The 113,581-nt window shown below is 64.5% G+C and carries 110 protein-coding genes and 1 pseudogene (1 of these 111 cut by a window edge); 42 read left to right on the top strand and 69 right to left on the bottom strand.

Translation table 11 applies throughout. The annotated features are described in order from the left end of the window. The 5 genes and pseudogenes from IVA96_RS16835 to IVA96_RS16855 all read right to left on the bottom strand — a co-directional run. Positions 1–326 (bottom strand): transposase (locus IVA96_RS16835; RefSeq protein WP_247418320.1); only part of this gene is annotated, 326 nt, incomplete at its 3' end. A gap of 563 nt (positions 327–889) precedes the next feature. Beyond that, a pseudogene (locus IVA96_RS16840) lies at positions 890–1,687 on the bottom strand (AAA family ATPase). A gap of 102 nt (positions 1,688–1,789) precedes the next feature. Continuing rightward, a complete protein-coding gene (locus tag IVA96_RS16845) occupies positions 1,790–2,650 on the bottom strand; it encodes a DUF296 domain-containing protein (protein ID WP_247418322.1) in 861 nt (286 codons plus the stop codon). A gap of 9 nt (positions 2,651–2,659) precedes the next feature. After that, on the bottom strand, positions 2,660–4,267 hold the full coding sequence (locus tag IVA96_RS16850) for an acyl-CoA synthetase (protein ID WP_247418324.1): 1,608 nt from the start codon (positions 4,265–4,267) through the stop codon (positions 2,660–2,662). 105 nt (positions 4,268–4,372) lie between these two features. After that, positions 4,373–4,777 (bottom strand): hypothetical protein, encoded by a 405-nt coding sequence (locus tag IVA96_RS16855; RefSeq protein WP_247418325.1) that lies wholly within the window; start codon positions 4,775–4,777, stop codon positions 4,373–4,375. A gap of 187 nt (positions 4,778–4,964) precedes the next feature. Here IVA96_RS16855 and IVA96_RS16860 point away from each other — a divergent pair, with 187 nt between their 5' ends. After that, positions 4,965–5,324, top strand: a complete 360-nt coding sequence (locus IVA96_RS16860) for a hypothetical protein (RefSeq protein ID WP_247418327.1) — start codon at positions 4,965–4,967, stop codon at positions 5,322–5,324. 110 nt (positions 5,325–5,434) lie between these two features. On the opposite strand, the gene IVA96_RS16865 is transcribed toward IVA96_RS16860, so the two are convergent. Next, positions 5,435–5,830 carry an SPW repeat protein gene (locus IVA96_RS16865; protein WP_247276036.1) on the bottom strand — a complete coding sequence of 132 codons (396 nt, stop codon included), beginning with the start codon at positions 5,828–5,830 and terminating at the stop codon, positions 5,435–5,437. A gap of 319 nt (positions 5,831–6,149) precedes the next feature. Here IVA96_RS16865 and IVA96_RS16870 point away from each other — a divergent pair, with 319 nt between their 5' ends. Next, entirely contained in the window at positions 6,150–6,425 is a 276-nt protein-coding gene (locus IVA96_RS16870) for a GNAT family N-acetyltransferase (RefSeq protein ID WP_247276035.1), read from the top strand. Positions 6,426–6,479: 54 nt separating this feature from the next. Here the strand turns inward: IVA96_RS16870 and IVA96_RS16875 are convergent, their stop codons facing one another. After that, the gene (locus IVA96_RS16875; RefSeq protein WP_247276034.1) at positions 6,480–6,866 is read right to left on the bottom strand and encodes a DUF3597 domain-containing protein; all 387 of its coding nucleotides are present in this window, start codon (positions 6,864–6,866) and stop codon (positions 6,480–6,482) included. A 332-nt stretch (positions 6,867–7,198) separates the two neighbouring features. Here IVA96_RS16875 and IVA96_RS16880 point away from each other — a divergent pair, with 332 nt between their 5' ends. The 6 genes from IVA96_RS16880 to IVA96_RS16905 all read left to right on the top strand — a co-directional run bounded on the left by IVA96_RS16880 (position 7,199) and on the right by IVA96_RS16905 (position 13,019). After that, the gene (locus IVA96_RS16880; RefSeq protein WP_247418329.1) at positions 7,199–8,107 is read left to right on the top strand and encodes a DUF2189 domain-containing protein; all 909 of its coding nucleotides are present in this window, start codon (positions 7,199–7,201) and stop codon (positions 8,105–8,107) included. Between the two features lie 129 nt (positions 8,108–8,236). Beyond that, on the top strand, positions 8,237–9,061 hold the full coding sequence (locus IVA96_RS16885) for a lytic murein transglycosylase (RefSeq protein WP_247418331.1): 825 nt from the start codon (positions 8,237–8,239) through the stop codon (positions 9,059–9,061). A gap of 504 nt (positions 9,062–9,565) precedes the next feature. Next, entirely contained in the window at positions 9,566–9,718 is a 153-nt protein-coding gene (locus tag IVA96_RS16890; RefSeq protein ID WP_007590701.1) for a DUF1127 domain-containing protein, read from the top strand. A 126-nt stretch (positions 9,719–9,844) separates the two neighbouring features. After that, complete coding sequence (gene trmFO / locus IVA96_RS16895) at positions 9,845–11,272, top strand: methylenetetrahydrofolate--tRNA-(uracil(54)-C(5))-methyltransferase (FADH(2)-oxidizing) TrmFO (RefSeq protein WP_247418333.1); 1,428 nt, start codon at positions 9,845–9,847, stop codon at positions 11,270–11,272. 7 nt (positions 11,273–11,279) lie between these two features. After that, on the top strand, positions 11,280–12,374 hold the full coding sequence (locus tag IVA96_RS16900; protein ID WP_247418335.1) for a serine/threonine protein kinase: 1,095 nt from the start codon (positions 11,280–11,282) through the stop codon (positions 12,372–12,374). Between the two features lie 93 nt (positions 12,375–12,467). After that, positions 12,468–13,019, top strand: a complete 552-nt coding sequence (locus IVA96_RS16905; protein ID WP_247418337.1) for a CAP domain-containing protein — start codon at positions 12,468–12,470, stop codon at positions 13,017–13,019. 13 nt (positions 13,020–13,032) lie between these two features. Here the strand turns inward: IVA96_RS16905 and IVA96_RS16910 are convergent, their stop codons facing one another. Further along, complete coding sequence (locus tag IVA96_RS16910; RefSeq protein WP_247418339.1) at positions 13,033–13,506, bottom strand: VOC family protein; 474 nt, start codon at positions 13,504–13,506, stop codon at positions 13,033–13,035. 156 nt (positions 13,507–13,662) lie between these two features. Between IVA96_RS16910 and IVA96_RS16915 the strand changes: the two genes are divergently transcribed. After that, positions 13,663–14,841: an aminotransferase class V-fold PLP-dependent enzyme gene (locus IVA96_RS16915; RefSeq protein ID WP_247276028.1), complete on the top strand. Its 1,179-nt coding sequence runs from the start codon at positions 13,663–13,665 to the stop codon at positions 14,839–14,841. 13 nt (positions 14,842–14,854) lie between these two features. Here the strand turns inward: IVA96_RS16915 and IVA96_RS16920 are convergent, their stop codons facing one another. Genes IVA96_RS16920 through yajC form a run of 6 tightly spaced genes read right to left on the bottom strand, consistent with a single transcriptional unit; the run spans position 14,855 to position 20,512 of the window. After that, on the bottom strand, positions 14,855–16,099 hold the full coding sequence (locus IVA96_RS16920) for a threonine ammonia-lyase (protein ID WP_247418344.1): 1,245 nt from the start codon (positions 16,097–16,099) through the stop codon (positions 14,855–14,857). Between the two features lie 45 nt (positions 16,100–16,144). Then, positions 16,145–17,008: a phytoene/squalene synthase family protein gene (locus IVA96_RS16925; protein WP_247418347.1), complete on the bottom strand. Its 864-nt coding sequence runs from the start codon at positions 17,006–17,008 to the stop codon at positions 16,145–16,147. Beyond that, positions 17,005–17,388 carry an MTH938/NDUFAF3 family protein gene (locus tag IVA96_RS16930; RefSeq protein ID WP_148777937.1) on the bottom strand — a complete coding sequence of 128 codons (384 nt, stop codon included), beginning with the start codon at positions 17,386–17,388 and terminating at the stop codon, positions 17,005–17,007. The genes IVA96_RS16925 and IVA96_RS16930 overlap by 4 nt, the downstream gene beginning before the upstream one ends. Before the next feature lie 60 nt (positions 17,389–17,448). After that, entirely contained in the window at positions 17,449–18,468 is a 1,020-nt protein-coding gene (secF, locus tag IVA96_RS16935; protein WP_247418348.1) for a protein translocase subunit SecF, read from the bottom strand. A 10-nt stretch (positions 18,469–18,478) separates the two neighbouring features. Next, positions 18,479–20,083, bottom strand: coding sequence for a protein translocase subunit SecD (gene secD, locus IVA96_RS16940; protein ID WP_247295260.1), 1,605 nt, complete (start codon positions 20,081–20,083; stop codon positions 18,479–18,481). 60 nt (positions 20,084–20,143) lie between these two features. Beyond that, positions 20,144–20,512, bottom strand: coding sequence for a preprotein translocase subunit YajC (gene yajC, locus IVA96_RS16945; RefSeq protein ID WP_247418350.1), 369 nt, complete (start codon positions 20,510–20,512; stop codon positions 20,144–20,146). 180 nt (positions 20,513–20,692) lie between these two features. Between yajC and IVA96_RS16950 the strand changes: the two genes are divergently transcribed. Next, positions 20,693–21,697 carry an ATP-binding protein gene (locus tag IVA96_RS16950; protein WP_247418351.1) on the top strand — a complete coding sequence of 335 codons (1,005 nt, stop codon included), beginning with the start codon at positions 20,693–20,695 and terminating at the stop codon, positions 21,695–21,697. Between the two features lie 156 nt (positions 21,698–21,853). On the opposite strand, the gene IVA96_RS16955 is transcribed toward IVA96_RS16950, so the two are convergent. Then, positions 21,854–23,236, bottom strand: a complete 1,383-nt coding sequence (locus IVA96_RS16955; RefSeq protein WP_247418352.1) for a LysM peptidoglycan-binding domain-containing M23 family metallopeptidase — start codon at positions 23,234–23,236, stop codon at positions 21,854–21,856. Positions 23,237–23,345: 109 nt separating this feature from the next. Next, positions 23,346–23,996 carry a protein-L-isoaspartate(D-aspartate) O-methyltransferase gene (locus IVA96_RS16960; RefSeq protein ID WP_247418353.1) on the bottom strand — a complete coding sequence of 217 codons (651 nt, stop codon included), beginning with the start codon at positions 23,994–23,996 and terminating at the stop codon, positions 23,346–23,348. 223 nt (positions 23,997–24,219) lie between these two features. On the opposite strand from IVA96_RS16960, the gene IVA96_RS16965 reads away from it, so the two are divergent. Continuing rightward, on the top strand, positions 24,220–24,591 hold the full coding sequence (locus IVA96_RS16965; protein ID WP_247418354.1) for a response regulator: 372 nt from the start codon (positions 24,220–24,222) through the stop codon (positions 24,589–24,591). 3 nt (positions 24,592–24,594) lie between these two features. Here the strand turns inward: IVA96_RS16965 and surE are convergent, their stop codons facing one another. The 12 genes from surE to IVA96_RS17025 all read right to left on the bottom strand — a co-directional run bounded on the left by surE (position 24,595) and on the right by IVA96_RS17025 (position 36,663). Continuing rightward, positions 24,595–25,362: a 5'/3'-nucleotidase SurE gene (gene surE, locus IVA96_RS16970; RefSeq protein WP_247276019.1), complete on the bottom strand. Its 768-nt coding sequence runs from the start codon at positions 25,360–25,362 to the stop codon at positions 24,595–24,597. Between the two features lie 106 nt (positions 25,363–25,468). Continuing rightward, on the bottom strand, positions 25,469–25,831 hold the full coding sequence (locus tag IVA96_RS16975) for a hypothetical protein (RefSeq protein WP_247418355.1): 363 nt from the start codon (positions 25,829–25,831) through the stop codon (positions 25,469–25,471). Positions 25,832–25,889: 58 nt separating this feature from the next. Beyond that, positions 25,890–27,221, bottom strand: a complete 1,332-nt coding sequence (serS, locus tag IVA96_RS16980) for a serine--tRNA ligase (RefSeq protein WP_247418356.1) — start codon at positions 27,219–27,221, stop codon at positions 25,890–25,892. Between the two features lie 199 nt (positions 27,222–27,420). Further along, a complete protein-coding gene (gene tatC, locus IVA96_RS16985; RefSeq protein ID WP_247418357.1) occupies positions 27,421–28,233 on the bottom strand; it encodes a twin-arginine translocase subunit TatC in 813 nt (270 codons plus the stop codon). After that, complete coding sequence (tatB, locus tag IVA96_RS16990) at positions 28,230–28,766, bottom strand: Sec-independent protein translocase protein TatB (protein ID WP_247418361.1); 537 nt, start codon at positions 28,764–28,766, stop codon at positions 28,230–28,232. Before tatB ends, tatC begins: the two co-directional genes overlap by 4 nt. Positions 28,767–28,855: 89 nt before the next feature. Continuing rightward, positions 28,856–29,092, bottom strand: a complete 237-nt coding sequence (locus IVA96_RS16995) for a twin-arginine translocase TatA/TatE family subunit (RefSeq protein ID WP_247276014.1) — start codon at positions 29,090–29,092, stop codon at positions 28,856–28,858. Positions 29,093–29,255: 163 nt separating this feature from the next. Continuing rightward, positions 29,256–30,008 (bottom strand): SMC-Scp complex subunit ScpB, encoded by a 753-nt coding sequence (scpB, locus tag IVA96_RS17000; RefSeq protein WP_247418362.1) that lies wholly within the window; start codon positions 30,006–30,008, stop codon positions 29,256–29,258. Positions 30,009–30,029: 21 nt separating this feature from the next. Further along, positions 30,030–30,869, bottom strand: a complete 840-nt coding sequence (locus IVA96_RS17005) for a ScpA family protein (RefSeq protein WP_247276012.1) — start codon at positions 30,867–30,869, stop codon at positions 30,030–30,032. Beyond that, positions 30,866–31,894 carry a beta-N-acetylhexosaminidase gene (gene nagZ / locus IVA96_RS17010; protein ID WP_247418363.1) on the bottom strand — a complete coding sequence of 343 codons (1,029 nt, stop codon included), beginning with the start codon at positions 31,892–31,894 and terminating at the stop codon, positions 30,866–30,868. The genes IVA96_RS17005 and nagZ overlap by 4 nt, the downstream gene beginning before the upstream one ends. A gap of 45 nt (positions 31,895–31,939) precedes the next feature. Further along, positions 31,940–33,514, bottom strand: a complete 1,575-nt coding sequence (locus tag IVA96_RS17015) for an SPOR domain-containing protein (RefSeq protein ID WP_247418442.1) — start codon at positions 33,512–33,514, stop codon at positions 31,940–31,942. A gap of 140 nt (positions 33,515–33,654) precedes the next feature. Next, positions 33,655–35,445 carry an arginine--tRNA ligase gene (gene argS, locus IVA96_RS17020; RefSeq protein ID WP_247418364.1) on the bottom strand — a complete coding sequence of 597 codons (1,791 nt, stop codon included), beginning with the start codon at positions 35,443–35,445 and terminating at the stop codon, positions 33,655–33,657. Between the two features lie 9 nt (positions 35,446–35,454). Continuing rightward, positions 35,455–36,663: a deoxyguanosinetriphosphate triphosphohydrolase gene (locus IVA96_RS17025; protein ID WP_247418365.1), complete on the bottom strand. Its 1,209-nt coding sequence runs from the start codon at positions 36,661–36,663 to the stop codon at positions 35,455–35,457. Between the two features lie 122 nt (positions 36,664–36,785). On the opposite strand from IVA96_RS17025, the gene erpA reads away from it, so the two are divergent. Then, a complete protein-coding gene (gene erpA / locus IVA96_RS17030) occupies positions 36,786–37,115 on the top strand; it encodes an iron-sulfur cluster insertion protein ErpA (protein WP_025036472.1) in 330 nt (109 codons plus the stop codon). A gap of 4 nt (positions 37,116–37,119) precedes the next feature. Here the strand turns inward: erpA and IVA96_RS17035 are convergent, their stop codons facing one another. Next, positions 37,120–39,450: a PAS domain-containing sensor histidine kinase gene (locus IVA96_RS17035; RefSeq protein WP_247418367.1), complete on the bottom strand. Its 2,331-nt coding sequence runs from the start codon at positions 39,448–39,450 to the stop codon at positions 37,120–37,122. 133 nt (positions 39,451–39,583) lie between these two features. Between IVA96_RS17035 and xth the strand changes: the two genes are divergently transcribed. Further along, the gene (gene xth, locus IVA96_RS17040; RefSeq protein ID WP_247276006.1) at positions 39,584–40,381 is read left to right on the top strand and encodes an exodeoxyribonuclease III; all 798 of its coding nucleotides are present in this window, start codon (positions 39,584–39,586) and stop codon (positions 40,379–40,381) included. 16 nt (positions 40,382–40,397) lie between these two features. On the opposite strand, the gene IVA96_RS17045 is transcribed toward xth, so the two are convergent. The 8 genes from IVA96_RS17045 to IVA96_RS17080 all read right to left on the bottom strand — a co-directional run bounded on the left by IVA96_RS17045 (position 40,398) and on the right by IVA96_RS17080 (position 47,875). Next, positions 40,398–41,222 (bottom strand): tetratricopeptide repeat protein, encoded by an 825-nt coding sequence (locus IVA96_RS17045; protein ID WP_247276005.1) that lies wholly within the window; start codon positions 41,220–41,222, stop codon positions 40,398–40,400. Further along, positions 41,209–42,930, bottom strand: coding sequence for a dihydroxy-acid dehydratase (gene ilvD, locus IVA96_RS17050; RefSeq protein WP_247276004.1), 1,722 nt, complete (start codon positions 42,928–42,930; stop codon positions 41,209–41,211). Before ilvD ends, IVA96_RS17045 begins: the two co-directional genes overlap by 14 nt. 1,216 nt (positions 42,931–44,146) lie before the next feature. After that, entirely contained in the window at positions 44,147–44,722 is a 576-nt protein-coding gene (locus IVA96_RS17055; RefSeq protein WP_247276003.1) for a hypothetical protein, read from the bottom strand. A 66-nt stretch (positions 44,723–44,788) separates the two neighbouring features. Next, a complete protein-coding gene (locus IVA96_RS17060) occupies positions 44,789–45,082 on the bottom strand; it encodes a hypothetical protein (RefSeq protein WP_247276002.1) in 294 nt (97 codons plus the stop codon). Between the two features lie 34 nt (positions 45,083–45,116). Then, a complete protein-coding gene (locus IVA96_RS17065) occupies positions 45,117–45,374 on the bottom strand; it encodes a hypothetical protein (protein ID WP_247276001.1) in 258 nt (85 codons plus the stop codon). A gap of 101 nt (positions 45,375–45,475) precedes the next feature. Beyond that, entirely contained in the window at positions 45,476–45,688 is a 213-nt protein-coding gene (locus IVA96_RS17070; protein ID WP_247276000.1) for a hypothetical protein, read from the bottom strand. A 151-nt stretch (positions 45,689–45,839) separates the two neighbouring features. Then, entirely contained in the window at positions 45,840–46,016 is a 177-nt protein-coding gene (locus IVA96_RS17075; RefSeq protein ID WP_247275999.1) for a hypothetical protein, read from the bottom strand. 122 nt (positions 46,017–46,138) lie between these two features. Beyond that, positions 46,139–47,875, bottom strand: coding sequence for an adenylate/guanylate cyclase domain-containing protein (locus IVA96_RS17080; protein ID WP_247275998.1), 1,737 nt, complete (start codon positions 47,873–47,875; stop codon positions 46,139–46,141). A 319-nt stretch (positions 47,876–48,194) separates the two neighbouring features. Here IVA96_RS17080 and IVA96_RS17085 point away from each other — a divergent pair, with 319 nt between their 5' ends. Further along, on the top strand, positions 48,195–50,384 hold the full coding sequence (locus IVA96_RS17085; RefSeq protein WP_247418370.1) for a lytic transglycosylase domain-containing protein: 2,190 nt from the start codon (positions 48,195–48,197) through the stop codon (positions 50,382–50,384). Between the two features lie 76 nt (positions 50,385–50,460). On the opposite strand, the gene IVA96_RS17090 is transcribed toward IVA96_RS17085, so the two are convergent. Continuing rightward, positions 50,461–50,817 carry a hypothetical protein gene (locus IVA96_RS17090; RefSeq protein ID WP_247275996.1) on the bottom strand — a complete coding sequence of 119 codons (357 nt, stop codon included), beginning with the start codon at positions 50,815–50,817 and terminating at the stop codon, positions 50,461–50,463. Positions 50,818–52,151: 1,334 nt separating this feature from the next. Between IVA96_RS17090 and IVA96_RS17095 the strand changes: the two genes are divergently transcribed. From IVA96_RS17095 to IVA96_RS17105, 3 genes are all read left to right on the top strand, one after another. Further along, positions 52,152–54,137, top strand: coding sequence for a PAS domain S-box protein (locus tag IVA96_RS17095; protein WP_247275995.1), 1,986 nt, complete (start codon positions 52,152–52,154; stop codon positions 54,135–54,137). After that, complete coding sequence (locus IVA96_RS17100; RefSeq protein ID WP_247275994.1) at positions 54,134–54,802, top strand: response regulator transcription factor; 669 nt, start codon at positions 54,134–54,136, stop codon at positions 54,800–54,802. The genes IVA96_RS17095 and IVA96_RS17100 overlap by 4 nt, the downstream gene beginning before the upstream one ends. Before the next feature lie 95 nt (positions 54,803–54,897). Next, positions 54,898–55,278 (top strand): response regulator, encoded by a 381-nt coding sequence (locus IVA96_RS17105; RefSeq protein ID WP_247275993.1) that lies wholly within the window; start codon positions 54,898–54,900, stop codon positions 55,276–55,278. A 52-nt stretch (positions 55,279–55,330) separates the two neighbouring features. On the opposite strand, the gene IVA96_RS17110 is transcribed toward IVA96_RS17105, so the two are convergent. The 14 genes from IVA96_RS17110 to eno form a co-directional block, all read right to left on the bottom strand. Continuing rightward, entirely contained in the window at positions 55,331–56,299 is a 969-nt protein-coding gene (locus IVA96_RS17110) for a tripartite tricarboxylate transporter substrate binding protein BugD (RefSeq protein ID WP_247275992.1), read from the bottom strand. A gap of 83 nt (positions 56,300–56,382) precedes the next feature. After that, positions 56,383–57,624 (bottom strand): threonine synthase, encoded by a 1,242-nt coding sequence (locus IVA96_RS17115; RefSeq protein ID WP_247418374.1) that lies wholly within the window; start codon positions 57,622–57,624, stop codon positions 56,383–56,385. 55 nt (positions 57,625–57,679) lie between these two features. After that, entirely contained in the window at positions 57,680–59,101 is a 1,422-nt protein-coding gene (gene lpdA, locus IVA96_RS17120) for a dihydrolipoyl dehydrogenase (RefSeq protein ID WP_247275990.1), read from the bottom strand. Positions 59,102–59,117: 16 nt separating this feature from the next. After that, a complete protein-coding gene (locus IVA96_RS17125) occupies positions 59,118–59,351 on the bottom strand; it encodes a hypothetical protein (RefSeq protein WP_247275989.1) in 234 nt (77 codons plus the stop codon). A 22-nt stretch (positions 59,352–59,373) separates the two neighbouring features. Next, the gene (locus IVA96_RS17130) at positions 59,374–60,726 is read right to left on the bottom strand and encodes a pyruvate dehydrogenase complex dihydrolipoamide acetyltransferase (protein ID WP_247275988.1); all 1,353 of its coding nucleotides are present in this window, start codon (positions 60,724–60,726) and stop codon (positions 59,374–59,376) included. 62 nt (positions 60,727–60,788) lie between these two features. Then, positions 60,789–61,241, bottom strand: a complete 453-nt coding sequence (locus IVA96_RS17135; protein WP_247275987.1) for a nucleoside deaminase — start codon at positions 61,239–61,241, stop codon at positions 60,789–60,791. Between the two features lies 1 nt (position 61,242). After that, entirely contained in the window at positions 61,243–61,545 is a 303-nt protein-coding gene (locus tag IVA96_RS17140; protein ID WP_247275986.1) for a DUF5076 domain-containing protein, read from the bottom strand. Positions 61,546–61,548: 3 nt separating this feature from the next. After that, entirely contained in the window at positions 61,549–62,940 is a 1,392-nt protein-coding gene (locus IVA96_RS17145) for a pyruvate dehydrogenase complex E1 component subunit beta (RefSeq protein ID WP_247275985.1), read from the bottom strand. 29 nt (positions 62,941–62,969) lie between these two features. Further along, the gene (gene pdhA, locus IVA96_RS17150; RefSeq protein ID WP_247275984.1) at positions 62,970–63,992 is read right to left on the bottom strand and encodes a pyruvate dehydrogenase (acetyl-transferring) E1 component subunit alpha; all 1,023 of its coding nucleotides are present in this window, start codon (positions 63,990–63,992) and stop codon (positions 62,970–62,972) included. 393 nt (positions 63,993–64,385) lie between these two features. Then, positions 64,386–64,703 (bottom strand): septum formation initiator family protein, encoded by a 318-nt coding sequence (locus IVA96_RS17155; RefSeq protein ID WP_008567889.1) that lies wholly within the window; start codon positions 64,701–64,703, stop codon positions 64,386–64,388. Positions 64,704–64,901: 198 nt separating this feature from the next. Continuing rightward, positions 64,902–65,453 (bottom strand): NAD(P)H-dependent oxidoreductase, encoded by a 552-nt coding sequence (locus tag IVA96_RS17160; RefSeq protein ID WP_247275982.1) that lies wholly within the window; start codon positions 65,451–65,453, stop codon positions 64,902–64,904. Between the two features lie 226 nt (positions 65,454–65,679). Then, positions 65,680–66,678 carry an MBL fold metallo-hydrolase gene (locus tag IVA96_RS17165; protein WP_247275981.1) on the bottom strand — a complete coding sequence of 333 codons (999 nt, stop codon included), beginning with the start codon at positions 66,676–66,678 and terminating at the stop codon, positions 65,680–65,682. A gap of 111 nt (positions 66,679–66,789) precedes the next feature. Continuing rightward, positions 66,790–67,929, bottom strand: coding sequence for a zinc-binding dehydrogenase (locus IVA96_RS17170; protein ID WP_247275980.1), 1,140 nt, complete (start codon positions 67,927–67,929; stop codon positions 66,790–66,792). A 44-nt stretch (positions 67,930–67,973) separates the two neighbouring features. Continuing rightward, the gene (eno, locus tag IVA96_RS17175) at positions 67,974–69,257 is read right to left on the bottom strand and encodes a phosphopyruvate hydratase (RefSeq protein WP_247275979.1); all 1,284 of its coding nucleotides are present in this window, start codon (positions 69,255–69,257) and stop codon (positions 67,974–67,976) included. 174 nt (positions 69,258–69,431) lie between these two features. Here eno and IVA96_RS17180 point away from each other — a divergent pair, with 174 nt between their 5' ends. Continuing rightward, entirely contained in the window at positions 69,432–70,409 is a 978-nt protein-coding gene (locus tag IVA96_RS17180) for a lyase (RefSeq protein WP_247275978.1), read from the top strand. Positions 70,410–70,460: 51 nt separating this feature from the next. Further along, entirely contained in the window at positions 70,461–70,913 is a 453-nt protein-coding gene (gene queF / locus IVA96_RS17185) for a preQ(1) synthase (RefSeq protein ID WP_247275977.1), read from the top strand. Between the two features lie 40 nt (positions 70,914–70,953). On the opposite strand, the gene IVA96_RS17190 is transcribed toward queF, so the two are convergent. The 3 genes from IVA96_RS17190 to IVA96_RS17200 form a co-directional block, all read right to left on the bottom strand. Beyond that, positions 70,954–72,162: an MFS transporter gene (locus IVA96_RS17190; RefSeq protein ID WP_247418376.1), complete on the bottom strand. Its 1,209-nt coding sequence runs from the start codon at positions 72,160–72,162 to the stop codon at positions 70,954–70,956. After that, positions 72,162–73,010, bottom strand: coding sequence for a 3-deoxy-8-phosphooctulonate synthase (gene kdsA / locus IVA96_RS17195; RefSeq protein ID WP_247275975.1), 849 nt, complete (start codon positions 73,008–73,010; stop codon positions 72,162–72,164). The genes IVA96_RS17190 and kdsA overlap by 1 nt, the downstream gene beginning before the upstream one ends. A gap of 116 nt (positions 73,011–73,126) precedes the next feature. Beyond that, entirely contained in the window at positions 73,127–73,453 is a 327-nt protein-coding gene (locus IVA96_RS17200; protein WP_247275974.1) for an NIPSNAP family protein, read from the bottom strand. Between the two features lie 196 nt (positions 73,454–73,649). Between IVA96_RS17200 and IVA96_RS17205 the strand changes: the two genes are divergently transcribed. The 3 genes from IVA96_RS17205 to IVA96_RS17215 all read left to right on the top strand — a co-directional run bounded on the left by IVA96_RS17205 (position 73,650) and on the right by IVA96_RS17215 (position 76,533). Beyond that, positions 73,650–74,324: a response regulator transcription factor gene (locus IVA96_RS17205; protein WP_247418378.1), complete on the top strand. Its 675-nt coding sequence runs from the start codon at positions 73,650–73,652 to the stop codon at positions 74,322–74,324. Then, a complete protein-coding gene (locus IVA96_RS17210) occupies positions 74,321–75,697 on the top strand; it encodes a HAMP domain-containing sensor histidine kinase (RefSeq protein ID WP_247275972.1) in 1,377 nt (458 codons plus the stop codon). The genes IVA96_RS17205 and IVA96_RS17210 overlap by 4 nt, the downstream gene beginning before the upstream one ends. 101 nt (positions 75,698–75,798) lie before the next feature. Beyond that, entirely contained in the window at positions 75,799–76,533 is a 735-nt protein-coding gene (locus tag IVA96_RS17215) for an rRNA adenine N-6-methyltransferase family protein (RefSeq protein WP_247275971.1), read from the top strand. Here the strand turns inward: IVA96_RS17215 and IVA96_RS17220 are convergent. From IVA96_RS17220 to tpiA, 3 genes are all read right to left on the bottom strand, one after another. After that, complete coding sequence (locus IVA96_RS17220; protein ID WP_247275970.1) at positions 76,496–78,127, bottom strand: CTP synthase; 1,632 nt, start codon at positions 78,125–78,127, stop codon at positions 76,496–76,498. The genes IVA96_RS17215 and IVA96_RS17220 overlap by 38 nt on opposite strands. Positions 78,128–78,293: 166 nt before the next feature. Beyond that, positions 78,294–78,674, bottom strand: coding sequence for a preprotein translocase subunit SecG (gene secG, locus IVA96_RS17225; RefSeq protein ID WP_247275969.1), 381 nt, complete (start codon positions 78,672–78,674; stop codon positions 78,294–78,296). Between the two features lie 139 nt (positions 78,675–78,813). Continuing rightward, on the bottom strand, positions 78,814–79,569 hold the full coding sequence (gene tpiA, locus IVA96_RS17230; protein WP_247276044.1) for a triose-phosphate isomerase: 756 nt from the start codon (positions 79,567–79,569) through the stop codon (positions 78,814–78,816). A 221-nt stretch (positions 79,570–79,790) separates the two neighbouring features. Here tpiA and IVA96_RS17235 point away from each other — a divergent pair, with 221 nt between their 5' ends. From IVA96_RS17235 to IVA96_RS17255, 5 genes are all read left to right on the top strand, one after another. Next, on the top strand, positions 79,791–81,689 hold the full coding sequence (locus IVA96_RS17235) for a SurA N-terminal domain-containing protein (RefSeq protein ID WP_247275968.1): 1,899 nt from the start codon (positions 79,791–79,793) through the stop codon (positions 81,687–81,689). A gap of 14 nt (positions 81,690–81,703) precedes the next feature. Then, positions 81,704–82,717: an anthranilate phosphoribosyltransferase gene (gene trpD / locus IVA96_RS17240; RefSeq protein ID WP_247275967.1), complete on the top strand. Its 1,014-nt coding sequence runs from the start codon at positions 81,704–81,706 to the stop codon at positions 82,715–82,717. Positions 82,718–82,724: 7 nt separating this feature from the next. Then, entirely contained in the window at positions 82,725–83,546 is an 822-nt protein-coding gene (gene trpC, locus IVA96_RS17245) for an indole-3-glycerol phosphate synthase TrpC (protein ID WP_247418382.1), read from the top strand. 1 nt (position 83,547) lies between these two features. Then, the gene (moaC, locus tag IVA96_RS17250; protein WP_247418383.1) at positions 83,548–84,066 is read left to right on the top strand and encodes a cyclic pyranopterin monophosphate synthase MoaC; all 519 of its coding nucleotides are present in this window, start codon (positions 83,548–83,550) and stop codon (positions 84,064–84,066) included. 175 nt (positions 84,067–84,241) lie between these two features. Continuing rightward, positions 84,242–86,962: an EAL domain-containing protein gene (locus IVA96_RS17255; protein WP_247418384.1), complete on the top strand. Its 2,721-nt coding sequence runs from the start codon at positions 84,242–84,244 to the stop codon at positions 86,960–86,962. Positions 86,963–87,043: 81 nt separating this feature from the next. Here the strand turns inward: IVA96_RS17255 and IVA96_RS17260 are convergent, their stop codons facing one another. Next, on the bottom strand, positions 87,044–88,381 hold the full coding sequence (locus IVA96_RS17260; RefSeq protein WP_247418387.1) for a S41 family peptidase: 1,338 nt from the start codon (positions 88,379–88,381) through the stop codon (positions 87,044–87,046). Between the two features lie 319 nt (positions 88,382–88,700). On the opposite strand from IVA96_RS17260, the gene IVA96_RS17265 reads away from it, so the two are divergent. From IVA96_RS17265 to IVA96_RS17290, 6 genes are all read left to right on the top strand, one after another. Then, complete coding sequence (locus tag IVA96_RS17265; RefSeq protein ID WP_247275962.1) at positions 88,701–89,834, top strand: alpha-hydroxy acid oxidase; 1,134 nt, start codon at positions 88,701–88,703, stop codon at positions 89,832–89,834. Positions 89,835–89,850: 16 nt separating this feature from the next. After that, positions 89,851–90,474 (top strand): HAD-IA family hydrolase, encoded by a 624-nt coding sequence (locus IVA96_RS17270; RefSeq protein WP_247275961.1) that lies wholly within the window; start codon positions 89,851–89,853, stop codon positions 90,472–90,474. A gap of 161 nt (positions 90,475–90,635) precedes the next feature. Next, a complete protein-coding gene (locus tag IVA96_RS17275) occupies positions 90,636–90,842 on the top strand; it encodes a hypothetical protein (protein WP_247275960.1) in 207 nt (68 codons plus the stop codon). A 221-nt stretch (positions 90,843–91,063) separates the two neighbouring features. Next, positions 91,064–92,275, top strand: coding sequence for a gephyrin-like molybdotransferase Glp (glp, locus tag IVA96_RS17280; protein WP_247418393.1), 1,212 nt, complete (start codon positions 91,064–91,066; stop codon positions 92,273–92,275). A 177-nt stretch (positions 92,276–92,452) separates the two neighbouring features. Beyond that, positions 92,453–93,154 (top strand): transcriptional repressor LexA, encoded by a 702-nt coding sequence (gene lexA, locus IVA96_RS17285; RefSeq protein ID WP_247275958.1) that lies wholly within the window; start codon positions 92,453–92,455, stop codon positions 93,152–93,154. Between the two features lie 554 nt (positions 93,155–93,708). Continuing rightward, a complete protein-coding gene (locus IVA96_RS17290; protein ID WP_247275957.1) occupies positions 93,709–94,143 on the top strand; it encodes a hypothetical protein in 435 nt (144 codons plus the stop codon). Between the two features lie 138 nt (positions 94,144–94,281). On the opposite strand, the gene IVA96_RS17295 is transcribed toward IVA96_RS17290, so the two are convergent. The 4 genes from IVA96_RS17295 to IVA96_RS17310 all read right to left on the bottom strand — a co-directional run bounded on the left by IVA96_RS17295 (position 94,282) and on the right by IVA96_RS17310 (position 99,050). Beyond that, positions 94,282–96,561, bottom strand: coding sequence for a ComEC/Rec2 family competence protein (locus IVA96_RS17295; protein ID WP_247275956.1), 2,280 nt, complete (start codon positions 96,559–96,561; stop codon positions 94,282–94,284). A gap of 95 nt (positions 96,562–96,656) precedes the next feature. Next, entirely contained in the window at positions 96,657–96,890 is a 234-nt protein-coding gene (locus tag IVA96_RS17300; RefSeq protein WP_247275955.1) for a DUF2171 domain-containing protein, read from the bottom strand. Positions 96,891–96,979: 89 nt separating this feature from the next. Further along, positions 96,980–97,366, bottom strand: a complete 387-nt coding sequence (locus IVA96_RS17305) for an SgcJ/EcaC family oxidoreductase (protein ID WP_247275954.1) — start codon at positions 97,364–97,366, stop codon at positions 96,980–96,982. Positions 97,367–97,373: 7 nt separating this feature from the next. Further along, positions 97,374–99,050 (bottom strand): glutamine--tRNA ligase/YqeY domain fusion protein, encoded by a 1,677-nt coding sequence (locus tag IVA96_RS17310; RefSeq protein ID WP_247275953.1) that lies wholly within the window; start codon positions 99,048–99,050, stop codon positions 97,374–97,376. 143 nt (positions 99,051–99,193) lie between these two features. Here IVA96_RS17310 and gltX point away from each other — a divergent pair, with 143 nt between their 5' ends. The 8 genes from gltX (at position 99,194) to IVA96_RS17350 (ending at position 108,486) form a co-directional block, all read left to right on the top strand. After that, on the top strand, positions 99,194–100,621 hold the full coding sequence (gltX, locus tag IVA96_RS17315) for a glutamate--tRNA ligase (protein WP_247275952.1): 1,428 nt from the start codon (positions 99,194–99,196) through the stop codon (positions 100,619–100,621). Positions 100,622–100,767: 146 nt separating this feature from the next. Beyond that, positions 100,768–102,072, top strand: coding sequence for a citrate synthase (gltA, locus tag IVA96_RS17320; RefSeq protein WP_247275951.1), 1,305 nt, complete (start codon positions 100,768–100,770; stop codon positions 102,070–102,072). Between the two features lie 231 nt (positions 102,073–102,303). Beyond that, positions 102,304–103,482, top strand: a complete 1,179-nt coding sequence (locus IVA96_RS17325) for an ROK family transcriptional regulator (RefSeq protein WP_247275950.1) — start codon at positions 102,304–102,306, stop codon at positions 103,480–103,482. 57 nt (positions 103,483–103,539) lie between these two features. Then, positions 103,540–104,826, top strand: coding sequence for an ABC transporter substrate-binding protein (locus IVA96_RS17330; protein WP_247275949.1), 1,287 nt, complete (start codon positions 103,540–103,542; stop codon positions 104,824–104,826). Beyond that, the gene (locus tag IVA96_RS17335) at positions 104,823–105,752 is read left to right on the top strand and encodes a sugar ABC transporter permease (RefSeq protein WP_247275948.1); all 930 of its coding nucleotides are present in this window, start codon (positions 104,823–104,825) and stop codon (positions 105,750–105,752) included. The genes IVA96_RS17330 and IVA96_RS17335 overlap by 4 nt, the downstream gene beginning before the upstream one ends. Further along, a complete protein-coding gene (locus IVA96_RS17340; RefSeq protein ID WP_247418396.1) occupies positions 105,745–106,602 on the top strand; it encodes a carbohydrate ABC transporter permease in 858 nt (285 codons plus the stop codon). The genes IVA96_RS17335 and IVA96_RS17340 overlap by 8 nt, the downstream gene beginning before the upstream one ends. Before the next feature lie 10 nt (positions 106,603–106,612). After that, positions 106,613–107,722 carry a sn-glycerol-3-phosphate ABC transporter ATP-binding protein UgpC gene (gene ugpC / locus IVA96_RS17345; protein WP_247275946.1) on the top strand — a complete coding sequence of 370 codons (1,110 nt, stop codon included), beginning with the start codon at positions 106,613–106,615 and terminating at the stop codon, positions 107,720–107,722. Continuing rightward, entirely contained in the window at positions 107,719–108,486 is a 768-nt protein-coding gene (locus tag IVA96_RS17350; RefSeq protein ID WP_247275945.1) for an SDR family oxidoreductase, read from the top strand. Before ugpC ends, IVA96_RS17350 begins: the two co-directional genes overlap by 4 nt. Here the strand turns inward: IVA96_RS17350 and lpxB are convergent. From lpxB to lpxA, 3 genes are read right to left on the bottom strand one after another with little or no spacing between them, the layout of a single operon-like run. Further along, a complete protein-coding gene (gene lpxB, locus IVA96_RS17355; protein WP_247275944.1) occupies positions 108,483–109,667 on the bottom strand; it encodes a lipid-A-disaccharide synthase in 1,185 nt (394 codons plus the stop codon). The two genes, IVA96_RS17350 and lpxB, sit on opposite strands and share 4 nt — an antisense overlap. Next, the gene (gene lpxI, locus IVA96_RS17360; RefSeq protein WP_247418443.1) at positions 109,664–110,521 is read right to left on the bottom strand and encodes a UDP-2,3-diacylglucosamine diphosphatase LpxI; all 858 of its coding nucleotides are present in this window, start codon (positions 110,519–110,521) and stop codon (positions 109,664–109,666) included. The genes lpxB and lpxI overlap by 4 nt, the downstream gene beginning before the upstream one ends. A 19-nt stretch (positions 110,522–110,540) precedes the next feature. After that, positions 110,541–111,332 (bottom strand): acyl-ACP--UDP-N-acetylglucosamine O-acyltransferase, encoded by a 792-nt coding sequence (gene lpxA, locus IVA96_RS17365; RefSeq protein WP_247418405.1) that lies wholly within the window; start codon positions 111,330–111,332, stop codon positions 110,541–110,543. Between the two features lie 176 nt (positions 111,333–111,508). Between lpxA and IVA96_RS17370 the strand changes: the two genes are divergently transcribed. Next, positions 111,509–111,832 carry a KTSC domain-containing protein gene (locus tag IVA96_RS17370; protein ID WP_247275941.1) on the top strand — a complete coding sequence of 108 codons (324 nt, stop codon included), beginning with the start codon at positions 111,509–111,511 and terminating at the stop codon, positions 111,830–111,832. 9 nt (positions 111,833–111,841) lie between these two features. Here the strand turns inward: IVA96_RS17370 and fabZ are convergent, their stop codons facing one another. The 3 genes from fabZ to bamA all read right to left on the bottom strand — a co-directional run. Beyond that, positions 111,842–112,303, bottom strand: a complete 462-nt coding sequence (gene fabZ, locus IVA96_RS17375) for a 3-hydroxyacyl-ACP dehydratase FabZ (protein WP_247275940.1) — start codon at positions 112,301–112,303, stop codon at positions 111,842–111,844. Then, the gene (lpxD, locus tag IVA96_RS17380) at positions 112,300–113,367 is read right to left on the bottom strand and encodes a UDP-3-O-(3-hydroxymyristoyl)glucosamine N-acyltransferase (protein ID WP_247275939.1); all 1,068 of its coding nucleotides are present in this window, start codon (positions 113,365–113,367) and stop codon (positions 112,300–112,302) included. Before lpxD ends, fabZ begins: the two co-directional genes overlap by 4 nt. 125 nt (positions 113,368–113,492) lie before the next feature. After that, on the bottom strand, positions 113,493–113,581 hold the 3' end of the coding sequence (gene bamA / locus IVA96_RS17385; RefSeq protein WP_247275938.1) for an outer membrane protein assembly factor BamA. 2,440 nt of this gene lie beyond the right edge of the window; 89 of the gene's 2,529 nt are visible here — the last part of the coding sequence; its start codon lies off the right edge, out of view; the stop codon is at positions 113,493–113,495.

Consider the following 113,581-nt stretch of genomic DNA (forward strand, 5'->3'; position numbering starts at 1 on the left):
AACCAGGCAATCATCTCCGCATCGATCGGATCGTTCTTGGCAAGTTGCCCGGCCGATCTTGCGAAGTTGCGCACCCGCTTCGGATCGACAATCAGGGTTCCGATATCGGCCTCGCGCAGCGCCTTGACCCACTCTCGCTCATAGCCGCCGGACGCTTCCATCGCTGCTTTAGTGACCTTGTACTTGCGAAGCCAACGGATCAGCATTCGCCGTCCCTCTGCCGTGCTCGCGAACGTCCGCCGTTGCGACAATGATCGAATACACACATCCACCTTGTCCTTGGCCACGTCGATACCGGCGACAACAAGATCGTTTTGTGCCATCATCCAATCCCTTCCTTGCTCGGTCCGGGCTCGAAGCCCATGCAACTGTTCGGGTTGAGGAAGACCACCGGATCTGTCCCTCGCTCCCCGACAGGCTCACGGCCTTTGAGCGCGACCGGGCTCAGATCCAGCAACGGGCGGTTTTGCGAGAACCGCCCGTTTGCACATTCTGGCAGATTTCCCAGACACAAGAGCACGACATAAGCCGTCAAACCACTGCGCAGGGAAGGCCGGGATGTCCAGGCTGCCCTGTATGCCGCTGTGCATCTGTTTCCAGCGCATTTGCGCACAGCGAACCGCGGGCGCCAGCCGGCGCCCGGTCTTCCCTGCGCCCTCGGCCGTTTTGAGGGTGATGATCCAAACAGGGCTCGGGCAGATGTGCCGCGAGAAGGTGAACCTGTGCTTGCAACCAGAAGGCCAATGTGGATGCAGGCTGCTCCCATACCGCGCACTGGGTCATTGCGAGCGAAGCGAAGCAATCCAAACTGTCACCCTGGAAAGACTCTGGATTGCTTCGCTTCGCTCGCAATGACGACCGGGAGAGTGGGTGTGACGATTGCCCTCAATCATTCCGCCAGCGTGGCCTCCACGAAGCCGCGCGGGTCGGCGCAAAACTCCCGCATCACCCGATAATGATCGGTCTGCTCCACCGTAACCGGCTCCAGGCCGTATTTACCCAGCCGCAGCAGCTGCGCATTCGGATAGGCCATCAGCAAGGGTGCGTGGGTCGCCATGATCACCTGACAATTGCCGGAGAGGTCCATGCGATGCAGGAGCTTAAGGAAGTCCATCTACCGCGCCGGCGAGAGCGCCGATTCCGGCTCGTCGAAGATGTAGATGCCCTGCTTCTGGCAACGCTCCTCGAAGAAGACCAAAAAGCCCTCGCCATGGGAAAAGGAGAGATAGTCCGGCGCCTCCTGAACGCTTGCACCAAACACGCCCTCCATGGCTTGCGCGGCGCTCACGGCCGAGCGGTCCATGTAGCGTGCGATCGAAAAGAACGTCTCGGCACGGAAGAACCAGCCGTCGGTCACCTTCGGGACCCACGCGGCCCGCAAAGCAGACGACAGCACTTCGCCAGTGATTTCGATGCCGCCGCCGTCTATCTCCTGAAAACCCTTGCGGCCGCCAGTGCTGGCAAAGCCGGCCAACCCCGCGATGCCCTCAAGAACGGTCGATTTTCCGGCGCCGTTCTCGCCGACGATGATCGTGACCGCGGACTCGAAGCTGTGATCGAACTCATCCCTGAAGGCGGGAAGGCAGAACGGATAAACCTCCCAGTCCTCGACCCGCGAGCGATCGAGCCAGACACGCCTGAGATAGGGCGCACGCAGTGTGGTCTGTCGACGTCGTGTCCGGCTCATGCTCCCGCTCCCGTCCCCGCCGAAATCTTCAAGGAACATATCAGGAACACAAACCGCATGGAAGTGGCATCTGCGGAAAGTCACAAGCTACGGTCGTGCCTTTTAGCCCATGGGCTCCAGCACCAGCTCCATGGTCATCAGCACGGGATTGTCGCCGCGGACCAAGCGGCCCTCGGCGAGGTCGCCCGTGTAATCGATCAGGGCGACATCGAGGGCGGCTTCGAGCGCGCCGGACGAACCGGCCTCGATCGCGCCGCACGTTACCGCCAGCTCAGTGGCAAACGGCTCGGTAACGCCGCCATGGGTGAAGCGCGCGCCGATGGTCGAGCCGACGCCACCGTGAATTTTCGCACGCACAATGCCGTGCGCGCGACAGAATGCTTCGAGGCAGCCGGCAAAATCCTGGTTAGGCCGCAGCCGCAGGGCGAAGGCGCGGCTCTTGGCCTGCGCACCGGTGCTCTCAGCCGCAACCGGCCCGAACAGCTTGAAATTCGTTTCTGGATCGGACTCGGCCGTGAACATCGCACCATCGAGACCGAAGGCTTCGACGGCGAACGGTTCGGCGACAACAGTCTCGTCGGGCAACATGTGGCCGCCGCTGGCGCGGCCATTGGCCTCCGTCCACAGCCCGTGGCAATGAAAGAACGGCGCACCCTCCCGCACACCCAGGGTCATGCTGCCGAGCTTCGTGCGCGTCACGCCCTTGGGCCGAAACGCATCGCTGTAGAACGCTGCATTGTCGCCAGTCTTCGACAGTGCCGGCATCACATAGCCGAACGGTCCAAGCGCGCCAGCACCAAAATTGAGCACGCCGCCGGCAAAACCCTCCGCGGCAAAACCGCGGCGCGCGGCTTCCAGCAGCGGCAGACCGGCTTGAAGCGTAAAGGCGAAGGCGCGTCCCCTCGCCTCCACCCATTGGATGCGTTCTGCGTGAGGTGCGCCCGGCTGCTTGATGCTGCGCATGACGCCCGCTCAGCTGGCCTTCGTCTTGTCGAGATCGAGCAGGCCTCGCGCCTCGAGCTCGTCGCGTACCATGCGTTTTGGAATCTTGCCGTAGCCGGATTTCGGCAGCGCCTCCCAGAAGAAGAACCGCTTCGGCATCTTGTAGCGCGGCACCATCGGCGAGAGAAATGCCGCCATCTCCGCTTCGCTCACCGGCTTCTCGCCTTCGCGCGCGACGCAGACGGCAACGCCGACCTCTCCCCAGGTCGGATCGGGCACGCCGAGCACGGCGACCTCGCCGACGGCCGGATGCGTCAAAATCTTCTCCTCGATCTCGCGTGGATAGATGTTGGAGCCGCCGGAGATGTACATGTCGGAGGCCCGTCCCGTGATGTAGACAAAACCCTCCTCGTCCATGTGACCGAGATCGCCGGTGCGGAACCAGCCGTTGCGGAACGCTTTCGCATTGGCTTCGGGGTTGTCGTAGTAGCCAGCGAACACCGCGGGGCCGATCACACAGATCTCGCCGCTCTGGTTGGCTCCCAGCTCGCGGCCCTCATCGTCCTGGATCGAGACCTGCATGCCGGTGCGCTCGAAGCCACAGGTACCGATCTTCGCATGCGGGCCGTCCTCGGAATCGTGCAACGCGGCCGGCAGCACGGTAATGTTGCCGGTGACCTCGCCAAGGCCAAAATACTGCACGATCACCTTGCCGAGCTTCTTCAGCGCCGCTTTCTGGTCCTCGCGATACATCGGCGCGCCGGCATAGATCACGTGGCGAAGCGAGGAATGGTCGTATTTGTCGGCCGCGGGGTGCTCGACCATCATCTTCAAGATGGTCGGCACCGTGAACAGATTGCTGACGCGCTGCGCCTCGATGAGGCGAAACGCCTCGTTGATGTCGAATTTCTCAGTCGGCAGCAGCACGGTACGCGCGCCGCGTGCGGTCTGCATCAACTGATGCACGCCGGCGCCGTGCGACAATGGCGCCACCACCAGCGAGGCATCCTCCTCCGTCACACCGGGTGTCAGATCGGCCAGATGGTTGGTGACGACAAAGCCCATCTGGCCGTGGGTCAGCACCGCCGCCTTGGAGCGCCCGGTGGTGCCGGAGGTGAAGAAGAACCAGCAGGGATCGTCATGCTCGACTGCGACATTGTCCACGGCAGCGCCCGTATGCGAGGCGATGGCGTCCGCCACCGAGCGCTCGCCCAATGCGGCCTTGCCGTCGATGCTCCAGGTGAATTCCAGTGCGCCGCCCTTCACCGCCGCCGCGTGCTCGGGAAAATCGGCATGGCACAAGAACGCCTTCGCCCCGGAGGCCTGGGCGAGATAGCTGACCTCATCCGGCATCAGGCGAAAATTGGTGGGGACCCAGACTGCACCGAGCCGGAACGCGGCGAACATCGAAAAGAACATCTCGTCGCCATTCTTGGAATGGACAAGGATGCGGTCGCCCTTCGTAATACCGCGCGCGGCGAGCGCCACCGCCAGCGCCGAGACCTGCGCATCGATCTCGCGCCAGGTCCAGCACTTGTCACCCCAGACAAAGCCAGGTCGCGATCCATGCCGCCGCGCATTCTGGGTCAGCATGTAAGCGAGATTCATGACGCGGCGGGACATGCGCAGGAGCTGCATCGGGCTTCCTCTTCGAGTGCGGACAGCACTTTATCTGCCCGCTCATTGCAGCCCATTTATCGCGATCGAACGCGTCCCCGCAAGGCCGCCTGCCGCGCGCCTGCCCTACGGCTCCCTTAACGCAAACGGCCTTGTCGTGATGGATCTCTCCTTGGCGCAGGTCTGCGCACCAAAGCCGCCGCAATAGCCGCCATGCAGATCGAAACGGATGACATGCGAAGCGCCGGGCTTGATCGATTTCGGCTTGATCGCGTAGCTGTGGGCGCGGCCGTCGAAGACGAGACGCACGTCCCCACCCGGCAACGCCACCAGGATGTTCATCGTGCAGCCGCCAGTTCCGCAATAGATGGTCTCGCGCCCACCGCATTTGGCGCCGCTGAAATCGACGATGTAGTGGTCTCGCCCGTCACCGGTCAGGTCGATTCTGCGTACCGTATCAGGCGCGAAGGTCACGGCGCCGCCGCCCTGGCTGTCGCAGTCCTCATTGGCATAGCGCAGCGCCTTCTGCACGCCCGGCGGATAATCGGACGGATTGAACGGCTTTGCATCGTCGGCGCGCGCGGCGGCGGCGAACTCAGCAAGCAGGAGGAGTCAGATAACGCATGCGCGTTGTCGCCGGCGCAGCCGCAGCCGTTCAGGGAATTTTAAACATGATCAGCGCAACCTCGCTCAGGTCTCGCGTAAAGAGTATCGCATTATGGTCAAAGCGCCCGCCTTCCTCCTGCTCACGCTGGCGCTTGCCGGATGTGCCGCGGCCCCGCAAGCGCATCTGGCCTCAGATCCCGCCTTCAAGCCCGCGCGCTATGCCTGGGATGGCGCCGGCGAGGATCCCAACCGGCCGCACGCAGCGTCCGGACCGACGCGCACCGCAGTCCGATCCCAGCACGAGCGATCGCACGCCGGACTTCAGCCCTATTCGAAGGAATGGTGGCAGGCGCAGGAGGGCAGCGACGCCGAGCAGGACGCCAGGGTCAACCGCTCCCTGGTCATCTGCCGAGGTTGCCTCCGCTCGCAGCCGCAGCCCGAAGAGTCCAGGCTCGCCAAAGCCACGGATTGAACCGAACCGCCCTCATTGGGTCGAGAGGCGCTCGGATTAGTCAGATATCGTCACGAACTGAGGGCAGAGGCCCGCCGTCCGTAACCGGCGGGCCTGACGATATCTACGGGCTATTGTCCGTGCTTGAGCATGTCCTGGTCATTCAGATCCCAGTCCTGCCACAGCTGGAGTATGCCGAGCAGCACCACCACCGCACCCAGGCTCGTGTGATAGATGCGGAGAAAGCCTTCACCGGAATAGCCGATGACGTAAGGCGAAGCGATGAGCCACAGCCCGACCAGGATCGTCATCACCTCTTGCCAGCGTTGCAAGGCGACATATTCGAGCTGGCTGAGGCCAAACACGACCAGACCGATTGCGACCGTATTCAGGATCATCGTCTGGTGTCCGGCGATCGCTTGATCCTGGATGGGAAACCACGGCGAAGCCACGATCACCGCGCCGAGCAGCATCCCGCACCAGTCTTCCCATGTTCGATGAGTATTGAAGAAACCAAAGTCCGACATCGTACCCTCCTACAACGAGGCATACGTCTGCGGCTGGCAATCACGACACTCCGAATGTCTGGCGACCCTGCCGGCCGCATTCGGGCGTATGTCCTCCAAAGGACGTGGGAACCGCCGCGGACCTTGCAAGAGCAATATCGAGGATTATTTGCGGCCGCTGTATCATGCTCGCAGAGCGAGACGTCGATGCTGCAATGCGGCCGCAGGGACGCGCGTTTGCAGATATCTCCCCTGCCGCAATCTCCCTTGGTCTCACCTTGGCAAGGGCGGGGTCAGCCTCCTAAATCGGGACGCAATCTGCACTATGGAAAGGTCCCACATGGCGGCTTCGGTACGCGACAACAAGGACAAGAACCGCTTCGAGCTCGATGTCGGCGGCGACATCGCCTTCGCCAATTACCGGCTGACGCCGTCGGCCGTGATCATCACCCATACCGAAACGCCGCGCGCCCTCCGTGGCCGCGGTATTGGGTCCGAGCTGGTCAAGGGCGCGCTTGACTTGATCCGCCGCGACGGCAGGAAGGTGATCGCCGGCTGCGGCTTCGTGGTCGACTATCTCGACAGGCACCCGGAAGATGCGGATCTCCTCGCCTGAACCTAAAAGGGCCCGCGATATCGCGAGCCCCGTGCGGTACGACCGAGCGATCGGTCAGTGCTTGATCTCCGGCGGCAGCTTGCCGCCATTGGCGGCGAGCTTGGACATCACCTGCTTGTGCAGCCAGACGTTCATGCTCGCGGAGTCGTTCATGTCGCCGGTGTAGCCCAGCTCCTTGGCGAGATCCTTGCGCGCAGCGAGGCTGGAATCGATGTCGAGCGCCTTCATGAGGTCGACGATGGAGGTGCGCCATTCCAGCTTCTCGCCCTTGTGCGCAGCCACCGCCTTGTCGACGATCGCGGCGACGTCGACGGCCGCCATGGGCGTGGCAGCCGGCGCCGATGTACCCGGCGCGGCCCCAGCGGGCGCGCTGCCGGCGGGCGCGGCAGCAGCCGGATGGCTGCCGAAGATCGCGCTCATGATTTTCCCGAAAATGCTCATGTCTTCTCCCCGTAAAGGATCCGTTGGACGGCCTTGAGTGGCACTTATAAACGATGTTCCTGCGTTGCGCCCGCGAAGTTGTGCGAACCAGCACGCAGCATCAGCTTATCTGCGGCGAAATGACGGCCGAATGACATCGGCGAGGTTTGCACTGCGTCATCGAATTTCACCCACGCGTGGGGGACAGGACTCGCAATTGGGAGTACGCTTACCGTTCAGCTCGCGATGCCATCCGGAATTCGCGTCTGGTCGGAATCGCGATCGTTCAAGCAAGCGGCCGCGCGCGCCGTTGCCGGCGCGAGATCGGCCGTATGGCAAGGGAGCTAGCGACCATGGCCACACTCTACCAGGGCAATGTCCCCGGCACGGCCCGGACCGCGGAAGCGGCTGGACCGATGATCCGAACCATCCAATTGTCCGACCTGCACGACGCGCTGAAGCGCGGCTGGGAGGATTTCAAGGCCATTCCGAGCCACGCCATCATCCTCTGCGTGATCTATCCGGTGCTCGGCCTCGTGCTCGCCCGTGTGGTGATGGGCTACTCGGTGCTGCCGCTGCTGTTTCCCCTGGCCGCGGGTTTCGCATTGATCGGCCCCTTCGCGGCGCTCGGTCTCTACGAGCTCTCCAGCCGGCGCGAACGCCATGAGGAGGCCACCGCCTGGGATGCCATGGAGGTGCTGCGCTCGCCGTCGTTCGGTGCGATGCTCGGCCTCGGCACGTTGCTGCTCGCTCTGTTCGTGACCTGGGTCGCGACCGCGCAGGCGATCTACGTTGCGGCATTCGGCTATGAGGGCGTGACCGGTATCTCGGATTTCCTGACGCGCGTTCTGACGACGCGGCAGGGCTGGTGGCTGATCGTGGTCGGCTGCGGCACGGGCTTCCTGTTCGCGCTCGCCGCGCTCTGCATCAGTGCCGTGTCGTTCCCCTTGATGCTCGACCGCCATGCCGGAGCATTCGAGGCAATGAGCACCTCGCTGCGCCTCGTTGCGAAGAACCCGGTGCCGATGGTAGCCTGGGGTTTAATCGTAGCGGTGTTGCTGGCGCTCGGAACGATCCCGGCGTTCCTCGGCCTCGCCGTGGTGATCCCGGTGCTCGGCCATGCCACCTGGCACCTCTATCGCAAGGTGATCGTGTCCGATCCAGGCGCTCGTCCCGTGCCGCCTCCGCCGCATCGTCCGCGCAAGCCCGCCGCCGATTTCCCCGCCAATCTCTTCCCCTGGCGGAATAGGACGGACGCCTGACGATATCGTGACGTGCGATCCTGCCCGGCTCGGGCAGGATTGCGCGCCGTCAAACGCCTTGCTTTGGCCGCGGTTGCAACCGAGATTATGCGCGCCGGTCGGATCACTTCACGGAATCCATTTCATCTGATGACCACGACGATTTCTCGTCTCGCTCTCGCAGCCCTCGCCCTCTCCGCGTCTATCCTGTCAGCCCAGCCAGTGCTCGCCGCTGTTGCCTGCGGCTCCGGCAATTTCGACGCCTGGCTTGCGGACTTCAAAACCGATGCTGCGGCGAAGGGCATCTCGCAACAGGCCATTGCATCGGGACTCGCGGGCGTGACGCTCGATCAGGGCGTCCTCAATCGCGACCGTTCGCAAAAAGTCTTCAGCCAGACCTTTGAGGAGTTTTCAGGCCGCATGGTGCCGCCCCGCATGCAGCGCGGCTCCAATATGATGAAGCAATACGGCTCGGTGCTGTCGCGCATCGAGCAGGCCTACGGCGTCCCAGGCGAGGTGCTGGTCGCGATCTGGGGCCTCGAGACCGATTTCGGCGTCAACACCGGCAAGTTCGCCACCATCCGCTCGCTGGCGACGCTGGCCTATGATTGCCGGCGCTCCGAGCAGTTTCGCGCCGAGCTGATGGATGCTCTGCGCATCGTCGAGCGCGGCGACCTCCCTCCCGCCGACATGAAGGGCGCCTGGGCCGGTGAGCTCGGCCAGACCCAGTTCATGCCGTCGTCCTGGATGAAGTACGCCGTTGATTTCGACGGGAACGGCAAGCGCGACCTCTTGCACAACGTGCCTGACGTGCTCGCCTCCACCGCCAATTATCTCGCCGGCTACGGCTGGCAGCGCGGCAAGGATTGGCAGCCGGGCAGTCCGAACTTCGCGGTGCTCCAGCAGTGGAACAAGAGCGAGGTCTATTCCAAGACCGTGGCTTATTTCGCCACCCAGCTCGCGCGCGCTCCGTAAGCCCCGCGATGGAGCGCGGAGGGCCAATCGCTCGGCGACCGGCCTTCTCTGGGATGCGCCCCTGGCGGCGTGCATCACCTTTTTCGGATGCACCCCAGCCGGTCCAGTCCTCTCCGCACGCGACGAATCGGAGCGCAACTGGCTAATGTGAATATTTATTCATTCTTATATCCCCCAAAAGCATGCGAATAGCGCATACTGAACTTGGGTGTAGACGCTGGAAACCTCCTAACGGATCCCTGGGTGAAACATATTTCCGGAATGCATTAAACTGCGCATTTCACACTAACCCCTGCGATGACGGGACATTACCGGACCGGAATCCGCCTCATGATCATGATTTGAGCGGGAGCGCCCTCAGGTTAATCGTCGGTTACCATTGCTATGCATTCATCGCTTAGCTGCATCGCAACATAGGAACTTTCGCACTGCACTACTCTCACCTATATTCATTTCAACGACGAGGCCCGGGCAAGGGCTGAATCGAACTACAGGAGACTACCAATGCTGCTCTCGCTCATCCGCATGATCCAGGCATTCCGGGACTATCAGCGCAATGTTGCCGAGCTGTCCCAGCTCAGCGATCGCGAACTGGCCGACATCGGCCTCGACCGCTCGGACATCCCGCGCGTTGCCGCCGGCCAGTATCAGGGCTGATATCGTTCAGCCGTTCGCCGGACGAACCGATAGCGCCCGCTTCGTGCGGGCGTTATCGTTTCTGATGGCAGAAAACTCGATCTCGGCGATTCCACTGGCCGCCGAAAAGCGCTACCTGTCCGCCCCATGACAGGATCCCGATCGAACATCGTGCACGTGATCGGCGCCGGCCTTGCCGGTTCCGAAGCCGCCTGGCAAGTGGCCAAATCCGGCGTGCCCGTGGTGCTGCACGAAATGCGGCCGACCCGCATGACCGAGGCGCACCGCACCGACGGGCTCGCTGAGCTTGTCTGCTCCAATTCGTTCCGCTCGGACGATGCGGCCAATAACGCAGTTGGCCTGCTGCATGCGGAGATGCGCCGGCTCGACTCGCTGATCATGCGCGCGGCCGATGCCAACCAGGTGCCCGCGGGCGGCGCCTTGGCCGTGGACCGCGACGGCTTCTCGGCGGCGGTCACGGCGGCGCTGAACGACCATCCCCTCATTGAGATCGCCCGCGGCGAGGTCGCAGGCCTGCCGCCAGCCGACTGGAGCAACGTCATCGTTGCGACCGGTCCCCTCACCTCCGCGCCGCTGGCCGATGCCATCCGCGAGCTGACCGACGAGAATGCGCTCGCCTTCTTCGACGCTATCGCGCCGATCGTGCACCGCGAATCCATCGACATGTCAGTGGCCTGGTTCCAGTCGCGCTACGACAAGGTCGGTCCTGGCGGCAACGGCGCCGATTACATCAACTGCCCGATGACCAAAGAGCAGTATGACGGCTTCGTCGCGGCGCTGATCGCCGGCGAGAAGACCGAGTTCAAGGAGTGGGAGACCAACACGCCCTATTTCGACGGCTGCCTGCCGATCGAAGTCATGGCGGAGCGCGGTCCCGAGACGCTGCGCCACGGCCCGATGAAGCCGGTCGGCCTTACCAATCCGAACGAGCCGACCACGAAGCCTTACGCGATCGTGCAGCTGCGCCAGGACAACAAGCTCGGCACGCTCTACAACATCGTCGGCTTCCAGACGAAGCTGAAATATGGCGAGCAGCAGCGCATCTTCCGCACCATACCGGGACTGGAGAAGGCTGAATTCGCCCGCCTCGGCGGCCTGCATCGCAACACCTTCCTCAATTCGCCAAAGCTGCTCGACGGCCAGTTGCGCCTGCGCGCGCAGCCGCGGCTGCGCTTTGCCGGTCAGATGACGGGCTGCGAGGGCTATGTGGAATCCGCCAGCGTCGGCCTGATCGCCGGCCTCTATGCGGCCGCCGACGCGCGCGGCGAGACGCTGGCGAGCCCGCCCAGCACGACGGCGCTGGGATCACTGCTTGGCCACATCACCGGCGGCCATATCGAAACCATCGAGCCCGGCACGCGCTCGTTCCAGCCGATGAACATCAACTTCGGCTTGTTCCCGCCGCTCGCGACCGTGCCGACCAAAAAGCCAGACGGCACGCGGCTGCGCGGCAACGAGAAGACGGTGGCCAAGAAGCAGGCGCTGAGCGCACGCGCGCTCGCCGATCTCGATCGCTGGATCACCGATCACCTGCGCATTGCCGCCGCCGCGTGAGTTTTCGATGAGCCTCCCCCAAGACGACGCCGCGGAGCTGTCGGCTCGCTGGACCGAGGGCGTGCTGCTCAAGCGCGACGTGTTCTCGACCGTCGAGCGCGGCCGCTTCCGCAGCGAGAACGGCGATGTCGACGCGGTGCTGCGCCGTCTCGACGAGGTGCCGTGGTGGTCGTTCCTCTTGGCACGCCACCTGTTCGCGCGCGAGAAGCATGCGCTCGCGCTCGCCAAAGGTCTCAACGTCGGTCCGGAGCTGCTATGGGCCGGACGCCGCGCGCTGGTGCGCGGCTTCGTTGATGGCGTCGCGCTGCATCTGGCCAAGCCGCATGGCGACCTCGCCTATTTCCGCTCGGCCAAGGCCGCGCTGCGGCGGCTTCGCCGCGCCGGCATCTGCCACAACGATCTCGCCAAGGAGCAGAACTGGCTGGTCGGTCGCGACGGCCGCGCCTATGTCACCGACTTCCAGCTCGCCGCCTGCTTTGCGCGGCGCGGCCGGCTCTACCGCATTCTGGCCTATGAAGATCTCCGGCACCTGCTCAAACACAAGCGCTCCTACGCGCCCGAGGCGTTGACGCCGCGCGAGCGAAAGATCCTAGCGAAGAAGTCATTCGCCGCGAGCCTGTGGCTCGCCACCGGCAAGAAGGTCTATCGCGCCATCACACGCGGCCTATTCAACTTCACCGACCGCGAGGGTGGTGGCCGCCGCCTCGTCAACGACGCGCCGGTGCTGTCGGAGCTGATCCGCAAGAATCCGGCCGTGCGCGACACCGCTATCGTCGCCTTCGCCGACCGCCGCTCCGGCGTCGGGCTCTATGCCTTCGTCGAAGCCGACCAGGCCGCGCTCGAAGGCGAGCTCCGCAACGAGATTGCGGCCGCCAAGGGGCCCAAGCCGCCGGAACACATCCAGGTCGTACACGCCCTGCCCCGCGACAGCAGCGGCAGGCCGCGCACCGAGATCCTGCAACTGGTCGCCATGAACCAGCTCGACCTGATCGAGCCGATGATGAAGAACGACCAGGACCGGGCCTTCTTCAAGGACATCCTGGAGCAGCGTAAGAACCTGCGCGACCGCTTCAATTTCGAGGCGGACCTGCCAACGAGCTAAGGTCCCGCGCGCCTTGAAGCGTCCACATTGGCAAGAGAGAAGCGGTCGGGCAAAGGCAGACTTGGTGGGGTCATGGGTGCTTGGGGGACGAGGATGCATCGTGTGGTTGGCGGGGTGATCGCCGGCCTTCTGCTGCTCACAGGCGCGCCCGCAATGGCGGAATCCCCGGCCGAGCTGATCTCGAGCTTCCGCCTCAAGCATGGAGAGGTCCGCGTCGTGCGCGACGCCACGCTCGATCGTATCGCCATGGACCAGGCCCGCGCGATGGCGGCCAAGGACGACCTCAGCCATGACGCACTCGGCCCGTTCAACCGCCGCGTCGCTCCGGCCGGTGCGGGCCGCGCCGCCGAGAACATCGCCTACGGCTACGACAATTTCGAGAGCACCCTGGGACAGTGGATCGACTCCTCCGGGCACCGCAAGAACCTGCTGCTGCATAACGCCTCGCGCGTCGGCGTCGCGAGCGCCAAGAACGCCAGCGGCAAGCGCACCTATTGGGCGATGGTGATCGCCGGCGATTACGAGCCGAAGGGCAAAAGGAAGAAGGACAAGGAGCCGCTGGTTGCCGTGAAGCGCGAGGCCGCGCCCGCAGGCAAGCCCAAATCCAGCGGCTGCCACATCAAGCTGCTCAGCCTCTGTATCTGAGGCCAGGGCAATTTCAGCCGCGGCGCGCTGCCTCGATGGCCGCGACGTCGATCTTCGTCATCCCCATCATCGCGTCGAAGGTGCGCTTGGCCTCAGGGCCGCCGGCCGCCAGCGCTTCGATCAATACACGCGGCGTGATCTGCCAGGAAACGCCCCATCTGTCCTTGCACCAGCCACACGCACTCTCCTGCCCGCCATTGCCGACGATGGCGTTCCAGTAGCGATCTGTCTCCTCCTGATCGTCAGTGGCGATCTGGAACGAAAAGGCTTCGTTGTGCTTGAACACGGGACCGCCATTGAGGCCGAGACAAGCGACGCCAGCCACGGTGAATTCGACGGTCAAAACATCGCCCGCCTTGCCGGCTGGGTAATCGCTGGGCGCGCGGTGAACGGCACTCACGGCGCTGTCCGGAAAGGTCTTGGCATAAAAGCTTGCAGCAGCCTCGGCGTCCTTGTCGTACCAGAGGCAGATCGTGTTCTTCGCCATCGCGCTTCCTTTCAGTTTCCCCAACGCCATCACGCTCCGTCAGCATAGGCATCTGGATCGGCGTGCTCCAGCCGCACCTTCGCTTTGCCCGTCTTGCGCGCGTGCGTCATTGTGTCTTAGCTTCAGGACCCCAAATTAGCAGGCTCTCGCTCTCACTTGATCGATATCGACCAGATACGTTCCGACACGCCGGCCGCCTCCCGGCTCGCGTATCTCCACAACGCCGGCGCGGCACTTATGCCGGCGGCCGTCGTCGCGGCGATGAAGCAGCACATCGATCTGGAGAGCGATATCGGCGGCTATGCCGCCGCCGATCAGGAAGCGCGCCGCCTTGAAGCGGTCTACGGCTCGGCGGCGCGGCTGCTCAATGCCGCACCAGATGAGATCGCCCTCGTGGAGAACGCAACCGTTGCCTGGCAGATGGCGTTCTATGCTCTTCAGTTTCGCAAGGGCGATCGCATCCTGACCGCAGAGGCGGAATATGCCGCCAATTATGTTGCGTTCCTTCAAGTCGCCAAACGTACAGGCGCGGTCATCGAAGTCGTGCCAAGCGATGCCAGCGGCGAGCTTGATGTTCAGGCGCTCGAACGCATGCTCGACGAGCGCGTGAAGCTGATCGCCATCACCTGGGCTCCAACAAATGGCGGGCTGGTCAATCCTGCGGCGGCCGTCGGCAGGACCGCGCGGGCACACGGCATTCCCTATCTGCTCGACGCCTGCCAGGCGATCGGTCAGATGGAGGTCGATGTCGAAGCCATCGGCTGTGATATGCTGTCGGCCACGGGGCGCAAATTCCTGCGCGGCCCGCGCGGCACCGGCTTTCTCTATGTCCGCAGAGCGATGCTGCAAGGGCTCGAGCCGCCGATGATCGACCATTTCGCCGCGCCCTGGGTCTCGCGCGATGAATATCGACTCCGCGATGATGCGCGCCGTTTCGAAACCTGGGAAAACAACTACGCGGCCCGGCTCGGCCTGGGAGCTGCCGTCGATTATGCCCTCGCGATCGGCCTTGGTCCGATCGAACAGCGCTGCCGCCTGCTTGCAGACCGTCTTCGCAGCGGCCTCGCCTGCATTCGCGGCATCAAGATACGCGACCTCGGCCGCACGCCGGGCGCCATCGTCAGCTTCACGATGGATGGACATGAAGCGGATGCCATCGTCAGCAGCGCCGCTGCGGCCGGGATCACGATCGGCGCCTCGGATCCGTCGAGCACCCGCATCGACGCAGAAATCCGCGCGCTGCCGCCGGTCGTGCGCGCTTCTCCGCACTATTACAACACGGAAGCCGAGATCGACGGACTGATCGGGCACCTCGCGGGTTTAGCACCGCGATAGCCGGGCGCGCCGCTCAGGTGCAGCGCGCGCTCAACCCGGACGCGCTGAGCCTTGCCATCACCTCGTCGAGATGGGCGCTGTCGCGGGTCTCGATGACCAGTTGTAGCAGCGTCGCCTTGGCCGGCAGGTCTGAGAACGTCCGCTGATGCGAGACCTCGATGATGTTGGCACCGGCTTCAGCGAGTAGCGCGGCCACCGCGGCCAATTGCCCGGGCCGGTCAGGAATATCGAGTGAAAGCTGGGTCAGTCGCCCCTCGCGCGCCAGTTCACGGGTCAGGACCGAGGCGATCAGCCTCGTATCGATGTTGCCGCCGCTCAGCACCAGGCCCACTTTCTGGCCGGCGAAGCGGGATGGATCGGACATCAGCGCGGCAAGGCCGGCGGCACCGGCACCCTCGACCACCGTCTTCTCGATTGAGATCAGGGTCGCCACAGCGCGCTCGAGCTCCGCTTCGTTCACGAGGGCAATGTCGTCGACGAGGCGGCGGACGATCTCGGTGGTGATCTTGCCGGGCGATTTGACCGCGATGCCTTCGGCGAGCGTGTCGCCGCGCGCCGGCAGATTCCCATCATGGATGGCGTTGTACATCGAAGGATAGAGCCAGGCCTCGACGCCCAGGATTCGTAGCGACGGTTTGATGGACTTGGCGGCAATGGCGATGCCGCTGATCAGCCCGCCGCCGCCGATCGGGACGACCATCGTATCGAGTTCCGGCACTGCCTTCATCATCTCCAGCCCGACGGTGCCCTGCCCGGCGATCACCAGCGGATCGTCATAGGGATGGACGAAGATCATGCCGCGCGCCTCACCGTGGCTCCGCGCGAACGCGGCCGCCTCCTCCAGGGTCGCGCCGGTGACCACCACTTCAGCGCCGTGGTGCTTCGTGTTTTCGATCTTCACCATGGGCGTGCCGATCGGCATGACGATGGTGGCGGGAATGTTGAGCCTTCTCGCGTGATAGGCGACGCCCTGTGCGTGGTTACCCGCCGACATCGCGATGACGCCGCGCGCACGCTCCTCCGGCCTCAGCGCGGCCAGCCGGTTGAGGGCGCCGCGCTCCTTGAACGAGGAGGTGAATTGAAGGTTCTCGAATTTGAGCCAGATGTCGCAGCCGCAGATGTTGCTCAGCGTCCGGCTGTAGTTACAGGGCGTTTCGACGACGGCACCCCGGATGGTCTCGGCGGCCGCATGGATGTCGCTTGGTGCAACCGGAAAGTCGCCGAGATCGGACGTCAAGCTTTGGGACAAGTCAGCCATAGGACAGCATAGAGCATTTGGCCGCCTCAGGCGATAAGCCGGCTCCTATTTGGTAAATTCCCTGGAGCGCGAAGCCCGCCACAGCGTCCACAGCGTGCGCAACCGCGAGGCCGGCTGCGGCGCGAACGGATTGCGCGCAGGTAGGGACAGGCGCTTGAGATCGGCCCGGACCTGGCTCAGCAGCAAAAACGCAGGCCGCACGGACGGCGGTACCTGCGGCAGCAGCGACGAGGCCGTGGTCAGATGCTGCCGCGCCTCGCCTGCGAGTTGGTCCAGCACGGCGCGCAGACCCGGCGTCGCCTTGCCGGCGAACACATCCTCCATGTTGCACTTGTGGCTCGCCAGCACCTGGTGTGGCAGGAACAATCGCCGGTGCGCCGCATCACGCGGCAGGTTAGCAATGACCTGGACGATACCCTGGGCCAGCCCGGCATGACGGGCGAGGTGCTCGACTGATTCCGACGGCGGCGCCATGATCCGGGCTGCGAGAGCAAACAGCGCCGATGAGGTCGCCGCCAGATAGCCCTCCAGTGCCGCCATGGTCGGCATCGGATCGTTGTAGAGATCGAACTGGTGCTCGTCGGCGAGCAGCGACAGCGGCTCGACCGGCAGGTCGTAATGGCGGATCGCGCGGAGCAACTCCGCCGCCACCGGATTGCCCTCGGCGCTGCCATGGACATGGCCTGACAGCATGTCGGTCCACCATTGCAGGCGAATCTCGCCCGGCAAGGGCTGGCTCACCTGGTCGCGAACCCGCACGATCTCGGCATTGAACGCATAGAGCGCCAGCAGCGCGCGGCGCTCTGCGGCGGGTACGAACAGCGTCGCAACATAACGCGGAAAGTCGTGGCTACGCACGAGATCGGCGCAGAAGGCAACCGAGTCGGGTGGCGGCGCGGTGCTGCTCATGGCACCGCGATCAGCGCGGCCGCGACACGGCGCCGCTCGCCGATCATGATGTTGTAGGTGCGCACCGCGGGACCGGTCTGCATCGTGTCCAGCACCACCCTCACCGCCTTCAAGGCCTGGCGCAATTCCGGCGGCGGCAGCCAAACCCCCGTTCCGGTGCCGACCAGAAGCGTGTCGATGCTGTTGGCGGCCGCGAACACGCGATCCAGCGAGTAGCGGTCAATCCTGGTGGGATCCGTGACGTCCCAGGCCCAGATCGCGTCCGGCAGGCACAGAAGCGATCCCCGATGTGACATACCGGCGAAGGCGAAGCCGCCCTTGCCATAGGCCTCAATCGGCGCAGAGCGCGGGAAGTGGGGTGCGTTGGGGTCGCCGGCCATGAGCTCCGCCCGAATTGGCTTACTACCCCCGCAAACGCGTGCGAGCGTGTGCGGTTCGGATCATGCCTTGTTTTTCTTCGCCGGCGTAGCCGTATCGGGCGCATCCTCGCGATGCTCGCCGACGCCGAGATAGATCAGAATCGGGGCCGCGATAAAGATCGAGGTGTAGGTGCCGACCAGCACCACGCCGAACATCATCACCGCGGTAAAGCTGTGGATGGCATGACCGCCGAACAGCAATAGCGCGAGCAGTGCCAGCGTCACCGTGACGTGGGTGATGATGGAGCGCGACAGCGTCGAGTTGATGGACTCGTTGAGCAGCTGCGGCATCGGCATCTTCTTGTAGCGCCGCAGCATTTCGCGGATGCGGTCGTAGATGACGACGGTGTCGTTGAGGGAATAGCCGAGAATGGTCAGCAGCGCGGCGATACTGGTCAGATCGAAATCGACCTGGCTGATCGACATGAAGCCGATGGTGAGCACGATGTCGTGCACGTTGGCGATCATCGCGCCCAGCGCGAACTGCCATTCGAAGCGGAACCAGAGATAGATCAGGATCGCAATGATCGCGAGCATCAGTCCGAGCATGCCGTAGGCCAAGAGCTCACCGGACACCCGCGGGCCGACGACCTCGACCCGGCGGTATTCGACGGAATTGCCGAGCGCAGTGCGGACCTTCTGCACGGCGTCTTGCTGGGCAGCGTCGCCGCCTGGCTGCTCCGCAACGCGGATCAGAACATCCGCGGGACCACCGAACTGCTGCAGCTGGACTTCGCCGAGACGCAGGCCGTCGAGCGTCGTGCGCATCGCCGCGATATCGGCGGTTCCGGACTTGGCCTGCACCTCGAGCAAGGTGCCACCGCGGAAGTCGATGCCGAAATTCAGGCCGTGGGTGAAGAACAGCGTAATCGCGACGATCGACAGCGCCGCCGAGATCGGGAAGCTGATGCGGCGGAAGCGCGTGAAGTCGAAATGCGTATCGTCCGGGACGATGCGCAGCGACGGCAAGAGGCCGAGGGCCGCGACCACGGTGAGAATGGCAATGAGGACGCCGAGCCCGATGAGAACAGTGTGAGTCACGATCAGGCTCCTAGATCGGCACGCTCTGCGGCCGCTTCCACCGCACCCACCAGGCGACGATCAGCCGGGTCAGGGTGAAGGCGGTGAACACCGTGGTGATGATGCCGATGCCGAGCGTCACGGCAAAGCCGCGCACCGGGCCGGTGCCGATGTAGAACAGCACGGCGGCAGCAATGAAGGTAGTGATGTTGGAATCGAGGATGGTCGCCAGCGCCCGCTTGAAGCCGGCGTCGATCGCCGAGATTGCGTTGCGGCCGGCGCGCAGCTCCTCGCGGATGCGCTCGTAGATCAGCACGTTGGAGTCGACGGCGATGCCGACGGTGAGCACGATGCCGGCGATGCCGGGCAGCGTCAGCGTGGCGTTGAGCAGCGACAGCAGGCCGAAGATCATCGCGACGTTGATCGCCACCGCGACGTTTGCGAACACGCCGAACAGCCGGTAGGTCACGAGCATGAACACGATGACGAGGATCGAGCCGACATAGGCCGCAAGCTCGCCCTTCTCGATCGAGTCCTGGCCGAGACCCGGTCCGACGGTGCGTTCCTCGACCACCGTGAGCGGCGCCGGCAGCGCACCGGCGCGCAAGAGGATCGCGAGATCGTTGGCCGATTGCACGGTGAAATTGCCGGAGATCTGGCCCTGGCCGCCGGTGATCGGCTCGCGGATGACGGGCGCCGAGATCACCTTGTTGTCGAGCACGATCGCGAACGGCAGTCCCACATTCTCTTGGGTCGCCTGAGAGAATTTGCGGGCGCCCGACGTATTGAACTTAAAGCTGACGACCGGCTCACCCGTGCGCTGGTCGAAGCTTGCCTGGGCGTCGGTCAGGTCACCGCCGGCGACCAGCACCTGCTTCTTGACCACATAAGGTGTCGGCGGCGGGGACGCGCTCATCAACAGTTCGGATTCCGGCGGCAGCCTGCCCTGCTGCGCCTGATCCGGCGGCACGGAGGTGTCAACCATGCGGAATTCCATCTTCGCGGTCTTGCCTAGCAATTCCTTCAGGCGCGTTGGGTCCTGGAGGCCGGGGACCTGCACCAGGATGCGGTCGTTGCCCTGGCGCTGGATCACGGGCTCGACGGTGCCGAGCTCGTTGACGCGGCGTTCGACGATCTGGATCGACTGCTCGATGGTCTTGCGCATGCGATCGAGCATCGCGGCCTGCGGGATGCTCAGGCGGATCACGCCGCCACCGGCATCGGTGACCTCAAGGTCGCGCTGACCGCTGGATCCCATGAGGCCGCCCAGCGGCTGGGACAACTCCCGCAGCTTGGCGAGTGCGGCCTGCGCATCGGATTCCTTGGTGATTCGAACCTCGACGGCGTCGTTGCGCACGGTAACGCCGCCGGTGAAGCCGATCTTCGCATCGCGCAGCGTCCGGCGAACGTCGTCGCGGACCTGATCGAGCCTCTCTTTCTTCACATAGGCGGAATCGACCTCGAGCAGCAGATAGGAGCCGCCCTGGAGGTCGAGGCCGAGCACGAGCCGGCGCTGCGCCCAGGCGGGCCAGGTCTTGACCTGCGCCTCAGGAAAAAAGTTGGGGACCGCGCAGAGGCACACGATCAGCGCCGTCAGGATAATCCCGAGCGCCCTCCACCGCGTGAAATACAACATCGACTAGACCTGTCAGATCAGGAGACTTGCAGGAGACCTATAAAGAGTCGCGGGAAGCACTCACTTCGCCGCGCTGTCATCCTTGACGCTTTCCTTGGCGGATTCTTTGGCCGGCTCGCCCTTGGCGCGCACGCCTGAGATCATCTGGCGCATCTGCCGCACGCGCACGCCGTCGGAGATCTCGAACTCGATCTGGTCGTCGTCGACGACCTTGGTGACCTTGCCGACGAGGCCGCCCGAGGTCACCACCGTGTCGCCGCGGCGGATATTCTTCACGAGATCTGCGTGGTCGCGGACCTTCTTCTGCTGCGGACGCAGAATCAGGAAGTACATGATCACGAAGATCAGGGCGAACGGCAGCAGCGACATCAACATGCTGTTGGTGTCGCCAGCGCCCGCAGCCTGGGCATACGCAGGGGTAATCAGCATTCGGACGATCCTCGTGAGAACGGGGGAAAGCCGGCCATGCCCTCAAGGCGACCGGTTCGGTCAAATTCGCGCGGACTATAGCGGCCATTGCCCCAATTGCAACGCTGCCAGACCGCCCTTTTGGCCACCTTGCGGCGCGTCCTCAGGCCCGATAAGGCTGCGTTCTCAGGAACTTCGCACATGCCCAAAAAACCAAGCAAAAGCCCGGCCGGCAAAGGCCTCCGTACCCCTGCCAGGCCGCCTTCCGGCGTCGCGGCAAAACGTCCCAAGGCGGCCTCCAAGGCAACGCTCGAGGCAACTCTTCAGTCTGCCCCAGACCTCTCGCAGGAGCGCATCGTCCGCGCGCTGGAGACCATTGCGGCGCACCTCGCGGCCCAGGGCAGCCCGACCCTCGAACCCGAGTCGTTCGAGCGGGCGGATGCCTATGTCTGGCACCCCGACGGCCGCCTTGCAGCAGTGCCGCGGGTCAGCCGCGTCGAGCTGTTCCTGCTGAAGGGCGTCGACCGGATGCGCGACATCCTAATGGAGAACACCGAGCGCTTCGCCAATGGCCTGCCCGCCAACAACGCCCTGCTCTGGGGCGCCCGCGGCATGGGCAAGTCATCGCTGGTGAAGGCGGCGCATGCCAGCATCAACGCGGAGCGCAAACCGGCCGACAAGCTGAAGCTGATCGAAATCCATCGCGAGGACATCGAAAGCCTGCCCGCGCTGATGGAGTGCTTGCGCGCCTCCTCCTTTCGCTTCATCGTGTTCTGCGACGATCTCTCCTTCGATGGCAATGATGCGTCCTACAAATCGCTCAAGGCCGTGCTCGAAGGCGGCATCGAAGGCCGGCCCGAGAACGTCATCCTTTACGCGACCTCCAACCGCCGCCATCTGCTGGCGCGCGAGATGATCGAGAACGAGCGTTCGACCGCGATCAATCCCGGCGAAGCGGTCGAGGAGAAGGTCTCGCTGTCGGATCGCTTCGGCCTCTGGCTGGGCTTCCACCGTTGCAGCCAGGACGAATATCTCGCCATGGTGCGCGGCTATTGCAGCCATTTCGGCATCAAGGTCGACGACGAGGCGCTGGAGCGCGAGGCGCTCGAATGGTCGACCACGCGCGGCTCGCGCTCAGGCCGCGTCGCCTGGCAGTTCGTGCAGGAGCTGGCGGGCCGGCTCGGCGTGAAGCTGACCGTGAATTAGCGGCCAGTATCGCGCCGCCCACAACTGTCTTCGCCCGCGAAGGCGGGCGATCCAGTATTCCAGAGAGTTTGTGATCGACCGAGAGGCCGCGGCGTACAGGGTAGCCCGGTCAAGCCGGGCGACGACACCGTTGTTGTGGCGACTGAGACCCGCGCCTCACGCCCCGTTCAGGAATTGAAGCGGGTCAACTGGGCTCGATCCCTTGCGGATCTCGAAGTGGAGCTGCGGCGACGCCACCTCCCCGGATTGACCCGACTTGGCAATGATCTGACCGCGCTTGATGGTATCGCCGCGCTTCACCAGCAGCTCACTCGCATGGGCATATGCGGTGACGTAGCCGTTGGAGTGCCGAACCAGGACGAGATTGCCGTAACCTTTCAGCTCATTGCCGGAATAGGCGACGACGCCGTCTTCAGCCGCCTTGACCGGCGTCCCCTCGGGCACCGCAAGGTTGATGCCGTCATTGGACTTGCCATTGGTCTTGGCACCATAGCTCGTGACCACCTTGCCGCGCACCGGCCAGCGGAAGGTCGGCAGCGCGCCGGTGGCGTCCGCAGCCTTCGCCGGCGTCTCGGCGGCCTTCTCTTCGACATTGGCCGTGGCTTGGGCGAGGCGCGCGCTCTGCACGGGCGCGGCGGCAGCGGCCATCTTGGTGGCGGGCGCCGGAGCGGCCGCGACGGGCTGGAGCGTTCCTGCAACCGGGGCGGTCGCGACTGGAGCCGCAGCAGCCGGCGCCGCGACGGCGGCGGTCTTGGCACCGGGCACGGTCAGCTTGGTGCCGAGCTTGAGCTTGGCCGAAGGGTCGAGACCATTGGCGCGCGCCAGCTCGGCCGCGGAGATGTGGTTCTTGCGGGCGATACTGGCGAGCGTGTCGCCGCGGTTGACAAAGTGCATGCTCGGCGGCGCAGCGACGACGGCAACCGGCTTCGCCGCAGGCGCCACGACGGGAGCCATCGCTGGCGCGGGCGAAGCGGCCGTGGCCGCATGCGGAATGATCAGCTGCTGGCCGGGCGAGAGCGTGCGCGGTCCCTTGTAGCCGTTGGCGGCGAGGATCGCCTGAGGGGTGACATGATAGCGCTTGGCGAGCACGTCGAGCGTGTCGCTGGTGCCGACGATGATCTTGGTGCCGCCGGCCGGTTGGGCCGCTGCAACCGAGCGCGGCGGCACGGTCGCCGTCGTTTCGAGATGCGGCTGCGCCGGCGGCGCAAAGGAGCCGACGCCGCGCCCGCCACCGGACACTCCGCCGCCAGAGGCGACGGGATAGGATTGCGGGGCGGACACCGCCGGCGGCGGCAGGGGCTGGGACTGATAGGAACCAGGCTGCGTCTGCGGCCGCGCATATTGCGGCAGCTCACGTTGCGGCGGTGGCGCCTGCTGCACCGAACCAGTGGATTCCGAGGCGAAAGGATTGGAGAAATTCGACTGGGACAGTCGCGACGACATGTCGGCGCTGCACCCCGCAAAACTGATGGAGATCAGCGCCAGCACCGCGACCTGCGGCACGCGGCGCGAGTAAAGCAACTCGGCGACAGCGGACATGGTTACTCACTCGTACGCAACAGAACTGGTGTTTTAAGTAAACACGCGCCGAGTAAATAACGGCTTAACCCTCCCAATAAGATGTTGGCGGCGCAGCCAATCCGGAGTTCTACAGCTCCCGTGCCACGCCAGGCAGCGCCGGCACGAAGCGGACCTCGACGAGTTCCTTGCGCTCGATCCCCGCCTCAGTCCGGCTGAGGCGAGTCAGCGTCTGCACGCCCTGATGCGGTCCGACCGGTGCGATCAGGATGCCCCCGACATCCAGCCGCTCGATCAGGTTCTCTGGAATTTGCTCCATCGCGGCGGTGACGATGATGCGGTCGAACGGGCCGATATTGGCCGGCAAATTGAGGCCGTCGCCCAGCATCACCTCGACATTGTGGCAGCCGAGTTCTTCGAGCCTGGCGCGTGCGGTGTCCGCGAGCTTGCGGTAGCGCTCGACCGTGAGTACCTGCCCGGCGAGCCGCGACAGCACGGCGGCCTGATAACCGGAGCCGGTGCCGATCTCGAGCACGCGGTGCCGCTTCTGGAGCTGGAGCTGCTCGGTCATGTAGGCGACGACGAACGGCTGGCTGATGGTCTGCCCGCAGGCGATTGGCAGCGCACTGTCGCGATAGGCGCCGTCGCGGTCGGCGTCCTCGACGAACAGCTCGCGCGGCACCTCCTCCATGGTCCGCAGCACGGCCTGATTGCTGATGCCCCGGCGCCTCAGCGTGAGCTGAAACATCATCTTTTCCGGCGGAGGTTGATGGCTGGTCATCGTTGCCAGTGCTGTCTTGTCAGGCCCGTTCGGGCCAACCCGGGCGCGAGAATCTTGTTCCGTGGCCAGGAACTCATGATACCATTCGGCTGGATATTTGATCACGGATCGGCGTGCAACAATCAGTCGTGATCGCCATTTTCAGGCGTCCGTTCGTCAAAACGCGCATTGCGTCGATTCATGTTATCTGCGAACGTTTTTGGGAATGGGCAAGGACTCAATCATGACCGCGACGGGGCTTTCCGGCCGCTCTGTGTTCCTCGTCGAGGACGAGGTGATGATCAGGATGATGGTTGCGGACATGCTCGAAGAGCTCGGCTACAAGGTCGCAGCCGAGGCCGGCGATATCACCGAGGCCATGCGGCTCGCCCAGGCGACCGAGTTCGACATCGCCATTCTCGACGTCAACGTCAACGGCAAGGTCATTTCGCCGGTCGCCGAGGTCATCAAGGCAAAGGGCTGCCCCTTCATCTTCGCCACCGGCTACGGCTCCTCCGGCCTGCCCGAACAGTACCGCGATCGGCCGGCGCTCCAAAAGCCGTTCCAGCTCGACGCGCTTGGCAAGACCATCGAGGCCGCGCTTCGCGGCGGCTAGGCGCTACTTCAGCGTCGCGCTCAATTCTTCTGAAAACGCTTCGTTGGTGCGATCGAGCCTGAGCGGCGTGACCGAGACGTAGCGCTCGCGAAGTGCTGCGAGATCGGTGCCGTCTGCGGGCGTGTCCATCATCGCCGTGCGCTCGAAGCCGATCCAGAAATAGGGATTGCCGCGGCCGTCCCTGCGCTCGTCGATCCTGAGGAAGCCGAGATTGCGCTTGCCCTGACGCGTGACGCGGATGCCGAGCACATCCTCCGGCGCACACGACGGGAAGTTGACGTTAATCACCGTGTCCTTCGGGATGCCTGCGGCGATCACCTTGCGCAGGATATCGGGCCCGAACTTGCGGGCGGTGTCCCACGGCGGCCGCTCGCGGGTTTCAACGCTGAATTCCTGCGACAGCGCGAATGAAGGCAGCCCCAGGATGGTGCCTTCCAGCGCGCCGGCGATGGTGCCGGAATAGACCACATCCTCGGCGACGTTGCGCCCCTTGTTGACTCCCGAGAGCACGACGTCCGGCAATTTTGGCCCGAGGATGTGGCGCGCGCCCATGATGACGCAGTCGGTCGGCGTGCCGCGCACGGCGAAGTGCCGCGGCCCGACCTCGCGCAGGCGCAACGGATCGTTCAGCGACAGGGAATGCGATACGCCGGACTGGTCGAGCTCCGGGGCCACCACCCAGACGTCATCGGACAAGGCGCGCGCGATCTCCTCCACGACCTTGAGGCCGGGGGCGTGGATGCCGTCGTCATTGGTGCAGAGAATACGCATGCGAAAGGTCGATTTCCTGAAGCGGGTCTGAGCCGTCTTATCCGGCTATGCCCAATCAGGCAAACCGGCCGGTTCGGCCCGGCGGCCAGGTTCCGGCTTCATTCTGCTACCGGCGGATGCGCCATTGCGGCAGAAAACGCGCCAGCCGGCCCTCGGTACGCAGCTGCATCGCCGGCACAACGGGGTTCACGGCGGGAGTCTCGATGACCCCGAGCGCCACCAGCTGCGCGACGAACGGATCGGACGCCGGCGCCTGCGGAAAGCGTTCGCGCGCCACGGCCAGCGCCTTGTCGAAATCCGCAGTATTGACCCCAGGCTTGGCCCGCCGGCTCCCCACGAGATCGTCGTCCCAGAGCCGCGCGATCTCGATGTCGAGCACGCCGCGCAGGCGCTGATCGACGGCCTGGATGCCGGCACCCGTCACCGCCCATTGTCGGCCGACCCAGAAGATGTCGCGGTGCAAGGCCATGACGGGTAGCTCGCGTTGAGAGGCCGGCAGGATAACCGGCCGGGCGATCTTCGCAACCCTACTCGCGCGCGATCACCTTCAGCCCGCCCATATAGGGCTGGAGCACGCTGGGAATCGCGATCGAGCCATCCTCCTGCTGATAGGTTTCCATCACCGCGATCAGCGCGCGACCGACCGCGGTGCCTGAGCCGTTCAGCGTGTGCACGAAGCGCGGCTTGCCGTCCGGCCCGCGCGAGCGCGCATCCATGCGCCGCGCCTGAAAGTCGCCGCAGACCGAGCAGCTCGATATCTCGCGGAACATGCCGCCGTCGCCCTGCCCGGGCATCCAGACCTCGATGTCATAAGTTTTCCGCGACGAAAATCCCATATCTCCTGCGCAGAGCGTCATCACGCGATAATGCAAGTCGAGCTTCTGCAACACCTGCTCGGCGCAGGACAGCATCCGCTCCAGTTCGTCCTTGCTCACTTCCGGCGTCGTGATCGAGACCAGCTCGACCTTGGTGAACTGGTGCTGGCGGATCATGCCGCGGGTGTCGCGCCCGGCCGCGCCCGCCTCGGCGCGGAAGCACGGTGTCAGCGCGGTGAGGCGCATCGGCAATTGCTTTTCGTCGAGAATGGATTCGCGCGCGAGGTTGGTGAGCGACACTTCTGCGGTCGGGATCAGACCGAGGCGCTCGGTCTTCAGCCGCTCATGGTCGGGCGCAGCCAGCAGTTCGCCCTTGATCGCCCAGAACTGATCGTCCTCGAATTTCGGCAGCTGCCCGGTGCCGAACATCACTTCGTTGCGCACCAGAAGCGGCGGATTGATTTCGGTGTAGCCGTGCTCGGTGGTGTGCAGGTCGAGCATGAACTGGCCGATGGCGCGTTCGAGCCGTGCCAGCCCCTTCTTCAGCACGACGAAACGCGCCCCGGAGAGTTTTGCCGCCGCCTCGAAATCCATGTAGCCAAGCGCGGTGCCGAGATCGTCATGCAGCTTCGGGGCAAATGCGTAGTTGCGCTTGTTGCCGAATACGTGGTGCTGCACGTTGCCGCGCTCGTCGACACCATCGGGCACGTCATCGAACGGAATGTTAGGAATCGCCGATAGCTCTTTCGTCAGCTCCTCGTCGGCAGCCTTCGCCACGGCTTCGAGCTGCGGCATCGTCGTCTTGAGCTCGGCCACTTCGGCCATCAGCTTGGCGGCGCGCGCCTCGTCCTTGGCTTTCTTGGCATCGCCAATTTCTTTCGAGGCCGCATTGCGCCGTGCCTGCGCCTGCTCCGACGCCAGGATCGCCGCGCGCCGCTTCTCGTCAATCGCGAGCAGCGAGGCCGACATCGGCTTCAGGCCGCGCCGTGCGAGGCCGGCGTCGAAGGCTTGCGGATTGTCGCGGATCGATTTGATGTCGTGCATGGCGGTGGTCCCGGAGAAGCGCGTAAACATGCAACGTTGAACGTTGTAAGTTTACATCAGCGGGTCTCCTAGCACGGCTGTCATCATCCGCGAAGGCGGATGATCCAGTATCCCAGAGACAGTAGTGATTTCTCGACGGGCCGCTGCGTCCTGGATTCCCCGCCTTCGCGGGGAATGACGCCGGTGGCTTGGCCGTCCTCTACTCCGCCGGATTGGCCGGCGTCGATAAGTCGGTGCCGGTGGCCGCCCGCGAGGCCGCGGCCTTCTTCTCCACCATCGCCACCGCGATGATCGAACCCTCGTAGAGCGCTAGCAAGGGAAACGCCAGGGAGCACTGGCTGAGCACGTCGGGCGGCGTCAGCACGGCCGCGATGACGAAGGCGATGACGATGAAATAGCGGCGCTTCTCGCGCAGCATCTTCGAGGTGACGATGCCGATCCGGCCGAGCAGCGTCAGGATCACCGGAAGCTGGAAGGCGATGCCGAAGGCGAAGATCAGCGACATCATCAGCGACAGATATTCGCCGACCTTGGGCAAGAGCTGGATCTGCGCGGTCTCGTCGCTGCCGGCCTGCTGCATGCCGAGCGAGAAGCGGACCAGCATCGGCAGGACGACGAAATAGACCAGCGCTGCACCCAACACGAAGAAGAACGGGGTTGCGACCAGATACGGCAGGAAGGCCTGCTTCTCGTGCTTGTAGAGACCGGGCGCCACGAACTTGTAGATCTGCGTCGCGACGATTGGGAAAGAGATGAAGCCGGCGCCGAACAGCGCGAGCTTGAGCTGAGTGATGAAATATTCCAGCAGCGCCGTGTAGATGAACTTGGAATTCTCGGGACCCGCCACCCACACGAACGGCCAGACCAGCACGTTGTAGATCTGCTTGGCGAAGAAGAAGCAGAAGATGAAGGCAACGCCGAATCCGAGCAGCGCCTTGATCAGCCGCGACCGCAGCTCGATCAGGTGGTCCATCAAAGGGGCTTTGCTGGCCTCGATATCGGCGTCGGTCATGACGCTTTGACGTCCTTAATCGCCTCGGATGGCGAGGTGTCTTGCGCGACCTGGGCCTGCTTGACCTCACGGGTGATCGCAAGCGGCTCGTTCGCTGCTGCGTGCGCCTCGGCTTCCATGAAGGTCGCGGGCGTCGGCGCTTCTGGTGTCGTTGGCGTTACCGGCGCTTCACTCGAAGTCGCCAGCGCTTCACTCGAAGTCGCCGCCGGTTCGACGGCCCCGGTGGCTGGCGTCTCGGCCGGCTTGTCGAGCGCATCGACGCGTAGCGCGTCGCTGACATCCTTCTGAAGCGAAGTCAGCGGATTGAAGCCGGTCGCGGCTTCCTTGACCTCGTCGAAGCTCTTCTTGAGGTCGGCCATCTCGGCCTCGCGCATCGCTTCCTGGAACTGGCCCTGGAATTCGGCGGCCATCTTGCGGGCCTTGCCCATCCACTGCCCAACCATGCGCAGCACGCCCGGCAGCTCCTTCGGGCCGATGGCGATCAGGGCCACGACCCCGATGAGGACCAGTTCACTCCAGCCGATGTCGAACATGAGGTCTTCCGTTCACGCCAGCCGCAACCGGCCCAATCCACCGCGCGCAGGATCGGGTCCGCTACCCGCGTTCTCGCGTGCTCTCTGGCTCAGACGGCCTTGCTGCCGACGTCGGACCGTGCCGCGGTCGGTGCGGCATTGTTGTGCTCGATGGACTTGGCCGGCTCGGGCTTGTCGGCGGGCTTGTCGTCGTCCTGCATGCCCTTCTTGAACGCCTTGATGCCCTGCGCCACGTCGCCCATCAGATCCGAAATCTTACCGCGGCCGAACAGCAGCAGGACCACTGCGATCACCAAGATCCAGTGCCAAATGCTGAGTGAACCCATCCTGCAACCCTCCAAACGCGCGTGGCCGGGACCCGGCCGATGTTTACCGAAACCTAGGCTTGGCGGGTGTCAAAAACAAGGACCAAGGCAGCGCCAATTCGCTGTCGGCGCTACGTAATCTTGCTAGTGTTAACCGGTCGCAGGGCCCGTAGACGGACGGACATCACTCCTCGCCGCCACCTTGGCTGCCACCCTCATCGCCGCTTTCCGGTGTCTCCGGCTCGACCGCAGGCGCCAGCGCCAAATCGAGGTCCTCACCCGGTTCCAACGGATCCTCGTCCTCACGCAGCGTCGGGTCATCCGACGGCGTCGGCACGCTGAATCCGGTCGGCAGGCGCGAATCCAGCAGGCCAGTGCCCTTGAGCTCTTCGAGGCCCGGGAGGTCGCCGAGCTGTTCCAAAGTGAACTGCGACAGGAACTCCTCGGTGGTGCCGAAGGTCAGCGGGCGGCCGGGCGTCTTGCGCCGGCCGCGCGGCTTGATCCAGCCGGTCTCCAGCAGCACATCCAACGTGCCCTTCGAGGTGACGACGCCGCGGATCTCCTCGATCTCGGCGCGCGTCACCGGCTGGTGATAAGCGATGATCGCCAGCACCTCGATCGCGGCGCGCGACAGACGGCGGGTCTCGGTGCTCTCCCGCGTCATCAGCCAGGCGAGATCGCCGGCGGTGCGGAAGGTCCATTTGTTGGCGATGCGCACGAGATTCACGCCGCGCGACGCATAGTCGGCCTGGAGCTGCTCAAGCGCGGCCTTGACGTCCACACCGTCTGGCATCCGCTTGGCCAGCGTCGCGGTATCCAGCGGTTCACTCGAGGCAAACAGGAGCGCTTCCAGCAGCCGCAATTCCTCCGGCCGTGCCTGGGATTCGTTCTCCATCGGCTCGGCCTCTTCTACCCGCGCTTCAGCCAGGCTTGCCATGGCAGATCCTCCTTCTTGCACTTAACCGACCGGCGCATCGGGCGCAGGAGCTGCGTCCGGAACCGGTTTAGGACGCCCCTTCCGGAAATAGATGGGCGCGAACGCCTCTTTCTGGTTCAGCTCGAGCTGGCCTTCGCGCACCAGTTCGAGCGCGGCGGCGAAGCTCGAGGCGAACACCGTCGCGCGCTGCGTCGGATCGGCGACATGCCGGATCAGGAAGTCATCGAGAACGCCCCAATCATCCTGTTCGCTGATGCTGCCGACCAGCCGTTCCAGCGTGGCGCGCGCTTCGGCGAGCGACCACACCGTACGCTTGGCCAGATGCACGCTCGCCAGCACGCGCGATTGGCGCTGCGCGGCATAGGCGGTGAGCAGGTCGTACAGCGTCGCCGTGTATTTCGGATGCTTGATCTCGGCGATGTGCTCGGGCTCGCCGCGCGGAAAGATGTCGCGCTGCAATTGCGGCCTGTTCATCAGCCGATTGGCGGCTTCGCGAATGGCTTCCAGCCGGCGCAGGCGGTTGGCGAGGGCAGTCGCCATCTGCTCCGCGCTCGGGCCTTCCGCACTCGGCGGCTCCGGCAGCAGCAGGCGCGACTTTAGGAAGGCGAGCCAGGCCGCCATCACGAGATAGTCAGCAGCGAGCTCCAGCCGGATTTTCCGCGCAGCCTCGATGAAGTGGAGGTACTGGTCGGCCAGCGCCAGGATCGAAATCTTGGCGAGGTCGACCTTCTGCTGCCGCGCCAGTGCGAGCAACAGGTCGAGTGGGCCCTCATAGCCTTCGACGTCCACGACCAACGCCGGCTCACCCTCGGCAAGCTCTGCGGGCCGCCCGGTTTCGAAGGATAGGATTTCTGCGGTCATGCGGATGCCGTGTTTGCCCGTGCGATCAATGCGTCCAGTTCTGCGCGTGCGGCCGCCCGGTCCAACGGCTGCGGCGGCTTACGCGCGGCGAGCGCGGCTTTCGCCCGCTCCAGTGCTCTGCCGGACAGTTCGGGTGTCTGGCTGGCGACGTCGCGCATCTCCTCGATGTTGCCGTTGCAATGCAGGGCCACGTCGCAGCCAGCCGCGAAGATGGCGCGGGTCCGCTCGGCGATATTCCCCGACAGCGCGTTCATCGACACGTCATCACTCATTAACAAACCCTGGAACCCGATTGTGCCGCGAATCACGTCAGCAATCATTGTCGCAGATGTCGTCGCCGGTTGGGCGGCGTCGATCGCGCTAAACACAACATGTGCAGTCATGGCCATCGGCAGATCCGAGAGCGGCTTAAACGCGGCGAAATCGGTCCGGTCCAGCTCGTCCCGGGGCGTGTCGACTGTCGGCAGCTTGAAATGGGTGTCGGCAGTGGCGCGGCCATGACCGGGAATGTGCTTGAGAACCGGCAGCACGCCGCCCTGCTCCAGCCCCTCGGTGACCGCGCGCGCAATCGCGGCAACCTTGCCCGGCTCCGTGCCATAAGCTCGGTTGCCGATGACGGCATCGGCACCCGGCACCGGCACGTCAGCGAGCGGCAGGCAATCCACCGTAATGCCGAGATCGGCGAGATCGGCCGCGATCAGGCGGGCGCTCAGGCGCGCCGCAGTAAGCCCGAGCGCCGAATCAGTGTCGTACAAATTCGCAAATACGGCTCCCGGCGGATAGAGCGGCCAGTGCGGAGGCCCCAGCCGCTGCACCCGTCCGCCCTCCTGATCGATCAGGACGGGCGCGTCGGCAGCACCCGCCACTGCCCGCAATTCCGCAACCAATGCAGCAACTTGAGCCGGTGCCGCGACATTACGCTTGAAGAGGATGAAGCCCCATGGACGTTCGGCGCGGATAAACTCCCGCTCGGCGGCGGTCAGTTCCGTTCCGGATACGCCGGTAATGAAGGCCCGCGTGCTCATACGGCCGATTAACCCTGCCCCGCGAGGGGGTCAAGGAAACGGCCGTTAATTCCTCTGGACGAAGCAGGCGGACAGACCTGCGGACTTGAGGCTGTTGCATGCCTGCGTCGCCTCCTCGGCCGAGCCATAGGGACCGGCGAAGGCGCGGTAGACGATGCCCTTGCCCTTGTCGGTGAGGTCGACGCGCTTGATCACCGGCGAACGGGACCCGAGCACACTGCCGTACTTGCTCTGAAGCACCCGATAGGACGCGGCGGCGCTGTCCTCGCTCTGCTGCGAGGAAACCTGCACGATGTAGCCCCCACCGCTGCTGGCGGGCGCAATTTGCGTCGGGTTGGTCGCAGCCATCCGCTGCGGAGGCTCGGCCGTCGGTCCCGATTGCGGCGCGAGCGACAAAGGCTGGTTGGCGCTGGCATTGGCCGACGCCGGTGGATTGCGCGGCGCGATTGGCGCAGGCGGCGCGGCAACAGGTTTTGGCGCAGTTGCGGGCTTGGCGGCTGCAGCCGATTGCGGCGTAGCGCTATCGGTCTGATCACCCTTCACAGCCACCGTCCTGATTGAGCGCGGCGAATTGTTCGGCAGTGTGCCGTTGCTCGGGGCCGCCCCCGCGCTCGGCGGCGGCACCATCGACGGCGACACGCTCGCCACCGACGGTGGATTCGCATTCTGGTTCAGCGGCGGGAACACCACGCGGGGACCAGCCGCTCTGGCATTGACGTCGACAGGCGCTTCCTCCCGCGGCACGATCTTCTCGGTGCCGTCACCGCTCACCATGCGATCCGGCACCTTGGCGGAGGAGTCCGTCGGCGCCGGCACGATCTTGGTCGGTGTGTTGTCGGCCTTGATGATCGGCGGCTCGCCGCTGCGGGGGGAGCCCGCATAGGTCTTGTAGGCGAAGGCAGCACCAGTCCCGACCACGGCAAGCGCTAGGATCGCCGCGACTGTCATCATGCCGCCGCGCTGCTTCTTCGGCTCGTCAAGTTCGGCCTCAGGATAGTCGCTTTGGTAGGCGTAAGGATCGTCGGGGTAGGCCGGATCGCGCTGGTAGTCCTGCTCGCCTGTCTCGAGCCGGCCATAGAGCGCATCATCATAGCGCGACGGATCGGGCTGCGCGTACGGCTCCTGATAGGCCTGATCCTGATAAGCCTGACCGTGCTGCTGGTGGGCCTGATCCTGATAGGCTTGGGCTTGATAAGCGTGATCCTGATGGGCCTGCGATTGATGAAAGTCCGGCTCAGGCGCAGCTGCGGTCGGCTGGGCCGAATAGCGATGCAACGGATGAACCGGGTTTACGGAGACGGAATAGTCGGGCTCCGGCGCGGCTGTCGGCTGCGGCTGTACGTTGGCGCGCCGCATCCATGACGGCGGCCCGGGCGGCGGTGAGGCCTGCTCGGCATAAACCTGCCGATCATCGTCCTGGCGATAATCGTCTTCTCGATAACTCTGCGCGGGCGCTGCCGTCGGGCGTGCGGTCGGCGGCGACTGCGCTGCGAACGGATCGGTCTGTCCGATCAGACGGGCGAGCTCGGCCAAGGGATCATTTTCCGCCTTCCCATGCTGCTCGCTACCGCGACCATAGTCATCGGAGGGAAACGGTCTGTCCTGATATCGTTCGGCCATCGTGATGATGCGTCCCTTCGGGAAAGCCGCGCGCCCCTCGACCAAGGCACGGCTTTCGACCCACAAGGCTTTCAACCAAGTCTAAGCGATCCGGCTTCTGCCGGTTACCCCCGAATTCCTCTTAAGTAGTTCGCCCCAAACTACCGCATCTCGTCCGGGGCATGGACGCCGAGGATGGCGAGGCCCGATGCCAGGACTGAGACAACGCCCTGGACCATGGCCAGCCGCGCCTTCGTAAGATCTGCATCATTATTGATAATGAAGCGTAAATAGGGCAAATCGCGCCCCTTCGTCCAAAGTGCATGAAATTCGCTGGCTAAATCATAGAGATAAAAGGCAATTCGGTGCGGTTCGTGGGCCGCGGCGGCAGCTTCCAGCATGCGCGGAAAAATTGCGAGGCGCTTGAGAAGATCGAGTTCGACCGGGTCCGACAACCGTTCCACCGCCGACTCACTGAGCCAAGCGGTCCGCGCGCCGGTATCCTCCGGCAGTTCCGGGAACACCTCAGCCCGCGCGTTGCGGAAGATCGAGTGGCCGCGGGCGTGACCGTACTGAACGTAGAACACCGGGTTGTCGCGCGACTGTTCCACGACCTTGGCGAGGTCGAAGTCGAGCACCGCATCGTTCTTGCGGTAGAGCATCATGAAACGGACAGCATCCTGGCCCACCTCATCTACCACCTCACGCAGGGTGACGAAGTCCCCGCTCCGCTTCGACATTTTCACCGGCTCGCCGCTGCGCAGCAACTTCACGAGCTGCACGATCTTGACGTCGAGCGCGCCCTTGCCGGACGTCGTCGCCTTTACCGCCGCCTGCATCCGCTTGATGTAGCCGCCATGGTCGGCGCCCCAGACGTCGATCATCTCCGCAAAACCACGGTCGAACTTGTTCTTGTGGTAGGCGATGTCGGAGGCGAAGTAGGTGTAGGAATTGTCCGACTTGATCAGCGGCCGATCGACGTCGTCGCCGTAGGCAGTCGCCTTGAACAGCAACTGCTCGCGGTCTTCCCAATCCTCGACCGGCGCGCCCTTCGGCGGCGGCAGGCGTCCCTCGTAGATGTCGCCCTTGGCGCGCAGGAAATCGATGGTTTTGGCAACCTGGTTGTTGCCGTTCTCGATCAGCGAGCGCTCCGAGAAGAACACGTCGTGGCGGATGTTGAGCGCGGCGAGATCGTCCTTGATCTCCTCCATCATCATCGCGATCGCCTTGGCGCGCACGGTCGGCAGCCACTCCGCCTCGCTCATTCCGCGGAGCTTGTCGCCATGCTCCTTCGCCAGCGCCGCGCCGACCGGCTTCAGATAGTCACCGGGATAGAGTCCTTCCGGAATCGCGCCGATGTCCTCACCGAGCGCCTCGCGATATCGCAGGAACGCGGAGCGTGCGAGCACGTCGACCTGGGCGCCAGCGTCGTTGATGTAATATTCGCGCGTGACGTCGTGGCCTGCGAACTGAAGCAGGCTCGCCAGGGCGTCACCGAACACGGCGCCGCGGCAATGGCCGACATGCATCGGTCCGGTCGGATTGGCCGAGACATATTCGACGTTGACCTTGGAGCCGCCGCGGACGCGGCCGTAATCGGCGCCCTCGCGCAGCACCGTGCGCAGCGCCTCGGCCCAGGCGGCGGGACTCAGCGTCAAATTGATGAAGCCGGGACCGGCGACGTCGACCTTGGCGATCAGCGCATCGGCGCGCAGCCGCTCGGCGATCTGCTCGGCAAGATCGCGCGGCTTTGCCTTTGCCTCTTTCGCCAGCACCATCGCGGCGTTGGTCGCCATGTCGCCATGGGAAGCATCGCGGGGCGGCTCAACCACCATGCGCGAGAAATCGATGCCCTCAGGCCAGTTGGCGTCCACGGCCAGCGTACGGCAGGCGGCGTGCACGCGCGCGAGCACGTCGGCGAACAGGTGCAGGGATGAGGACGCGTCGGGCATGGCCGCCGCCTAACGCAAATCCGGGGTCGAGTCAAAGAGCCGCTGGTGCTCGGTCAGGGCGAAACGGTCGGTCATTCCGGCAATGAAATTGCCGATCCGACGGGCGCGGTCGCCCTCATTGTCTGCCTCCGCCCCCAGCAGCCATTCCGGCGGCAGTTCGGCCGGCACCTTCAGGTACTTTGCGAACAGGTCGAACAGGATCTGCTCCGCCTCCTCCATCACCCGCATCACCCGCTTGTGGCGGTACATGTGCTGGTAGAGGAAGGCCTTGATGGCGGCCTCCTCCTCGGCGACCTCGGCGGGGAACGCGATCAGCGCCCGGCTCTGCTGGCGCACGTCCTGCGCCGATTGCGGCTTGACCGCCGCAAGGTTCTTCTGCGCCTCGGCGAACACCGCACCGATCAGGTGCGAGATCAGCTCGCGCACCAGCTCGGCGCCGCGCCTGACATCTTCGAGATCGGGATAATGCGCCGAGGTCTCGGCGATGATCTCCGCCGTCAGCGGCATCACCTTGAGATCGCCGAGCTGGAACAGGCCGGCGCGTAGACCGTCATCGATGTCGTGAGCGTCATAGGCAATGTCGTCGGCGATCGCGGCGACCTGCGCCTCGAGCGAGGCGAAGCTCCATAATTCGAGATCATGCGTCTTGATGTAGTCGGCGATGCCGACGGGAACGCCGTGCTCGCGATAGCGTCCGATCGGCGCGCCGCTGCGATCGGTCAACGGGCCGTTGTGCTTGACGATGCCCTCCAGTGCTTCCCAGGTCAGATTCAGCCCATCGAACTCGGGATAGCGGTGCTCCAGCGCGGCGACGACGCGGAGCGTCTGGGCGTTGTGGTCGAAGCCGCCAAACTCCTTCAGGCAGGCGTCCAGTGCCCGCTCGCCGGCATGGCCGAACGGCGGATGGCCAAGATCATGGGCAAGCGCCAAGGTTTCGGTGAGATCCTCGTCCAGCCCGAGCTGCCGGGCCAGCGCACGGGCGATCTGGGCCACCTCGAGCGAATGGGTCAGCCGGGTGCGGTAGTGGTCGCCCTCGTGGAACACGAACACCTGGGTCTTGTACTTCAGGCGGCGGAACGCGGTGGAATGGATCACGCGGTCGCAATCGCGTCGGAACGGGCTGCGGGTCCGGCTCGGGGGCTCCGCGACTAGCCGGCCGCGGCTGCGATCGGGGTCGCAGGCAAAGGGCGCGCGGGGGGCTGCCATTCCGACGGACACGGCGAATTTAGTCCCTATCCATTTGATTCTGCGTATGGTGGCACTTAACTATGTCGGGCGCGGGATACCAAACGAATTGGGCAATGAACTTGGTATGACCGCGGGACTATCGGAGACGAACGATGACGACTGCCGTGACCATCAGCGACCGGGCCGCACGCCGGATTGGGGAGATCCTCAAGGGCGAAGGGTCAGGCGCGATGCTACGCATCTCCGTCGAGGGCGGCGGCTGCTCGGGTTTCCAGTACAAGTTCGACATCGACCGTGCCCGCACCGATGACGATCTCGTGATCGAGCAGGACAATGCTGTGGTGCTGGTCGATTCGGCCTCGCAGCCGTTCCTGGCGGGATCGCAGGTCGATTTCGTCGACGATCTGATCGGCGCCTCGTTCCGAGTCAACAATCCGAACGCGACTGCCTCGTGCGGCTGCGGGACCAGCTTCTCGATCTGAGCACCTACGCGCCGGTGATCTGCCTTTCCTCGTCCGTCCACTCCACCTCGACCGGCATCAGCTCCGGCCGAAGCGGCGCATCCTCCGACATGACGTGGCCGTCCAGCGCACGTAGCAGGGCCGCGACCAGCGCAGGCTTGCGCAGCGGCTTGGGCAGAAAGTCCGACATGCCGGCCTCGCGGCAGATCCTGACGTCTTCGGGGAAGGCGTTGGCGGTGAGCGCGATGATTGGCAGGACTTCGAAGCGCCCGCCTTGCGCACGGATCGCGCGGGTTGCGGCAAGTCCGTCCATGTCGGGCATGCGCACGTCCATCAGCACGACATCGTAGTCGCCTTCAGAGGCTGCCGCGACGGCGTCGACGCCGTCGGTGAGGACGCGCAGCTCAACATCGAATCCGCCGAGCATCTTGCTCACGACCATGCGGTTGACGGCGTCGTCCTCGGCGACCAGCACCTTCAGCGGCCGGTCGAGCCCGGCGATGCGAGCCTTGAGCTCGTCGCCGTCGTCGCGGCCCGCATCGTGGTCTGACGCCTCCGCCTGGCTCCAGGGCAACACCAGGGTGAAGCGGAAAGTCGAGCCCTCGCCCGGCATCGAGGTAACGCCGATGGTGCCGCCCATCTGTTCGATGATGCGCCGGGAAATCGCAAGGCCAAGGCCGGTGCCGCCGAAACGGGGGCTGATCGAGGCGTCCGCCTGGGCGAAGTCGCTGAAGAGCTGGCCGAGCTTATCGGGGGCAATGCCGATGCCGCTATCGGTCACCGCCCATTCGACCGTCGCCAGCAGATCGCGCCGCGCCTGGCAGGTGGCCGAAACCCTCACCTCGCCTTCGTCGGTGAACTTCACCGCATTGGACACGAGGTTGAGCAGCACCTGGCGGATGCGCGCGGCGTCGCCGCGCAGCGTCGGCGGCAGGTTAGGATCGAGCTCGACCTTGACTGCAAGTCCCTTGCTCTTGGCGCTCGCGCGCGCCACGGTCGCGGCGGTCTCGACCAGCGCCCGCGGCGCAAAGTCGATCGCTTCCAACGCGAAGCGGCCGGCCTCGAGCTTGGACAGATCGAGGATGTCGTTGAGGATGCGCTGGAGATTGTCGCCGGACTCGCGGATCGTGGTGACGGCCTCGTGCTGCTCCGGATCGAGCTTTGTCTCCAGCAGCATGCTGGCAAGCCCGAGCACACCGTTCATGGGCGTGCGGATCTCGTGGCTCATCACCGCCAGGAAGTCGGACTTGGCGCGGCTCTCGGCTTCGGCCTTCTCCGCGCGCCAGCGTTCGGTCACGTCGCGGCCGAAGCCGCGATAGCCGAGGAACTGGCCGTCGCGATCGTGGGCGGGCTTCGCCGTCAGCGACCACAGCCGCGCCTCGCCGCCGGCGACGACCTTGATATTCATCTCATGCAGCGCCTCGGCCTGCTCCATCAGGCCGATGATGTTGTAGGCCGCGCTCTTGTCCTCGGGGCAGAGCATGTCGAGCACGTCGGCGAAGTGCGATCCCTTCAGGAGCTGAAGCGGCAGCTGCGCCACGTCCGCGAAGCGCTGGGGTACGTCGACGAGATGCCCTTCGGCATCGGTCTGCCACAGCCAGTCGCTGGCGTTCTCATGAAAGTCCTTCAGCAGCAGCGAAATGATCTCGGTCTGCCGCTCAAGCTCGAGCTGGGCCTTGAGATTGCCGAGGAAGAGGTTGCCGTGGGAGACGATGTTGCGCGCCATGAAGAATGCGAACAGCAGCAGGAACACCGCGGTCACCAGATAGGGCCCGTCACCGCACAGTAGCATCGCACCGGCGCAGGCGATCGTCATGGTGGCGAGATAGACAAGGCCGGCACGCGGGAAGGTCGACAGCGTGAACGCGCCGCCCGACATCATGCCGACCATCAGGCAGGCCAGGATGAGCTGGCTGGTTGGCTCGATGCGGCTGAACAGCGCCAGCGGCAGCATGCCCCAGATCGCGGCGAGGAAGAACGCCTGCCGCAGCATCTGCCGCGCGGCACGCGGCGAGGCCTCCTGCGGCGGATTTCGATGCGACCGCCGCCACGAACGGACCGCGAGCGAGGCGGTGGCGGCGAGCGTCATACCCCAGATCGCGAGGACGTCGTTCCAGCCCCTGCCCCAGAACAGGATCAGAACGACGGCGACGTTGAGCATGGTGACGGCCATCGTCACCGGGATCAGCCGCGTCACCGCCTCGATCTGCTTGGCGCGGATGCGCCGCAGCTCGCGCTCGCTGAGATCGGCGGTCAGACCATCCTCGATCTCGAAGCCGCCTAGCCTATACAGCAACGCGCCGATCACGCCGTCGCGCGGCTCAGTTCGCGTCATGGATTTGTCCGGCCATCCCATCCGAGGCACCTTTTCGGCATCAATGACCCGTCGCGCGCTTAAGCCGGGTTAATTTTGTGGGAGATTCTGCGGCCGCCTTGACGGGCGCGTTTGCATTTTGTTCTAACGGTGGCCCCGCCTGGAGCCCCTCCCAATGCCCATCAGAGTAGCCACCTGGAACGTGAACTCGGTCCGGCAGCGGATCGACCTGCTGCTGACCTGGCTGAAGGAGTGCCAGCCGGACATCGTCTGCCTCCAGGAGATCAAGTGCGTCGATGAGGCCTTCCCCCGGCTGGAGATCGAGGCGCTCGGCTACAACGTGGTTACGCATGGGCAGAAGACCTTCAATGGCGTCGCCCTGCTCTCCAAGCTCCGGTTCGACGAGACCAAATCGGGACTCGCCGGCGATGACGAGGATGCGCATGCCCGCTTTCTCGAAGGCGTGGTAACGCTCAAGCAGGGCGTCTTGCGCATCGCCTGCCTCTATCTGCCCAACGGCAATCCGGTCGGCACCGACAAATATCCCTATAAGCTCAAATGGATGTCGCGGCTTCTTGAGTATTCGAAGGAACGCCTTAAGGAGGAGGTCCCGCTGATCCTCGCGGGCGACTTCAACGTCATCCCGCATGCCCGCGACGTCCACAACCCCGCCGCCTGGACCGAGGATGCCCTGTTCAAGGCCGAGACGCGGGAGAGCTTTCAATCCCTGCTCGGGCTCGGCCTGACCGATGCCTTGCGGGCGGTCACGGATGAGCCCGGGCTCTACACCTTCTGGGATTACCAGGCCGGGGCCTGGCAGAAGAACCAGGGCCTGCGCATCGACCATCTCCTGCTGTCGCCGCAGGCCAGCGACCGGCTCGCCAATGTCGGCATCGACAGCTATGTGCGCGGTTGGGAGAAGCCGTCGGACCACGTGCCGGTATGGGCGGATCTCGATCTTGAGGCGGCATAAGAGCCGCCTCTGCAGATCACTCCCGGCGGCCCTGCACCCACTGCTCCAGCATTTGCAGGCACATGGCGCGGTCGTCGTCGGAGGCCTTGGCGAAGGCGCGGTTATAGCTTTCCTTGATCCAGGTCTCCTCGGCCCCGGCGCTGTCACGCGCCAGCGTCAGCCACATCAGGCCGCGCGCGACCTGCCGCGGCAGGCGGTCGCCGTTGAACAGCATCTGGCCAAGCAGGGCCTGCGCCTGATGCTGGCCCTTTTGTGCGGCGAGGCCGAGCCAGCGCGCGCCGTAGCGAAAATCCTCGCGCGAGGCGTCCGGCGTCTTCAGGTACAGGCGGGCCAGATCATACTGCGCGTCCGCGTTGCCGAAATAAGACGCGGCATAGGAGAACATCTCCCGCGCCCGCTCCGGATCCGACTTGATCTTCGAGTTCGGGATACCGCTGAGATAATAGCGGCCGAGCGCGACGAAGGCGTTGGCCACGATCTGCGCCTGCGGCGCCGACGGACTGTCCTCGGCATGCGCATTGGCGATGCGGCTGAAATATTCGAAGGCGCGCAGATCGTCCTGGGCGACGCCGTCGCCATTGGCGTACATGCGGCCGAGCTTCCACTGCGCGATGGGGTGGCCGCCCTCGGCGGCATATTGCAGGGCGCTAAGCGAGGTTTCCTGGGTTACGACCGCCGGCGGAATTCGGCTGCGAACCGTATTCGCGGCGCCCGGCAAGGTGGTCACGACCGGGATGGTCGCGTCCTTGTTCACCGGCGCACCGTCGAAGGCGAGCGCCGGTGCGGCCAGCGCTATAGCCCCCAACACAAACGCAACTATGGCACGCCTAGATGTCCGCATAGCACTGTTTCTCGTGCGCGCCGCCCGGATGGGTCACCGCCCCCCCGAGCGCTGGTCCAACCTGCTGAGCATACTTCCAGAGCGCACCCGACGTGTGGTTAGTCGCGCGAGGTGCCCATTTGGTCTTGCGCTGGGCGAGCTCCTGGTCGCTCAATTTTACGTTAAGGGTACCGGCGACGGCATCGATCTCGACGATGTCGCCGTCCTCGAGCAGCCCGATCGGGCCGCCAATCGCGGCCTCGGGCCCGACATGACCGATGCAGAAGCCGCGAGTCGCGCCGGAGAAGCGGCCGTCGGTGATGAGCGCGATCTTGCCGCCCATGCCCTGGCCAGTCAGCGCTGCGGTGGTCTGGAGCATTTCCCGCATGCCGGGACCGCCCTTCGGCCCCTCGTAGCGGATCACGATGACTTCGCCTTCGCGATAGGTGCGCTTCTGGACCGCCTCGAAAGCATCCTCCTCACGGTCGAAGCACCTGGCCGGACCGGTGAACCTGAGGTTGGACATTCCCGCGACTTTCACGATCGCACCTTCTGGCGCCAAATTGCCCTTCAGACCGACCACACCGCCCGTGACGGTGATGGGTTTGTCTGCCGGGTGCACCACGTCCTGGTGCGGATTCCATTTCACGCTCTTGAGGTTTTCGGCGATCGTTCGACCGGTGACGGTGAGGCAATCACCGTGAAGAAATCCGTTGTCGAGCAGCGTCTTCATCAGAAGCGGGATGCCGCCAACTTCAAACATGTCTTTGGCGACATAACGGCCGCCCGGCTTCAAATCCGCGACATATGGTGTCTTTTTGAAGATTTCGGCGACGTCGAACAAGTCGAACTTGATGCTCGCCTCGTGCGCGATCGCCGGTAGGTGCAGCGCAGCATTGGTCGAGCCGCCGGACGCGGCGACCACGGCGGCCGCATTCTCCAGCGCCTTGCGGGTGACGATGTCGCGCGGCCGGATGTTGGAGGCGATCAGGTCCATCACCTTCTCGCCCGCGGTCATGCAGAAGGCGTCGCGGATTTCATAAGGTGCCGGCGCACCGGCTGAGTATGGCAGCGCAAGGCCAATCGCCTCGGAGACAGTCGCCATGGTGTTGGCCGTGAACTGCGCGCCGCAGGCACCCGCCGAGGGACAGGCCACGCGCTCGATCTCGTCGAGGTCCTCGTCCGACATGGCGCCAACCGAATGCTTGCCGACCGCCTCGAACATGTCCTGCACCGTGACCTGCTGGCCGCGGAAATTGCCGGGCAGGATCGAGCCGCCGTAAATGAAAATCGACGGCACGTTGAGGCGGACCATAGCCATCATCATGCCCGGCAGCGACTTGTCGCAGCCGGCGAGGCCGACGAGCGCATCATAGGCGTGGCCGCGAACCGTCAACTCGACCGAGTCGGCGATGCATTCGCGCGACGGCAGCGAGGAGCGCATGCCATCATGGCCCATGGCGATGCCGTCGGTGACGGTGATGGTGCAGAATTCGCGCGGAGTGCCGCCGGCCGATGCGACCCCCTTCTTCACCGCCTGTGCTTGACGCATCAAAGCGATGTTGCAGGGCGCAGCCTCGTTCCAGCACGAGGCGACGCCGACGAAAGGCTGGTGGATCTGCTCGGTAGTCAGACCCATCGCGTAGAAGTAGGAGCGATGAGGCGCGCGCGCAGGACCTTCCGTCACGTGACGGCTCGGCAGCCTCTGCTTGTCGATCTTCGCGCGCATCGCAAACCAGTTTCCCCGGTCAACCCTTTCAGACCCGAAAAATCAGAGCCAAGATTTGAATCGACCTTGGGATTTCCCGTCGCCGTCGAAGACTGGCCGCTACCCTTAAAACATTAGAGTGATTTTATTCATGTTCGGGTGTGGCTAAAAAGCGGCGACGACGCGAACGGTCGGTGATCAAAGTTAAATCCGGGGGAGTGTTGCGCGGATAGCACAATCGTGGCTCGGAAGACACGGATAAGCCTACAGTGATACCTCGCGGCGAGGCCCAATCTCCGACTTGAAGGAGCGAAGAAGCTCCGCCCGGATCTGGTTGGTGACAGGAAGCGCGGCTGCACTGAGTCGGGGACCCGCTTTGCCTGATCATGTCCGTGCACACCTCGCTCGTGTCCGCGACAAGCTCCACATCGCCAGGCAAGCCCGGCGCTGGCGTCCGGAGCACGAGGGAGGTGTGACACACCGCCGTCGGCGCATCGCAATGATGGATCGAGAGGGGATATCGTAACTCTCCGACGTGCATTTCAACGCGCAGACACGCCTTCGCATCCTCGCGGCGCATTTCGCCCGAGCTTTGCTTCGTCGCTCCACCCTCAAAGCCGGGAGGGCGCAGGGGAAGGCCGGGTGCTGACCTGGCACCCACGGTCCGCTGTGCGAAAGGCACACGCAGAAAACTGCACAGCGGCATACAGGTGAAGCCCAACACACGGCCTTCCCTGCGCAGTGGTTTGACGGCTTATGCCGCGCTCTCCTGGGAGCCGAATTCGTTCTGGCCTCCCTCGCCCTCGTAGAAGTCACGGACACCGCGCCGGTTGACGCCCATGCCGCATCCGCCAGGGCTTGACCGTAGCAACGACGGCCAGGACCACACGGTTTTGCCGTACGCGCGGCTCGCCTGCGCCGCAGGGTTCGACGGCGTTGTGCACTTTGCCATCGACATGCTGGCGCGACGAACCTGACAGCGCCGTCCGTCTGCGCGAAGCTCAAGGGCTCACGGAGAGCAATCCGCCCTGCCCTTGGCCTTTCGCGCCCGACGCTGCCGCGTCCACCGCAAGCCCGGCTCCGCGATCATCACGACACATGATCGCCCCTCTCGGATGAGCCGGGATGCACGACACATACGTCATTTCCGAATTTCGGTAAAGCGGAATATTTTTGAACGCGCCGCTTGACACGGGACAGGCCGAAATTGCCTGGTGTTTTGCCCGTCGGGATGTGCTCAAGCATTCCGCAGCGCGCGGACGAACGGATCGCCCACACGGACGATCTCGCAGACGGCGACGAGACCGGCGAGCCACACGGCACTGGTGAGCCCAATGCGCGTCACGATGGCAGCGGTGAAGGCGCCCTCTCCGCCGAGGGCCGGCGTCGCGGCGAGCAGCGCGAGCTCATAGGCCGCATAGGCGGCAACGAGCGTGACGGCCAGCGCCAGCGGCCTGCGGCCCTGCGGCAGCGTACGCAGCACGGCGGACGAAACGGCGGTCGCCAGCAGCACGGCCGCGCCGGTCGCAAAACCCCAGGCGATGGTGCTGCCGTCGATAGGGTAATGCAGCGCGCCGAAGCCGATGGCCTGGTTCACGAGCCAGACGCCGGTGACGACGAGCAGTGCCGGCCGCAGCGGCAGCATCGCGGCCGCGACAACCGCGAAGGCCGCAAACGGCGTGGCGCAGGCGAACGCGAAGCTTCCGAGCGCGCCTGACACCGCCAACAGCGCAAAACAGAACATCCGCGCAAGGCGCGGCGCGACGGGGTGAAGCCGGAAACGGTCGTCATGAGATGGCAGGATGAGAGCCATGGTGATCTCCAGACGGTCGTCTTACCACGTCTGGTGATGATTTACGATTTACGCAAGCCAGCACGATCAGGCCGGCGTTCTCTCGGAGCGCGTCCGGACCACGGCCCGTTCGCCGGCGTCGACGAGCTGGCCGATACCGGTTCGGCCCATAAGCGCGCACCGGACGATGTTTTCAGCGACCGACCTCCGGAAGCCATAGTCCTCGCCATCGGGGCGACCGCGGCAGATCCGGTCCAACGCCAATTTCATGTTGATCCGTGTGCGGGTGTCGAAGTGCTCGCTGATCATTCGCCCGGCCTCGATGGGTTGATGTTGGGCAGAAACGCCCGCCGGTGGGCCCGGTTCCAAATCGGAGATCAAGGGACGTCCCGTCAGACTGCGAGTGCGTGGCGACTTACGTCCGCCCGCGCGGGCGCTGGGCTTGCGCCCACGCAACGGCGACGTCGCGTGGCGGAACATCGATGCGCTTGATCGGCGTCAGTTCGCCGGAGGCGGAGACGATCGCGGTCTCCTCGCGGCGGCAGCGCGGGCACACGAAGCGGACTTCGTGCGGGGACGCCGACCAGCTTGAACGTTTGACGTTGGCAGCCATCGGCCAGGCGTCGCAATGCGAGCACGACACCAGGAACCGGCCGGGATCGAGCATACCCATTCCATCGAACTCCGCGTCCTGCCCGCTTCCTCAATGATTAATCCATGTGAATCGTTCCGGTGCCTAGGCACCGCCGGGCTTGGCGCGTCAGGGACTTTGGATCAGTGCGCCCCCTTGAGGGTGCAGGAGGTCGTGCAGGTCACCGTGGTGCCGCGATCGCATGCTTTGCAGGCGCTGACGCACTGGTTCATGTCGCGGGGATTGTAGCTGCTGTAGTTTCGCATCGGGCAGGTCGAGGCCGAGCCGGTGATGTCCTGCTCCTGATTGCAGGCTGCCATCATGAGCGCGACTGTGATCACTGCAACGAGGCGCATGGGATTGCCCGTCGAACATGGCAAGTGACACTCGCGGGGCGCGCTGCATTGCAACGAATCCCGGCCTTCCCACCACGAACCGTCGCCGATCAGCGACATCCGCATGCTGCGAGAATGCGCGCCAAATGTTAAGAACGGATTGCAGCCGGCCTCAGGCCGCGGCCCTGGTCGCGATCGCCTGCCGCGTGTCCAGCGCCAGCTGGCGGTACTGTTCTCCGAGATTCAGATAGAACTCGCGCTTGGCGCTGTCGGTCGCGAGCTTGGCGATCAGCTCGCACTCCGCGGTGAGCGTCTCGAACCGTTCGAGCCTGTCCTCAAGATGTGTCATCGGCGTGTCCCCATCAGACGCCTCAAGGACATCAAGCCTAAGCCCGGGAAATAGGTCACGGCGAACATCGTTATGAACCAGAATCGTTTTTCCCGGTCTGCGGCGAAGGACGGCAGGCACGGCTATTTCTGCTCCAACCGCCAGGCGCCATCCCAACCGCCGTCGGGCGGGTTGGCCTCGAACTGCGTGATGCGGCCGAGCAGCGTGCGCGAAGGACCGTCGCCCGGGACCGCTTCGAGCGCGGCGTTGAAGGCGGCGCGGGCATCGCCGAAGCGCCGGGCGCGATAGGCGGAGAGACCTTCGGCATAGTGCGTGCGCAGGCTCGCTTGGGCATCGGTGAGTGCGTTGGCCCTGCCCATCACCTCGAAAACAGCTTGCGGTGCGCTCTGGCCCGCCACCGCGAGACGATCGATCTCGCGCAGCTCGAGGCGCGCGCCGACCGCCTCTGCCGTTGCCTGCGAGATCAGGATGCGGGTCCCATACGCCTTGTTGGCGGCCTCCAGCCGCGAGGCGAGGTTCACGGCGTCGCCCATCACGGTAAAGCTCATCATCAGCTCGGAGCCGATGCTGCCGGTCAGGACCTCGCCGGTGGCGATGCCGATGCGCAGATCGCAGGGCGCCGGCATGGCGCGGATGCCGAGCAGATCCGGCAGCTGCTTCTGGAGCGCGGGCACCTGATCGGCCATCTCGATGGCGGCAAGGCCGGCGAGCATCGCCTGCTCGTCCTCCTCGATAAAGGGCGGCCCCCAATAGGACATGATGGCGTCGCCGATATATTTGTCGATGACGCCGCGATTGCTGCGGATGGGGCCGGACATCACCGTGAAATAGTGGTTCATCACCTTGACGAGACCGCGCGGCGTCATGCCTTCGCTCATCGAAGTGAAGCCGCTCATGTCGCAGAACATGATGGTCATGACCCGACGCTGGCCCTCGATGGCGACCTCCGGCCGGTCAATCAGGCCCTGCACCACCTTGGGGTCGATGTAGCGCCCGAAGGTCTCGCGGATGCGTTCGTTGTGGCGCAACTGCTCGATCATGCGGTTGAAGGCCGCGGCAAGCTCGCCGATCTCGTCCTGCGTGGAAACGGTGATCGGCTTGTCGAACCGACCCGCCTCGACCTCGCGGGTGCCAGCGAGCAGCAGTCGCACCGGGCGCGTGATACCGCTACTCACGAGCAGCGCAAAGGCAAATCCGACGATCGCTGCGAGTAGGGTCACGACGCCCGACACGATGATCGTCTGGTGCTGGCGGCTGATCACCTGCGACGTGCTGAAGAAAACCTGCGCCAGCATGTCGGTGCGGATCGCATCGATCTTCTGGTTGAACTGGTCGCGCAGCGCATCGATGTGCTCCAGCGTGCCGCGGGCCTCCGCCATCTGCTTGGCATCGACCTGCTTGACCAGCTTTCCGTGGTCCTCGTCAAGATCGCGGCGCAGCTCAGTGACGGCGGTCTCGATGCGGAGCTCGATCCGCGCCAGCGCGGCATAGTCGGACGGGGTCCTGGGATCGTCGATGATGGCGTTGATGAGCTTGCGTGCACTCTCGGCTTCCTCCTCGATCTTGCGGTCGGTTTGATCGAACTCGCGCAGGCGCGCCGCATAGGCCTCCTCGTCCGATGGCGACTGCATCTTGGTCATGACCATGCGCCGCAGTGCCAACGCCCGTTCCAGCGAACGGACGTTGGCCCGCGCCAGATGCCCATAGGCCGGGATGTAACGGTTGGTCAGCTCGTCCAAGAGCACGCCGACCTGGCTCGACATCACCATCGACAGGATCGAGGTGATCAACATGAGAACGATCAATCCGAGGGCGACCCCGACGATCTTGCGCCGAATCGACTGGTTGAAAATCGGCATAGGTGCAGGGCAAAGGCTGAAAGGATGAACGATGGAACTCAATACACCGGAATTGGTCGTAGGGACACGCACAATCTGGCGGGCCTGACGTCCTGAACCTACACAACCCCTGCGAGAGCCCACTAACAGAGGTTTAAAGGCGCTGTCCTTCCACCATTTCGCACGTTCCCGAGTTCCCATCCGTATTTTGCCGCATTGTTGCGGGAGCGTGAGAAATGCGAAACGATGTCATGACATCGTTTTGGTGTCTTTTTTTGATTCTCAAGCCGCATGTCGTCGCGGACCTTGGTTTGTAGTGGTTTCGCAGGGGGGCCATGGAATGAACCAGTGCCTACGCTCGCTCGCGTGTGTCGTTGCCGTGGCCGCGATCGCCCTCCTTCCCACGGCGTTGGCGGCGAAGAGCAGTCATAAATCATCTGCTCCGAAGAAGACGAATGAGGCGAAGGCCGGCAAGCACCGCCATGCCTCGGCCGCCAAGGCGCGGCACGGCAAGCACGCCGAAGCCAAGCGCAAGTCGAAGAAGACGGTCGAGGTACCCTCGGATAAGCCGGCACCGCCGCCGCTGACCGGCGATCTCGCCGCGCTGAGGGATGCGATCGACCTCGCGCGCAAGGGCAAGACCGAGGATGCGGGCGCCGCACGCGACCGCATCACTGACCCCGCCGGACAGAAGCTTGTGGACTGGTTCATGCTGCGCCATTCCGAGAGCACGGCGAATTTCAAGCGCTACGCCGCCTTCCTCGCCGCCAATCCGGACTGGCCGAGCAGCGCTCTGCTGCGCCGGCGCGCCGAGGCGCGGCTGTGGCAGGAGAAGAGCGAGCCGGCCATCGTGCACAAATTCACCATGGACCGGCCGACCAGCGCCAAGGGCAGGTTCGCGCTGGCCCGTGTGCTGCTCACTGAAGGCGAGACCGACAGGGCCGCGCGTCTCGTGCGCGAGGCCTGGCGCACGGATGAATTGTCCGAGCGGAGCGAAGAAGACTCCTACGCGGCGTTCCACGACCTTCTATCCACCGACGATCACCGCGCGCGCATGGACAAGCGTCTCGGCGCCAAGGACTACGCAGGCGCACGACGCGCAGCCAAACGTCTCGGCGAGGATGCGCTCGCGATCGTAAAGGCCTGCGCCGCCGTCACCGGCAAGGCTAGCAAGGCCAAGGACTATCTCGAGGACGTCTCGACCGAGGCGCGGCGCGATCTCGGCTATGTACTGTGCCGCGCCCAATGGCATCTTCAGAACGACCGCATCGACGACGCAGCCGAGGTGATCCTCACCGCCCTGCCCGACACGATGGCGGCGCAGGACACCGATGCCTGGTGGCGCGAGCGCCGCCTGCTGGCACGCAAGCTGCTCGACCAGGGCAAGTTCAAGACCGCCTACGACGTGGTGCGCACGGCCGCGGTGCCGGAAAAGGAAGTCTACCGCGTCGACTACCATTTCATGTGCGGCTGGATCGCGCTGCGCTATCTCGACGATCCCAAGACGGCGATGGTGCACTTCGCCGCAATCGACGAAGGCTCGGCCAATCCGATCGCGCTGTCGCGCGCCCATTACTGGCGCGGCCGCGCCGCCGAAGCGATGGGCGCCACCGTCGACGCCCGCATGAGCTACAAGGCGGCGGCGCGCTATCAGACCGCCTATTACGGCCAGCTCGCCCGCGCAAAGCTTGGCCTCGACCGGATCGAGCTACGTGCGCCCTCCCCGGTGTTGGCCACTGCCGACACGCAATTGGCGGACGAACGCGTGCGCGCCGCCAACATGCTCTACGATATCGGCGAGCGCGGCGTGGTGTTCTATTATGCCGAGGATTTTGCCAAGGAGAGCACCGAGCTCGCGGCGCTCGAAGCCCTCGCCGAGCTCGCGGGCCGGCGCAGCGATGCGCGCGTGATGCTGGAGATCGGCAAATCGGCGCTGGCACGCGGGCTTGCGCTCGACCACTATGCCTTCCCCACCATCGGCGTTCCCGAGCACAAACAGGTCGCGCCCGCGATCGAGACCAGCGTGATCTATTCGGTGGCGCGCACCGAAAGCTCGTTCGACCAGCGCGACAAGTCGCCGGCCAATGCGGTCGGGCTGATGCAGGTGACGCCGGAAGCGGGCCGCGACACCGCCAAACGCTTCGGCCTGACCTATGACTGGAACAGGATGGTCTCCGATCCCGTCTACAACACGCAGATGGGCGCGGCCGAGCTCAGCGCGCTGTTCTCGGAATATCGCGGCAACCAGATCATGACCTTCGCCGGCTACAATGCCGGCCGCGGTCGCGTGCGCGAATGGGTGCAGGCGCGTGGCGATCCCAGAGACCCCAAGGTCGATCCGGTCGACTGGGTCGAGCGCATCCCGCTGTCGGAGACGCGCAACTACGTCCAGCGCGTGATCGAGAACGTGCTGGTCTACCGCGCACGGTTCGAAGACAGCGGCATGATCGCCGGCAAGAGCGACCAGCGCGTCGTCACGCACGAAGCTGGCGCAACCGCACCCGTGGCGGCCGCAGCACCTGCTCCCTAGTCAACGCCGCCCGGGGCTGAACGCGGCGCCTGCAAGGTTACGGTGCTGCGGCTTCCACGCGCGTGCAGTCGCGCAGCTAGGTGTCACCTCCTTCCATCGTGATCAGATCGCGACCGTCCAAATATGCGCCGGTCAACGCTCTTGCGAAGGTCCAGGCGTGTATCGTGCAGCTCCAGCACGAGACGGCCGTCAGGACCGCCAACGTCTCGATCATGTTTCCAGCGAACTCGACGTTCTCGGCGGCCCGTTCTGTCCACCCGGGCATCGACCATCGCATAAACGTGACGAGTTCGCCGCGGCGGTAGCAATCGTAGTCACAGTAACGGCGCTGCGTCCGCACATGCCGGACATAGCCGGAGCGGATTGACCGCGAGCATGTGCTGCACGTGACGGCGGGCAACGGGGGGTCGTGATTGACCACCACGAATTTCATGAAGCCGCCCTCACGCCATCTTTGGCGAGCGCTTCGCAGAACAGCGCGTAGCACTGATAGTCGCAGTAAGGCAGACCTGTCCGAATCTCGCGGAGATAGCTGCTGCTGATCGGCTCGCAGCACTGCATGCACCAGGTCTTCCGGAACGGAGTCCGGCCGTTCACCAATACGAACGCGAATCTCACGTGGCACCTCCCAAAGCGAAGCAGTAAACGCTGTCCAACGGAGAAAGTGCGGGCGGTGGAGCGCAAAGATGGTTTCGGCCGTCCGGATTATCCCTGTTTCGCTCCACTTTTTGCGGTGGGATCAGAATGAATCTGCCGTCCTCCCTGCGCCGTGCATAGAGCCGGCCGTCAATGTACTTGATATCAGTCGGATAGCAGTCAGCGCTGCTGCAGCAACTGAGGCTCGGATTGTCCGGCATGTGCCAGGTCGAATAGAATTTTTCGTGCAGCGCCTGGTCCTGGGGTGGATGCTGGCGATGAACGGCACCGTCTCTTGTCTCCTGCGCCTGGACCGTCGCAGCGGAGCCAAGGAGAACCATCGAGCACAAGAGCTTGCATGAGCGGTTCAACGCACGAGCTCCGCGATTAGAAGTCAGCTCTCCAGTTCAGCCCTCACGCGACCTGAGCCCGGAACAGCCACCGGCGGTCGCGTTCGCGGCGTGTGCGGAAGCGATCAACGCACTTCTTGGAGCAGAGCGCTGTGCGCCAGGAATAGTAGCGGATCAGGCCAAACTTGCCGCCACACACCGCACAGCCTTTGATTGAAGAGCAACGTTCGGACTCGGATAGGCGAGGCTCAGGAAGTTGCGACGTATTGCACATTGTTCTCTCCCTTGTTGCTTGGTTCCCGTCGACCTCACGCGGGTCGTGAATTGCTCCAACGCGGCTGGGTGTCGAGAAATGCAGCGGCCTCGTCCTTGGTCGTGCCTGTTAGTGAGAGGCCTCGGCCGTAGGCTTGAGACCCGATCTCGCCCGACCGATGCGATTGGCTGGTCGACACTCCCGATGGTCATGAGGCTAGTCCGCCAGGCATGAGGCGCTCAATTGTACGGAGGTAAATGGCCGCCATGACTAGGAATAGACGAGCTATACCTAGGTTTGTCCCGTACTCGCCCGGGGGCTCTCGCGCGGGCTCGCGTTCAACGAGACCACGCACGATGCGCGGGTTGCACGGCTACCGCGAAAAATCGGGCGCTGAGGTGACCAGGACGGCGAGCAGCCAATTCCAAGCCCAACGTCGTCACCGGCATCCGACTTTGGCCGGAATTGCTCCTCCGGCGGCAACGTGCTCTACTTGTGTTCACGCAGAGAGCGCCGGGAGCGTCTGCGATGAAGCCGGGCCGGGCAGCAACGTTCGGGAAGTCAGCCGCGCAATACCTCGCCGGCTGCCTCAGGCAAGTTGTCACCCCCAAGCCGCGCAGCGAGCCCAGCGACGCCGGTCTGCTGGAGGCGGTCAAGCAGTGGCAGCAAGTCTTCGAGCACAACCCGGTCATGTATTTCATGGTCGATCCGAGCGGAACCGTGATCAACGTGAACACGTTCGGCGCGGCGCAACTGGGCTATACGGCCGCGGAGTTGATCGGCCGATCAGTGCTGGATGTGTTCTTCGAGGAAGATCGCGACTTCGTACGCGCGTGTGTTGCGCTGTGCCTTGAGACCGTTGATCAGTCACACACCTGGGAAATCCGGAAGGTTCGCAAGGACGGCTCGGTGCTATGGGTGCGCGAGAATGCCAAGACCATGCTGCGGGGCAATGGCGGGCCGATCGTGCTGGTCGCCTGCGAGAACATCACCGAGCGCAAGGAAGCGGAGAATGCGCTGCGACAGAGCGAAGCTTACCTCGCCCAGGCACAGGAATTGAGCCACACCGGCAGTTTCGGCTGGAGGGCTGCAACCGGCGAGATCACATGGTCCAAGGAGACCTATCGCATCTTCCAATGCGACGAGGGGACCAAGCCAGAGATTCCCTTCATGCTCCAGCGCATCCATCCGGAGGACCGGCTCGCAGTGCAGCGGATCACGGGCCGGGCGGCGCGCGAGGGAAAAGATTACGATCACGAATACCGGCTGGTGATGCCCGGCGGTTCCATCAAGTACGTCCGAGCGGTCGCCCGCGCGACGCGAGATGCGAGCGGTCACGTGGAGTTCGTGGGGTCGGTGACTGACATCACGGCGACCAAGGAGGCAGAGCGCAGACTTCGTGACAGCGAGCAGCGCTTTCGCGACTATGCCGAAACCGCCTCCGACTGGTTCTGGGAGACGGGACCAGACCATCGCGTCACTCACATCTCGGAACATTCTGATACCGTCACCGCCCCCGCGGGCCTGATCGGGCTCACGCGTTGGGACATTGCTCCCGACGCCGATCTCGAGCCCGAAAAATGGCGACAACATCGGGCGGCGCTCGATGCCCACGTCCCGTTCCGCGATCTGGTTTACCGCAGCAAGGACCGCAACGGACAGCCGATCTATGTGCGGACGAGCGGCAAGCCGTTCTTCGACGCCAACGGCACCTTTCTGGGTTATCGGGGCGTCTGCACCGACGTGACCGCGGCCATCCGGGCCGATCACGCCGAAGAGGCGCTGCGCAAGGCGCAAGCCGAGCTCGCTCATGTGACTCGCGTCACGATGCTGGGCGAGCTGACCGCTTCAATTGCTCACGAAATCAACCAGCCCCTCGCCGCCGTGATCGCAAACGCCGACGCCTGCCTAGCCTGGCTGCAGCGCAGTCCGCCCGATCTCAAGGCGGCGCGCCGCTCCGTGGAGTGGATCATCGAGGACGGCAAGCGTGCCAGCGACGTCATCCGTCACGTTCGGGCGCTCGCCAAGCGTTCCGATATCGAGATGGCTCCGCTCGAAGTCAGCGTGGTCGTGCGCGAGGCTGTCGCGCTCGTTCAGCGCGAGATGGCGAGCCATGCCGTGTCGGTTCGAATGGAACTGTCGTCGGCACTGCCCAGGATCTTTGGCGATCGAATTCAATTGCAGCAGGTCCTCATCAACCTGATCAAGAACGGCATCGAGGCCATGGAAGGCATCGATGACCGCCCGCGCGAGCTGGCGATCCGTTCAGCGGCCGACGACGATGGCGCGGTGCTGGTGAGCGTCTCCGACTGCGGCGTCGGCATCTGCGAACAGGCAATGGACCGCCTGTTCATGCCGTTCTTTACCACGAAGTCCAGCGGCATGGGCATGGGCCTGTCGATCTGCCGCTCGATTATCGAGGCACACGGCGGACGACTTTCCGCCATACCGAACCAGGAGCGCGGAGCGACTTTTCAGATCACCCTGCCACTCCATCGAGAGGAAGCACCGTGAACGAGCGCGCGGGGCCTTCGCCCAAGGAGGACGGCGATCAGCCAATCGTCTTCATCGTCGACGACGACGCGTCCATGCGTCGTGCGCTTACCAATCTGTTCGAGTCGGTCGGCCTCAAGGTCGAAGCATTCGGCTCGGCGCCGCAACTCCTCCAGACCAAGCCGCCGGAAGTCCCCAGTTGCCTGGTGCTCGACATCCGCCTGCCCGGAACGAGCGGCCTTGAGCTGCAAACCGATCTTGCCAAGGCAAATATCCATACGCCGATCATCTTCATCACCGGTCATGGCGATATTCCCATGACTGTTCGGGCCATGAAGAGCGGCGCGATCGACTTCCTGACCAAGCCGGTTCGCGACCAGGAAATTCTCGACGCGGTCCAGGCCGCGATCGAGCGAGACCGCAAGCGCCGCGATCTTTACAAGACCGTCTCGGACGTCAGATCGCGCTTCGAGTCACTCACCTCGCGGGAGCGGGACGTCTTGTCACTGGTGACGTCGGGCCTGATGAACAAGCAAGTGGCCGCCCAGCTCGGTTTGGCGGAAATCACCGTCAAGATCTATCGCGGCCAAATCATGCGGAAAATGGGGGCGAAGTCGCTGGCCGACCTGGTGAGGATGAGCGAGGCGCTCGGGATTCGACCCAGCAAGCCCGACGTACAAACCTAAGTATGAGTTTCCAACGATGACCGGCGGGTCCACCTTGCGGGTTTATGTGAGGCCGTAGCGACGGCAAGCGTAATTCCGGGCGAGGAGCGGACGTCTTGTCAGTGGCTTCGGTCATTTCTGTGCTTGACGATGATCCCTACGTGCGGGCCGCGATCAACAATCTCTTGGAATCCCGCGGATACATCGTCCACACATTCGCCTCCGCCGAGGAGTTTTTGAGGTCGACCGATTCGACCGACACCTCCTGCGTGATCGCGGACGTGCAGATGCCGTCGGTCACTGGAATCGATCTGCTGACGCAGATGCGCGCGCAGGGGTCGTCAACGCCGTTCATCTTCATCACCGCTTTCCCGGAGGAGAGCGTGCGTGTGCGTGCGCTTAAAGCCGGGGCAAGTTGTTTCCTCGGTAAACCGTTTGCCGCCTCGGATCTGATGAAATGCCTGGAGGTGGCGCTGCAGCAGGTGACGAAACCATGAAGTGATTGTCCGGCGATCAGCGAATGCGACGCTGACACCAGCGCAGCCCACCTCAATCCACCTTGATATTCGCCGCCTTGATGATCGGCCACCATTTAGCGATCTCCGCCTTCTGGCGGTTGCCGAGCGCTTCTGGCGTGAGCTGATCCTTGGGCGTCATCTCCAGGCCCTGGCTTTCGAGCTGCTTCTTCACTCCAGGATCGTTCAGCGCTTCCACGGCCGCCGCGTTGAGCTTGGTCACGACCTCCTTCGGCGTGCCCTTCGGCACCCACATGCCTGACCACAGCGTCATCTTGAAACCCTTCAGGCCCGCCTCCTCCGCGGTCGGAATCTCCGGCGCCGACGGCAGGCGCTTGTCGTCGGTGATGGCGTAGGCGCGGATGGTGCCGGCGCGGACCTGGTTGATGGAATTGGAGGTCTGGTCGACGATGAGATCGATCTGGCCGGCGATGAGATCGTTGAGGGCGGGCGCTGTGCCGCGATACGGCACGTATTGCAGCTTGATGCCGGAGACGCTCTCGAAATAGACGCCGGCGATGTGGCTGCCGGAGCCTGCGCCGGCCGTGCCTGCCGTGGGCGGCGATGGCCGCGACTTCAGCCATTCAATGAGCTCCTTCAGCGAGGTCACCGGCACCGCGTTCTTGCTGACCACGATCATCGGATTGCTCGGCAACAGCACCACCGGCTCGAGGTCGGCGACAAGGTCGTATTTGAGCTTGTAGACGGCACCGTTTGCGACGTGGGTACCGAGATGGCCGAACGAGATGGTGTAGCCGTCCGGCGGTGATTGCACGGCGCGACCGACGCCGATCGAGCCGCCCGCACCGGTGACGTTCTCGATCACCACGGGCTGGCCAAGCGATACGCGCATGCGCTCCGCAAGCACCCGCGCCATTGCATCCGACGGCCCGCCGGCCGCGAATGGCACGATGATGGTGATGGGACGCGTGGGATAGTCGTCAGCGCGCGCGGCGCCTGCAACAGCGAGAATGGCAATCAGCGCAGCCCAAGCGGCCTTCATAGTCCTCTCCCCAGCGATGTCTTTGTTATTGTGACCCTCTGCCCGCGTACGGGAAGAGGGATCGTTCGTGGCGTATTGCCGCGCTAGAACTGCGTGTAATCGATCGGCTTGTGGCGATCGAGCGTCCGGGTGACCGGCGGCAATGGATATTTCAGTCCGGTCGCGCAGTTGAACAGCATGACGCGGTCGGTCTTGCTGACACGGCCATCGGCAAGGCTCTGCTTGTAGGCAGCGTAGGTGGCGGCGCCCTCGGGACACAACAGCAGTCCCTCCTCGCGCGCAACCTCGCTCAGCGCCGACGAGATCTTGTCGTCGTCGACCGCGATGGCAAAACCCTTGCTCTGCCGCACCGCGCGCAGGATCAGGAAATCGCCGATCGCCTGCGGCACGCGAATGCCCGAGGCGATGGTGTGGGCATCCTCCCAGCGCGTCGCATGCTCGGCGCCGGCGTCATAGGCCCGCACCATCGGCGCGCAGCCCGAGGCCTGCACCGCGACCATGCGCGGACGCTTGGACCCGATGAAGCCGATCTTCTCGAGCTCGTCGAACGCCTTCCACATGCCGATCAGGCCGGTGCCACCGCCGGTCGGATAGAAGATCACGTCGGGCACGTCCCAGCCGAGCTGCTCGGCAAGCTCGAGGCCCATCGTCTTCTTGCCCTCGATGCGGTACGGCTCCTTCAGCGTCGACGTGTCGAACCAGCCGACTTTTGCTTTCCCCTCGCCGACGATCTTGCCGCAATCGTCGATATAGCCGTTGACGCGATAGACGGTCGCGCCCTGGAGCTCGATCTCGCTGACATTCACCTCGGGCGTATCGGCCGGGCAGAAGATCGTTGTCTTGATGCCGCAGGAGGTCGCATAGGCCGCCAGCGCGGCGCCGGCGTTACCATTGGTCGGCATCGCCATGTGCTTGATGCCCAGCGCCTTGCCCATCGACACCGCCATCACGAGGCCGCGCGCCTTGAACGAGCCGGTCGGCAGGCGCCCTTCGTCCTTCACGATGATCTCGCCACCGCCGAGTTTGGCGCCGAGCTTCGGCAGCCGGATCAGCGGCGTCGTGACCTCGCCGAGTGAGACGATGTCCTTGCATTTGCGCACCGGCAGCAGCTCGCGGTAGCGCCACATGTCGGCGGGACGCTGGGCCAGGGCGTCCTTGGTCAGCGCCTTCTTCACCCCAGTGAGGTCGTAGCGGACCAGCAGCGGCTTGCCGGCCTTGGAGAGATTGTGGACCTGGTCGGGGGCGTAATGATCGCCTTCCATCGCGCATTCGAGATGCGTGACGAAGGTCGGACGTTCGATGGTGAGGTTGTCGTTGTCGTGCATGGGGTGGTTTCCTTCTTATTCTGGAGAACAGCTCTTTGGTCGTCATGGCGAGCGTTCAAATATTCAGCACCCGTCCATAAGCATCCAGCACGGCTTCCTTCATCATCTCCGACAGCGTCGGATGCGGGAACACTGTGTGCATCAGCTCTTCTTCCGTGGTCTCCAGGTTCATGGCGACGACGTAGCCCTGGATCAGCTCGGTGACTTCAGCGCCGACCATATGAGCGCCGAGAAGCTGTCCGGTCTTCTTGTCGAAGATCACCTTGACGAGGCCCTGGTCCTCGCCGAGCGCGATCGCCTTGCCGTTGCCGACAAAGGGGAAGCGGCCGACGCGGATCTCGCGGCCGCTCTCCTTGGCCTTGGCCTCAGTCAACCCGACCGATGCCACCTGCGGATGGCAATAGGTGCAGCCCGGGATCATGTTCTTGTCCATGGGATGCGGATTGAGACCCTTGATTGCCTCAACGCAGATCACGCCCTCATGCTCGGCCTTGTGCGCGAGCATCGGGGGACCTGCGACGTCGCCGATGGCGTAAATGCCAGGAACGTTGGTCCTGCCGTGGCCGTCCACCACGATGATGCCGCGATCGGTCTTCACCCCAAGCTTTTCGAGGCCGAGATTCTCGACGTTGCCGACCACGCCGACAGCGGAGATCACCCGTTCGAACTCGGTCGCCACAGGCTTGCCCTTGCCGTCGTCGATGGTGGCGACGACGCTATCGGCCTTCTTCTCGAGCTTGGTGACCTTGGTCGAGGACATGATCTTGATGCCCTGCTTCTCCAGGCGCTTGCGCGCCAGGCTCGCGATCTCGGCGTCCTCGACGGGGAGGATCTGGGGTAGCACCTCGACCACCGTGACGTCGGAGCCCATGGTGTGGAAGAACGAGGCGAACTCGATGCCGATCGCGCCGGAGCCGACCACCAGCAGCGACTTCGGCATCCGTTCCGGCACCATCGCCTCGAAATAGGTCCAGACCAGCTTCTTGTCCGGCTCCAGCCCGGGCAGCACGCGCGGCCGCGCGCCGGTCGCAACGATGATGTGCTTGGCCTGGTAGCTCCCCTCGCCCAACGTGCCCTTCGGGCCCTCGACGTCCGATTTACTCACAGTGACCTTGCCGGTCGCGTCGATCGACGCCGCGCCCCAGATCACGCTGACCTTGTTCTTCTTCATCAGGAAACCGACGCCGTCGTTGAGTCGTTTCGAGACGCCGCGCGAGCGCTGCACCACAGCCTTCGGGTCGAAAGACACTTTCTCTGCCGACAGGCCGTAATCCTTGGCGTGCTGCATGTAGTGGTAGATCTCGGCCGAACGCAGCAGCGCCTTGGTCGGAATACAGCCCCAGTTCAGGCAGATGCCGCCCAGATACGCTTTTTCGACGATCGCCGTCTTGAAGCCGAGCTGTGCGGCGCGGATCGCGGTGACATAGCCGCCGGGACCGGAGCCGATGATGATGACGTCGAAGGATGTATCGGCCATGGCGCTCCCGTTCAATTCAAGAGGCGCCGCGAGCGCGGCGCTTGAAGACAACAAACCTGACTAGCCATTCGATGATCCCGACCAGGACCAGAATAGCCAGCGCGCTCAACACAATGGGTTGAGCGATGTTCCGCGATAATTGCTCTGCCGACAGGAAGGCGGACTGAAGAAAATCGAGCCCGATCGGATTGAGCGCGACGATCCCCCCAAGCAGCAGCGATATCCATGGCCAGCGGGTACGGACATGCAACGTTGCCCCCTCTGCCGCCGCGTCAGACCATCATCATGACGGGATTTTCGATCAGCTGCTTGAACGCGCCGATCAGCTCGGCGCCGAGCGCGCCGTCAATGGCGCGGTGATCGCAGGACAAGGTCACGCTCATCATGTTTGCGATCTCGATCTTGCCACCGCGCACGACGGGACGCTCTTCGCTGGTGCCGACCGCGAGGATGGTCGCGTGCGGCGGATTGATCACCGCGGTGAAGTGACTGATGCCGTACATGCCGAGGTTGGAGACGGCCGTGGTGCCGCCCTGGTATTCCTCGGGTTTCAGCTTGCGCGAGCGGGCGCGCGCGGCAAAGTCCTTCATCTCGTTGGAGATGGTCGAGAGCGTCTTGGTCTCGGCCTTGCGGATGATAGGCGTGATCAGGCCGCCTGGCATCGCGACGGCAACGCCGACGTCGGAATGGTGGTGCTTGACCATGCCGCTTTCGGTCCAGCTGACGTTGCAGTTCGGGATCTTCTGGAGTGCGACCGCCATCGCCTTGATGACGAAGTCGTTGACCGAGATCTTGTAGAGCGGCTTCTTCTCCTTGTCCTTGGGAGCAGCCGCATTGATCTCCTCGCGCGCGGCCAGCAGCTTGCCGATGTCGCAATCGATGGTGAGATAGAAGTGCGGGACGTTCTGGATCGATGCGGTCAGGCGCTGCGCGATGGTCCGGCGCATGCCATCATGCGGGACGATGTCGTAGGAGCCCGGCTCGAACAGCGACAGGATCTGCTTGTCAGACATGGTCGGCGCGATCGAGGGCGCCCCAGACGGTGCTGCGGCGGGAGCCTTGAGGCCCTTGCCGGACTTGGCCTGCTCGACGTCACGCGCGACCACGCGGCCGTGCGGGCCAGTGCCCGTGATCATCGCAACATCGATGCCGGCTTCCTTCGCGATACGGCGCGCGAGCGGCGATGAGAACACGCGGCCGCCATGGCCGTTGCCCTGCGCGGCGGGAGCTGCAGCCGGCGGAGCCGGTGCGGCGGCAGCCGGCGTCGCCTTGGGTGCGGCCGGCGCAGGTGCCGGTGCCGGCGCGGCAGCAGGTGCCTCAGCGGTCTTGGGCGGTGCAGCCGAGGCGGTCGGCTTCGCGGCGCCCGCGGCTTTCACGTCCTCGCCCTCGCCGGCCAGCACCGCGATCACGTCGTTGACCGGAACGTCCTGGGTGCCCTCGGGCACCAGGATCTTGGCGATCGTGCCTTCGTCGATCGCCTCGACCTCCATGGTCGCCTTGTCGGTCTCGATCTCGGCGATGACGTCGCCGGATTTGACCTTGTCGCCCTCCTTCTTCAGCCACTTGGCGAGGTTGCCCTTCTCCATCGTCGGCGAAAGAGCGGGCATCAGGATGTTGATGGGCATGCTGACCTCACGAAGAACTTCTCAAAACGTCGTCTCCTGAAGCGAAGACGAACAGACCAGGTTTAGTTGCCGATGTCGCCCTGCCACAGACGCTCATTGGCGGGATTGGAACGCCAATTCTTCATCATGGTGATGGAGCGGTCGTCGGCAAGGTCGATCCAGGGGATGCCGAACTTGTCGAGGATGTCCTTGGATCCCTCGAAGGTGACAGATTCCCCGATCACCACCAGCTTGACCTTGAACAGCGCCAGCGCGCCGGCGCACATCGAGCATGGCGACAGGGTGGTGTACATGACGGTGTCATGAAACGTGATCGCGCCGGCTTCGCGCAGGCAGCTCATCTCGCCGTGCAGGATCACGTTGTTCTCCTGCACGCGCTTGTTGTGACCGCGGGCGATGATCTTGTTGTCGCGCGTCAGCACCGCACCGATCGGCAGGCCGCCCTGCGCGATCGAGGTTTCCGCCTCGCGGATCGCCTCCAGCATAAAATCGTAGTGATAGGATTCGATGGCCACGTCAGTGCCCCTTGCCGCGTGGCGTCGTGCTGCCGGTGTCGGTCGGACGCTCGATCTCGGCCTGGAACATCTCCAGAATCCGGTTCAAGGCATCCTCCTCGGTGTATTCGCTCTCGCGCGCATAGGCGCGCGCGGCATGGCGCGCGAGATCGACGAGCAGCAGGCCCCACATGTCGGGCTCCTCGAAGGCGCGCTGGAACGCCATCGACAGCCCACCGTCCAGCACGAACACACGCAGGATCTCGACCGCGTCCTCGCGGGTCATGACGTCGGGCGGCAGTGGCTGCTCCTTGGGGCCCGCCATGGTCTACCTGTAGCAGACGGCTTTGGCGGCCTCGACGACTTCCGCTGCCGAGGGCAGCGCGAGCTTCTCCAGGTTCGCGGCATAGGGCATCGGCACGTCCTTGCCGGAGACCCGCGTAACCGGCGCGTCCAGATAGTCGAAGGCGTTCTCCATGATGCGCGCGGCGATCTCGGCGCCGACCCCGCTCTGAGCCCAGCCCTCCTCCACCGTCACCGCACGACCGGTCTTCTTGACCGAGTTGATGATGGTCTCGGTGTCCATCGGGCGCAGCGTGCGTAGGTCGATCACCTCGGCCTCGATGCCATCCTTGGCGAGCTCGTCGGCGGCCTTGAGCGCATAGGTCATGCCGTTCGACCACGAGATGATGGTGACGTGGCCGCCGGAGCGCACGATGCGCGCCTTGCCGATCGGAATCACGAAATCGTCGAGCTTGGGTACTTGGCCGGTGTGACCGTAGAGCACCTCGTTCTCGAGGAAGATCACCGGGTTGGGATCGCGGATGGCGGCCTTAAGCAGCCCCTTGGCATCGGCCGCCGAATACGGCGCGACCACCTTGAGGCCGGGAATGTGCGAATACCAGGCCGAGTAATCCTGACTGTGCTGGGCTGCGACCCGCGCAGCGGCACCATTGGGCCCGCGGAATACGATCGAGCAGCCCATCTGGCCGCCGGACATGTACAGCGTCTTGGCCGCGGAGTTGATGATCTGATCGATCGCCTGCATGGCGAAGTTGAAGGTCATGAACTCCACGATCGGCTTGAGGCCCGTCATCGCGGCACCGACGCCGACACCGGCAAAGCCGTGCTCGGTGATCGGCGTGTCGATCACGCGCTTGGCGCCGAACTCCTGAAGCAACCCTTGCGTGACTTTGTAGGCACCCTGATATTCGGCCACCTCTTCGCCCATCACGAAGACATCGCCGTCGCGGCGCATCTCTTCGGCCATGGCATCGCGCAAGGCTTCGCGGATGGTCTGCGTCACCATCTCGGTGCCGGCGGGTACCTCCGGATCGGGCTCGGCCACGGGCTGCGGCGCGGACGGCGCCGCCTTGGGCTGGGGGGCCTCGGACTTGGCGGCGGCGGGCGGCGCGGACTCCGCAGCCTTCTCCTGCTTGGCCGGCGCTGGGGCCTTCGCGAGATCGGCGGCGCTCTCGCCATCGGCGAGGATGGTCGCGATCGGCGTATTGACGGCAACGTCGGCGGTGCCCTCGGGAATGAGGATCCTGCCGAGCGTGCCCTCATCGGTTGCCTCGACTTCCATCGTCGCCTTGTCGGTCTCGATCTCGGCGATGACGTCGCCGGACTTGATCGTCTCGCCCTCTTTCTTCAGCCATTTGGCGAGGTTGCCCTTCTCCATCGTGGGCGACAACGCGGGCATCAGCACTTGAATTGGCATATCGACTCCAAAAGAAAGCTTGCGCGCGTTCAGCGGTAAACGTCGGTCCAGAGCTCGGCGGCATCCGGCTCGGGATCATGTTGGGCGAAATCGGCGGACGCGTTGACGACGTCGCGCACCTCGGCGTCGATCGCCTTCAGATCCTGCTCGCTGACCTTGGCCGCCAAGAGGCGGTTACGTACCTGCTCGATCGGGTCCTGGTCGTGGCGGATCTTCTCGACCTCCTCGCGCGTGCGATATTTTGCAGGGTCGGACATCGAGTGGCCGCGATAGCGGTAGGTCTGCATCTCGAGAATGTAGGGGCCTTTGCCGGCACGGCACCAGGCCGCCGCCTCCTCGCCCGCAGCCTTCACGGCGCGGACGTCCATGCCGTCGACCTGCTTGCCGGGAATGTTGAAGGAGGCGCCGCGCTTGGAGAAGTCCTGCTGCGCCGAGGCGCGCGAGACCGAGGTCCCCATAGCGTAGCGGTTGTTCTCGATGACGTAGATCACCGGCAGCTTCCAGAGCTCCGCCATGTTGAAGCTCTCATAGACCTGACCCTGGTTGGCCGCGCCGTCACCGAAATAGGTGACGCTGACATTGTCGTTGCCGCGATAGTGATTGGCGAAGGCGAGACCCGTGCCGAGCGAGACCTGCGCGCCGACGATGCCGTGGCCGCCGTAAAAGTGCTTCTCCTTGCTGAACATGTGCATGGAGCCGCCCTTGCCCTTGGAATAGCCGCCGCGGCGGCCCGTGAGCTCGGCCATCACGCCGTTGGCGTCCATGCCGGTGGCGAGCATGTGGCCGTGATCGCGATAGCCGGTGATGACCTGATCGCCCTCTTTCAGGGCCATCTGCATGCCGACCACCACGGCCTCCTGGCCGATATAGAGGTGGCAGAAACCGCCGATCGCGCCCATGCCGTAGAGCTGGCCAGCCTTTTCCTCGAAGCGCCGGATCAGGAGCATGTCGCGGAGCGCCTTGAGCTCCTGCTCCCTGGTGAATTCCGGGGGCGGACCGCCGTCGGCCTTGTCCTGTGGAGTGCTTGCGGCGGCTTTCTTGGGTGCGGCCATGGGAATTCCGGGTCAGAGAAAACTTTCGCCCTCTCTAACCCAAGTCAAACACCGTTGGAAAGCACCGCGGCGGCATGGCACGACTTTCATTATGCCGCACTGCAACGTGATCGTAATATTGGAAAATCTTTGGCGCCGATCGGGCAACAATTCGATGCAAGGCTGCCGCACGCGCAGATTCGTGACCGCGTCAAGAAATGGGGAGGACGGGCGATGCCGAAATGACGCCGCCCTCTCCGTCCGCCCAATCAGAAGAAGCCGACCCTCTTCGGGAGCTTCTTGGTCTGCGGGTCGTGATCGAGCATCATCTTTTGGGACTCACGCCCGACGCCCCGACCGTTTCGACCAAGACACCATGGCCGATCATGTCACGACCGCTCGGCAGCGAGAACGCTATTTCGCCGGGATCATCCGAACGAGATCATGCGGATTGACATAGTCGAGTTGGTAGCGCGCCCGCTCGTCCAGCATGTCAGGATCAATCCTCGACGTGCGCAGCAAAGAGACGCGCTGCTCGCTCCGGGCGCGCTCGCGCTTGAGCTGCGCCAGTTCGCTGGTCAGGGCGATGATCTCCTGATCGAGCTCCTGGCGGGCATTGAGGCCGTATTTGCCGGTGTAGGCGTTGACGCCGAAATAGCCGACGATGGCCGCCGCCATCGCATACAGGGCAAGGCCGGTCAGGATCGATTTCAGGCGCGCGCGGGAGACCATCTTGGGAAGATGGGACAGGTTGGTTAAGGGAGTGCTAATCGGCCCTAGCTGACGAGGATCTGACCTTCATGGTGAGGAGGCTGCATAGCGGCCGTCTCGAATCATGAAGGCCCCGCTGTCCCCGCGGCCATCCTTCGAGACGGCGCTGACGCGCCTCCTCAAGATCAGGACCTGGCGTCTAGCCGCCGGCGACTTGGATTAGCCGTGATGCTTCGCCACGTGCGCCGCGAAGGCGTCGAGATAGGCCTGCAGCACCGGCTTCAGCGACTCCTTGGTCAGATTGCCCTCGGCATCGAAGGCGTCGCCCACGGCGTTCAGATAGGCCTCCGGCTGCTGCATGATCGGGCCGCTGATACCAGGCAGGATGGTCTGCAAATGCTTGGCAGCGCTGACCCCGCCGAGCGGCCCCGGCGAATTCGAGATGATGCCGACCGGCTTGCCGTTGAACGAACTCTTGCCATAGGGCCGCGAGGCGACGTCGATGGCATTCTTCAGCGCGCCCGGGATCGAGCGGTTGTATTCGGGCGTGACGAAGATGACGCCGTCAGATTTCTGAAGCTTCTCGCGGAAGGCCAGCCAGTCGGCGGGCGGCGCGCCCTCGAGGTCCTGGTTGAAGAAGGAAATGCCCGCCGGCGTGACGACCTCGAGCTTGAGCGAGCTAGGTGCGAGCTTGGCGAGGGCATTGGCGATCTTGAGCGAAAAGCTGTCCTTGCGCAGGCTGCCGGCGATCGTGACAATGTTGTAGGCCATGGTGTGTCCTTGGGATCTTGAGCGGGAGTGCCGGGAAGGCACTTAAGCCATCCGGACCGATGGATGCAAGTGCATGAACTGGCTCGATTTGGAAACGCTGTGTTTCGTGAAAGTGCCCTCGGCTCTTCTGGGGAAATCGCGTCCTTTGACCTGTTGGCCAAAACAGTCAGGCCGCCAAGTGGCGGCCCGATCATTCGCGCGAACGTCTAGACGAGACTAACCCAGATCAGATCGTTGGATTCCACGCCGATGGGATCAGGCGATATTTTGCGCCGTCCTTCTCGACATGGCCGATCGAGGGGAAGGAGAAGTGGAAGCCGACCACGGTCGCCTTCTCGGCCGCCGCCATGTCGTAGAATTTGTGGCGGGTCGCCTGCGCCAGCGCGGCATCGGTGTCGAACATCACGTGCCAGTCCGGATTGCGCAGGAAGAATTCCGGAATGTTGGTGACATCGGACTGGATCAGCACCTTCGCATCGCCCGATGCGACCGCGAACGAGGTGTGGCCGGGCGTATGACCCGGCGTCGCGATGGAGGTGATGCCGGGCGCGACCTCCTTGCCCCACTCGTACTTGGTGACCTTGGACTCGAGGCCGGCAAAGGTCTTCTTCACGTTCGCGAAATAATTCTTCATCATCGCGTTGGACTCGGCCTTGGCGGCGTTGTCCTCGCTGGTCCAGAACTCCCAGTCCTTGCCCGGCACCATGATCTCCGCGTTCGGGAAGGCGAGCGCGCCGTCGGCGAGGCGGATGCCGTTGGTGTGGTCGGGATGCAGATGCGAGAGCAGCACGACGTCGATGTTCTTGGGATCGACGCCAGCGGCCTGGAGATTTTGCAACGTGCGACCGACGGCGCCCTTGCTCGGCTCGAAATTCGCGATGCCGTTGCCGGTATCGATCAGCACCAGCTTGGAGCCGGTATTGATGAGCTGCGGGTTGAAGGGCACCGTGACCATGCCCTTCGGCATGTAGGCCGCCTCGCCTGCGGCCAGCGCCTCGTCCTTCGGCACGTTGACGACGAACTTGTCCGGCATCGGGAAGGTGCGCGCACCGTCATTGATCGAGGTGCACTCGAAGCTGCCGACCTTATAGCGATAGAAGCCCGGCGCCTGCGTTCCGGCCGGCGGCACTGAGGCATCGGCGGCGATCGGTCCAAGCCCGGTAACGGCAGCCGCACTGAGGGTGGCGGCGCCTGCAAGCAGGTGACGGCGATTGAGGTCGGTCATGCAGATCCCCTTCTGAGTGCCTTGCGGTTTTTCCGCTTTCAACGGCGGCGGGAATAATCCCCCGGTTCGCTCAGAAGGCAAGTCCTTCTTTCGGTGACGTGCCGTCGCACATCACGATAATTTATTCGGGTTGATGAGGAATTTTTCGCCTGTGGCGCGTTTGGCGTACACGGCGATGTTGGCGGGATCGAGCGCCTCGGCAAGCGAGACCACCTTGGTGTAATGGCTGGCGAAGGTGGTCTTCAATTCGTCGAGGACGCGCTGGCGCAGCTTGGCGCCGTCCGCCTGCCCGATCTTCATCAGGAACGGAAACAGCAGCCAGCCGCCGACGCCCCAGGCCATGCCGAAGCCGCGCGGCAGCTCGATCGGCCGCGTGTCGAGCGCGCCGTAGACGTACACCTGCTTGTGCACGTTGGAGCCGTAACGGCTGTACTCCTTCGCGGTCTTGTTGATTGCCGCTTCCATGCAGTTGAGGATGTCGCCGGCCAGCCTGCCCCCGCCGATAGCGTCGAAGGCGATGGTGGCGCCGGTCTCGACTAGCGCATCGGTGAGATCGCCGAGGAAGCTCGGCGCGGTGGAATCGACCACGTATTTGGCGCCGATCTTGTGCAGGATGTCGGCCTGCTCCCTGCTGCGCACGATGTTGACCAGCGGGATGCCGTCCTTGATGCAGATCTTGTTCAGCATCTGGCCGAGATTGGAGGCGGCCGCGGTGTGCACCAGGGCCTTGTGACCTTCGCGCCGCATCGTCTCGGTCATGCCGAGCGCGGTGAGCGGATTGACGAAGCAAGAGGCGCCCTCGGCCGGCGTCGTGCCCTCAGGCAGCGGCAGGCACTCCCTCACCTTCAGCGTGCGATATTGCGAATACATCGCACCGCCGATCATGGCGATAGTCTTGCCCATCAGCGCCTTGGCGGCATCCGACGAGCCGGTCCTGACGACGACGCCGGCGCCCTCGTTGCCGACCGGCATCGACTGGTCGAGCCGGCCTGCCATCGCCCGCATCGCGCCCTCCGGCACCTTCGCGGTGATGACGGGAGCGTCCTTGCTGCCCGAAGCTTTCGCCGTGCTGATGTCGGCCGCGCCGATCAGAAGCCCGAGGTCGGACGGATTGATCGGCGCCGCGTCGACGCGGACGACGACCTCGTCCGCGGCAGGCTCGGGGGTCGGCACGTCGACCAGCGAGATTTCCAGCTCGCCGCTCGCCTTGATCAGCGAACGCAATTGCAGTCCGGTGTTGCCGTCGCTCATGTCGATCCTCCCCTGTTCGTCGTTTCGCAGGTCGAAGCGCCGGCTTAAGCCAGCGCCTTCAGTGCCGCCCTGCCGCCGTAGAGCGCCTGCTTGCCGAGCTGCTGCTCGATGCGCAGGAGCTGGTTGTATTTGGCGGTGCGGTCGGACCGCGCAAGGGAGCCGGTCTTGATCTGACCGCAATTGGTGGCGACCGCGAGATCGGCGATGGTGGAATCCTCGGTCTCGCCCGAGCGGTGCGACATCACTGAGGTGTAGCCCGCCTTGTGCGCCATCTCGACCGCGGCAAGCGTCTCGGTGAGCGTGCCGATCTGGTTGACCTTGATCAGGATCGAATTGGCCCTGCCCGCCTTGATGCCTTCGGCGAGGCGCTTGACGTTGGTGACGAAGAGATCGTCGCCGACCAGCTGGCACTTCTTGCCGATGAGGTCGGTGAGCTCCTTCCAGCCGTCCATGTCGTCCTCCGACATGCCGTCCTCGATGGTCACGATCGGATAGCGCGCGACGAGGTCGGCAAGGTACTTCGCCTGCTCGGAGATCGAGCGCGTCTTGCCCTCGCCTTCATAGACGTATTTGCCGTCCTTGAAGAACTCGGTCGAGGCGCAATCGAGGCCGAGCACGATATCGGAGCCGGCCTTAAAGCCGGCCTTGCCGATCGCGTTCATGACGAAGTCGAGCGCGGCATCGGCCGACGGCAGGTTCGGCGCGAAGCCGCCCTCGTCGCCGACATTGGTGTTGTGGCCGGCCTTCTTCAGCTCCGACTTCAGCGTATGGAAGACTTCGGCGCCGTAGCGCAGGCCCTCGGCAAAGCTCGATGCGCCGACCGGCAGGATCATGAATTCCTGGAAGTCGATCGGGTTGTCGGCGTGCACGCCGCCATTGATGATGTTCATCATCGGCACCGGCAAGAGGCGCGCCGAGGTGCCGCCGACATAACGATAGAGCGGCATGTCCAGCGAGTTCGCGGCCGCCTTGGCGCAGGCCAGCGATACCCCGAGAATGGCGTTTGCGCCGAGGCGACTCTTGTTCGGCGTACCGTCGAGGTCGATCATGATCTGGTCGATCTGGGCCTGCTGCTCGACATCGAGGCCGCTGAGGGCCTCGAAGAGCTCGCCGTTGACGGCGCCGACCGCCTTGGAGACGCCCTTGCCAAGATAGCGGGCCTTGTCGCCGTCGCGCAGTTCCACCGCTTCATGGGCGCCGGTGGAGGCCCCCGACGGCACCGCGGCGCGGCCCAGTGCGCCGTCTTCGAGCACGACATCGACTTCGACCGTGGGATTGCCCCGGCTATCGAGAATTTCGCGGCCGATGATGTCGATGATGGCGGTCATGATGTGCACTTCCGTTCGTTAGGGCTGATCGGTGTCGCGGGTCTTACACGGAGCGCAAGCAAATGTGAACGCTTGGACGGCTGGCTTCGACTGACGCGTGAAGCCCCTCAGATTATGCTCCACGGCATCTGATCTGCGCGTCCAACCTCAATCTGAAACAGTCGGGGTAACGCCATGAATCGCCGCGAGTTTCTTGTCTCAAGCGCCGCCCTGCTCGCCATCCGCCCAGGTTTCGCGCAGGAAGGCCCGTTCCGGACAAAGTATTTCCCGATCAGTGCCGGCATCGGCCTGCACGATCTGACGCCCGCCCCTGACGGCACAGTGTGGTTCACCGCGCAGGGCAAGGGCATGCTCGGCAGGCTCGACCCCAAGGATGGCACCTTCAAGACGGTCAGCCTCGGCCAGGGTGCTGCCCCGCACGGGGTGACCATCGGCCCCGACGGCGCGCCATGGATCACCGAGGGCGGCCAGAACGCAATTGCGCGGGCCGACCCCGGCGATCTCAAGGTCACGCTGTTCCGCCTGCCGGAAAAGTTCGCCGCCGCCAATCTCAACACCGGCGTGTTCGACAAGGACGGCACGTATTGGTTCACCGGTCAGTCCGGCTATTACGGCCGGCTCGTGCCGAAGTCTGGCGACATGAATGTGTTCAAGGCGCCCAAGGGAATCGGCCCCTACGGCATCACGGTCACCCCGGACGGCGACATCTGGTACGCCTCGCTCGCTGGGAGCTACATCGCGAAGATTGACCGCGCGAGCGGCAATGCGAGCGTGGTCGAGCCGCCGACGCCGAGCCAAGGCTCGCGGCGGGTGTGGTCCGATTCGAAGAGCCGGATCTGGGTCAGCGAGTGGAACAGCGGCCATGTCTCGGTGCACGATCCCGCGGACGGCTCTTGGAAGACCTGGAAGCTGCCGGGCGAGCGCCCCCGGCCCTACGCAGTCTATGTCGACGATAAGGATAAGGTCTGGCTGAGCGATTTCTCCGCCAACGCCATCGTCCGTTTCGATCCCACAACCGAGCGGTTCAACGTCTTCGCCAGCAATAAGGCCAATGCCAATGTGCGACAGCTCGACGGCAGGCCGGGCGAGCTCTGGGGCTGCGAATCCGGCAACGACCGGATCGTCATGATCCACACCATCGCCGCCGGTTGACGACAGCGACATTTGCGTCCATCCCGGCATCCGAAACAGGATGTGACGACGATGGCGAAGAAATCCCTGCAGCTTGGCCGCGCGGTCGAGTGGCCGCACACACCGGAAGAAGCGCAGCTCGATCGCGTGCCCAATCCGCAGAGGGGCACGGATTATCTGGTGCGCTTCACCGTGCCGGAATTCACCTCGCTGTGCCCGGTCACGGGCCAGCCGGATTTCGCGCATCTGATGATCGACTACGCGCCGGGCCCATGGCTGCTGGAGTCGAAGTCGCTCAAGCTCTACATTGCGAGCTTCCGCAATCACGGCGCTTTCCACGAGGACTGCACCGTGATGATCGGCAAGCGCATCGCGAGCGAGATCAAGCCGAAATGGCTGCGCATCGGCGGCTATTGGTATCCGCGCGGCGGCATTCCGATCGACGTGTTCTGGCAAACCGGCCGCGTGCCGAAAGGATTGTGGGTGCCGGAGCAAGGTGTCGCGCCTTATCGCGGGCGGGGATAGCGTCCTGTTGTCCAGCTTGGCGTGGCCTGAACGGTATTGTTCAGGCCCGCGCATCCGCCGGTGCACGCGGCTTGAGCAACCGGGCGCAGACGAAGCCCAGCACCACCATGATCCCGGCGCTCGCGACCAGCGTCGGCATTTTGCCAGCATGCTGGAGCCCGAAGCCATAGGCGAGCGGCCCAACGGTCTGTCCCATGAAGAAAAAGAACGAATGCAGCGACAGTGCGGTGGCGCGCGCCTCGACCGGGAGCTCGCTGGCGAAGACCTGCAGACAGCCATGGGCGATGTAGAAGCCCCATCCCATCACGACGAGATTCAGTGCTTGCACTTCCCAACGTGGGCCGAATGCGACGGCCATGAGCTGTGAGGCCACCAGCGTCATGCCCGCGATCATCATGCCCTTCATCCCTAGCCGCGGCAGCAGGCGCGACACCGTCAGCGTGTAGAACAAGCCGCCGACCGCAAAGCCCGCGATGACGATGCCGGCGATCGAGAGCGAGGTCTGCCCGAGCTCAAACAGGAACGAGGCGATGTAGGGAAACAGGCCGAGCACGCAGCAGCCTTCGATGAACACGGCCGAGTAGCAGACATAGGCGTTCGGATTGGTGAAGATGGTGCGATAGCCGGCCTTCAGTGCCGACAGGCTGGTCTTCGGCGGATGCTTGACCTTGGCGCCGTGAAAGCCGGCCGCGACCGCGATCGAGGCGGCGATCACCAGCACGCCGAGCACCGCGAGCACGCCGCGCCAACCGAGGAAATCGCCGATCAGCCCGGAGGCCGAGGCGCCAAGCAGATTGCCGGTCATCGCGCCTGCAAGCGTGCGGCTGATCGCGACTTGGCGTCTCTCCGGCCCAACGAGATCGCTGGTCAGGCTCAGCGCCACCGGAAACACGCCGCCCGAGCCGATACCGGCGAGGATGCGGGTCGCAAACAGAACCGAGAACGAGGTCGAGAGCGCGCCCAGGATGTTGGCAAGGCCGAGCAGCGCGAGGCAGCCGATCATCAGCCGCGTCTTGCCGAATAGATTGGCGGCGGCGCCGATGATGGGCTGGATGATCGAGAAGGTGAAGGCGAACACCGCAGCAAAGCCGGCGGCGGTCGCGATGCTGACGCCAAAATCTTCGGCGACGTGCGGCAGCACCGGATCGAGCGCGCGTGCCGAAAGCGCTGCGGCGAAGCTTGCGCCCGATATGACGTAGAGTGCTGTCGGCAAGCCGTGATCCTGCGGCCGCGCCTCGCCTCGCTGCATTAGCCCGGGTTCTTTGCGAGTGCGTCGAACGCGATCAGCTTGGCGATCAGCCCCTCGAACTCGCGCAGCGGCACCATGTTGGGACCATCGGAGGGCGCGCTGTCGGGGTCGGGATGGGTCTCGATGAAGACGCCGGCAACGCCAACGGCAACAGCCGCGCGTGCCAGCACCGGCACGAACTCGCGCTCGCCGCCCGAGGAAGTCCCCTTCCCGCCCGGCTGCTGCACCGAATGGGTGGCGTCGAAGATCACAGGCGCGCCGGTGGTGCGTGCCAGGATCGGCAATGCGCGCATGTCGGAAACCAGCGTGTTGTAGCCGAACGAGGCGCCGCGTTCGGTAACGAGCACATTGGGATTGTTCGCACCCGTGATCTTGGTCACGACATTCGCCATGTCCCAAGGCGCCAGGAACTGGCCCTTCTTGACGTTCACGACCTTCCCGGTCGCAGCCGCTGCAAGAAGCAGATCGGTCTGCCGGCACAGGAAGGCGGGTATCTGGAGGATGTCCACGGCCTGCGCCACCTCGGCGCATTGCGTGGCTTCGTGCACATCGGTCAGCACCGGCAAGCCGAGCGAGGAGCGGATCTCCGCGAAGATCGGCAGCGATTGCGCGAGGCCCAGCCCGCGCGCAGCGGACGCGCTGGTGCGGTTGGCCTTGTCGAACGAGGTCTTGTAGACGAGGCCGATGTTCAGCCGCGCGGCGATCTCCTTCAGCGCGGAGGCGACCTCCAGCGCATGCTGGCGGCTCTCGAGCTGGCACGGCCCGGCAATGACCGAGATCGGCAGGTCATTGCCGAATTTGACCGTGCCAATGGTGACGACCGGCGCCGCTGAATTCGAAGAGCTCAAGGCAAATCCCTCGTTTCGGCGCGACCATAGCGGCGATGAGGGTCGGATCAACCCTCTTCGGCCGGGACCGTTCGAATATCAGGGTTGCACCAAGGTTCCCCGCCGCGCCAGGCTCACTACTTCACCGCCGAGAAAGCGGTCGGCGTCAGTATCTGGCTGACGATGTTGGCGACGATCTGGCCATCGGCTTCCGACTTGACCCGCGCCTCGAGCCAATCCGGATCGATCATGAACGCGCCCCACTTCTTCTCGCGCTCGGCAAGGGTCTCCCAGGCCAGAAAATAGGTCAGCTCCTGGTTGGACTCACCGATCAGCGTCGTGAAGAAGCCGGCCTGCTTGATGCCGTGCTTCTCCCAGAGCTTCAGCGTGACCGTCTCGAACCGCTTCAAGAGCGCCGGCAAACGGCCAGGCACGCAGCGATACTGGCGCATTTCGTAGATCATTCATGTTCCTCCCTGATCAAGTGCAGCGGTTATAACGATTGGCCGTGATGCTGTCTTGAGCCTCACCCGGCCGCCCCTGCGGCGTTCCGCGCATGGCTGGTGCCCCCTTCACTGTCACCGCGTCGCAGCCGGTTCCCGCAATGCTGCCGCAATGATACGGCGGCTAGAACGGCTCTGAAGGCTGAGGTGCGAGATCATGCGAATTTTGCTCGTCGAGGATGAGGCGGAGATGGCGGGCGCGCTGGCATCGGCCTTGAAGCGCTACGACATGGTGGTGGACCACGTGCCGACGCTCTGCGAAGCGGAGGAAGCGCTTTCCGCCGAGGTCCACGCCGCAGTCCTGTTCGACCGCCAGCTACCGGACGGTGACGGTCTTGCCCTGATCCCGAAGCTGAGGGCGCGCGCCGACAGCGTGCCCATCATCGTCCTGACGGCCCGCGGCGAGCTCGCCGACCGTGTCGCCGGGCTCGACAGCGGCGCGGACGACTATCTGGCAAAGCCCTTCGCGGTCGAGGAATTGCTCGCGCGTCTGCGCGCGGTGCTGCGGCGGCCCGCCGGTCTCACGCCGGATGTCATCCGCGCCGGCCGCCTCGCCTTCGATGTCGGCCATCGCGAGGCGAGCATCGACGGCCACCCGTTCGAGCTACCGCGCCGCGAGCTGCTGGTGCTCGAAGCGCTGATCCGCCGCATGGGCCGGACCGTCCTGCGCTCGGCACTGGAAGAGGCCGTCTACAATTTCGACGACGAAATCCAGTCGAACGCGCTGGATACCCACATATCGCGGCTGCGCCGCAAGCTTGCCGAAGCGGATGCGGATGTCGAGATTCACGGCATTCGCGGCGTCGGCTATCTCCTGAAGAAGCTGCCGTGAGCAGGCACGCCGATCCCTATTGCCTGCGCTCGCGGCTGAGCTGGCGCCTGCTGTCCCTCCAGGCCGCGCTGCTCGTCGCACTGGTGGCCGTCATCATCACGGGGCTATGCGCCTCCGGCTTCGTGCTCGCCGCGCGCGACGAGGACCGTGTCATCGACGCCGTGCAGCATGCGCTGACCCGCGACGCACAGGGCGGCCTGATGCTGCGCGCGACGCCGGAGCTGAAACAGCTGCGCGCGGAGACGCCCGACCTGTGGTTCCTGGTCCGTGACAGAGAGGGCCATTCGCTCAGCGAAGGCGCTGTGCCGGCCGAATTCGCCACGATCGGCGGGGCGCTCGACCACATCAGCCAGGCGCGGCTCGGCTGGCAGCTTTTCGAGGACGATCCACGCAAAGCCCCCGCGCGGTTGAAGCGCGTCGATGCCGACGCCGGCAACGTGCAGGTCATCACGGCGACGCAGGGCACGCTAACCGGCGCCAAGGCGGTGCTCATGACCTCGCTGATGTTTCTCGGCATCGCCCTGCCCGGCCTGCTCCTGATGGGAACGGCGACGTTGATCGCTACTCCGATGATCGTGCGGCGCGCCTTCAGGGGGCTGGACACGACCGCCGATCAGGCGCGCCGCATCGACATTCATCAGCGCGGCGCGCGACTGTCGGTGGACCAGATTCCGCTCGAGGTCGTGCCGCTCGTGACCGCAGTCAATGACGCGCTGGCGCGGCTCGATGAAGGCTATGCCCGGCACAAGCGCTTCGTCGCCGATGCCGCGCACGAACTGCGCACGCCGATCGCGATCCTGAACACGCGCCTGGAGTCGCTTCCGCCGGGACCTGACAAGACCCGCCTGATCGAGGATGCCGCGCGGCTCGCCACGCTCGCCGAGCAATTGCTCGATATCCAGCGGCTCGACCGCTGCGGGCACCCTTTCGCACGGGTCAACCTCGTCGCAATCGCCCAGGGCGTCGCCGCCGAGCTTGCTCCGCTTGCCATCGCCGCGGGCTATGAGCTGGCGCTCGACGCACCGGAAACAGCGATCGAGACACTCGGCGACACGGTCGCGCTCGAACGCGCCCTGACCAACCTGGTGCAGAATGCCATCCAGCACGGCCCGCGCCGCGGCACGATCGGCATCCGCGTCAGCAAGCCCGCTTGCATCGAAGTCACCGACGAGGGCGCGGGCATTCCGCCCGAGCAACGCGAGATGATCTTCGAGCCGTTCTATCGGCTCACGCCGCTCGATCGCGGCGCCGGCCTCGGCCTCAACATGGTTCGCGAGATCGTGCTGCTGCATGGCGGCGACGTCTCGGTGCTGGACGGAGCGAACGGCGGCGCATGCTTCCGGATCACATTGCCGCCGATCCGCGCCAAGTGATCTTGGTCGGCATCACCTACGCAATGCTGTCGCAATGCACTCCCGTGAGATTGTGAGCCGCCTCTGATTTGCGAGGCGCGAAGCAAAATGCCGGAGTGCGCATGCCCAACGATTTTCTCTCGTTCTTCCTCGCCTGGATGTCGGCACCGCGTCAGGTCGGTGCGATCGCGCCGTCGAGCGCGGCACTGGCGGATCTCATCACGCGCGAGATCGACGCATCGACCGGCCCCATCCTCGAGCTCGGTCCCGGCACCGGCGCATTCACCTACAAGCTGTTGAAGCGCGGCGTGCGCCAGGAAGACCTCACGCTGGTCGAATACGGCTCCGATTTCATGAAGCTGCTGCAGGTGCGCTTTCCCGGGGCTCGCATATTGTGGATCGATGCGGCGCGGCTCACCACGCATCGCCTTTATGAGGGCGCGCCGGTCGGCGCCGTGGTGAGCGGATTGCCGATGCTCAACATGTCAATGCGCAAAGTCGTCTCGATTGTCAGCGGCGCATTCAGCTACATCCGCCCCGGCGGCGCCTTCTATCAGTTCACTTACGGCATGAGCTGCCCGGTGCCGCGCCCGGTGCTCGACCGGCTGGGCCTGCGCGCCAAGCTGGTGGATCGGGCAATGCTGAACGTGCCACCCGCGGCCGTCTACAGGCTGACGCGGCGGCCGCAGATGAAACTTGTCACGGCACTGCTTTCGCCCGAGCTTGCGGCGCCGATGTTGCCGGGACGGATTGATCTGGCTGGCAATCGACGATCGATGCCGCTCTCCGTAAGATCGTCAAGAAAGCGAGCTGAGGCGTCTAGACCAGCCGCGATTGCACCATCGCCGCCTGAATGAACGAGGCGAACAGCGGGTGCGGCTCGAAGGGGCGCGACTTCAGCTCGGGGTGGAACTGGACGCCGATGAACCAGGGGTGATCCTCGTACTCGACGATCTCCGGCAGCACGCCGTCGGGCGACAGGCCGGAGAATTTTAGGCCGTGCTGCTCGAGGCGATCCTTGTAGGCAGTGTTGACCTCGTAACGGTGGCGGTGACGCTCGGAGATTTCGGTGGCGCCGCCATAGACCTCTGAGACGCGGCTGCCGCGATTGAGCGTTGCAGGATAGGCCCCTAGCCGCATCGTGCCGCCGAGGTCGCCGGCCTGCGAGCGCTTCTCGAGCTCGTTGCCGCGCAGCCATTCCGTCATCAGGCCGACCAGCGGCTCCTTGGTCGGGCCGAACTCGGTGGAGTTGGCATCCTCAATGCCGACGAGATTTCGCGCGGCCTCGATCACCGCCATCTGCATGCCGAAGCAGATGCCGAAATACGGCACGTCGCGCTCGCGTGCGAATTGCGCCGCCTTGATCTTTCCTTCCGCGCCGCGCTGGCCGAAGCCGCCGGGCACCAGGATGCCGTTGACGTGCTCGAGAAACGGCGCGGGATCTTCCTTCTCGAATATCTCACTCTCGATCCAGTCGAGATTGACCTTCACCTTGTTGGCGATGCCGCCATGCGACAGCGCCTCGATCAGCGACTTGTACGCATCCTTCATGCCGGTGTACTTGCCGACGATGGCGATGGTCACGTTGCCCTCGGGATTGCGCACGCGTTCGTTGATTTCTTGCCAGCTGCGCAGCTCGGGCGGAGTCCGCGAGGCGATGCCGAAGGCGGCGAGCACTTCATCATCGAGGCCCGCATTGTGATAGGCCTCGGGCACGGCGTAGATGTTGTCGACGTCGCGCGCCTCGATCACGGCGCTTTCGCGCACGTTGCAGAACAGCCCGAGCTTGCGCCGCTCCTCCTTCGGGATCTCGCGGTCGGTGCGGCAGAGCAGGATGTCCGGCTGGATGCCGATCGAGCGCAGCTCCTTCACGGAGTGCTGCGTCGGCTTGGTCTTGAGCTCGCCGGCGCTGGGGATGTAGGGCAGCAACGTGAGATGGATGTAGACGGCATGATCGCGCGGCAGCTCGTTCTTGAGCTGGCGGATCGCCTCGAAGAACGGCAGGCCCTCGATGTCGCCGACAGTGCCACCGATCTCGACCAGCACGAAATCGTAATGGTCATTGCCGTCGAGGACGAATTCCTTGATGGCGTTGGTGACGTGCGGAACCACTTGGATGGTCGCGCCGAGATAATCGCCGCGGCGCTCCTTGGAAATGATGTCCTGGTAGATGCGCCCCGTTGTGATGTTGTCGGCCTTGGTCGCAGGCCTGCCGGTGAAGCGCTCATAGTGACCGAGATCGAGATCGGTCTCTGCGCCATCATCGGTGACGAACACTTCGCCGTGCTGATACGGCGACATCGTTCCGGGATCGAGGTTGAGATAGGGGTCGAGCTTGCGGAGGCGGACCTTGTAGCCCCGGGCTTGCAACAGCGCACCGAGTGCCGCTGAAGCCAGACCCTTGCCGAGCGAAGAAACCACGCCGCCGGTGATGAATATATACCGCGCCATGGGACTTAACCTCTAATCCCTCGAATTCGATTCGCCAAAGCGATTCGCATTCCGCCCCAAAGATTCTGCGGGCCTGTGGGTGATCCAGAACTGAGAGTGGTGACAGTGCCTTGATGGGGATTTTTGATGCAGGACGGTAGCAGCCGACCTGCATGGCCCCCCTGCTTTATTGCGAGCGCGGCACCTGCGGGCCGGCAGGCGCCTGATTCTGCTGCTCGTCGGCCTTCTTCAGCGAATCCAGGATACCGCCCGAGGTCGGCGGCGCGATCGGGGATCCGCCGGCCGGCTGAGTCTGCCCAGGTTGGCCGATGATCGACGACGGCTTGCGGTCATAACCGGCGTACCAGGACAGGAACAGGCTGGTCAGGAAGAAGCCCGCGGCCAGGATCGCTGTCGTGCGCGACAAGAGGTTTGCGGTGCCGCGGCTCGACATGAAGCCCGCGCCTCCGCCCATGCCGAGGCCGCCGCCTTCCGACTTCTGGAGCAGGACGGCGCCGATCATGACGGCGACGATCATGAGGTGGATGACGATGACAACGGTCTGCATAGTATCCTTCCGTCATAAGCGGGCGGCGCCTGACGGCGGCCGATCGCGCTTCGCGGGTTTTCCTGAAGTTGCGCGGTGTTACACGATCGGAGGGGGTATTGCCACCCCCGATCGGATCCGGACCCATGGTTTGGATGAGCTAGGGACAGCCCTTCGCGATCGCAAGGAAATCAGCTGCTTTCAGGCTGGCCCCGCCGACCAGCGCGCCGTTGACGTTCTTCACGGCCATCAGTTCGGCCGCGTTCGAGGGCTTGACCGAGCCGCCGTAGAGGATCCGCATCCTGGCACCATCGGCTCTGAACCGGGACGTCAGGAGTTCCCGAATAAAGCCATGAATCTGCTCGACATCCTGGGATGTGGGGGTGAGGCCGGTGCCGATCGCCCAGACCGGCTCATAGGCGACGATCAGATTGGCCGCGCTGGAGCCGTCCGGCAGCGAGCCGTCGAGCTGGCCGCGCAGGACGTCCAGGGTCTGGCCGTCATCGCGCTGGCCCTGCGTCTCGCCGATGCAGACGATCGCGGTCGCCCCGGCGCGCCAGGCTGCCTCGGCCTTCTGCCGGACCAGGGCATCGCCCTCGCCGTGGTCGGCGCGGCGCTCGGAATGACCTACGATGATGGCGGCAGCACCCGCATCCACCAGCATTTCGGCGGCGACATCGCCGGTATGGGCCCCCGAGGCCTTGGGATGGCAGTCCTGGGCTCCTACTGTCACCTTCTTGCCCCGCGCCCTGTCGGCGAAGGCGGCGATCAGGGTTGCCGGTGGGCAGACCAGCAGGTCGGCCCTTCCAGTCACATCTGCCGCGCCGTTGAGCATGGCGTCGAATTCCGCAACCTGGGCCTTCAGGCCGTTCATCTTCCAGTTGCCGGCGATCAGCGGTCGGATGGCGTCGGTCATGTCAATGTCCAGCAAAATGAGGTTTGTGCATGCGCTAGCAGAGCTGTCGCGCCAGTTCCAGACCTCGGGGCTTTTAACCGCAGCTTCGAGCAGCCGCTTGAGGCGAGGTTGCGGGGGGAAAGCCGCCACTTTATGATGATCTATCAATTTGGTGACGCGCTTTTGCGGAATCTGCATTAAGACGCGCTCCCGTTCCCCTCCTGCCAAACAAGTTGGACCAAATGCTTCGAGGAATGCGCAAGGCCTCATCAAACTGGCTCGGCAAGACCATTATGGCCGTGGTGATGGGCGTGTTGATTGTCAGTTTCGGCATTTGGGGCATCGCCGACATCTTCCGCGGCTTCGGGCAGTCCACGGTGGCCAAGATCGGCAGCACCGAGATTTCGCTCAACGAGTTCCGCCAGATCTACACGGACCGCCTGCAACAGATCAGCCGCCAGTTCGGCCGTCCGCTGACGCCCGATCAGGCGCGCGCCTTCGGCCTCGATCGTCAGGTGCTGCAGCAGACCATTGCGGAGGCCGCCCTGGACGAGGAGGCGCGTCGGCTCGGGCTCGGCCAGTCCGACGAGCAGATCCGCCAGGTCATCATGAACGACCCGAACTTCAAGGGCGTCGGCGGCAACTTCGATGCGAACCGCTTCCAGGCCGTGATCCGCAATTTCGGCTACACCGAGCAGCGCTACGTCGCCGAGCAGCGCAAGGTGTCGCTGCGCCGGCAGATCACCGGCACGATCGGCGCCGGCCTCGAGCCGCCGAAAACGATGCTCGACGTACTGACGCGCTTCCAGAACGAGCAGCGCGCCATCGAGTTCGTCAGGCTCGACGCCGCGCAGGCAGGCACCATCGATGCGCCCTCGCCCGAGACGCTCCCCGCCTATTTCGAGGATCACAAGGTCCAGTTCCGCGCGCCCGAATATCGCAAGGTCGCCTTCGTCGTGGTCTCGCCGGAGGAGATCGGCAAGTGGACCGAGGTCTCGGACGAGGACGCCAGGAAAGTGTTCGACCAGCGCAAGGACCGGCTCGGCACGCCGGAGAAGCGCCAGATCCAGCAGATCGTGTTTGCGAACATGGCCGACGCGCAGACCGCACGCGAGCGCCTCGTCGGCGGGACGTCGTTCGAGGACCTCGGCAAGGAGCGCGGGCTGAGCGCCTCCGACGTCGACCTCGGGCTCGTGACCAAGTCTTCGCTCGATCCCGCCGTTGGCGAAGCCGCCTTCGCGCTTCCTGCCAGCGAGATCAGCCAGCCGATCCAGGGGGGGCTTGGCGTCGCGATCGTCAAGGTCGAGAAAATCGAACCGGGCAAGGAGGCGGACTACGCGAGCGTTGCCAGCGATATCAAGCGCGAGATCGCGACCGAGCGCGCGCGCGTCAAGGTCGCGGATCTCCGCGACAAGATGGAGGACGAGCGTGGGGGCGGCTCCAGCGTGATCGACGCGGCACAGAAGCTCGGGCTCACGGCCGTGACCATCGACGCCGTCGACCGTTCCGGCCGCGCCCCGAACGGCCAGCCGGTCGCCAACATTCCGCAGGGTCTCGACGTGGTGTCGCAGGCCTTTAACACCGACGTCGGCGTCGACAACGACCCGATCTCGTTCAAAGGCGGCTATGTCTGGTACGACGTCCTCGCCATCACGCCCTCGCGCGACCGCAATCTCGACGAGGTCCGCGACCAGGTCGAGGCGCGCTGGCGCCAGGACCAGGTCGCGGCCAAGCTGAAGGCCAAGGCGACCGAGATGGTGCAGAAGCTCGAATCCGGCGGCAAGCTCGCCGATGAGGCCGCTGCGATCGGCGCCAAAGTCGAGACCGCAACCGGCTTCAAGCGCGACGATTCGCCTGCCGGCGTGCCCGCAACTGTGGTGTCGGCGGCCTTCCGTACCGCCAAGGACGGCGTCGGGCAGACGCCCGTGAGCGGCGGCAGCGAAGTGATCATCTTCCGCGTCACCGACATCGTCGAACCCGCGGTCGACGCAGCCTCCGAGGCGGTGAAGAAGCTGAAGGACAGCCTCGACCGTGCGCAGACCGAGGAGCAGGTCGCTTCCTACGTCAACAAGCTTGAAACCGACATCGGGACCACCATTAATCAGGCCGCCTTCGCGCAGGTGACCGGCGCGAACCAGTGAGTTGAAAGCACGCGATGGACGACCTGAAATCGATCATTGGAAAAGTGGCGACCGGCGCCAGCCTGTCGCGTGACGAAGCCGCCTCCGCCTTCGATGCCATGATGTCCGGCGAGGCCACGCCCTCGCAGATGGGCGGCCTGTTGATGGCGCTCAGGGTGCGCGGCGAGACCGTGGACGAGATCACCGGCGCTGTGACGGCGATGCGCTCCAAGATGCTGACCGTGACGGCGCCGCTTGATGCGGTCGACATCGTCGGCACCGGCGGCGACGGCTCCGGCTCCGTCAATGTCTCGACATGCGCCTCCTTCATCGTCTCCGGCGCCGGCGTGCCGGTGGCCAAGCATGGCAACCGCGCGCTGTCGTCGCGCTCGGGCGCCGCCGACGTGCTGGCCTCGCTCGGCGTGAAGATCGACCTCAGGCCCGAGCAGGTCGGACACTGCGTGCGCGAATGCGGCATCGGTTTCATGTTCGCCCCCGCGCACCATCCCGCGATGAAGAACGTCGGCCCGACCCGGGTCGAGCTCGCGACGCGCACGATCTTCAATCTGCTCGGTCCGCTCTCCAATCCGGCTGGCGTGAAGCGGCAGATGGTCGGCGTCTTTTCGCGGCAATGGGTGCAGCCGCTGGCGCAGGTGCTCAAGAACCTCGGCTCGGAGTCAGCCTGGGTGGTGCACGGCTCCGACGGCCTCGACGAGATCACCCTCACCGGCCCGACTTTCGTCTCCGCGCTCCACAATGGCGAGATCCGGAATTTCGAGGTGACGCCCGAGGAGGCCGGCCTATCGCGCTGCGAGACGGGCGCACTCAAAGGCGGCGACGCCGATGCCAACGCGATCGCGCTGAAAAGCGTGCTCGACGGCAGGCCGAGCCCCTACCGCGACGTCGCGCTGATCAACGCCGCCGCCGCGCTCGTCGTGGCCGGACGCGCCAAGGACCTCAAGGAAGGGGTTGCGATCGGCGCAAAATCGCTCGACAGCGGCGCCGCGAGCGCGCGGCTAAAACATCTGATCGCGGTTTCGAACGGCTGAGCCTGACATGTCGGATATCCTGACCAAGATTGAAGCGTACAAGCGCGAGGAGATTGCCGCGGCCAAGCGCGCGCAGCCGCTCTCGATTGTCGAGGCAAAGGCCAAGGCGCAAGCCGCCCCGCGCGGCTTCGTGCGCGCGATCAAGGCGAAGCACGCCAATGGCGACTACGCGCTGATCGCCGAGATTAAGAAGGCCTCGCCGTCCAAGGGACTGATCCGCGCCGATTTCGATCCGCCCCAGCTTGCCAAGGCCTATGAGGCCGGCGGCGCCGCCTGCCTCTCAGTGCTGACCGACACGCCCTCGTTCCAGGGCCATCTCGACTTCATGGTGGCGGCGCGCGCGGCAACCTCGCTGCCGGTGCTGCGCAAGGACTTCATGTTCGACACCTATCAGGTGGCGGAGGCTCGCGCGCATGGCGCCGACTGCATCCTGATCATCATGGCCGCGCTCGATGATGCGACTGCCAGAGACCTCGAAGATGCCGCCTTCGCCTACCGCATGGATGTGCTGATCGAGATCCACGACCGCGCCGAGCTCGACCGCGCGCTGAAACTTCGTTCGCCGATGATCGGCGTTAACAACCGCAATTTGCGCACCTTCGAAACCACGCTTGCGACCAGCGAGGCTCTGGCGCCTCTGATCCCCGGGGACCGGCTGATGGTCGGCGAGAGCGGCATCTTCACAGCCGCGGATCTTGCGCGGCTCGAGCGCGTCGGCATGTCGACCTTCCTCGTCGGCGAGAGCCTGATGCGGCAGGCCGACGTCACCGCCGCCACGCGCACGCTGCTGGCGCGCGAGACGGCGCCGCGCGCGACGGGTACGCGCTGACATGGCGCGCAAGCCATCCAAGACAATCCCAGCCAAGTCGAAGGCCGGCGCTGCCCTCACCCATATCGGCGCGTCCGGTGAAGCGCGGATGGTGGACGTCTCGGACAAGCCCGCGACCGAGCGGCTTGCGGTGGCGGAAGGCCGCGTCATCATGACCAAGGCGACGCTCGAGCTGATCGTGTCCGGCAACGCCAAGAAGGGCGACGTGCTCGGGACTGCGCGCATTGCCGGAATCATGGCCGCCAAGCGCACCTCCGAGCTGATCCCGCTCTGCCATCCGCTCGCGCTGTCGAAGGTCACGGTCGACATCGGGCCCGATGCGAAACTGCCGGGTTGCCTTGTCCGCGCCAGCGTGAAGGTTACGGGTCCCACCGGCGTCGAGATGGAGGCGCTCACCGCCGTCTCGGTCGCCTGCCTCACGATCTACGACATGATCAAGGCGGTGGAGCGCGGCGTACGCATCGAGGGCATCCATCTCGTCGAGAAGCTCGGCGGCAAGTCCGGCCATCACCGCGCCTGACACGCGGACGTCAGCGATCCACCTTCTGCGCCGCGCACATCGGTTGCCTTTGCACCCGGCCGTTCACATCGCGTTAACCGCGCTTCCTAACTTCGCCTCCATACCGTTCCCGTAAACCAACGGGTGTTTTCGAGGTCAGGAATTCATCCTGGCGTGTGCACGGCAATGATCCAGCATGATGACGAGATTCGGCAGTCGCCTCTTTGACCAGGCCTTCGTGCGCAGCGGACCGATCCGCTGGCTGGTGGTGGGCGGCACGCTGCTGATCGCGGCGATCGCCGTCGGCGCGACGCTGATGGCGCAGAATTTCCGCGAACGTGCGCTGCGCAACTCCGGCCGCGAGCTGGAAAACACCGTGCTGATGCTCGCCCATCATTTCGACCAGCAATTGCAGGATTTTGCGGTCATCCAACGGGATTTCGTCGACCACGTCCGCGCGACCGGCATCCGTGACGCGGAGGATTATCGCAGGCGCCTCTCGGGGCAGGACGTCCACCGGATGCTGCGCTCGAAGATCGAGGCGTTGCCCTACATGGGTGGGGTCAACGTCATCGACGCCGAAGGCAATCTGGTCAATTCGTCGACGGCATGGCCGGCCCCGAAAGTGAACGTTGCCGATCGCGCCTATTTCCGCACCTTCAAATACGATCCGCATTCGCCTGACGTGCTGATCGAGCCGCTGCACAGTCGCATCTCGGGTGCCTGGACCATCCTGATCGTGCGCAAGATCCTGGGACCGAACGGCGAGTTCCTGGGCGTCGTCGGGCGCGGTATCGAGCCCGCTAATTTCGAGAAATTCTTCGCTTCCGTCGTGCTCGGCGAAGGCGCGACGATCTCGATGCTGCATCGAGACGGCACGCTGCTCGCCCGCTATCCGCTTTCCAGCGAATTGATGGGCCGGAATTTCAAGACCGGCCCGTTCTCGCAACAGAGGGTTTTCGGGCTCGATCACTTCGCCGGCCGCTTCGTGAGCCCCGTCGACGGAGAAGACCGGCTGATCTCCTCGCGCGCCCTGCCCCACTTCCCGATCCTGATCATGGCCACCCTGACGCGCGCGGCGGCCCTGACGGACTGGCGCGAGCAGATTGGCATCCTGATCTCGGTCGCCGCGTCTTCTGCGCTCGCCATCGCGGGCGTGCTGATCGCGATCGTGCGCAAGCTATTGGAGCAGCACCGCCTCTCGCGGGAACGGCTGATGCTGGAAATGCAGCGTCTCGACCGCGCCGTCAACAACATGACCCAGGGCCTTCTGCTGTTCGATTCCGAGCGGCGGCTCGTGATCTGCAACCAACGCTACATCGACATGTACGGGCTATCGGCCGCGATCGTGAAGCCCGGTTGCAGCTTCCACGACATCATCGCCCATCGGAAAGCGACGGGCTCGTTCACCGGCGATGTCGACGACTACGTTGCGCGCGTGCTGAGCGGCGTCCATGTGCGCAACGCCATGGTCGTCGACACCTCCGACGGCCGCTCGATCCAGATCGTCAACGAGCCGCTTGCGGACGGCGGTTGGGTGGCGACGCATGAGGATATCACCGAGCGCCGGCGGATCGAGGCGCGCATCACGCACCTCGCCCATTACGACGCGCTGACCGATCTGCCCAATCGCGCCATGTTCCACGAGCATCTGCGGCAACAGCTGGCCGCCATCGCCGACGGCGAACAGATCGCGGTGCACTATATCGACATCGACGAGTTCAAGGGCGTTAACGACGCGCTTGGCCATCTCGTCGGCGACGAACTGCTCAAGTCGATCGCGCAGAGCCTGCGCCGCTGTGCCGGCCCGGCGGATTTCGTGGCCCGGCTCGGCGGCGACGAATTTGCCATCGTGCAGAGCGCGGTGACCTCGCCGGACCAGGTCAACGATCTCGTCGCACGGGTCTTCCGGGCCATCCGCACCCCTTTCGACTGCATGGGCCATCATCTCACCGCGGACGCCAGCATCGGCATTGCGCTGGCGCCGGAACACGGCGAGGTGCTCGATCAGATCCTGAAGAACGCGGACATGGCGATGTATGCCGCCAAAGCCGCCGGACGCCGCACTTATCGCTTCTTCGAGCCGGACATGGACGCTAAGGTTCGCGATCGGCGGCAGCTCGAGATCGACCTGCGTCACGCCATCGCCCATGGCGGCCTCGAGGTCTATTACCAGCCCTGCCTCGGCCTGAACGACGACCACATCACCGGCTGCGAGGCGCTGGTGCGCTGGCGCCATCCCGAGCGCGGCATGGTCTCGCCAGCCGAGTTCATCCCGATCGCCGAAGACACCGGCCTGATCAACGAGATCGGCGAATGGGTGCTGGCGACCGCCTGCCGGGACGCAGCCATCTGGCCCGACGACATCCGCCTCGCCGTCAACGTCTCGCCAGTGCAATTCAAGAGCGGCACGCTGGCGCTCAAGATCATGGCGGCGCTGGCCGCCTCGGACCTCCCGGCGAGCCGGCTCGAGCTCGAGATCACCGAGGCCGTGCTGATCCGCGACGACGAAGCAGCGCTGGCGATCCTGCACCAGCTTCGCGCCATCGGGGTGCGCATCGCGCTGGACGATTTCGGCACCGGCTACTCGTCGCTGAGCTATCTGCACCGCTTCCCCTTCGACAAGATCAAGATCGACCGCTGCTTCGTCGAAGACATCGCCGGCCCCGACGGCTCCGCCAGCATCGTCCAGGCCGTTGTCAACTTAGCTGCCGCCCGCCGCATGACCACCACGGCCGAGGGCGTCGAAACCGAAGAGCAGCAGCGCCTGCTCCGGGCGCTCGGTTGTTCGGAGATGCAGGGCTATCTTTTCAGCGCCGCGAAACCGGCCGACAAGATGCTGGAGCTGTTCGCGCTGCATCGCAGCCGTCTCGCCCGACGCGAAGGCAGCGAGAGCCGACGCCGCGAGGCCGGTTAGGCTCGCAGACTGCGCCGCAAACGAAATCGCCCAGAAGCGGTCATCCGCTCCCAGGCGATCCATCTCTGAAGGCCGTCAAGTCTAGTTCGGCACCGCAGCCTTCGTCGCGCGCTTGGCGGCGACGGCATTCGCGGTGACGCCGTGAAGGAAGTCATAGGCCGCATGCAGCGCCTTGTCGTCCTTCTCCTCCGGCGGGACGTAGGATTGGGAACCGGTCTGCTCGGTGCCATCGGCGGCCGACAAGTGCCCGCGCATCTGGGACTCCGCCATCGTATCCATCCGGCCCTTCAGCTCGGGCGGCACGTCCTGGAGGATCTCGATGTCGGGCGCGACGCCCTGGGCCTGGATCGAGCGGCCCGACGGCGTGTAGTAGCGCGCCGTGGTCAGCGCCAGCGCACCATTGCCGGCGCCGAGCGGAATGATCGTTTGCACCGAGCCCTTACCGAACGAGCGCGTGCCAATGATCGTCGCGCGCTTGTGATCGTGCAGCGCGCCGGCCACGATCTCGGAAGCCGACGCCGAGCCGCCATTGACCAGAACCACCAGCGGCTTGCCCTTGGTGAGATCGCCGCCATGCGCGGTGAAGCGCTGGGTTTCTTCCGGATTGCGCCCGCGGGTCGAGACGACCTCGCCACGCTGGAGGAATGCGCTCGACACCGAGACGGCCTGGTCGAGCAGGCCGCCGGGATTGTTGCGCAGGTCCACCACATAGCCTGCGAGCTTCTCCGGGGGGACCTCCTTGGAGACCGACGCGATCGCCTTCTTCAGGCCGTCGGTGGTCTGCTCGTTGAACGAGGTGATGCGGATATAGCCGATGTCGCCATTCTCGACGTGGAAGCGCACCGGGCGCACATGGATGATCTCGCGGGTGATCGCGACATCGAGCGGCGCGTCGGCACCCTTGCGCACGATGGTGAGCTTGGTCTTGGTGGCGACCGGCCCCTTCATCTTGTTGACGGCCTGCTCGAGCGTCATGCCCTGCACGGCCTCGCCGTCGATCTTGCTGATGAGGTCGCCGGACATGATGCCGGCCTTCGAGGCCGGCGTGTCGTCGATCGGCGAGACGACCTTGACGAGCCCATCCTCCATCGTGACCTCGATGCCGAGCCCGCCAAACTCGCCGGAGGTGGTCTCCTGCATCTCGGTCCAGGCCTTGGCATTCATGTAGCGCGAGTGCGGATCGAGCGAGGTCACCATGCCCGTGATGGCGCCTTCGATCAGCTTGGCACTGTCGGGCTTCTCGACATAGTTCGCCTTGACCCGCTCGAACACTGCGCCGAACAGATTGAGCTGGGAATAGGCATCGTCCGCGCTCGCCGCCGCCCGTGCCGCCCACACGCTGCCGTGGGGACTGGCTACCAGAAGGGTCAGACACACTCCCGCGAGCGCGCCCAGGGGGAACAGCAGGGTTTTCCGCATGGATAGGCTGGCCTTTTGCTTAGCGGTTCTGTTGAGGGCTTATCTCTCGGGCTTGGAAGCCGCCATGCAAATGGCGATCCAGGTCACCTCTCACAACACCATTCTGGTTTCTTCAAGGCCGCCTGGAAGGCCGGCGGCGGTACACCGGCGAAATCCCTTCGCCTCGGCTTAAGCTTTTGGCAACGTTCCGAAACCGCTTCGCGCAACGCGGCATCGGTCGGCCGCCCACGCCTCGCAGCTATGCGATTTTAGGATGGTTTTGGGGGGCCGGACACGCTAGGCGATGGCGACAAGACTTCAAATTCTCGGGAGGACACCAATGAATGACGCGCCCCGCATCCGGCCGGACAGGAACGTCGAACTCGGCGCCAGCAACGAGCCGTTCCAGAATCTACACGAGTTCATCCGGAAGGCGCGCGCCAATCTCAACCAGAATGCCTGGGACTACATCGTCGGCGCTGCCGAGACCGAGACCACGATGCGCCGCAACCGCATGGCGCTGGACGAGATCGCCTTCCGCCCGCGCGTGCTGCGCGACGTTCGCAAGGTCGACGGCTCCGTCGAGCAGCTCGGCCGCAGGATGCGGCTGCCGGTGGTGCTCGCCCCCGTCGGTGCCCTGGAGATCTTCGATCCCGATGGCGCGGCAAGCGTCGCGCGCGCCGCCGGCACCTTCGGTGCGGCGCACATGTTGAGCTCGGTGTCCGAGCCGGGGCTCGAGAAGACCGCCGAGGCCGCGCCCGACGCGCTGCGGCTCTATCAGCTCTATGTCCGCGGCGACGATGCCTTCGTCGCCGATGTCGTCAGCCGGAGCGAGAAGAACGGCTATGCCGCGTTCTGCCTGACTGTCGACACCGCCCATTACAGCCGTCGCGAACGTGACATCGCCAAGCGCTACGTTCGCGAAAGCCGCCTGCGCGCGACCGGCGGCGATTTCCAGAAGGGTCTGGAATGGCGGACGGTGAAGATGATCAAGGACAAGTTCAGGATCCCACTGATCCTGAAGGGAATCGCCACCGCCGAGGACGCTCAGATCGCGATCGATCACGGTGTCGAGTGGATCTACGTCTCCAACCATGGCGGCCGTCAGCTCGATCACGGCCGCGGCGCCATGCATGTGCTGCCTGAAATCGTCGAGGCGGTGAAGGGCCGCGCCAAGATCATGGTCGATGGCGGCTTCTGCCGCGGCACCGACATCGTCAAGGCGATCGCGGCCGGCGCCGACATCGTCGGCATCGGCCGGCTGCAATGCTGGGCGCTGGCGGCGGCCGGCGAAGCCGGCGTGATGCGAATGCTGGAATTGCTGGAGGACGAAGTGCTGCGCTGCCTCGGCCTCTTGGGTGCCACCTCGTTCGCCGAAATCGACAAATCCTGCCTGCATCAGGCGACCGCAACGAATGCGCCGAGCGTGTTCAGCGCGTTCCCGCTGTTCGACCACGAGCCCTACCGATACTGAAATGTGAAAGAACACGATGACCTCACTCTCCCCCGGCAGCGCCGATGCGCTCCTGTTCGATCTCGGCCGCGTGGTGCTCGATATCGATTTCTCCAAGGCGATCGCCTGCTGGGCGGGGCATGCCGGCTGCCAGCCCGAGGCCATCGTCGCGCGCTATGTGCGTGACGAGGCCTACCGGCTGCACGAGGTCGGCAAGATCGGCGACGAGGATTATTTCCAATCGCTGCGTTCATCGCTCGGGATCGGCATTTCCGACGCGCAGTTTCTGGAGGGATGGAACGCGATCTTCGCCGGCGAGATGCCTGAGATCGCCGAGCTCTTGCCGCGCGCGGCGAAGCAGATGCCGCTCTATGCCTTCTCCAACACCAATCGGCCGCATGTCGACTATTTTTCGAAGGAATATGCCGGCGTGCTCGGGCATTTCCGCGAGCTCTATCTGTCGTCCAGCATCGGCCTGCGCAAACCGGATGCGGAGGCGTTCGATCATGTCGTGGCGGCGATCGGCGTGCCAGCCAGCCGAATCGTCTTCTTCGACGACCTCGCCGAGAACGTCGAGGGGGCGCGAGCGCGTGGACTGACGGCGGTGCATGTCACCTCGCCCGGTGATGTCGGCAACGCCTTGCTAGCGTTGGGAATTTGACCACCGATGCCGAACAGGATCGGGGTCGGGTTTCGGGCACCCAAATCCGCTCGGGTATGGAACCAATTCACTTTGTACATTTTTGTACAGAGTTCCGGGAACGGAATACCTCCCTCCGGACTCTATGAGTCCGTTGGGACGTCTACATCGGACTTATTCTCGTGCTGGGCAAAGCCTACCTCACAAAGCAAGCCTCCTTGCTGCTCGAATTCGCCAAGACAACTTCGGATTCGCGCCTCTCCGCCAAGCTGATCAGCAAGGCCGCCGACCTAAAGTCGCAGGCCGATCCGCTGCCGGACAAGGATCAAAGCCCCAAAGCTCCGGACGTGACATCCAGCGTCAGTTCGGGCGAACAGACGCAGAGTTGATCCGATGCCGGCCGTGGCGCTCATCCTTCTCGTCCTCGCCATGGCTATCCTCGTACCGGTCTGTCTCGCCTTCCGGATCATGCCGTGACCGGTCTGAGCACGATTCTTCATGACGGAGATCACGCAGGATAAATCATCCTGTCGGCGCCTTTGCCTCGCGCCTGCACTCGGCTAGAACTTTCGCCGCCCATTGCCGATATGCTCAGCAGGAGTTTCCGCCCTTGGCCCTGATGCCGGTTTCTGACGCGCTTGCCGCGGTGCTGGCGGGTGCGGAGCCGCTGCCTGAAGCGATGGTTTCCCTCAACGAGGCCTATCATCGCGTGCTCGCACGCGATGTCCCGGCGCTGCGCACACAGCCGCCGGAAGCAATGTCGGCGATGGACGGCTACGCGGTGCGCGCGAGCGATGCAACAAAGCTCGATAGTACGCTCACCTTGATTGGCGAAGTGGCGGCGGGTCGTCCGTTCGCGGGAACGCTGGGCCCCGGCGAAGCCGTGCGGATCTTCACCGGCGGCGTCATTCCCAACGGTGCCGACGCGGTCGTGATCCAGGAGGACACGGTTGCGGACGGCAAGCGCATCACGATCAAGGAAGCCGCGATTGCCGGCCGCCACATCCGCCCCGCGGGCGTCGACTTCTCCGAAGGAGACGTGCTCCTGCGCAAGGGAACCCGTCTCACCGAGCGCGATCTCGCGCTCGCCGCCGCCATGAATCATCCGCAGCTTGCCGTCTGCCGCCGTCCGAAGGTCGCGATCCTCGCCACCGGCGACGAGCTGGTCATGCCGGGAACCACACCCGCTCACGGCCAGATCGTCTATTCCAACGGCTATGCCCTGCACGCGCTCGCCCGCAGCGAGGGGGCCGATACCATCGACCTCGGCATTGCCGCCGATACGCTGGAGGCCACCACTGCCGGCATCCGCCGCGCCCGCGAGAGCGGCGCCGAGATCCTGGTCACGAGCGGCGGCGCGTCGGTCGGCGACCATGATCTGGTCCAGCAGGCGTTGAGGGACGAAGGCATCGCGATGGCGTTCTGGAAGATCGCGATGCGCCCGGGCAAGCCGATGATGCATGGGCGGCTCGGCGCGATGCGCGTGATCGGCCTGCCGGGCAATCCTGTGTCATCCTACGTGTGCGCCTTCCTGTTCCTGGTGCCGCTGATTCGCGCCTTGTCGGGACGATCCATGATTCATCACCGACAAGAACGCGCCGTGCTCGGCCGCGATGTGGATGCAAACGATATGCGCGCGGACTATCTGCGCGCACATCTGGAGACGCGCGACGATGGCACGTTGGTGGCCCTTCCCGTCAATCACCAGGATTCCTCGCTGCTTGCGAATCTCGCTGCAGCACAGGCACTTCTCGTCCGCGCACCGTTCGCTCCGAAGGCAGAAGCCGGCTCGCCTTGCGAGGTCCTGCGCCTGCCCGTCTGAACGCATCCACCACACGCGTTCCGCGAACTTTGTCCCGTTCACGGTAAATTAAGCAGTTGCGGAACACATATCGAACATATAGTGTCCGTTCATGATTTGTTTCGAGCATGTAGCGGTTCACCGCTCCAATTTAGCGTCTCGGAATCGAACGACATCAACCGGGGGACTTTGGTCGAGATGTTAACGCGCAAACAATACGAGCTTCTGCGGTTCATCAGCGAACGTCTGAAGGAAAGTGGCGTGCCGCCCTCCTTCGACGAGATGAAGGATGCGCTCGACCTGCGCTCGAAATCGGGCATCCATCGCCTGATCACCGCGCTCGAGGAGCGCGGCTTCATCCGCCGCCTGCCCAACCGCGCCCGCGCCATCGAGGTGATCAAGCTGCCCGAGCTCCAGGCCGCCGCCGGCAGCCGCCGCGGCTTCACGCCGAGCGTCATCGAGGGCAATCTCGGCAAGGTGCGCGCGAGCTCCAGTTCTTCCGCGGACGAAGGCGAGCGTCCCGTTGCGGTGCCCGTGATGGGTCGCATCGCGGCCGGCACGCCGATCGAAGCGTTGCAGACCCGCAGTCACACCATTAGCGTGCCGCCCGACATGCTCGGCTCGGGCGAACACTACGCACTCGAAGTGCGCGGCGATTCGATGGTCGAAGCCGGCATTCTCGATGGCGACATGGCGCTGATCCAGCGTAACGAGAGCGCCGATACCGGCGACATCGTGGTGGCCCTGATCGACGACGAGGAAGCGACGCTCAAGCGCTTTCGTCGCCGGGGGGCGTCGATCGCGCTCGAGCCCGCCAATGCCGCCTACGAGGTGCGCATCCTGCCGCCGAACCGGGTGAAGATTCAGGGCAAGCTGATCGGGCTGTACCGCAAGTACTGAGACGGGCCAGCGGTCATTCGATACCAATGATTCCGATTGGAGCGGACGATGGTCCGCTCCAGCTGGATAGTCTTTTGGTCTTGCGCAGATTATCCGGCCCCTCTCTCCGGCGCTCCATCCTCGGCATGCGGCTCCAAGCACGCATCGCTTGTGAAGAGATCGTGCGCAGGATCGCTTTAAGCGCCTTCGCAGCGTGCTGATCGCTTGCATCGGCCGCGCAAGCATTCGCAACTCAATTGCAGCACCATGCACGCAATCTGCGCACGTAGGGAGCGAGCTATTCCGCAACGCCTAAACTCCCATCAACCGACAGCCACGGCGAAGCTGGCCACATTCCCCCTCTCGGCGCCCGCAGGCCACGGGCGCTCGCATCCGCCGAATGCACTGAAGCGAGCTTTGTTCCTATGACTTCGGGAAAGATAATGTGATCGTGTCCGGCAACGCCAGCCGCAGATTTGCCCACAACCGAGCAGAGCGTTACGTGCTTCCACTCTGATAGAGGCTTGCGCCTCCGAAGGAGGCGCGGGTTGCTATCTTCGAATGAGGAGCACCCGATGTGTGACTACAGCCTGCATGCCGTTGCATCTCGCCCCGCCGAAGTCGGCGAGACGATCGTGTCGACAACGTTCCGCGGCACCTCAACGCGCGGCTTTGCTTCCGCGGCCGATCCGACCGTGGCCGTCTGCCTGCTGCCGGGAACGGAGCTCGCCTTCGCCGACAACGTCCGTTACGATAATCGCTGGATCTGGACGCGCACCATCAACTCCCGCGTCGGCAAGTTCGGCAAGATCGATCCGCACATACCCGACCGCCATCATGACGCGATCGAATTCCCCGACGGCAAATACGTGCTGGTGACGCAGCTCGTCGAAGGCCAGCGCGCAACCGTGCTGCAATTGCCGGTGACGCAGCCGGTCAGCGAGCGCGAGCACAAGCCGCAGATCGTTGCCGATAGCCGGTCGACGATCACGCGCCTGCCGATTGGCTGAGCCGTCCCCGCCCGCGGGGTCGGGCCAGGATTGAAATGCCATCGCCGGCCGAGGCCGGCGAGATGGTATAATTTGTGTGCTGCGGAGTCCGGTCGGACCCGGACCTACTCTTCGCATTTGTTTTTAATCGTCCGGCCCCTAATCGTCGACCTGCAAGTCGGTCTCCGCCGGCGTTGCATCCCGGTTGCGGGCCGCGGCCGTCCTCGGCACAAGGCTCCCATCGAAATCACCCTCGCCGGCGCCGGCCGGCAACCAGGGACGGCTTGTGCCTCTTGCTCTCACCGCCTGTATCGCAAAGCCGTCACCACGCTGCGTCAACGCCAGCGCGCCCTGGCTGGTGAGACGCTGCCGGTCGACCACCATCGCCGCGCAATCGGGCGGCGCGGGGCGCGTCGTGACCACCAGCGCGGCGCGACTGCAATCCTCAGCCAGCGCATCGATGCGCAGTGAAAGCGCGACCAGCCGACCGTCGGCAAGCGGCGTCACACAGCCGGACTCGTCGCACGACACGCCGTCAGCCAGCGAGCTACTCCCGGCATCGCGCGGATCGGCGTCGGCAGCTAACCACTCTTTGAGCAGAAAGCCATCCTTGCTCGCCCGGATCACATGCAACTGCCCGTCCCTGCCCCGCACCGCGACGCTGGCGCCGTCCCCGGCAATCAGGATGTCGGGCTGCCGCACCGACAGGCCCCACGCGATGGCGGCCAGCAGCACCAAGGCGCCAGACCAGCGCAAGGGCGTGCGCAACAGGCCCATCAAGATGATCCCGAGGCTTGCCGCGATCAGCGGCGCGGTGCCGAAGGCAGGGATCCGGCCGACTGCACCCGGCAGTGCCGCCACCCAGCGCGACACCGCGACCATCCAGTCGATGCCGATCCCCATCAGCCACCAGAACACGCTGTCAAGCCCAAAGGGAGCCGCGAGCAGTCCCAACAGGCCAGCCGGCATCACCAGTGCCGAGACCACCGGCATCGCGCCGAGATTGGCGAGCACGCCGAACGGGGTGACGCGATGGAAGTGGAAGGCGGCATAGGGCGTGGTCGCAAGTCCTGCGATCAGCGAGGCCAGGAATAGCATCGCGATCTCGCGGCCGCCCCACAGCGCGATACGGGCCGTCGCGGAATGATCGGGCGAGGCAAACAGGTTCGGCATGCCGATCTGCACCAGCGCCACGAGCCCGAGCGTTGCGGCGAAGGACATTTGAAAGCTCGGATGCACCAGCGCTTCCGGCGCGACCGCGAGCACGATCAGTGCCGCCACGGCCAGCGTGCGGAAGGTGATAGCGCGGCGATCGACCATGACCGCGATCAGCACCACCGCCGTCATGAAGAACGAGCGTTGCGTGGCGACCTCCGCGCCTGACAGCAGCAGGTAGAACGCAGCCGCCACCAGCGCGGCGGCCGCTGACCATTTCTTGATGGCAAATCCCGCCGCCAGCCCCGGGATCAAGGCCAGCAGGGCGCGCACCGCGAAAAACACGACACCGGCGACGACCGCCATGTGATAGCCGGAGATCGACAGCACATGGCCAAGCCCCGAGATGAACATGGCGTCGTTGACGGGCGTGGTGATGGCATCGCGCCGTCCGGTGAGCAGCGCGGTCGCGATCGCACGGTTGTCGCCCTCGAGCGTCGCACGGATGCGTGCGTCGATCGCATCACGCAAGCCCTGCGTGAAGGCTGCGTAGCGCAGCCGCAAGCCGCCGGTCTCCTGCGGGGCTGCCACCGTAATCGCGCCCATTGCAAAACCGGAGGCGCCGATGCCTTGAAAGAACATGTCGCGGGAGAAATCGTAGCTACCCGGGCGCACGGGAGAGATCGGCGGCATCAAGCGCGCCTTCAGCTGCACGAAACTGCCGACCTGCGGTGCCATCCCCTTGCGCACCGAGAGGCGGACGCGCTCGAGCCTGACGTCGCTGCGCTGCGCCTCCATGGCGGTGACGCGCAGCACGAAGCGATCCGTGCGCTCGCGGATGTCGCGGGTCTCGACGTAGCCCGACAGCGATACCGAATAGAGTGGCTTGGCCAGCACCGTATGGGCGATGCGCGCGGTCTTCCAGGTCGCCATGGCAAAGCCAGCCGCGACAGCCGCGATCATGATCGCGGGCGCGAACAGCCGACTCCGCCGCAGCAGGACGGCGCCGAGCATGAGCGCGATGGCCGACGCGGCAACGACCCACAGCACCGGCTCGTGATCGGCAGCGAAATAGAGCGCGATGCCGCCGCCGAAGGCGACCGGCACCCAGGGCAACAGCCGACCGGCGCCGGCCTCGGCACGCGCCCATTCGCGCGCCGTCTCGACGATCGCGGGCCAGGCGCCAAAGCCCGCCGGCGCAAAGCCGCCAGCGGGCGCGGCGCGGCCAACCGGCCACGTTCCGGCAACTCCCTGGGAGCGCACTGGCCGGCCAGGCTCCGCCATTCCCTGCACCTTACGATACGCGATAGGTGCAGAGGCTACCGGAACGTGCGGCTGTGCGAATAGCGGTACGGATCAGGAACGAACTTGGACGTCCCCTACTTTTCCTCTTCCATGGTCACGGCGACCGAGGCCTTGGCCGAGAGGCGGACCTTGTTGCCTTCGACGTCGGCAACGAGACCCTTATCGATGAAATGATGGTGGCCCTTGTGGCGGCCCTCGCCGCTGTCCTTCTTGGTCAGCTTGATGCGGTTGCCCTCAACGCGATCGACGGTGCCGATATGGACGCCATCGGCGCCGATGATTTCCATATGTTCTGCGATGTTCTGCATGGATGGACCCTCGTTTGGATTCACCCCAACGTCAGAGGCGCGCGTTCGTTTCCCACGCGAAAATGACGATGCCGTGTGCCGCCCGCTCGTCAGATCAGCGGTTCCTTCGACGAGGCATGGTGGTTGACGATCTTCCACGCGCCGTCCTCGCGGATGATGACCCAGCTCACCTTGACGACGAGATCAGGACGCTCGCCGGCGAGGTCGAACGAGACGGTTGCCGCCATGTTGATCATGTCAGGACCTGCCTGCGCGGCATGCACCTCGGAAAACGTCGCACTCGGCTTGCGCCATCGCGGCAGGCCGTTGAAATAGTCCGCAACGCCGTCCCTGCCCCGATAGAGTTTCGGGTTGGAGCCGAAGAAGAATGCGTTGCTCGCATAGAGCGAGGACAGCGCGGCGGCGTCGAGCGTCGCGAAGCCGGCGCACCATTTCGCGATGATGGCGGAAACGATGGCGTCGGTTTCGTTGCTCATGGGTGCCTCAACCTTTCGCGACTTCCTTTGCAAACGTGTCGCGCAGACCGATGGTGCGCGAAAACACCGGCTTGCCCGGCGTCGAGTCCTTGTCGCGCACGAAATAGCCCTGGCGCTCGAACTGCATCGGCTCGGTCGAATTGCTCTCCGCGACCGATGCCTCGATCCGCGCATCGGACAAGATCTCCAGCGACTGCGGGTTGAGATCGGCCGCGAAATTCGAGGCGTCCGGGCTCGGATTGGAGAACAGCTGGTTGTAGATGCGGATTTCAGCAGGCTTCGACGTCGCTGCCGGCAGCCAGTGCATCGTCGCCTTGACCTTGCGGCCATCGGGCGCGTTGCCGCCCTTGGTCGCGGGATCGTAGGTGCAGCGCAGCTCCACCACCTCGCCTGCGTCGTTCTTGATCACGCCGGTGCACTTGACGAAATAGGCATAGCGCAGCCGCACCTCGTTGCCTGGCGACAGGCGGAAGAATTTCTTCGGCGGGTTCTCCATGAAGTCGTCGCGCTCGATATAGAGCTCGCGGCCGAAGCTGATCTTGCGCGTGCCGGCGCTGGGGTCATCCGGGTGGTTGATCGCCTCGAGCTCCTCGACCTGCCCCTCCGGATAGTTCTCGATCACCACTTTCAGCGGCTTCAGCACCGCCATGCGGCGCTGCGCCGTGCGGTTTAGTTCCTCGCGGATGCAGAACTCGAGCATGCCGACGTCAACCACGCTGTTGGCCTTGGCGACGCCGATGCGCCTGACGAATTCGCGCAGCGCGGCCGGCGGCACGCCGCGGCGGCGCATCCCCGCGATGGTCGGCATGCGCGGATCGTCCCAGCCCGCGACATGGCCGTCGCGAACGAGCTGGGTCAGCACGCGCTTCGACAGCAGCGTGTAAGTCAGGTTCAGCCGCGCGAACTCGTACTGGTGCGGCTTCGAGGGCACCGGCAGCTTCTCGATGAACCAGTCATAGAGCGGGCGGTGGTCCTCGAACTCCAGCGTGCAGATCGAGTGCGTGATGCCCTCGATCGCATCCGACTGGCCGTGGGCATAATCGTAGCTCGGATAAATGCTCCATTTGGTGCCGGTGCGCGGATGATGCGCATGCAGGATGCGATACAGCACGGGGTCGCGCAGATTGATGTTGCCCGCGGCCATGTCGATCTTGGCCCGCAGCACGCGCGCCCCGTTCGGGAATTCGCCGGCCTTCATGCGGCGGAACAGCTCGAGATTCTCCTCCACCGTGCGCTCGCGGAACGGCGAGTTCCTGCCGGGCTCGGTCAGCGTGCCGCGCGTGAGGCGGATCTCCTCCTGGGTCTGGTCGTCGACATAGGCGAGACCGTCGCGGATCAGCTGCTCCGCCCATTCATAGAGGCGATCGAAATAGTCGGAGGCGAAGAACAGGTTCTTGCCCCAGTCGAAACCGAGCCAGCGCACGTCGGCCTGGATGGAGTCGATATATTCCTGTTCTTCCTTGATCGGATTGGTGTCGTCGAAGCGCAAATGGCAGCGGCCTGGAAACTCCTGCGCGATGCCGAAATTGAGTGCGATCGACTTGGCGTGGCCGATATGCAGATAGCCGTTCGGCTCCGGCGGGAACCGGGTCACGATCTCCTTGTACTTGCCCTGATCGAGATCGGCCTGGATGATGTCACGAATGAAATCGCGCCCAACCTCAGTCGCCACCGGTTCTGTCATTACGAAAATCCTGTAGGGAAATCAGCGGTTCTTCTGCCAAATTCGTGTGGCCGCGCCAAGGCCCACGAGGTCCGCCGACGGGCTTTAGTTATGTCCCGTTCCTGCTATACACCACCGCTTCCCATGCATAGGCCCTGCCAAGAATGACCGATTCCGTCGTCACGCGCTTCGCTCCCTCGCCGACCGGCTTCCTCCATATCGGAGGCGCCCGCACGGCGCTGTTCAACTGGCTCTATGCGAAGAAGCACGGCGGCAAGATGCTGCTGCGGATCGAGGACACGGACCGCGAGCGCTCCACCGAGGCCGCCATCGCTGCCATACTCGATGGACTCAAATGGCTTGAGCTCGGCTGGGACGGCGAGGTCATCTACCAGTTCGCCCGCGCCGCCCGCCACCGCGAGGTCGCCGAGCAGCTGCTCGCCGACGGCAAAGCCTATCGCTGCTACGCCACGGCCGAAGAACTCGCCGCCATGCGCGAGAAGGCGCGCGCAGAGGGCCGTACCCGCCTCTATGACGGCCTATGGCGCGACCGCGACCCGGCGACCGCCCCGACCGATGTGAAGCCCACCATTCGCCTGCGCGCGCCGCAGACCGGCGAGACCGTGATCGAGGACCAGGTCCAGGGCCGCGTGGTCTGGCAGAACGAGAACCTCGACGACCTCGTGCTTCTGCGCGGCGATGGCAATCCGACCTACATGCTCGCAGTGGTCGTGGATGATCACGACATGGGCGTCACCCATGTCATTCGCGGCGACGACCATCTGATCAACGCCGCCCGCCAGAAGCAGATCTACGATGCGATGGGCTGGACGCTGCCGAGCATGTCCCACATCCCCCTGATCCACGGCCCGGACGGCTCGAAGCTGTCGAAGCGCCACGGCGCGCTCGGCGTCGATGCTTATCGCGCCATGGGCTACCTCCCGGCGGCGCTGCGTAACTACCTCGTCCGGCTCGGCTGGAGCCATGGCGACCAGGAGATCTTCTCGACCGAGGAGATGATCGCAGCGTTCGACCTCGCCGGCGTCGGCCGCGCCGCCGCCCGCTTCGATTTCGCCAAGCTGGAAAACCTCAACGGCCATTACATCCGTCATGCCGACGATCAATCACTCGTGAAGATGTTCGAAGATGTGCTCGATCACGTCGTGCCCAGCCGCGACGAGATCAAGGCCAAGTTAAACGACAACACGCGGGCGCAGCTCCTGAAGGCCATGCCGGCCCTGAAGGAGCGCGCCAAGACGCTGATCGAGCTGATCGATGGCGCCTACTTCATCTTTGCCGACCGCCCGTTGCAGCTCGATGCCAAGGCGCAGGCGCTGCTGACAGCCGAGAACCGCAAGCTGATCGGCCAGCTTCATTCCGCGCTGGAGAAAGTCGAGACATGGAGCGGCGCCAGCACGGAAGCTGCGCTGCGCAGTTTTGCCGAGGAAAATAGTCTCAAGCTCGGCGCGGTCGCCCAGCCCTTGCGGGCCGCACTGACGGGGCGGACCACCTCGCCTGGTATTTTTGAGGTTTTGGAGGTCCTTGGACGCCAGGAAAGCCTGGGCCGGCTTAAAGATCAGTCTACGACGTAAGTCGACCATGCGTGCGGTGATCTTGCAGCGCACACAGCAATAATATACCCATCTCCCCGTACATTCTGGAACATCCGGCCTGCCCCCCAACGATCTCCTTTGGGGCTCCGGCTCCGGCCCGTTTCACCACACATCGGGGACCTACGATGGACGCAAAACCAAGCAATAAGACCGCCACGCTGACGGTCGGAAACAAGAATTACGATCTTCCGATCCTCAGCGGCAGCGTCGGGCCTGATGTCATCGATATCGGTAAGCTCTACGGCCAGTCCGGCCTGTTCACGTATGACCCGGGCTTCACCTCGACGGCGAGTTGCCAGTCTAAGATTACCTATATCGACGGTGACGCGGGCGTGCTGGAATACCGCGGCTACCCGATCGAGCAGCTTGCCGAGCACGGCGACTTCCTGGAGACCTGCTACCTCCTGCTCTACGGGGACCTGCCCACCGCCGCGCAGAAGAAGGATTTCGACCACCGCGTGACGCATCACACAATGGTGCACGAGCAGATGGCTCGCTTCTTCCAGGGCTTCCGCCGCGACGCCCACCCGATGGCGATCATGGTGGCGGCCGTCGGCGCGCTCGCCGCGTTCTATCACGATAGCACCGACATCAACGATCCGAAGCAGCGCATGATCGCTTCCATGCGCATGATCGCGAAGATCCCGACGCTGGCGGCAATGGCCTACAAGTACACGGTCGGCCAGCCCTTCATCTATCCGAAGAACTCGCTCGGCTTCGCCGAGAACTTCCTGAACATGTGCTTCGCGGTGCCCTGCGAGGACTACAAGGTGAGCCCGGTTCTCGCCGACGCGCTGGAGAAGATCTTCATCCTGCACGCCGACCACGAGCAGAACGCCTCGACTTCCACGGTGCGCATCGCCGGCTCCTCCGGCGCCAACCCGTTCGCCTGCATCGCGGCGGGCATCGCCTGCCTCTGGGGCCCGGCGCATGGCGGCGCCAACGAAGCCGCGCTCAACATGCTCTACGATATCGGCACGGTCGATAAGATCCCCGAGTTCATCGCCAAGGTGAAGGACAAGAACTCTGAAGTCCGCCTGATGGGCTTCGGGCACCGCGTCTACAAGAACTACGATCCGCGCGCCAAGATCATGCAGAAGATGTGTCACGCCGTGCTCAAGGAGACCGGCCATGGCGAGGATCCGATGCTGAAGGTGGCAATGGAGCTCGAGAAGATCGCGCTCAGCGACCAGTACTTCATCGAACGCAAGCTCTATCCGAACGTCGATTTCTATTCGGGCATCACGCTGAAGGCGATGGGCTTCCCGGTCTCGATGTTCACCGTGCTGTTCGCGGTCGCCCGCACCGTCGGCTGGATCAGCCAGTGGAGCGAGATGATCGAGGACCCGCATCAGAAGATCGGTCGTCCGCGCCAGCTCTACACCGGCGTCGCCAAGCGCGACTACGTGCCGATCGCCAACCGCCAATAAGTTCGAACCATCACGGCTTTCGAAACGGCGCCATCTCACAATGGCGCCGTTTTTGTTCGGCCATCCACGATGGCGCGCCCATCACTGAGCGCACCATCGGCAGCGAGGTTTCCCACCGGTACAAACTTGCTGCCTCGCACAACAACAAGTCGGCGCATCGGAGCGGTAATCGCTTGACAGCCGAAACGCTCCGCGCGCAAATTCTTACACTAAGTAAGAATGACGACTGGGATGGAAATGCCGGAGCAGCCGAGAAGTCGGCGGCAGACGCGCGCTGCCATTTTGACTCACTTGCTGCAGTCGGGCGGCTCGTTTCGGCCGCCGCTGGCGAAGGCGGTGCGCCTGTCCGAGGCGAGCCTGTCGCGCATCCTGCTCGACCTCAAGGCCGAACGCCTGATCGAGGAAGTGCGGCGCCCTGCCCCTTACGTCGGCGGCCCGACGGGCCTCGTGTCCCTCGACGGCTCGGTGGCGCTCGCAGCTGTTGAGCTGACCGCCCAATGGCTCAGCGTCGGCGTCGGCGGTCTCTCCGGCGAGCTGCATTACACCGAGCGCCTGCCGTTGCCGAAAGCGCCGACGGTCGAGACGGTCGGCCGCGTGTTCCGCGAAGCGATGACATTGCTGCGCGACTGGACGCGCCGCCGCCACATCACACTGTCACAGATCGGCGTCTCCATTCCGGGCCTTGGCCGCTTGACCATATCCGGCAATCCGATCATCCCCTGCGACGTCGGGCGCATCAGCGGCCTGATCGGCGAGATGTTTGCCGGCGTGCCGCTGGAATTCACCAATTCCGTGGTGGCGCACGCCACCTTTCACCGCTGCCGCACGCAGAACTATCCATTCAGCGGCACGCATCTGTTCGTCTTTGTCAGCCATGGCGTTGCCGGCGCGTGGATGGATGACCCGACTGAAGCCGATGCACTCCAGCCGGTCGAACTGGGCCACATGGTATTTGGACCGGACGGACCGCGCTGCCGCTGCGGCCATCTCGGCTGTGTCGAGGCCTATACTTCGCTCGCCGCCTTGGCCGAGCTCCTCGACATCTCCGATGCCGAATTGCTCCAGCCCGGCAGCCAATGGGTGCACACGATCCCGCGCTCGGGGCGGGTGCGCCAGGAGTTGCGGCGGCGGCTGTTCCGGCTTGGCCTTGCGATCGGCAACACGCTGAACGTGAAGCCATGCGATGGCGTCGCCATCAGCGGCTGGCCATCGCTTCTCTCCGACGACGATCGCAATGCCGTGGTCGAGGGGATCGACGCCTGCCTGCTGGGCGGCCGGACATTGGCGCAAGTGTCCATCGCTTTCGTGCCACCCTCGACCGGCAACGATCCGCAGGCTGCCCTCGCTTTCGCCGCCTTTTGCCTGGCCAGCCGCGGCGGCATGCCCGCCACATCGAGGGAGGCCGCCTGACATGCGCCAAGTCGTTCGGCCTCAACGCGCAAAGCACCTAAAACGGAGGAACTTGCCATGCCGATCACAACAACAAGGCGTCGTCTGCTCGCTGGATCTGCCGCCGCGCTCGCGCTGCCGGCCTTTGCCCGCGCGCAAGGCGCGGTCAAGCCGCGCCTGACCGCGATCTCGCAATGGTCCGCAGGCAGCGATGGGGCGGCTATCACCGCGCTCGGCAAGAAATTCGAGGAGAAAGGCGGGGTTTGGCAGCACTCGCCAGTCCCCGGGTTCACCACCGAGATGATGAACAAGCTACGCGCTCAGATCATGGCCGGCGATCCACCGGCCTGTTCGCAGCTCAAGGGCCCGGAGATTGCGGCCTGGTCGAAGATTGCTCCAACCGTCAATCTCGACGACCTTGTTGCGGCCGTCGGCTACGAAAAGGTTGTCGCTCCTGATCTTGCACGACTGCACAAGCCGGGCGGCAAATGGATTGCACTGCCGCTGCAGATCTACAGCACCAACATGCTGTTTCTCTCCAAGCGCGCGATGGACAAGGCCAAGGCCGGCAAGATCCCCGTCACATGGACCGACTTCAACGACCTTGCCGAAAAAATGAAAGCGGGCGGCGTCACTTATCCCATCGCTAACGGTGGTACCCGCCCCGACGATGGCCAGAAATTCGAGGCCGCTCTCGCCGGCATCAGTCCCGCCTCCTACCGCGCAGCCATCATGAATCTTGACGAGAAGGCATTGAAGGGGCCCGAGGTAGGCGCTGCCTTCGCACAGGTGCGCAAGATCGCCGACTGGATGGATCCCAACGTCGGTGCTCAACACTTTTCGACCAACCTGAAGCGCTTCGTCGACGGCGACATGGGCATGATGATCATGGGCGGGTGGGCACAGGGCGTGTTGCGCAACGCCGGTTTCAAGTTCGACGACTTCATCATCGCCCCTGGCCCGAGCGACAATACCAAGCCGGTCTTTCTGTTGAATGCCGATGCGTTCATATTCTGGCAGCGCAAGGAGCCCGACCTCCAAGCCGGCCAGACGCTGATGGCCCAGCTCGTCATGGATCCAGCGATCCAGACGATGTATTCGCAGATTACGGGATCGATACCCGTGCGCACCGATGTCGATCTTTCCGGTGAAGGCTGGTCGGATGGTCAACGGCGGACCGCAGCAGCTCTGAAAGACGCTATCGCCAGCAATCAGGCGGTCCTGAGCCTCGCGCACAATATGGCGCAGGAGAACGGTATGACCGCTGCGATGATCGACGTGATCACCGAATATGTGAAGAACAAGACGATCAAGCCGGAGCAGGCGGTCACCCGCCTCGCCGAGGCCGTCGAGGGCGCGCGTTGATCGATACCGTCTCCATAGCAACGCGGCCCGTCCGGCCGGCGATTGCGGGCGCGCTGCGCCGGCTGCCTGAATATCTGATGATCTGGGTGCCGCTGCTGCTGTCCGCTCTGCACCTCGTGTCGTTCTCGCTGTGGACGATCTGGATTTCTTTCACGCCATCCACTCTGGTCCCGGTCTCGGGCTGGGTGGGTTTGCGCAACTACACGGCGGTCGCGGCATCGCGGAATTGGCAGATCGCCTTCGATAATCTCCTACTGTTCGGCAGCGCTTTCGTGCTGCTGAGCGTGGTGACCGGGCTTGTCCTTGCGATCCTGCTCGACCAGCGCATTCGCGGCGAGAACCTGCTGAGATCCATCTTCCTCTACCCCCTTGCGGTGTCGTTCGTGGTGACGGGCACGGTCTGGAGCTGGTTGCTCAGTCCTGGCATCGGGATCCAGAAACTGGTGCACGATCTCGGCTGGACCTCCTTCAAGTTCGATTGGCTGATTGACCGCGACATGGCCATCTGGACCATTGTCATCGCCGCGATCTGGCAATCCTCCGGCTTTGCCATGGCGCTCTTTCTTGCCGGCCTCAGATCTGTCGACGCCGACATCATCAAGGCCGCGCAGATCGACGGTGCCGGTCCGATCCGAATCTACCGGCGCGTCATTTTGCCGACGCTGTGGCCGATCACCATCACCGTGATCGTGGTGCAGCTGCAGTTTGCGATTTCGGCCTTCGACCTCGTCCGCGCGCTCACCAACGGCGGACCGGGAATCGCGACCCAGCTGCCGGCCCTTGTCGTCTACGACCTGATGTTCCAGCGCAGCCTGCTCGGCCGGGGGGCGGCGGCGGCGGTGCTGATGTTGCTCATTCTTCTCGCGGTCCTGCTGCCCTATGCAGCGTGGCGTTATGTCCAGCGGCGGCGTGCTATTCATGCGTGACAGAACCTTCGCACCAAGTCGGATATCGATCTATCTCATCGTATTGCTGATCGCGGCGGCATGGCTCACGCCGTTGGTCGTTGTCGTGCTGAACTCGCTCCGCACCAATGAGGAAATCGCGCAGGCCTCGATGATCGGCTGGCCGAAACACTGGGCTTGGAGCAATTACGCCACTGCCTGGAGCGGATTCTGCGTGGCCGAGACCTGCGCCGGCATCAGACCGTACATGCTGAACTCGGCATTCATCACGATTCCCGCGACGATTTTCTCGACCATGCTCGGTGCGATCGCCGGCTACGCCGTGTCGCTCTGGCGTTTTCGCGGAGATACCTGGATCTACGGCATCGTGACCCTCGGCCTCTTCCTTCCCCAGCAGATGCGATTGCTGCCCTGGACAATCGTGCTGCGGGACATCGGTCTCATCAACACGCTGACGGGCCTCGTGCTGATTCACACGATCCAGGGGCTGTCCTTCACCACGTTGTTCTGCCGAAACTACTATGCCGCCGTGCCCCATGAATTGATCAGGGCCGCGCGCATCGACGGGGCCGGGTTCTTTCGCATTTTCTGGCGCATCATTCTGCCGCTCTCGGCTCCCATCCTGATCGTCACCGTGATCTGGCAGTTCACGCACATCTGGAACGAGTTTCTCTATGGCGTGACGTTCACAAGCGGCCAACAGCAGCCGGTCACGGCCGCTCTCATCGCGCTGTCTGCTGCAGTCGCAGATATCCCGCAGCACGGCGTGCAGAGCGCGGCGGTGATCATCGCAGCCCTGCCCACTTTGTTGATCTATCTCCTCGGCGGCAGGTACTTCGTGCGCGGCCTTACCGCCGGCGCAGCGAAATGATGGATTTGTCATGGCAGCACTGAGCATTCGCGCCCTGTCCAAGCGGTACGCCAACCTCGAGGTACTGAAGGGCGTCGATCTCGACATCGAGAGCGGCGAGTTCACGGTCCTCGTCGGGCCATCCGGCTGCGGCAAGTCCACGCTGCTCAACATCGTCGCCGGGCTCGACCGACCGAGCGCGGGGACGATCGAGATTGGCGGGCGCATCGTCAACGACATCCCGCCCAAGGACCGCGACATCGCCATGGTGTTCCAGTCCTACGCGCTCTATCCGTCGATGACCGTGCGCCAGAACATCACCTTCGGCATGGAATGCCGCCATGTGCCGAAGACCGAGCAGGAGAAGGCGGTCGCGAACGTGGCGAAGCTGCTCCAGATCGAGCCGCTGCTCGGCCGCAAGCCGTCGCAATTGTCCGGCGGCCAGCGCCAGCGTGTGGCGATGGGGCGGGCGCTGGTGCGCAATCCCCTGCTCTTCCTGTTCGACGAGCCGCTGTCCAATCTCGACGCCAAGCTGCGCGTCGAAATGCGGATGGAGATCAAGCGGCTGCACCAGCGGATCGGCGCCACCATCGTCTATGTCACCCACGACCAGATCGAAGCGATGACCATGGCGACGCGGATCGCCGTGATGCATCAGGGTAGCGTGCAGCAATTCGCCGACCCCGATACCGTGTACCGCTACCCGGCCAATCTGTTCGTCGCGCGTTTCATGGGTTCGCCGCCAATGAATACCATGCCGGCACGGCTCGAGAACGGGAATGACGGGCCGGTGGTCGTGATCGGCGCCGGGCGGCCGGAGGAGGTTCGTCTTCGCCTTCGAGGATATGACGCCGCGGCATCCTTCGTCGGTCGCGAGGTGGTGTTTGGCATCAGGCCGGAATGCATTGCCGAAGGCAGCCGCGCATTTTCCGGCGACGCGCCTGTCCTCGTCGACGCGCCGGTAGAGATGGTCGAGCCGACTGGAGCCGAGACCATGGTGTTGCTGCGGCTCGGGGGCGAGCCCGCGATGGCGCGCGTCTCGCCCGATATCCGCCCCGCGCCCGGCGCGTCCGCCTCCTTTGCGCTCGACACGCGCCGTATTTGCCTTTTCGACCCCGAAACGGAGCGACTGATCGCATGACGAAGACCACCTATTCCGGCCTGGCGGGCCGCGTGGTGTTGATTACCGGCGGCGCCAGCGGCATCGGCGCCGCCTTCGTACGGGCTTTCGCGGCCCAGGGGGCCCACGTCGCCTTCCTTGACATCGATACGAATGCCGGTGAAACGCTGGTGCGGGAAGTGGCGGCAGCGCGCGGGACCACGCCGCTGTTCGTGCCCTGCGATCTCCTGCACATCGACGCCTTGCGCACCGCGATGGCAGAGGTCCACCGTTCGCTCGGCGACGCCGCCGTTCTCGTCAACAACGCCGCCAACGATCAACGCCAGGTTCTCTCCGAGGTAACGCCGGCCGAGTTCGACTGGATGATCGGTGTCAACCTCAAGCACGTCTTCTTCGCAGCACAGGCGGTGGTGCCGCAGATGCAGGCGCGCGGCGGCGGCTCGATCATCAACATGTCGTCCATCGCCTGGATGCGTGGCGCACCGGCGCTGCCGGCCTATGCCGCGGCGAAAGCAGCGATCGTCGGCTTCACCAACTCGCTGGCCCGGCTGGTCGGGCCCGACCGCATTCGCGTCAACGCGATCGCGCCGGGCATGGTGATCACCGAGCGCCAGCGCCGGCTGTGGTATCCGGACGAGCAGGCCATCGCCGAGGTGCGCGCGCGTCAGGCGGTTCCCGATGCGGTGACACCCGACGACATCGCCAACATGGCGCTGTTCCTCGCCTCGGACGAAAGCCAGCGTATCACGCGTCAATGTTTCCAGGTCGACGGCGGCCTCGGCTAGCTCGCCCGAGTGCCTTTGCGCATCGTCGCGAGCACGATGTCGGCGGCGAGCACGCTCGGCGACTTGTTGCCGGTCGACATGACCTGATCGAGCCGGGCGAACGCTTCGACCTGCTCCCGTCGCAGCGGCGAATCCGTCAGCAGGGTAGCGAGGGCCGTTGCCAGCTTCTCCGGCGTGCAGTCCTCTTGCAGGAACTCGCGGATCACATCCTTGCCGATCACCAGATTGGCGAGGATCACCGAGGAGACCCGGATCGCGCGGCGCAGGATGAAGGCCTCGATCGCGCCGACGCGATAGGCCGTCACCATCGGAATGCCCGACAGCGCGAGCTCGAGCGTCACCGTGCCGGACTTCGCCAGCGCCGCGTGGGCAATGCGGAAAGCGGCGCGCTTGTCGTTCTCGCCGATCACGATTTGCGGCTTGACCGGCCAATTCGCGATGCCCTCGCGGATGGTGGCTTCGAGGTGCGGCATGGTCGGCAGCATCAGCTCGAACGCGCGCCCGTCCGCCTGCAAGCGGCCGAGTGCTGCACCGAACACGTCGAGGTGATGCCGGATCTCGCTGCGGCGGCTGCCGGGCAGCACCAGGAGCACCGGCGGCTCGCCGTCGCGGCGCGCCTGCTCCTCCGCGTTCGGCCGCAGCGACGCCAATTGCTCGACCAGGGGATGGCCGACATAGCTGCATGGCGGCCCGCCGAGCTTGCGGTATTCCTCCGGCTCGAACGGCAAAAGACCGAGCACATGGTCGACATAGCCGAGCATGGTCCGCGCCCGTCCCGGCCGCCACGCCCAGAGCTGCGGCGAGACGTAATCGACGACCGGGATCGCGTGATTGCGGGCACGCACGCGGCGGGCGACGCGATGGGTGAAATCGGGGCTGTCGATGATGACGAGCGCGTCGGGCGCGGCCTCTAGCACGGCGTCCGCCGTCTTGCGGATCAGCCGCAGGATTTTCGGCAATTGCTGAACGACGGCGGCAAAGCCGACGATCGACAGCTCTTCGATCGGAAACAGCGTCTCGAGCCCCTCGCGCGCCATGGTGCGGCCGCCGACGCCGACGAACTCAACGCCGTCGCCGAGCCGCTGGCGCAGCACCTTCATCAAGGCGCTGCCAAGCCGGTCGCCGGATTCCTCCGTGGCGATCAGGAAGATCTTGCGCTTGCGATCGCGGCCCTGCATCACGCCGGCAGGCCGATGACAAAGAGGTATTTTGCGTCGGCGAGCGCAATCATCGCCTGCGGCTCGGCGGCGATGGTGTTGCCTGCGACGACAGCGATGCCGGCAAGGCCGGCCTTGGCAACACCCTCGATGGTGCGCGGGCCGATCGTCGGCAGGTCGAAGCGCAGGTCCTGGCCGCTCTTCGGCGCCTTCACCAGCACGCCGCGGCCCCTGGCCGCGCGGATGCGACCCTCCTCACGCAGCCGCGCGACACGCGCGAGCAGCGCGTCAGTGCCCTCGATGTCCTCGATCGCCACGACATGACCGTCGATCACCACCGCGGCCTGCCCGATGTCGAACGGACCGAGCGCGCTCAGCACCGCCCGCCCGCGCTCGATGTCGGTCTTGCTGGTGTCACTCGGCCAAGCGCGGCTGATGCAGCCCTCGGGCATCAGGAGATCGGGCGCGACGTCCTTGATGCCGACCATGCGAAAGCCGTCCTGCTCGAGCATGCGGCCGACGCCGGACAGCAGATGATCGTCGCCGCCGCGGAAGGCGCGAATGACGTTGCCGAGCAGGCGCAGCGTCTTGACGTCGAACCGGATCTCGGACAGCGAAGGGCGGACCAATGTGCCGATGAAGATCAGGTCGCTGCAGCCTTCTTCGCGAAACAGCCGCATCGCGCGGCCGAGCTGGCCGACCGAGATCCAGCGGTGGCGGAATTTCTCGACCCGCGCCGGATCGCAGGCCCCGCGCAGCGGAAACAGCACCGGCGTGATGCCGCGCGCCGCAAGCGATTCGGCGACCGCGAACGGCATGGCGCCGCCGCCGGCGACGATGCCGACCGGCGAGGAAACCTCCGCAGCCGCCGATGTCATGCCCGCGGCCATCCCAGGATCACTTCGCGATGGCGGGAAGACAGAGCGGGCGCTTGCCCTTGCCGATGAAGTCGAGGATCTCGGCGATCGCAGGGTCTTCGCCCGCGAGCGGCCGCGCCGCCTCCAGCCGCTCGGCGAACGTGCCGGGACCATGGAAGAGTTTTTGGTAGAACCCACGCACGGTTGCAAGCCGCTGCCTGGTGAACTTGCGCCGCTTCATGCCGATCAGATTGAGGCTCTCCAGGACCGCATATTGGCCGTTGACCAGCCCGTATGGGATGACGTCGTCGCGGACACCGCACACGCCGCCGACCATGACATAGGGGCCGACGCGCGTGAACTGGTGCACCGCCGACAGGCCGCCGATATAGACGGCGTCGCCAATCTCGCAATGACCGCCGAGTGTCGCTGACGTCGCGAAGATCACGTTGTCGCCGACCACGCAATCATGGCCGACATGGCTGTTGTTCATGAAATAGCCGCCGTTGCCGACTCGCGTCAGCCCTCCACCCTTGATCGTGCCGACATTCATCGTCGCGCCTTCCCGGATGGTGCAGCCGGAACCGATCTCGAGTTTCGTCGGCTCGCCCTTGTAGCTGAGATCCTGCGGGGCGCCGCCCAGCACTGCAAAGGGCGAGATCACGCAGCCATCGCCGAGCGAGGTGTGGCCGATGACGGTGACGTGTCCGATCAGCTTGCAGTTCGCGCCGATGACGACGTTCGGGCCGATGATGCAATAGGGTCCGATCTCGCTGCCATCGCCAATCACCGCGCCGTCCGCGATCCGTGCGGTGGGATCAATCTTGCTCATCAAGCCAATCTTACTCGTCAAGAAGGTCAGGTTATGTATTGAAGTCGCTCGGTTTTCGGGTGGTTAGCGCGACTATGCCCGATCTGTCCAGTGACGTATCATCTCGCCGTGTTTCATGTGCTGGATGAGGCGGCCTACCCGGCTCGTCAGCAAGTTCATGCGGAGATTCAGCGATCGTGGTCAGAGCCCTTGCATTGTTGCTCGCACAGCTCGTGGCCACACCGGTCGTCTCCGAGACGATCGAGACCGACCAACGCGGCCCCGTGGATCTGGCGACATTCGAATGCCGCGACATCAACCGCAGCACGATGCTTCAGCGCGTCTGCTACGACCGGGCGCGGCAGGACCTCGTCGTCGCCATCAACGGCAGGTACGATCGTTATTGCGGCGTGGCGGCGGAGACGGTCGAGGGCCTTCTGGGCGCACCGTCCATGGGCCAGTTCTTCAACCGCAATATCAGCCGCGAGGTGGCCGGCAGCCGCTACGACTGCCGGGCATGACGAGAGCGCTCAGTCCGTCAGCATGGCGCCGACATCGGCTTCCGCAACCACCTGCCCGTTGACCTTGGCGTCCCCGTGAAACCACCACATGGCTTTGCGGCGGCCGAGCGAGCGCATGTGATATTCGATGGTATCGCCGGGCAGCACGGGCTTGCGGAACTTGCACTTGTCGATGGTGAGGAAGTAGACCGCCCGCGGCTTCTCGGTACCCTCGACCGACTTGATGCCGATCACGCCAGCGGTCTGCGCCATCGCCTCGATCATCATGACGCCCGGATAGACCGGGCGCTCGGGGAAGTGCCCCTGGAAGGCCGGCTCGTTGAACGTGACGTTCTTGATGCCGATGCCGCTGTAATCGGCGCGGATGTTGATCACGCGGTCGATCAAGAGCATCGGAAAGCGGTGCGGCAGGGTCTGCAGGATTGCATTGATATCTACCAGCTCGAACTTAACAGGCGATTCCTGCGTCATTCCCGTCCCTCGTCCTTCGGATCGACCTTGCTGTCGCGCACCAGACGCTCCACCGCGATGATCTCCTTGAACCATTGCTTGGTCGGTTTGGCAAAAAAACCACCCCAGCGTCCGCCCGGCGGGATGTCGTCCTTGACGCCGCTCATCGCGGTGACCTGGGCTCCATCGCCGATCTTGAGGTGGTTGTTGATGCCAACCTTTGCTCCGAGCGCCACGTTGTCGCCGATGGTCAGGCTACCCGCCAGCCCGATTTGAGCCGCCAGCAGGCAATTCCGGCCGATGGTCACATTGTGGCCGATCTGGACCTGATTGTCGATTTTGGTGCCCTCCCCGATCACGGTGTCGCGCAAGGAGCCGCGATCGATGGTGGTGCCGGCGCCGACCTCCACATTGTTCTGGATCAGCACGCGGCCGGTCTGCGGCACCTTCAGGTGGCCTTCGGGACCGAAGAAGATGAAGCCGTAGCCGTCCTGGCCGATGGAGCAGCCCGCGTGGATCAGCACGTCATTGCCGATCAGGGCGCACTGGATGGCGGTACGGGCGCCGACATTGCAGTCCCGGCCGATCTTGACGCCGGGGCCGATCACCGCTCCGACGCCGACCACGGTGCCGCTGCCGATCTCGACGTCCGGGCCGATCACGGCGAGGGGATCGATGATCACGCCGTCTTCGAGCCGGGCCGTGGGATCGATGATGGCGGACGGCGCGATGCCGTCATTGCCGATCCAGGATTGCGGCCTGAGCGCATCGCCATGCCATTCCCGGGCGAGCCTGACGAAGGCGCGGAAAGGCTGCGCCACCCGCAGCACGGCCACATGCGCGGGGACCTGGGCTTCAAATCGGGGACTCACCAGGCACGCCCCGGCCTTGGTCGCCTTCAACTCATCGGCGTATTTCAGGTTGTCGAAGAACGCCAGATGCATCGGTCCGGCTTCGTCGAGCGACGCCAGGCCCGTGATGGTGTCGTTACCTCTCGCGGGGTCGACCAGCTGCGCCTTGGCCAGCGCAGCAATGTCGGCCAGCGCTGAGGCAGGCGGTTTTGTGAAGAAGGTCGGCTGCGCCATTCCACCCCGTCGCGGTCCGGCTTCGGCATGAAGCGGCCAAGCCGCATCATGCCTCATCTCCAGGATTGGCACGATCCCTTTCGGAAACCGGCTCCAGTAATCCGGATCGTGCCGTGCTGATCGAATTAGAACGTGGTGCCGCCGCCGAACCGGAACTCCTGCGTGCGGTCGTACTTGCCCTTGCTGAGCGGCACGGCGTAGTCGAAGCGCAGCG

The organism is Bradyrhizobium sp. 159 (assembly GCF_023073795.1).
In the GTDB taxonomy this organism is placed as follows: Bacteria; Pseudomonadota; Alphaproteobacteria; order Rhizobiales; family Xanthobacteraceae; genus Bradyrhizobium.

Coding starts and splice junctions, on each gene's coding strand:
- IVA96_RS16845 (WP_247418322.1), bottom strand. CDS start 2,650: ATGCGCAGCATCAAGCAGCCGGGCGCACCTCACGCAGAACGCATCCAA.
- IVA96_RS16850 (WP_247418324.1), bottom strand. CDS start 4,267: ATGCAGCTCCTGCGCATGTCCCGCCGCGTCATGAATCTCGCTTACATG.
- IVA96_RS16860 (WP_247418327.1), top strand. CDS start 4,965: ATGGTCAAAGCGCCCGCCTTCCTCCTGCTCACGCTGGCGCTTGCCGGA.
- IVA96_RS16865 (WP_247276036.1), bottom strand. CDS start 5,830: ATGTCGGACTTTGGTTTCTTCAATACTCATCGAACATGGGAAGACTGG.
- IVA96_RS16870 (WP_247276035.1), top strand. CDS start 6,150: ATGGCGGCTTCGGTACGCGACAACAAGGACAAGAACCGCTTCGAGCTC.
- IVA96_RS16875 (WP_247276034.1), bottom strand. CDS start 6,866: ATGAGCATTTTCGGGAAAATCATGAGCGCGATCTTCGGCAGCCATCCG.
- IVA96_RS16880 (WP_247418329.1), top strand. CDS start 7,199: ATGGCCACACTCTACCAGGGCAATGTCCCCGGCACGGCCCGGACCGCG.
- IVA96_RS16885 (WP_247418331.1), top strand. CDS start 8,237: ATGACCACGACGATTTCTCGTCTCGCTCTCGCAGCCCTCGCCCTCTCC.
- IVA96_RS16890 (WP_007590701.1), top strand. CDS start 9,566: ATGCTGCTCTCGCTCATCCGCATGATCCAGGCATTCCGGGACTATCAG.
- trmFO (WP_247418333.1), top strand. CDS start 9,845: ATGACAGGATCCCGATCGAACATCGTGCACGTGATCGGCGCCGGCCTT.
- IVA96_RS16900 (WP_247418335.1), top strand. CDS start 11,280: ATGAGCCTCCCCCAAGACGACGCCGCGGAGCTGTCGGCTCGCTGGACC.
- IVA96_RS16905 (WP_247418337.1), top strand. CDS start 12,468: ATGCATCGTGTGGTTGGCGGGGTGATCGCCGGCCTTCTGCTGCTCACA.
- IVA96_RS16910 (WP_247418339.1), bottom strand. CDS start 13,506: ATGGCGAAGAACACGATCTGCCTCTGGTACGACAAGGACGCCGAGGCT.
- IVA96_RS16920 (WP_247418344.1), bottom strand. CDS start 16,099: ATGGCTGACTTGTCCCAAAGCTTGACGTCCGATCTCGGCGACTTTCCG.
- IVA96_RS16925 (WP_247418347.1), bottom strand. CDS start 17,008: ATGAGCAGCACCGCGCCGCCACCCGACTCGGTTGCCTTCTGCGCCGAT.
- IVA96_RS16930 (WP_148777937.1), bottom strand. CDS start 17,388: ATGGCCGGCGACCCCAACGCACCCCACTTCCCGCGCTCTGCGCCGATT.
- secD (WP_247295260.1), bottom strand. CDS start 20,083: ATGTTGTATTTCACGCGGTGGAGGGCGCTCGGGATTATCCTGACGGCG.
- yajC (WP_247418350.1), bottom strand. CDS start 20,512: ATGCTGATTACCCCTGCGTATGCCCAGGCTGCGGGCGCTGGCGACACC.
- IVA96_RS16950 (WP_247418351.1), top strand. CDS start 20,693: ATGCCCAAAAAACCAAGCAAAAGCCCGGCCGGCAAAGGCCTCCGTACC.
- IVA96_RS16955 (WP_247418352.1), bottom strand. CDS start 23,236: ATGTCCGCTGTCGCCGAGTTGCTTTACTCGCGCCGCGTGCCGCAGGTC.
- IVA96_RS16960 (WP_247418353.1), bottom strand. CDS start 23,996: ATGACCAGCCATCAACCTCCGCCGGAAAAGATGATGTTTCAGCTCACG.
- IVA96_RS16965 (WP_247418354.1), top strand. CDS start 24,220: ATGACCGCGACGGGGCTTTCCGGCCGCTCTGTGTTCCTCGTCGAGGAC.
- surE (WP_247276019.1), bottom strand. CDS start 25,362: ATGCGTATTCTCTGCACCAATGACGACGGCATCCACGCCCCCGGCCTC.
- IVA96_RS16975 (WP_247418355.1), bottom strand. CDS start 25,831: ATGGCCTTGCACCGCGACATCTTCTGGGTCGGCCGACAATGGGCGGTG.
- serS (WP_247418356.1), bottom strand. CDS start 27,221: ATGCACGACATCAAATCGATCCGCGACAATCCGCAAGCCTTCGACGCC.
- tatC (WP_247418357.1), bottom strand. CDS start 28,233: ATGACCGACGCCGATATCGAGGCCAGCAAAGCCCCTTTGATGGACCAC.
- tatB (WP_247418361.1), bottom strand. CDS start 28,766: ATGTTCGACATCGGCTGGAGTGAACTGGTCCTCATCGGGGTCGTGGCC.
- IVA96_RS16995 (WP_247276014.1), bottom strand. CDS start 29,092: ATGGGTTCACTCAGCATTTGGCACTGGATCTTGGTGATCGCAGTGGTC.
- scpB (WP_247418362.1), bottom strand. CDS start 30,008: ATGGCAAGCCTGGCTGAAGCGCGGGTAGAAGAGGCCGAGCCGATGGAG.
- IVA96_RS17005 (WP_247276012.1), bottom strand. CDS start 30,869: ATGACCGCAGAAATCCTATCCTTCGAAACCGGGCGGCCCGCAGAGCTT.
- nagZ (WP_247418363.1), bottom strand. CDS start 31,894: ATGAGCACGCGGGCCTTCATTACCGGCGTATCCGGAACGGAACTGACC.
- IVA96_RS17015 (WP_247418442.1), bottom strand. CDS start 33,514: ATGGCCGAACGATATCAGGACAGACCGTTTCCCTCCGATGACTATGGT.
- argS (WP_247418364.1), bottom strand. CDS start 35,445: ATGCCCGACGCGTCCTCATCCCTGCACCTGTTCGCCGACGTGCTCGCG.
- erpA (WP_025036472.1), top strand. CDS start 36,786: ATGACGACTGCCGTGACCATCAGCGACCGGGCCGCACGCCGGATTGGG.
- IVA96_RS17035 (WP_247418367.1), bottom strand. CDS start 39,450: ATGGGATGGCCGGACAAATCCATGACGCGAACTGAGCCGCGCGACGGC.
- xth (WP_247276006.1), top strand. CDS start 39,584: ATGCCCATCAGAGTAGCCACCTGGAACGTGAACTCGGTCCGGCAGCGG.
- IVA96_RS17045 (WP_247276005.1), bottom strand. CDS start 41,222: ATGCGGACATCTAGGCGTGCCATAGTTGCGTTTGTGTTGGGGGCTATA.
- ilvD (WP_247276004.1), bottom strand. CDS start 42,930: ATGCGCGCGAAGATCGACAAGCAGAGGCTGCCGAGCCGTCACGTGACG.
- IVA96_RS17055 (WP_247276003.1), bottom strand. CDS start 44,722: ATGGCTCTCATCCTGCCATCTCATGACGACCGTTTCCGGCTTCACCCC.
- IVA96_RS17065 (WP_247276001.1), bottom strand. CDS start 45,374: ATGGGTATGCTCGATCCCGGCCGGTTCCTGGTGTCGTGCTCGCATTGC.
- IVA96_RS17070 (WP_247276000.1), bottom strand. CDS start 45,688: ATGCGCCTCGTTGCAGTGATCACAGTCGCGCTCATGATGGCAGCCTGC.
- IVA96_RS17075 (WP_247275999.1), bottom strand. CDS start 46,016: ATGACACATCTTGAGGACAGGCTCGAACGGTTCGAGACGCTCACCGCG.
- IVA96_RS17080 (WP_247275998.1), bottom strand. CDS start 47,875: ATGCCGATTTTCAACCAGTCGATTCGGCGCAAGATCGTCGGGGTCGCC.
- IVA96_RS17085 (WP_247418370.1), top strand. CDS start 48,195: ATGAACCAGTGCCTACGCTCGCTCGCGTGTGTCGTTGCCGTGGCCGCG.
- IVA96_RS17090 (WP_247275996.1), bottom strand. CDS start 50,817: ATGAAATTCGTGGTGGTCAATCACGACCCCCCGTTGCCCGCCGTCACG.
- IVA96_RS17095 (WP_247275995.1), top strand. CDS start 52,152: ATGAAGCCGGGCCGGGCAGCAACGTTCGGGAAGTCAGCCGCGCAATAC.
- IVA96_RS17110 (WP_247275992.1), bottom strand. CDS start 56,299: ATGAAGGCCGCTTGGGCTGCGCTGATTGCCATTCTCGCTGTTGCAGGC.
- IVA96_RS17115 (WP_247418374.1), bottom strand. CDS start 57,624: ATGCACGACAACGACAACCTCACCATCGAACGTCCGACCTTCGTCACG.
- lpdA (WP_247275990.1), bottom strand. CDS start 59,101: ATGGCCGATACATCCTTCGACGTCATCATCATCGGCTCCGGTCCCGGC.
- IVA96_RS17130 (WP_247275988.1), bottom strand. CDS start 60,726: ATGCCCATCAACATCCTGATGCCCGCTCTTTCGCCGACGATGGAGAAG.
- IVA96_RS17140 (WP_247275986.1), bottom strand. CDS start 61,545: ATGGCGGGCCCCAAGGAGCAGCCACTGCCGCCCGACGTCATGACCCGC.
- IVA96_RS17145 (WP_247275985.1), bottom strand. CDS start 62,940: ATGCCAATTCAAGTGCTGATGCCCGCGTTGTCGCCCACGATGGAGAAG.
- pdhA (WP_247275984.1), bottom strand. CDS start 63,992: ATGGCCGCACCCAAGAAAGCCGCCGCAAGCACTCCACAGGACAAGGCC.
- IVA96_RS17155 (WP_008567889.1), bottom strand. CDS start 64,703: ATGGTCTCCCGCGCGCGCCTGAAATCGATCCTGACCGGCCTTGCCCTG.
- IVA96_RS17160 (WP_247275982.1), bottom strand. CDS start 65,453: ATGGCCTACAACATTGTCACGATCGCCGGCAGCCTGCGCAAGGACAGC.
- IVA96_RS17165 (WP_247275981.1), bottom strand. CDS start 66,678: ATGACCGACCTCAATCGCCGTCACCTGCTTGCAGGCGCCGCCACCCTC.
- IVA96_RS17170 (WP_247275980.1), bottom strand. CDS start 67,929: ATGAGCGACGGCAACACCGGACTGCAATTGCGTTCGCTGATCAAGGCG.
- eno (WP_247275979.1), bottom strand. CDS start 69,257: ATGACCGCCATCATCGACATCATCGGCCGCGAAATTCTCGATAGCCGG.
- IVA96_RS17180 (WP_247275978.1), top strand. CDS start 69,432: ATGAATCGCCGCGAGTTTCTTGTCTCAAGCGCCGCCCTGCTCGCCATC.
- queF (WP_247275977.1), top strand. CDS start 70,461: ATGGCGAAGAAATCCCTGCAGCTTGGCCGCGCGGTCGAGTGGCCGCAC.
- IVA96_RS17190 (WP_247418376.1), bottom strand. CDS start 72,162: ATGCAGCGAGGCGAGGCGCGGCCGCAGGATCACGGCTTGCCGACAGCA.
- IVA96_RS17200 (WP_247275974.1), bottom strand. CDS start 73,453: ATGATCTACGAAATGCGCCAGTATCGCTGCGTGCCTGGCCGTTTGCCG.
- IVA96_RS17205 (WP_247418378.1), top strand. CDS start 73,650: ATGCGAATTTTGCTCGTCGAGGATGAGGCGGAGATGGCGGGCGCGCTG.
- IVA96_RS17215 (WP_247275971.1), top strand. CDS start 75,799: ATGCCCAACGATTTTCTCTCGTTCTTCCTCGCCTGGATGTCGGCACCG.
- IVA96_RS17220 (WP_247275970.1), bottom strand. CDS start 78,127: ATGGCGCGGTATATATTCATCACCGGCGGCGTGGTTTCTTCGCTCGGC.
- secG (WP_247275969.1), bottom strand. CDS start 78,674: ATGCAGACCGTTGTCATCGTCATCCACCTCATGATCGTCGCCGTCATG.
- tpiA (WP_247276044.1), bottom strand. CDS start 79,569: ATGACCGACGCCATCCGACCGCTGATCGCCGGCAACTGGAAGATGAAC.
- IVA96_RS17235 (WP_247275968.1), top strand. CDS start 79,791: ATGCTTCGAGGAATGCGCAAGGCCTCATCAAACTGGCTCGGCAAGACC.
- trpD (WP_247275967.1), top strand. CDS start 81,704: ATGGACGACCTGAAATCGATCATTGGAAAAGTGGCGACCGGCGCCAGC.
- trpC (WP_247418382.1), top strand. CDS start 82,725: ATGTCGGATATCCTGACCAAGATTGAAGCGTACAAGCGCGAGGAGATT.
- moaC (WP_247418383.1), top strand. CDS start 83,548: ATGGCGCGCAAGCCATCCAAGACAATCCCAGCCAAGTCGAAGGCCGGC.
- IVA96_RS17255 (WP_247418384.1), top strand. CDS start 84,242: ATGATGACGAGATTCGGCAGTCGCCTCTTTGACCAGGCCTTCGTGCGC.
- IVA96_RS17260 (WP_247418387.1), bottom strand. CDS start 88,381: ATGCGGAAAACCCTGCTGTTCCCCCTGGGCGCGCTCGCGGGAGTGTGT.
- IVA96_RS17265 (WP_247275962.1), top strand. CDS start 88,701: ATGAATGACGCGCCCCGCATCCGGCCGGACAGGAACGTCGAACTCGGC.
- IVA96_RS17270 (WP_247275961.1), top strand. CDS start 89,851: ATGACCTCACTCTCCCCCGGCAGCGCCGATGCGCTCCTGTTCGATCTC.
- lexA (WP_247275958.1), top strand. CDS start 92,453: ATGTTAACGCGCAAACAATACGAGCTTCTGCGGTTCATCAGCGAACGT.
- IVA96_RS17290 (WP_247275957.1), top strand. CDS start 93,709: ATGTGTGACTACAGCCTGCATGCCGTTGCATCTCGCCCCGCCGAAGTC.
- IVA96_RS17295 (WP_247275956.1), bottom strand. CDS start 96,561: ATGGCGGAGCCTGGCCGGCCAGTGCGCTCCCAGGGAGTTGCCGGAACG.
- IVA96_RS17300 (WP_247275955.1), bottom strand. CDS start 96,890: ATGCAGAACATCGCAGAACATATGGAAATCATCGGCGCCGATGGCGTC.
- IVA96_RS17305 (WP_247275954.1), bottom strand. CDS start 97,366: ATGAGCAACGAAACCGACGCCATCGTTTCCGCCATCATCGCGAAATGG.
- IVA96_RS17310 (WP_247275953.1), bottom strand. CDS start 99,050: ATGACAGAACCGGTGGCGACTGAGGTTGGGCGCGATTTCATTCGTGAC.
- gltX (WP_247275952.1), top strand. CDS start 99,194: ATGACCGATTCCGTCGTCACGCGCTTCGCTCCCTCGCCGACCGGCTTC.
- gltA (WP_247275951.1), top strand. CDS start 100,768: ATGGACGCAAAACCAAGCAATAAGACCGCCACGCTGACGGTCGGAAAC.
- IVA96_RS17325 (WP_247275950.1), top strand. CDS start 102,304: ATGGAAATGCCGGAGCAGCCGAGAAGTCGGCGGCAGACGCGCGCTGCC.
- IVA96_RS17330 (WP_247275949.1), top strand. CDS start 103,540: ATGCCGATCACAACAACAAGGCGTCGTCTGCTCGCTGGATCTGCCGCC.
- IVA96_RS17340 (WP_247418396.1), top strand. CDS start 105,745: ATGCGTGACAGAACCTTCGCACCAAGTCGGATATCGATCTATCTCATC.
- ugpC (WP_247275946.1), top strand. CDS start 106,613: ATGGCAGCACTGAGCATTCGCGCCCTGTCCAAGCGGTACGCCAACCTC.
- IVA96_RS17350 (WP_247275945.1), top strand. CDS start 107,719: ATGACGAAGACCACCTATTCCGGCCTGGCGGGCCGCGTGGTGTTGATT.
- lpxI (WP_247418443.1), bottom strand. CDS start 110,521: ATGACATCGGCGGCTGCGGAGGTTTCCTCGCCGGTCGGCATCGTCGCC.
- lpxA (WP_247418405.1), bottom strand. CDS start 111,332: ATGAGCAAGATTGATCCCACCGCACGGATCGCGGACGGCGCGGTGATT.
- fabZ (WP_247275940.1), bottom strand. CDS start 112,303: ATGACGCAGGAATCGCCTGTTAAGTTCGAGCTGGTAGATATCAATGCA.
- lpxD (WP_247275939.1), bottom strand. CDS start 113,367: ATGGCGCAGCCGACCTTCTTCACAAAACCGCCTGCCTCAGCGCTGGCC.